The 115343-nt window shown below is 62.7% G+C and carries 99 protein-coding genes and 1 pseudogene (1 of these 100 running past the window's edge); 40 read left to right on the top strand and 60 right to left on the bottom strand.

What is annotated here, in order from left to right; genetic code table 11:
• On the bottom strand, positions 1 to 830 hold the 5' portion of the coding sequence (locus AC1ECK_RS18475) for an ATP-dependent DNA helicase (protein ID WP_480321404.1). The gene continues 1507 nt to the left of window position 1, outside the view; 830 of the gene's 2337 nt are visible here — the first part of the coding sequence; it begins with the start codon at positions 828 to 830; its stop codon lies beyond the left edge, outside the window.
• Entirely contained in the window at positions 827 to 2608 is a 1782-nt protein-coding gene (locus AC1ECK_RS18470) for a VRR-NUC domain-containing protein (protein ID WP_480321403.1), read from the bottom strand. Before AC1ECK_RS18470 ends, AC1ECK_RS18475 begins: the two co-directional genes overlap by 4 nt.
• 191 nt (positions 2609 to 2799) lie before the next feature.
• Between AC1ECK_RS18470 and AC1ECK_RS18465 the strand changes: the two genes are divergently transcribed.
• From AC1ECK_RS18465 to AC1ECK_RS18445, 5 genes are all read left to right on the top strand, one after another.
• The gene (locus AC1ECK_RS18465; RefSeq protein WP_480321402.1) at positions 2800 to 3882 is read left to right on the top strand and encodes a sensor histidine kinase; all 1083 of its coding nucleotides are present in this window, start codon (positions 2800 to 2802) and stop codon (positions 3880 to 3882) included.
• On the top strand, positions 3870 to 4571 hold the full coding sequence (locus AC1ECK_RS18460; protein WP_480321401.1) for a LytR/AlgR family response regulator transcription factor: 702 nt from the start codon (positions 3870 to 3872) through the stop codon (positions 4569 to 4571). Before AC1ECK_RS18465 ends, AC1ECK_RS18460 begins: the two co-directional genes overlap by 13 nt.
• Positions 4572 to 4684: 113 nt before the next feature.
• Positions 4685 to 5596, top strand: a complete 912-nt coding sequence (locus tag AC1ECK_RS18455) for a sterol desaturase family protein (protein WP_480321552.1) — start codon at positions 4685 to 4687, stop codon at positions 5594 to 5596.
• Between the two features lie 137 nt (positions 5597 to 5733).
• A complete protein-coding gene (locus AC1ECK_RS18450; RefSeq protein WP_480321400.1) occupies positions 5734 to 6312 on the top strand; it encodes a DinB family protein in 579 nt (192 codons plus the stop codon).
• 40 nt (positions 6313 to 6352) lie between these two features.
• The gene (locus AC1ECK_RS18445) at positions 6353 to 7012 is read left to right on the top strand and encodes a class I SAM-dependent methyltransferase (RefSeq protein ID WP_480321399.1); all 660 of its coding nucleotides are present in this window, start codon (positions 6353 to 6355) and stop codon (positions 7010 to 7012) included.
• Positions 7013 to 7037: 25 nt separating this feature from the next.
• Here AC1ECK_RS18445 and AC1ECK_RS18440 read toward each other — a convergent pair whose 3' ends face one another.
• Complete coding sequence (locus tag AC1ECK_RS18440) at positions 7038 to 7637, bottom strand: class I SAM-dependent methyltransferase (protein ID WP_480321398.1); 600 nt, start codon at positions 7635 to 7637, stop codon at positions 7038 to 7040.
• Positions 7638 to 7705: 68 nt separating this feature from the next.
• Positions 7706 to 8122: a DUF1801 domain-containing protein gene (locus tag AC1ECK_RS18435; RefSeq protein WP_480321397.1), complete on the bottom strand. Its 417-nt coding sequence runs from the start codon at positions 8120 to 8122 to the stop codon at positions 7706 to 7708.
• Positions 8123 to 8544: 422 nt separating this feature from the next.
• On the opposite strand from AC1ECK_RS18435, the gene AC1ECK_RS18430 reads away from it, so the two are divergent.
• Together AC1ECK_RS18430 and AC1ECK_RS18425 are read left to right on the top strand one after the other, a co-directional pair.
• Positions 8545 to 8871: a MarR family winged helix-turn-helix transcriptional regulator gene (locus AC1ECK_RS18430; protein ID WP_480321396.1), complete on the top strand. Its 327-nt coding sequence runs from the start codon at positions 8545 to 8547 to the stop codon at positions 8869 to 8871.
• Positions 8868 to 10271 (top strand): DHA2 family efflux MFS transporter permease subunit, encoded by a 1404-nt coding sequence (locus AC1ECK_RS18425; protein WP_480321550.1) that lies wholly within the window; start codon positions 8868 to 8870, stop codon positions 10269 to 10271. Before AC1ECK_RS18430 ends, AC1ECK_RS18425 begins: the two co-directional genes overlap by 4 nt.
• A gap of 29 nt (positions 10272 to 10300) precedes the next feature.
• On the opposite strand, the gene AC1ECK_RS18420 is transcribed toward AC1ECK_RS18425, so the two are convergent.
• The 5 genes from AC1ECK_RS18420 to manD form a co-directional block, all read right to left on the bottom strand.
• On the bottom strand, positions 10301 to 11002 hold the full coding sequence (locus tag AC1ECK_RS18420; RefSeq protein ID WP_480321395.1) for a GntR family transcriptional regulator: 702 nt from the start codon (positions 11000 to 11002) through the stop codon (positions 10301 to 10303).
• A 190-nt stretch (positions 11003 to 11192) separates the two neighbouring features.
• Positions 11193 to 12491 (bottom strand): MFS transporter, encoded by a 1299-nt coding sequence (locus AC1ECK_RS18415; protein WP_480321394.1) that lies wholly within the window; start codon positions 12489 to 12491, stop codon positions 11193 to 11195.
• Between the two features lie 54 nt (positions 12492 to 12545).
• Positions 12546 to 13583, bottom strand: a complete 1038-nt coding sequence (locus tag AC1ECK_RS18410; protein WP_480321393.1) for an L-idonate 5-dehydrogenase — start codon at positions 13581 to 13583, stop codon at positions 12546 to 12548.
• Between the two features lie 21 nt (positions 13584 to 13604).
• Entirely contained in the window at positions 13605 to 14957 is a 1353-nt protein-coding gene (locus tag AC1ECK_RS18405; protein ID WP_480321548.1) for an MFS transporter, read from the bottom strand.
• 123 nt (positions 14958 to 15080) lie between these two features.
• The gene (gene manD / locus AC1ECK_RS18400) at positions 15081 to 16289 is read right to left on the bottom strand and encodes a D-mannonate dehydratase ManD (protein WP_480321392.1); all 1209 of its coding nucleotides are present in this window, start codon (positions 16287 to 16289) and stop codon (positions 15081 to 15083) included.
• Positions 16290 to 16382: 93 nt separating this feature from the next.
• Between manD and AC1ECK_RS18395 the strand changes: the two genes are divergently transcribed.
• Entirely contained in the window at positions 16383 to 17855 is a 1473-nt protein-coding gene (locus tag AC1ECK_RS18395; protein ID WP_480321391.1) for a mannitol dehydrogenase family protein, read from the top strand.
• Between the two features lie 36 nt (positions 17856 to 17891).
• Here AC1ECK_RS18395 and AC1ECK_RS18390 read toward each other — a convergent pair whose 3' ends face one another.
• Positions 17892 to 19013: a lactonase family protein gene (locus AC1ECK_RS18390; protein ID WP_480321390.1), complete on the bottom strand. Its 1122-nt coding sequence runs from the start codon at positions 19011 to 19013 to the stop codon at positions 17892 to 17894.
• A gap of 170 nt (positions 19014 to 19183) precedes the next feature.
• Between AC1ECK_RS18390 and AC1ECK_RS18385 the strand changes: the two genes are divergently transcribed.
• The 4 genes from AC1ECK_RS18385 to AC1ECK_RS18370 all read left to right on the top strand — a co-directional run bounded on the left by AC1ECK_RS18385 (position 19184) and on the right by AC1ECK_RS18370 (position 23658).
• Positions 19184 to 20209, top strand: a complete 1026-nt coding sequence (locus tag AC1ECK_RS18385) for a substrate-binding domain-containing protein (RefSeq protein WP_480321546.1) — start codon at positions 19184 to 19186, stop codon at positions 20207 to 20209.
• A 61-nt stretch (positions 20210 to 20270) separates the two neighbouring features.
• Positions 20271 to 21767, top strand: a complete 1497-nt coding sequence (locus tag AC1ECK_RS18380; RefSeq protein WP_480321389.1) for an ATP-binding cassette domain-containing protein — start codon at positions 20271 to 20273, stop codon at positions 21765 to 21767.
• A 5-nt stretch (positions 21768 to 21772) separates the two neighbouring features.
• Positions 21773 to 22714: an ABC transporter permease gene (locus AC1ECK_RS18375; RefSeq protein ID WP_480321544.1), complete on the top strand. Its 942-nt coding sequence runs from the start codon at positions 21773 to 21775 to the stop codon at positions 22712 to 22714.
• Positions 22711 to 23658: an ABC transporter permease gene (locus AC1ECK_RS18370; protein WP_480321388.1), complete on the top strand. Its 948-nt coding sequence runs from the start codon at positions 22711 to 22713 to the stop codon at positions 23656 to 23658. Before AC1ECK_RS18375 ends, AC1ECK_RS18370 begins: the two co-directional genes overlap by 4 nt.
• Positions 23659 to 23661: 3 nt before the next feature.
• On the opposite strand, the gene AC1ECK_RS18365 is transcribed toward AC1ECK_RS18370, so the two are convergent.
• On the bottom strand, positions 23662 to 24540 hold the full coding sequence (locus AC1ECK_RS18365) for a LysR family transcriptional regulator (RefSeq protein WP_480321387.1): 879 nt from the start codon (positions 24538 to 24540) through the stop codon (positions 23662 to 23664).
• A 110-nt stretch (positions 24541 to 24650) separates the two neighbouring features.
• Here AC1ECK_RS18365 and metE point away from each other — a divergent pair, with 110 nt between their 5' ends.
• Positions 24651 to 26942: a 5-methyltetrahydropteroyltriglutamate--homocysteine S-methyltransferase gene (gene metE, locus AC1ECK_RS18360; RefSeq protein ID WP_480321386.1), complete on the top strand. Its 2292-nt coding sequence runs from the start codon at positions 24651 to 24653 to the stop codon at positions 26940 to 26942.
• A gap of 94 nt (positions 26943 to 27036) precedes the next feature.
• Here the strand turns inward: metE and AC1ECK_RS18355 are convergent, their stop codons facing one another.
• The 5 genes from AC1ECK_RS18355 to AC1ECK_RS18335 all read right to left on the bottom strand — a co-directional run bounded on the left by AC1ECK_RS18355 (position 27037) and on the right by AC1ECK_RS18335 (position 32435).
• Positions 27037 to 28071 carry an NAD(P)-dependent alcohol dehydrogenase gene (locus AC1ECK_RS18355; RefSeq protein WP_480321385.1) on the bottom strand — a complete coding sequence of 345 codons (1035 nt, stop codon included), beginning with the start codon at positions 28069 to 28071 and terminating at the stop codon, positions 27037 to 27039.
• A gap of 84 nt (positions 28072 to 28155) precedes the next feature.
• Complete coding sequence (locus tag AC1ECK_RS18350) at positions 28156 to 29124, bottom strand: sugar-binding transcriptional regulator (RefSeq protein ID WP_480321384.1); 969 nt, start codon at positions 29122 to 29124, stop codon at positions 28156 to 28158.
• A gap of 72 nt (positions 29125 to 29196) precedes the next feature.
• Positions 29197 to 30057, bottom strand: coding sequence for a carbohydrate ABC transporter permease (locus AC1ECK_RS18345; RefSeq protein ID WP_480321542.1), 861 nt, complete (start codon positions 30055 to 30057; stop codon positions 29197 to 29199).
• Between the two features lie 20 nt (positions 30058 to 30077).
• Entirely contained in the window at positions 30078 to 31016 is a 939-nt protein-coding gene (locus AC1ECK_RS18340; RefSeq protein ID WP_480321383.1) for a carbohydrate ABC transporter permease, read from the bottom strand.
• Positions 31017 to 31085: 69 nt separating this feature from the next.
• Positions 31086 to 32435 carry an ABC transporter substrate-binding protein gene (locus AC1ECK_RS18335; RefSeq protein ID WP_480321382.1) on the bottom strand — a complete coding sequence of 450 codons (1350 nt, stop codon included), beginning with the start codon at positions 32433 to 32435 and terminating at the stop codon, positions 31086 to 31088.
• Between the two features lie 325 nt (positions 32436 to 32760).
• Between AC1ECK_RS18335 and AC1ECK_RS18330 the strand changes: the two genes are divergently transcribed.
• The gene (locus AC1ECK_RS18330; RefSeq protein WP_480321540.1) at positions 32761 to 33885 is read left to right on the top strand and encodes an ABC transporter ATP-binding protein; all 1125 of its coding nucleotides are present in this window, start codon (positions 32761 to 32763) and stop codon (positions 33883 to 33885) included.
• A gap of 147 nt (positions 33886 to 34032) precedes the next feature.
• On the opposite strand, the gene AC1ECK_RS18325 is transcribed toward AC1ECK_RS18330, so the two are convergent.
• The 5 genes from AC1ECK_RS18325 to AC1ECK_RS18305 all read right to left on the bottom strand — a co-directional run bounded on the left by AC1ECK_RS18325 (position 34033) and on the right by AC1ECK_RS18305 (position 38950).
• The gene (locus AC1ECK_RS18325) at positions 34033 to 34398 is read right to left on the bottom strand and encodes an RcnB family protein (protein WP_480321381.1); all 366 of its coding nucleotides are present in this window, start codon (positions 34396 to 34398) and stop codon (positions 34033 to 34035) included.
• A gap of 208 nt (positions 34399 to 34606) precedes the next feature.
• Positions 34607 to 35719, bottom strand: coding sequence for an acetoin dehydrogenase dihydrolipoyllysine-residue acetyltransferase subunit (locus tag AC1ECK_RS18320; protein WP_480321380.1), 1113 nt, complete (start codon positions 35717 to 35719; stop codon positions 34607 to 34609).
• Positions 35720 to 35722: 3 nt separating this feature from the next.
• Positions 35723 to 36727, bottom strand: a complete 1005-nt coding sequence (locus AC1ECK_RS18315) for an alpha-ketoacid dehydrogenase subunit beta (RefSeq protein ID WP_480321379.1) — start codon at positions 36725 to 36727, stop codon at positions 35723 to 35725.
• A gap of 57 nt (positions 36728 to 36784) precedes the next feature.
• A complete protein-coding gene (locus AC1ECK_RS18310; RefSeq protein WP_480321378.1) occupies positions 36785 to 37768 on the bottom strand; it encodes a thiamine pyrophosphate-dependent dehydrogenase E1 component subunit alpha in 984 nt (327 codons plus the stop codon).
• A gap of 93 nt (positions 37769 to 37861) precedes the next feature.
• A complete protein-coding gene (locus AC1ECK_RS18305) occupies positions 37862 to 38950 on the bottom strand; it encodes an ATP-NAD kinase family protein (protein ID WP_480321377.1) in 1089 nt (362 codons plus the stop codon).
• A gap of 429 nt (positions 38951 to 39379) precedes the next feature.
• Between AC1ECK_RS18305 and AC1ECK_RS18300 the strand changes: the two are divergent.
• Positions 39380 to 41317: pseudogene (locus tag AC1ECK_RS18300) on the top strand (sigma-54-dependent Fis family transcriptional regulator).
• A gap of 76 nt (positions 41318 to 41393) precedes the next feature.
• Here the strand turns inward: AC1ECK_RS18300 and AC1ECK_RS18295 are convergent.
• A complete protein-coding gene (locus AC1ECK_RS18295; RefSeq protein ID WP_480321376.1) occupies positions 41394 to 42416 on the bottom strand; it encodes a hypothetical protein in 1023 nt (340 codons plus the stop codon).
• A gap of 129 nt (positions 42417 to 42545) precedes the next feature.
• The gene (lspA, locus tag AC1ECK_RS18290) at positions 42546 to 43037 is read right to left on the bottom strand and encodes a signal peptidase II (RefSeq protein WP_480321375.1); all 492 of its coding nucleotides are present in this window, start codon (positions 43035 to 43037) and stop codon (positions 42546 to 42548) included.
• A 345-nt stretch (positions 43038 to 43382) separates the two neighbouring features.
• Between lspA and AC1ECK_RS18285 the strand changes: the two genes are divergently transcribed.
• Positions 43383 to 44786 carry an MFS transporter gene (locus AC1ECK_RS18285; protein ID WP_480321374.1) on the top strand — a complete coding sequence of 468 codons (1404 nt, stop codon included), beginning with the start codon at positions 43383 to 43385 and terminating at the stop codon, positions 44784 to 44786.
• Between the two features lie 25 nt (positions 44787 to 44811).
• Here the strand turns inward: AC1ECK_RS18285 and AC1ECK_RS18280 are convergent, their stop codons facing one another.
• From AC1ECK_RS18280 to AC1ECK_RS18270, 3 genes are read right to left on the bottom strand one after another with little or no spacing between them, the layout of a single operon-like run.
• Positions 44812 to 45399 carry a LutC/YkgG family protein gene (locus AC1ECK_RS18280; protein ID WP_480321373.1) on the bottom strand — a complete coding sequence of 196 codons (588 nt, stop codon included), beginning with the start codon at positions 45397 to 45399 and terminating at the stop codon, positions 44812 to 44814.
• Positions 45386 to 46777: a lactate utilization protein B gene (locus tag AC1ECK_RS18275; protein WP_480321372.1), complete on the bottom strand. Its 1392-nt coding sequence runs from the start codon at positions 46775 to 46777 to the stop codon at positions 45386 to 45388. The genes AC1ECK_RS18280 and AC1ECK_RS18275 overlap by 14 nt, the downstream gene beginning before the upstream one ends.
• Positions 46774 to 47517, bottom strand: a complete 744-nt coding sequence (locus AC1ECK_RS18270) for a (Fe-S)-binding protein (RefSeq protein WP_480321371.1) — start codon at positions 47515 to 47517, stop codon at positions 46774 to 46776. Before AC1ECK_RS18270 ends, AC1ECK_RS18275 begins: the two co-directional genes overlap by 4 nt.
• Positions 47518 to 48238: 721 nt before the next feature.
• Between AC1ECK_RS18270 and AC1ECK_RS18265 the strand changes: the two genes are divergently transcribed.
• The 8 genes from AC1ECK_RS18265 to AC1ECK_RS18230 all read left to right on the top strand — a co-directional run bounded on the left by AC1ECK_RS18265 (position 48239) and on the right by AC1ECK_RS18230 (position 57417).
• Positions 48239 to 49390 (top strand): 2-aminoethylphosphonate--pyruvate transaminase, encoded by a 1152-nt coding sequence (locus AC1ECK_RS18265; protein ID WP_480321370.1) that lies wholly within the window; start codon positions 48239 to 48241, stop codon positions 49388 to 49390.
• 28 nt (positions 49391 to 49418) lie between these two features.
• Positions 49419 to 50714, top strand: a complete 1296-nt coding sequence (locus AC1ECK_RS18260; protein ID WP_480321369.1) for an O-acetylhomoserine aminocarboxypropyltransferase/cysteine synthase family protein — start codon at positions 49419 to 49421, stop codon at positions 50712 to 50714.
• Positions 50714 to 51808, top strand: coding sequence for a fatty acid desaturase (locus tag AC1ECK_RS18255; protein WP_480321368.1), 1095 nt, complete (start codon positions 50714 to 50716; stop codon positions 51806 to 51808). The genes AC1ECK_RS18260 and AC1ECK_RS18255 overlap by 1 nt, the downstream gene beginning before the upstream one ends.
• The gene (locus AC1ECK_RS18250) at positions 51805 to 52632 is read left to right on the top strand and encodes a gamma-glutamyl-gamma-aminobutyrate hydrolase family protein (RefSeq protein ID WP_480321367.1); all 828 of its coding nucleotides are present in this window, start codon (positions 51805 to 51807) and stop codon (positions 52630 to 52632) included. Before AC1ECK_RS18255 ends, AC1ECK_RS18250 begins: the two co-directional genes overlap by 4 nt.
• Positions 52598 to 53311, top strand: a complete 714-nt coding sequence (locus AC1ECK_RS18245) for a LysE family translocator (RefSeq protein ID WP_480321366.1) — start codon at positions 52598 to 52600, stop codon at positions 53309 to 53311. The genes AC1ECK_RS18250 and AC1ECK_RS18245 overlap by 35 nt, the downstream gene beginning before the upstream one ends.
• Positions 53312 to 53365: 54 nt before the next feature.
• Positions 53366 to 54907, top strand: a complete 1542-nt coding sequence (locus AC1ECK_RS18240) for a GMC family oxidoreductase (protein ID WP_480321365.1) — start codon at positions 53366 to 53368, stop codon at positions 54905 to 54907.
• 100 nt (positions 54908 to 55007) lie between these two features.
• The gene (locus AC1ECK_RS18235) at positions 55008 to 55931 is read left to right on the top strand and encodes a homoserine O-succinyltransferase (RefSeq protein WP_480321364.1); all 924 of its coding nucleotides are present in this window, start codon (positions 55008 to 55010) and stop codon (positions 55929 to 55931) included.
• 127 nt (positions 55932 to 56058) lie between these two features.
• Entirely contained in the window at positions 56059 to 57417 is a 1359-nt protein-coding gene (locus tag AC1ECK_RS18230; protein ID WP_480321363.1) for a glutamine synthetase family protein, read from the top strand.
• Between the two features lie 79 nt (positions 57418 to 57496).
• On the opposite strand, the gene AC1ECK_RS18225 is transcribed toward AC1ECK_RS18230, so the two are convergent.
• From AC1ECK_RS18225 to AC1ECK_RS18215, 3 genes are all read right to left on the bottom strand, one after another.
• Positions 57497 to 58228 (bottom strand): FadR/GntR family transcriptional regulator, encoded by a 732-nt coding sequence (locus tag AC1ECK_RS18225; protein WP_480321362.1) that lies wholly within the window; start codon positions 58226 to 58228, stop codon positions 57497 to 57499.
• A 278-nt stretch (positions 58229 to 58506) separates the two neighbouring features.
• Positions 58507 to 59706, bottom strand: a complete 1200-nt coding sequence (locus AC1ECK_RS18220; RefSeq protein WP_480321361.1) for a pyridoxal phosphate-dependent aminotransferase — start codon at positions 59704 to 59706, stop codon at positions 58507 to 58509.
• Between the two features lie 319 nt (positions 59707 to 60025).
• On the bottom strand, positions 60026 to 61507 hold the full coding sequence (locus tag AC1ECK_RS18215) for an RNA polymerase factor sigma-54 (protein WP_480321360.1): 1482 nt from the start codon (positions 61505 to 61507) through the stop codon (positions 60026 to 60028).
• Between the two features lie 469 nt (positions 61508 to 61976).
• Between AC1ECK_RS18215 and AC1ECK_RS18210 the strand changes: the two genes are divergently transcribed.
• Positions 61977 to 62651, top strand: a complete 675-nt coding sequence (locus AC1ECK_RS18210) for an HAD family hydrolase (RefSeq protein WP_480321359.1) — start codon at positions 61977 to 61979, stop codon at positions 62649 to 62651.
• Positions 62652 to 62768: 117 nt separating this feature from the next.
• On the opposite strand, the gene AC1ECK_RS18205 is transcribed toward AC1ECK_RS18210, so the two are convergent.
• Positions 62769 to 63320, bottom strand: coding sequence for a hypothetical protein (locus tag AC1ECK_RS18205; protein ID WP_480321358.1), 552 nt, complete (start codon positions 63318 to 63320; stop codon positions 62769 to 62771).
• Between the two features lie 383 nt (positions 63321 to 63703).
• On the opposite strand from AC1ECK_RS18205, the gene AC1ECK_RS18200 reads away from it, so the two are divergent.
• On the top strand, positions 63704 to 64264 hold the full coding sequence (locus AC1ECK_RS18200; RefSeq protein WP_480321357.1) for an FUSC family protein: 561 nt from the start codon (positions 63704 to 63706) through the stop codon (positions 64262 to 64264).
• Between the two features lie 48 nt (positions 64265 to 64312).
• Here AC1ECK_RS18200 and AC1ECK_RS18195 read toward each other — a convergent pair whose 3' ends face one another.
• Positions 64313 to 65368, bottom strand: coding sequence for an aldo/keto reductase (locus tag AC1ECK_RS18195; RefSeq protein ID WP_480321356.1), 1056 nt, complete (start codon positions 65366 to 65368; stop codon positions 64313 to 64315).
• A gap of 300 nt (positions 65369 to 65668) precedes the next feature.
• Here AC1ECK_RS18195 and AC1ECK_RS18190 point away from each other — a divergent pair, with 300 nt between their 5' ends.
• Complete coding sequence (locus tag AC1ECK_RS18190; RefSeq protein WP_480321355.1) at positions 65669 to 70282, top strand: Lhr family helicase; 4614 nt, start codon at positions 65669 to 65671, stop codon at positions 70280 to 70282.
• Positions 70283 to 70462: 180 nt separating this feature from the next.
• Positions 70463 to 72466, top strand: coding sequence for a cyclic di-GMP phosphodiesterase (gene pdeR, locus AC1ECK_RS18185; protein WP_480321354.1), 2004 nt, complete (start codon positions 70463 to 70465; stop codon positions 72464 to 72466).
• Positions 72467 to 72478: 12 nt separating this feature from the next.
• Here the strand turns inward: pdeR and AC1ECK_RS18180 are convergent, their stop codons facing one another.
• From AC1ECK_RS18180 to AC1ECK_RS18170, 3 genes are all read right to left on the bottom strand, one after another.
• On the bottom strand, positions 72479 to 73357 hold the full coding sequence (locus AC1ECK_RS18180) for a crotonase/enoyl-CoA hydratase family protein (RefSeq protein WP_480321353.1): 879 nt from the start codon (positions 73355 to 73357) through the stop codon (positions 72479 to 72481).
• A 402-nt stretch (positions 73358 to 73759) separates the two neighbouring features.
• Positions 73760 to 74863: a malate/lactate/ureidoglycolate dehydrogenase gene (locus AC1ECK_RS18175; protein WP_480321352.1), complete on the bottom strand. Its 1104-nt coding sequence runs from the start codon at positions 74861 to 74863 to the stop codon at positions 73760 to 73762.
• A 1-nt stretch (position 74864) separates the two neighbouring features.
• On the bottom strand, positions 74865 to 76328 hold the full coding sequence (locus tag AC1ECK_RS18170; protein WP_480321351.1) for a M20 family metallopeptidase: 1464 nt from the start codon (positions 76326 to 76328) through the stop codon (positions 74865 to 74867).
• A 226-nt stretch (positions 76329 to 76554) separates the two neighbouring features.
• On the opposite strand from AC1ECK_RS18170, the gene AC1ECK_RS18165 reads away from it, so the two are divergent.
• The 3 genes from AC1ECK_RS18165 (at position 76555) to AC1ECK_RS18155 (ending at position 78136) form a co-directional block, all read left to right on the top strand.
• On the top strand, positions 76555 to 76863 hold the full coding sequence (locus AC1ECK_RS18165) for a superinfection immunity protein (protein WP_480321350.1): 309 nt from the start codon (positions 76555 to 76557) through the stop codon (positions 76861 to 76863).
• A 164-nt stretch (positions 76864 to 77027) separates the two neighbouring features.
• Complete coding sequence (locus AC1ECK_RS18160) at positions 77028 to 77660, top strand: LysE family translocator (RefSeq protein ID WP_480321349.1); 633 nt, start codon at positions 77028 to 77030, stop codon at positions 77658 to 77660.
• 5 nt (positions 77661 to 77665) lie between these two features.
• Positions 77666 to 78136 (top strand): GNAT family N-acetyltransferase, encoded by a 471-nt coding sequence (locus AC1ECK_RS18155; protein WP_480321538.1) that lies wholly within the window; start codon positions 77666 to 77668, stop codon positions 78134 to 78136.
• Positions 78137 to 78150: 14 nt separating this feature from the next.
• Here AC1ECK_RS18155 and AC1ECK_RS18150 read toward each other — a convergent pair whose 3' ends face one another.
• From AC1ECK_RS18150 to AC1ECK_RS18140, 3 genes are all read right to left on the bottom strand, one after another.
• Positions 78151 to 78432 carry a YodC family protein gene (locus tag AC1ECK_RS18150; RefSeq protein WP_480321348.1) on the bottom strand — a complete coding sequence of 94 codons (282 nt, stop codon included), beginning with the start codon at positions 78430 to 78432 and terminating at the stop codon, positions 78151 to 78153.
• Between the two features lie 469 nt (positions 78433 to 78901).
• Entirely contained in the window at positions 78902 to 80398 is a 1497-nt protein-coding gene (locus AC1ECK_RS18145; protein WP_480321347.1) for an MFS transporter, read from the bottom strand.
• 31 nt (positions 80399 to 80429) lie between these two features.
• Positions 80430 to 81056 (bottom strand): TetR/AcrR family transcriptional regulator, encoded by a 627-nt coding sequence (locus AC1ECK_RS18140; protein WP_480321346.1) that lies wholly within the window; start codon positions 81054 to 81056, stop codon positions 80430 to 80432.
• A gap of 389 nt (positions 81057 to 81445) precedes the next feature.
• On the opposite strand from AC1ECK_RS18140, the gene AC1ECK_RS18135 reads away from it, so the two are divergent.
• Positions 81446 to 82135 (top strand): glycine zipper 2TM domain-containing protein, encoded by a 690-nt coding sequence (locus tag AC1ECK_RS18135; protein ID WP_480321345.1) that lies wholly within the window; start codon positions 81446 to 81448, stop codon positions 82133 to 82135.
• 347 nt (positions 82136 to 82482) lie between these two features.
• On the opposite strand, the gene AC1ECK_RS18130 is transcribed toward AC1ECK_RS18135, so the two are convergent.
• Genes AC1ECK_RS18130 through AC1ECK_RS18115 form a run of 4 tightly spaced genes read right to left on the bottom strand, consistent with a single transcriptional unit; the run spans position 82483 to position 85353 of the window.
• Entirely contained in the window at positions 82483 to 83241 is a 759-nt protein-coding gene (locus AC1ECK_RS18130) for a GGDEF domain-containing protein (protein WP_480321344.1), read from the bottom strand.
• 11 nt (positions 83242 to 83252) lie between these two features.
• Positions 83253 to 83639 (bottom strand): DUF1987 domain-containing protein, encoded by a 387-nt coding sequence (locus AC1ECK_RS18125; RefSeq protein ID WP_480321343.1) that lies wholly within the window; start codon positions 83637 to 83639, stop codon positions 83253 to 83255.
• 20 nt (positions 83640 to 83659) lie between these two features.
• A complete protein-coding gene (locus AC1ECK_RS18120) occupies positions 83660 to 84223 on the bottom strand; it encodes a SiaB family protein kinase (RefSeq protein WP_480321342.1) in 564 nt (187 codons plus the stop codon).
• A 14-nt stretch (positions 84224 to 84237) separates the two neighbouring features.
• The gene (locus tag AC1ECK_RS18115; protein WP_480321536.1) at positions 84238 to 85353 is read right to left on the bottom strand and encodes a SpoIIE family protein phosphatase; all 1116 of its coding nucleotides are present in this window, start codon (positions 85351 to 85353) and stop codon (positions 84238 to 84240) included.
• Between the two features lie 469 nt (positions 85354 to 85822).
• On the opposite strand from AC1ECK_RS18115, the gene AC1ECK_RS18110 reads away from it, so the two are divergent.
• Both AC1ECK_RS18110 and AC1ECK_RS18105 read left to right on the top strand, forming a co-directional pair.
• Positions 85823 to 86497: a response regulator transcription factor gene (locus AC1ECK_RS18110; RefSeq protein ID WP_480321341.1), complete on the top strand. Its 675-nt coding sequence runs from the start codon at positions 85823 to 85825 to the stop codon at positions 86495 to 86497.
• Positions 86494 to 87897 carry a sensor histidine kinase gene (locus tag AC1ECK_RS18105; RefSeq protein ID WP_480321340.1) on the top strand — a complete coding sequence of 468 codons (1404 nt, stop codon included), beginning with the start codon at positions 86494 to 86496 and terminating at the stop codon, positions 87895 to 87897. Before AC1ECK_RS18110 ends, AC1ECK_RS18105 begins: the two co-directional genes overlap by 4 nt.
• Before the next feature lie 122 nt (positions 87898 to 88019).
• Here AC1ECK_RS18105 and AC1ECK_RS18100 read toward each other — a convergent pair whose 3' ends face one another.
• Positions 88020 to 88799 (bottom strand): MipA/OmpV family protein, encoded by a 780-nt coding sequence (locus AC1ECK_RS18100; RefSeq protein WP_480321339.1) that lies wholly within the window; start codon positions 88797 to 88799, stop codon positions 88020 to 88022.
• Positions 88800 to 89279: 480 nt separating this feature from the next.
• Between AC1ECK_RS18100 and AC1ECK_RS18095 the strand changes: the two genes are divergently transcribed.
• The gene (locus tag AC1ECK_RS18095; RefSeq protein WP_480321338.1) at positions 89280 to 89855 is read left to right on the top strand and encodes a redoxin domain-containing protein; all 576 of its coding nucleotides are present in this window, start codon (positions 89280 to 89282) and stop codon (positions 89853 to 89855) included.
• Between the two features lie 41 nt (positions 89856 to 89896).
• Here AC1ECK_RS18095 and AC1ECK_RS18090 read toward each other — a convergent pair whose 3' ends face one another.
• The 9 genes from AC1ECK_RS18090 to AC1ECK_RS18050 all read right to left on the bottom strand — a co-directional run bounded on the left by AC1ECK_RS18090 (position 89897) and on the right by AC1ECK_RS18050 (position 99760).
• A complete protein-coding gene (locus AC1ECK_RS18090) occupies positions 89897 to 91036 on the bottom strand; it encodes a hemolysin secretion protein D (RefSeq protein WP_480321534.1) in 1140 nt (379 codons plus the stop codon).
• Positions 91037 to 91090: 54 nt separating this feature from the next.
• Positions 91091 to 92653 (bottom strand): efflux transporter outer membrane subunit, encoded by a 1563-nt coding sequence (locus tag AC1ECK_RS18085; RefSeq protein WP_480321337.1) that lies wholly within the window; start codon positions 92651 to 92653, stop codon positions 91091 to 91093.
• The gene (locus AC1ECK_RS18080) at positions 92650 to 93591 is read right to left on the bottom strand and encodes a glycosyltransferase family 2 protein (RefSeq protein WP_480321336.1); all 942 of its coding nucleotides are present in this window, start codon (positions 93589 to 93591) and stop codon (positions 92650 to 92652) included. Before AC1ECK_RS18080 ends, AC1ECK_RS18085 begins: the two co-directional genes overlap by 4 nt.
• Positions 93592 to 93613: 22 nt before the next feature.
• On the bottom strand, positions 93614 to 95194 hold the full coding sequence (locus AC1ECK_RS18075; protein WP_480321335.1) for a DHA2 family efflux MFS transporter permease subunit: 1581 nt from the start codon (positions 95192 to 95194) through the stop codon (positions 93614 to 93616).
• Complete coding sequence (locus AC1ECK_RS18070) at positions 95191 to 96537, bottom strand: glycosyltransferase (protein ID WP_480321334.1); 1347 nt, start codon at positions 96535 to 96537, stop codon at positions 95191 to 95193. Before AC1ECK_RS18070 ends, AC1ECK_RS18075 begins: the two co-directional genes overlap by 4 nt.
• 18 nt (positions 96538 to 96555) lie before the next feature.
• The gene (locus AC1ECK_RS18065) at positions 96556 to 97125 is read right to left on the bottom strand and encodes a methyltransferase family protein (RefSeq protein WP_480321333.1); all 570 of its coding nucleotides are present in this window, start codon (positions 97123 to 97125) and stop codon (positions 96556 to 96558) included.
• Positions 97122 to 98018, bottom strand: a complete 897-nt coding sequence (locus AC1ECK_RS18060; protein ID WP_480321332.1) for an alpha/beta fold hydrolase — start codon at positions 98016 to 98018, stop codon at positions 97122 to 97124. Before AC1ECK_RS18060 ends, AC1ECK_RS18065 begins: the two co-directional genes overlap by 4 nt.
• 429 nt (positions 98019 to 98447) lie before the next feature.
• Positions 98448 to 99101, bottom strand: coding sequence for an acyl-homoserine-lactone synthase (locus AC1ECK_RS18055; RefSeq protein ID WP_480321532.1), 654 nt, complete (start codon positions 99099 to 99101; stop codon positions 98448 to 98450).
• A 209-nt stretch (positions 99102 to 99310) separates the two neighbouring features.
• Positions 99311 to 99760, bottom strand: a complete 450-nt coding sequence (locus AC1ECK_RS18050; protein ID WP_480321331.1) for a DUF4902 domain-containing protein — start codon at positions 99758 to 99760, stop codon at positions 99311 to 99313.
• Positions 99761 to 99830: 70 nt separating this feature from the next.
• On the opposite strand from AC1ECK_RS18050, the gene AC1ECK_RS18045 reads away from it, so the two are divergent.
• On the top strand, positions 99831 to 100541 hold the full coding sequence (locus AC1ECK_RS18045; RefSeq protein WP_480321530.1) for an autoinducer binding domain-containing protein: 711 nt from the start codon (positions 99831 to 99833) through the stop codon (positions 100539 to 100541).
• 507 nt (positions 100542 to 101048) lie between these two features.
• Here the strand turns inward: AC1ECK_RS18045 and AC1ECK_RS18040 are convergent.
• Entirely contained in the window at positions 101049 to 102800 is a 1752-nt protein-coding gene (locus AC1ECK_RS18040) for an NAD(P)/FAD-dependent oxidoreductase (RefSeq protein ID WP_480321330.1), read from the bottom strand.
• Positions 102801 to 103143: 343 nt separating this feature from the next.
• On the opposite strand from AC1ECK_RS18040, the gene AC1ECK_RS18035 reads away from it, so the two are divergent.
• The 4 genes from AC1ECK_RS18035 (at position 103144) to AC1ECK_RS18020 (ending at position 106188) form a co-directional block, all read left to right on the top strand.
• On the top strand, positions 103144 to 103809 hold the full coding sequence (locus tag AC1ECK_RS18035) for a helix-turn-helix transcriptional regulator (RefSeq protein ID WP_480321528.1): 666 nt from the start codon (positions 103144 to 103146) through the stop codon (positions 103807 to 103809).
• 331 nt (positions 103810 to 104140) lie between these two features.
• A complete protein-coding gene (locus AC1ECK_RS18030; protein WP_480321329.1) occupies positions 104141 to 104734 on the top strand; it encodes a cytochrome b/b6 domain-containing protein in 594 nt (197 codons plus the stop codon).
• 2 nt (positions 104735 to 104736) lie between these two features.
• A complete protein-coding gene (locus AC1ECK_RS18025; RefSeq protein WP_480321328.1) occupies positions 104737 to 105528 on the top strand; it encodes a molybdopterin-dependent oxidoreductase in 792 nt (263 codons plus the stop codon).
• A 45-nt stretch (positions 105529 to 105573) separates the two neighbouring features.
• Positions 105574 to 106188 carry a hypothetical protein gene (locus AC1ECK_RS18020; RefSeq protein WP_480321327.1) on the top strand — a complete coding sequence of 205 codons (615 nt, stop codon included), beginning with the start codon at positions 105574 to 105576 and terminating at the stop codon, positions 106186 to 106188.
• 128 nt (positions 106189 to 106316) lie between these two features.
• On the opposite strand, the gene AC1ECK_RS18015 is transcribed toward AC1ECK_RS18020, so the two are convergent.
• The 8 genes from AC1ECK_RS18015 to AC1ECK_RS17980 all read right to left on the bottom strand — a co-directional run.
• Positions 106317 to 106742 (bottom strand): OsmC family protein, encoded by a 426-nt coding sequence (locus AC1ECK_RS18015; RefSeq protein WP_480321326.1) that lies wholly within the window; start codon positions 106740 to 106742, stop codon positions 106317 to 106319.
• 221 nt (positions 106743 to 106963) lie between these two features.
• A complete protein-coding gene (locus AC1ECK_RS18010; protein WP_480321325.1) occupies positions 106964 to 107518 on the bottom strand; it encodes a carboxymuconolactone decarboxylase family protein in 555 nt (184 codons plus the stop codon).
• Positions 107519 to 107554: 36 nt separating this feature from the next.
• Positions 107555 to 108901, bottom strand: a complete 1347-nt coding sequence (locus AC1ECK_RS18005) for an aspartate aminotransferase family protein (protein ID WP_480321324.1) — start codon at positions 108899 to 108901, stop codon at positions 107555 to 107557.
• Positions 108902 to 108926: 25 nt separating this feature from the next.
• Positions 108927 to 109994 carry a C45 family autoproteolytic acyltransferase/hydolase gene (locus tag AC1ECK_RS18000; protein ID WP_480321526.1) on the bottom strand — a complete coding sequence of 356 codons (1068 nt, stop codon included), beginning with the start codon at positions 109992 to 109994 and terminating at the stop codon, positions 108927 to 108929.
• 243 nt (positions 109995 to 110237) lie between these two features.
• Complete coding sequence (locus tag AC1ECK_RS17995) at positions 110238 to 111404, bottom strand: hypothetical protein (RefSeq protein WP_480321323.1); 1167 nt, start codon at positions 111402 to 111404, stop codon at positions 110238 to 110240.
• Between the two features lie 222 nt (positions 111405 to 111626).
• Positions 111627 to 112487, bottom strand: a complete 861-nt coding sequence (locus AC1ECK_RS17990) for a MurR/RpiR family transcriptional regulator (RefSeq protein WP_480321322.1) — start codon at positions 112485 to 112487, stop codon at positions 111627 to 111629.
• Between the two features lie 77 nt (positions 112488 to 112564).
• A complete protein-coding gene (locus AC1ECK_RS17985) occupies positions 112565 to 114844 on the bottom strand; it encodes an amylo-alpha-1,6-glucosidase (RefSeq protein WP_480321321.1) in 2280 nt (759 codons plus the stop codon).
• Between the two features lie 288 nt (positions 114845 to 115132).
• Positions 115133 to 115343: citrate/2-methylcitrate synthase (locus AC1ECK_RS17980; RefSeq protein ID WP_480321320.1), on the bottom strand; the 211-nt coding region annotated here is incomplete at its 5' end.

Below are 115343 nucleotides of genomic sequence, written 5' to 3'. Positions count from 1 at the left end.
CCGGTGGTGGTGGCATCATCGGCGCTCGCGGCTGGGTCCGCGCCCAAGGCTGCACGAGCACTGGCATGCAGCGTCTCGATCGCATCGAGCGCGAGTGCGCGTCCAGGCGTCTTCGCAGTCAGAAAGAAAATCCGCTCCACCTGATCCGCGGCACAGGCCTTCAGCAGCGGAAAAATCGTTGCCAGCGTTTTGCCGATACCGGTCGGCGCCTGCGCCATCAGATTCTGCCCGTCGCGCGCCGCCCGATAGACGCTTACCGCCAGTTCGCGCTGGCCGGTGCGAAACGACCCATGCGGAAACGCCAGTGCCCCCAACGCCGCGTTGCGCGCACTGCGGTGGGCTTCCTCCTGGATCGCCCAGTCGATAAACCGTTCGCATTGCTCGACAAAGAACGCCTCCAACGCAGCCGCACTGTGCAACTGCGTGAGGACGGTTTCCTTCTGGCTGCCGATGTCGAAGTACACCAGCGCGACATGCAGCTCGGCAAGCCCGCGTGTCTGACACAGCAGGTGCCCGTAGACCAGCGCCTGGGCCCAATGCAGCACGCGATGATTGTCCGGCATGGCTTCGAGATCGCCGCGATAGGTCTTGACCTCCTCGAGCCGGTTGCGCGTGGCATCGTACCCATCGGCCCGGCCGCGCACGCTCAGGCTGCGGTGCGTGCCGCTCAAGGTGATCTCCGACTCGTAGCCGCTGCCCCGCCGCGAAGCCACGGTGGCGTGTCCGGCGATCCCTTCCGCCGCGGTGGGCGCGGGGGTGAAGCGCAGGTCGAGATCGCCGCGCCGCGCGGTGAACTCGCACATCGCCCGCACCGCCACGACGTAGCTCATGCCTGCGCCTCGACGCCGGTTGCGTGCGTATCGTCGGCCCAGCGCACGTCGAGCACCCGCACCGGCATGCCGTGCTGCGCGCAGTATTCGAGCCAGCGGATCTGGTTGTCCTGCAGACGATCGCCGGGGCCCTTCACCTCGATCAACTCGTAGCGCCGCTTGGCCGGCCAGAAGCGCACCAGATCGGGCAGACCGGAGCGATTGCTGCGGATATCGCGCAGCAATCGCGCGAAGTACAGTTTCAGATGCGCGGCCGGCAGACAATCGAGTGCCTGGTCGATCAGCTCGGAGGTCAATACGCCCCAGAACACAAACGGCGATTGCAGCCCGGCTTTACTGTCGATGTGCCGCAGGATCGTCTCGCGATATGCCCCGGTGTCGAGTTGCGCAAGGCAGGCGTCGAACTGAGCGGCGCGGCGCGTATGGAAATCGGGCGCATGCAGATCGGCCGGGCCACGCTGGAACGGATGGAAGAACGCGCCCGGAAGCGCCGCAAAAACCGGCTCCCAGCACAGCAGACCGAACAGCGAGTTGATCAGCGCGTTCTCGACGTAATGAACCGGCGCCTCCGGGCTGCCAAGGTGGTCGCGCGCCGCATATTCGACGGGAAGCGGCGCAGCGGGCCTGGCAAGTATCAGCACACCGCGCTCGATGCGGCGCGCCGCAACCGTTCTCGCTACCGGCTGCCCCAAACGGCGCTGCAGGCGCGGCAGCATCCTCGCCACACGCTGGCGCTCCTCTTCACTTTCCGGCGCTTCGGCCGCCTGCGACGCCAGCGTCAAGGCGGCCTCGCAACGGCCGCAGCGCTCCAGCACCCGCATGCGCCGATGGCGCGCCCCCGGCCACCGGCAAGCGCTATAGACGGCGAGCGCCGCGTCCCATTGCTGCTGACGCTCGCAGTGCTGGCCGATCAGAAACAGCAGCTTGGCGCGGCGCGTTTCGAGCCACGGGTTGGCGGTTTCGACGGCGGCGATTGCGGCGAGCAGCGGCTCGACAGGTTCGTCCTCCGCGAGCGTTTCGAGCGACTCACGGCACGCTTGCAAGGCGAGATAGCCGTCGACATCCGCACGCTGCTGGAACGCTCGCGACGACGGTGCGAATGCCACCGTTTCGTACTGGAACACGCCCAGGTCCGCAAGGACGAATTCCGACCAGTCCTGATGCAGGTTGCCGAAAAACATCAGCCGCAAACGCTCGCACAGCGGCGCGATGACGACGTGGAACACCTGGTCGGTGGAGCTGGGGTTCCAGACCTCATAGGGACGCGAATCGGCATGCGTGGCGCGCAGCGCGTCGAGCAGATCCGACTTGCGGGTACCCTTGCGCACGGGCACGGCGGCGAACATCTGCTGTAGTTCGGGACGGGTTGCGAGCGCGAACAGTTCGTCGAGGCTCAGGTGCGGCGCGGGATCGATCCAGCCGAGTGCGATCAGCGGCGCGCTGGCGCGCAGCGGACAGCCGATCTCCTCATAGCTCAGGCGGCTCGCTCTGAACAGGGTGCCCTTGCGCATCAGCATGCGCACCAGCAAAGCCCGGGATGCCTGCGGCAGGCCGCGGAATGCATCGAGGAAGCGGCGCTCGTCCGGGCCAAACACGTCGTCGTAGCGCTCGGCGAGCCATGCCAGCGCTCGCTCGAAATTCACCAGGTAGTACAGGGCGGCGGACGGGATTGGCGGCGGCGCGGACGCAATCCCGGAGGCGCCGGCGGTAGCGGAAGGCGCGCCCGCGGCGGTAAAAGGAACCTCAGCGGGAACGACGGAAAGCGCGTCAGGATGCATCTGTCACCACAGGCAATCGCAATGGGCTGTATGTTTATACAGTGATGATAGCAAAACCGGTGGGATGCTCGCGCCTTCGCGATTACCATTGTCGGCGCCCGGCAACGCTGAAGCCGCTGTCAGCGCGTGCCGGAAATCCAGTGCGTGGACACCCAACCCTTACCGCAGATCAGCTTGAATGAGCCGGGTCAATGAATACTAGCTGCCTCGCCGGTGAACCCAAAGCGCCCAGCCTGTCGCGACAACTCGTCTGGCCCTGGACCGCCTATTGGCTGGTCATGCTGGCCGTTGGGATACAGGAAACGTTATGGACAGGCGAACTGCATTTCTGGCGGCCGCTCGTCAACGTCGGCACGGCTGCCCTCGCAGCCACGGTGCTGGCTCGGGTGCAGATGAGGCGCGCCGCGCGCTTCGACCGCTTTCTCAACCATCCGGCGCAATGGTTTCTCCATAGCTGGGCATGGATGCCGCTGCAAATGATTGCCTACGTCGGCGCGATGTATGCGATGCGCATCGGCATCTATGCGCTCGCGGGCTCGCGGTATCAGCACGGGCCCTGGCTCGAAACGATGGCCTACGAAGCGACCAGTTTCATCTTGTTCTATGCGTTGTTCGGCGGGATTCACTTCGGCTTGCGGTCTTACTCGGCATGGGCTGCCGAACGTCTGCGCACCGAGCAGCAAGCGACGCTCGCACGCGAAGCGCAACTCGCGCAGTTGACCCAGCAACTGCAGCCGCACTTTCTGTTCAACGCGCTCAACACGATCTCGGCGCTGATCCACAGTAACCCCGACGCCGCCGACAAGGTGCTCACCCGCCTCGCGACCCTGTTGCGCGCGGCCACCGACGCAAGCCGCCGCCCCGAACAGCCGCTCGCCGACGAACTGGCGTTGCTGCGCGCCTACGCGGACATCATGGTGCAACGCTTCGCCGATCGCGTGCGGATTTCGTGGGACGTCGACGACGCTGCACAGAACTGCCGGGTGCCTACGCTCGGCCTGCAGCCGCTGCTGGAGAACTGTTTTCGCCATGTGGTCGAACGGCGCAGCGCATTCACGAACATCGTCGTACGAACCCGGCTCAGCGCTGGAATGCTGCAGGTGGAAATCGAGGACGACGGCGATTTGCAGCACCTGCCTGCGGTGCGCGGAGTGGGTCTCGGCAATCTCGCGGACCGTCTGCAATCGTTGTACGGCGCGCAGGCGAGCCTCGAACTGAAGCTGCGGCCAGGCGGCGGTCTGATTGCGGGAGTGACGGCACCATGCGCGCGCTGATTGTCGATGACGAAGCGCTCGCGCGCAGCAAACTGCTGCGCATGCTTCGCGCATTTGCCGATGTCGAAGTGGTCGGCGAAGCCTCCGACGGCGCAACGGCCCTTACGCTGACGATGCAATTGCGGCCGGACGTGATCTTCCTCGACGTGCAGATGCCCGGGGTCGACGGTTTCGACGTTGCCGCATCGTTACCGGACGACGCTCCGGCGCTGGTCTTCGTGACCGCGTTCGACCAGTACGCATTGCGGGCCTTCGACACCCACGCCACCGACTATCTGCTGAAGCCGGTCGAACCGGAGCGCCTCGAGCGCGCCGTGGAGCGGCTGCGCGACTCGGTCCGCAAGCCGAAACGCCCGCGCATCGCCGCGCCGGCCCATCTGATGATTGCCGACCGCGGGCAAACGCATGTGGTGCGCTGCGCCGAGATCGAATGGCTGGAGGCAGCCGGCAACTACGTCACCCTGCATCTGCCCGGGCGGACCGTGCTGATCCGTCGTACGCTCGCCGCCCTGCTCGACGACCTCGACAGCGCCTTTTTCCGCACACACCGCGGCGCTGCGGTGGCGCTCGCCGCCGTCGTCGCCGTGCGGCCACGGGGCAAAGGCGATGCCGTCGTGACCTTGCGCAGCGGCGCCGAGGTGCCCTGCAGCCGACAGCATCGCGCGGCTCTCATGCAACGTCTAGGGTAATAACGCGGGTCTGCTCCATTCGTCACGCGGCAGACCCGGCTCGTCCCAAGTCGATTGCCGGGGGCACGGTGTCGAACTACGCTGACCGGCGTCACCTTATCGATGCTACGGTCATGGCCGCGTTGCTCACCCTGCTTAAATTCTCCGTCTTCCTGGTCCTCGTGTCCTCATTGGCCGAGGCACTCGTGCTGTCGGTGCGGCGCGGCTGGCGCGGCTATGACTGGCGCGCAGCCGCCGTGTCGGTGGTCGACTTTCTGGTTCGCGAGTATCCCTTGCAGTGGTTGCTGCCGCTCGCGTTCTGGAGCGACGCAATGAGCTGGTTCTGGCGGCACCGGCTTTGGACCTTGCCGATGAACCATTGGAGCGGATGGCTCGCGTGCTTTATCGGTCAGGAGTTCTGCTATTACTGGTTTCACCGTGCGGCCCACCGGATACGCTGGTTCTGGTGCAACCACGCCGTCCACCATTCGCCTAACCAGCTCAACTTCTCTGCTGCGTACCGTATCGGCTGGACCGGCCGGCTTGCCGGATCCACGCTGTTCTTCGTGCTCCCACCGCTGTTTGGCATGCCGCCGCAGATCGTGCTCATGTTGCTTTCGCTCAACCTGCTTTATCAGTTCTGGCTGCACGCAACATGGATTCCGCGCTTAGGGCCGTTGGAGTGGATTCTCAACACGCCTTCGGCGCATAGGGTGCATCACGCGTCGAACATCGAGTATCTGGATGGCAACTATGGTGGTGTGCTCATCGTGTTCGACCGGTTGTTCAATACATATATTGCAGAGCAGCGCGACGTGCCGTGTCGCTACGGTCTGGTCACGCCGATGACGACTTATAACGTGCTGAGAGTGGAGTTCGATCATTGGCGCGCATTGTGGCGCGATCTGTTGAAGGCGCGGTCGATCCGCGAGGCGTGCGGATACCTCTTCATGCCGCCTGGGTGGCAGCCGGACGGCAAGGGCGAGACCACCGAAGACCTCAGACGGCGCGTGGACACGCTGTCTTTGGGCGAGCCGCAACGGTAGGAGAATCCAGGACGCGAGTTGCTGCCGCGACGATTGGCTCTACCGCAGCCTTGGGAACAGTTTGGCGTGGCCTCCTGCGCAGCGCTGCTGCAAAATCGGAAATGCGAGTAGACATCCAGGACGCCTGCCGAAATAATATGCGAGCCAAGCTCGCATTTTGTTCGAATCAGGAGAGTGACACGATGGGTGTAAGTGAACTGCTGCTCAAGATGTTCCGCTATCAGGCGTGGGCCAATGGCGAACTCCTCGATACAATGGACAGCTTGAGCCCCGAGCGCCATTCGACGGAACGGCATCTTGCCATCCGGTTGATGAATCATTGCCTGGTGGTGAACAAGATCTTTGTGGCTCATCTCGTGGGCGAGAGTCATCACTTCCAGTCGGACAATACGCCGGACACACCCGATCTCGCGGAGCTGCGCGCTGGCCTGGCGTCTACCGATCAGTGGTACCTCGACTATCTAGGAACGGTCACTCCGGCCATGTTGTCCGAATCTGTCGCCTTCGCGTTCACTGACGGCGACAACGGATATATGACGCGCGAAGAGATGCTAACCCACGTCGTGACCCATGGCGGTTATCACCGCGGTGAGGTAGGACGGATTCTGAAACAGGTTTCCAACGGCCTGGAGCCAGGCATCAAATTGCCGTGGGACACCTACGCCGTGCATTTGCACAGCACGGAGCCCGCGCGTCGGTTGCGAGGCGCAGCGTAGACAGCACGTTGACGAGCACATAGCGAACCGACAGCCCGCCATGTCAGATATCGTTTCGTTTCTCGCGGTTTTTATCGTCGCCATCGGCTGTCTGTCGCTGATTGTCGTTCAGCTATTCACGGGCGTCCCTTCCCTCTCCTTGAGCGCGTCGGAAGCCGCCGACGCAATCGCGCTATTGAAAGAAGCGAATCTTCCGCAACAGGCAATCATCTATGAGCTCGGCAGCGGCTGGGGCGCGCTTGTGATGGCTTTGGCACGCGCGTTCCCGGATGCAGAAGTGCGAGGCATCGAAATTTCGCCGCTTCCCTATTGGATTGCCAGACTCCGGACCCGGAAGCTGCGCAATGTGTCGCTGACCTGGGGAAACTTCAACAAATGCAATCTGGCAGACGCCGATGCGGTGACCTGCTATTTGATGCGCAATCCGATGGTCAAACTGGCCGACCTCTTCGACCGAATGTTAAAGCCGGGCACACGGGTCGTATCGGTTGCGTTCTGGTTTCGTGGTCGCCAGGTTGCTGCCACCCGGCAAGGACGGATGCGCGGAGCAGTCGCGTTGTATGAGTGGCCGGCGATCAAGCCTGATTCTGAGCATTTTGGTGCGGAAGGGTTACCGGTTCCGCGTCGGAGATCCGGCGATGGGTCTTCAGCCGGCCTGTTGATGCAGGTCTATCGGGCTACCCCGCGCATCCATCCGTGATGGATGGCTCTCCAGTTCTCGCCGGCTACTTCCTCAAACCAACAAAGCTCCAACTCACATCCGCTCTGCCAAGCATATCCTCGCGACTGCTGCAATGCTGCTCGTGCAGACCGGCCTGTATCCCAAGCGCGATCGTCTCATCCGCGGAAACATCGAACATATGTCGTCCAACCGGCACCGGGCCGTGCCTGAGAGACATAATGACCAGGCCGCCCTCGTCCAGCAACTCCGCAATAGTGAACATCGCTGCCTGGCGTTCCGGTGCATCAAGATGCATCCAGACGGCAGTCAGCAAGATCAAGTCGAATCGTTGACGCCTGCCGCGTATGACATGCAACATAGGCAGTTGATCGTCGACCCATTCGAGATTCGGAAGCGTATGAAGTCTTTGCCCTTCGCTCCTCAGCTCCGGTGTTGGTTCGACCGCTACGACCCGATGCCCACGGTTAGCAAGCGCCGCCGCATCACGGCCGGAACCCGCTCCGATGTCGAGAACGTGGCTGGCCGTCTGAGGAAACAGGTGAATCACATCCCGGTGAACATCCTCGAATCTGACGCTTTCGTACTGAACGGCTAACCTCGCCGCCTCCGGGCCGTATCCCGCTGTCCCAGCTATGTCGTTCATGGAATTTCTCAGATTCAGATGGACTGTCGGCTAAAAAAGCCGATGTCTAATGCCGTGCCCCGATAGCCTCAGGCCTCTTTGCTCTTCGCTTTCGCCCGAGCGCGCGCAGGCGCATTCTTCTTCAATTTGCTCTGGTTGTATTCAACCGCGGCAAGGACAAGCTTTTTTAAAGCACGCTCGTTAATCTCATCGCCCTCGAAAAAATCGATCGCCCGTCTCGCGTTGCCTTCGAGGCCCGCGTTAAACAGCTTATCGGGATCTGGCAAGCCCGCACCGTGGGCAAAGGTAAGCTTCACCTTCCCTTTGTGGGCGTTAGCGACCGCGATCATTCCGTCGTGAGACCACACCGGGCTTCCCATCCACTTCCATTCCTCGATGATCTCCCGGTCGGCCGCGAGGATAGTCTTGCGGATGTTGGCGAACGTTTTGCCACGCCAGTCTGTGAGCCCTGCGATCAGTTGGTCGATTTGTTCCGATGGGTTCATTGGATATCCAGCTTTGAAGTGTGTCGGCGTCAACCTATCCAGCTTTGAAGTGTGTCGGCGTCAACCTGTCCGCGCTCGACAGTCGGCAACGCCCGAGTCTGCGCGAAGAACTTGCGTGAGGCAAGCATGCCCGTAGAGACCGCCTTGCCAATTACGATACCCCGGAAGGTATTCGAAAGCATTCACCAGACTCTCAAGCCCGCCCCACCGTCATGTCTCGACATCGGTACTAGCCAGTCAAACTTAACAGTTTGCCTTGCAAGTTTGACTGACTACCTTCATCATTGCTACAAGCGCAACCCAACCGTGTTTGAACAATCATGCCCGTTACGACCTTCGAGCAAGCCATCATCGATTTCATGCAGGCGATAGGACTGCTCATACGACGTACCCGCAGCGAATCGTCTACGGGGGAGCTATCAATGACCGAGTCTGTCGTGATGTCGCGGCTGGCGAACGACGGTCCGGCCACTACCGCGGCACTGGCGCGAACCGAAGGGATGAAGCCGCAGTCCATGGGAACGACGATTGCCTCGCTCGAGGAAATGGGCATCGTCAAGCGCACGGCGCATGCTACCGACGGTCGCCAGATGCTGATCGAGCTGACACCGAAAGGTGTCCAGTTGCGCAAGAAGAATCGCGAGGCGAAGCAGATGTGGCTCTCGAAGGCGATCGCGGAACTCGACACAGACGAGCGCGACACGCTGTTCAAGGCCGCCTCGATCATCAAGCGGCTGGCCGAAAAATGAGCGAAATGATCCAGAGCGCCAACCCGTCACGCGGAATCAGTCCATCGGTCTGGAAAGTGGCGATTGTCGCCGTGATCGGGCCGTTCATGACGCAGCTCGATTCGACCGTCGTCAACGTTTCGCTGTCCAGCATTAGCCACACACTCGACTCCGCGATTGCGACTGCGCAGTGGGTTGTCAGCGGCTATCTGCTGGCCATGGCGCTGATGCTGCCGCTCAATGGCTGGCTCGTGGACCGGATCGGCGCAAAGCGGCTCTACCTCATCTGCTTTTCGACGTTCACACTGGCCTCGATTCTATGCGGCGCGGCCCAAACCATGAGCGAGCTGATCTGCGCACGGGTATTCCAGGGACTCGTGGGCGGCGTGCTGGCGCCCATGACACAGATGATGATTGCGCGCGTGGCAGGAAAAAACATGGCGCGCGTGATGGGCTATGCCGCCCTGCCTATTCTGCTTGCCCCCATCCTGGGCCCGGTATTGTCCGGAACGATCCTGGTGCATGCCGCATGGCCGTGGCTGTTCTACCTCAACGTACCGATCGGTATTCTTGGCGTCGCGCTGGCTGCGGTGCTGCTTCCGCGCGATACGCCCTCTTCACAAAAGCGCCCGTTCGATTTCTTCGGCTTTGCACTGATCTCGCCCGGCCTCGTTGCATTCATCTACGGGCTTCAAAATGCGGCGCACACCGAGGGACGATGGATTCTGCTCGCCGGCGCCGTGTTTCTTGCCGGCTTCCTGCGGCACGCGGTGCACAAGGGCAGTTCGGCACTGATCGACGTACGGATTTTTACGGAACGGACTTTCTCGGTTGCTGCAGTAACACAATGTCTCGCCAACGGCGTTTTGTATGGCCGGCAACTTGTCGTGCCCCTGTATCTGATCGCAGGCTGTGGGTTGTCCGCCGCCCACGCGGGTTGGCTCATCGCGTCGACGGGGGTCGGCATGATGTGCTCGTTTCCGCTTCTGGGATTCCTGACCGAAAGATATGGCTGCCGCGCGGTCTCAGCAGGAGGTGCATTGCTCGCTTTTCTGAGCACGCTCCCGTTCCTCTGGATGATGGAGCATCAGTTTTCGGCTGGCTGGGCGGTGATCAGTCTTTTCCTAGCCGGAGTGGGTCAAGGAACGATCGGCATACCGTCGATATCGGCCGCGTATTCGTCGATACCCAAAGCGAGACTTCCCTTGGCGAACACCGCGCTGAATATTGCACAGAGAATCGGCGGTCCGGTTGTGACTACGCTGCTCGCCGTGGTCATCTCGTTGAGCACAGGTGCCCATACGAACGCTCAGCCGCAGCGGTTTTTAATGGCCTTTGTCGCGCTCTCTTGTCTTCACCTGCTGGTTTTAGGAGCGGCAGCGCTGCTGCCGCTTCGGATACATCGCGCATCCGAAGCGTGAGAGACCTGAGTCGTCACAACAGCCGTACGTCAGGGCGTCAACGCGACGAGTTCCGGTTCATCCGGCTCGAACCAGTCGGGATTGAGCGCCGCGACAGGCCCGAGCGACACCAGGATCTCGCGGAGGTGGGCGCGCATCGCCTCTTCGGCCGCTTCGGGATCGTGCGCTTTCAACGCATTGACGATATGCACGTGCTGCTTGATCAGCAAGTCGAGCGGCGATACCTCATGCAGACTCAGGTAGCGCACCCGATCCATCTGGGCCTTGATGTCCTGAATCGTGTCCCACGCCGCAACGCAATCGATCGACTGCGCGATCAGAAAATGGAACTGCTCATCGCAGGCGAGGAACGCGGCAGTGTCGTTGGCCTTCGAAGCGGCCTTCTGCTCACGCAGATTCGCCGCCAGGCCCGCTAGCTGTGTATCGGTGATCGCAACCGCAGCCTTACGAACAACAGCCGCTTCGATCGCCTCGCGGATGAAGCGCCCCTCGCGCACCTTGCGCGGCGAAATCCGCTTGACGAAGGTCCCGCGCTGCGGCAACACCTGAAGCACGCCGGCCTCGACCAGCTTGATAAACGCCTCGCGCACCGGTTGCCGGGACACCTGAAATACTTCCGAGATTTCCTTTTCCGAAAGCGGCGTACCGGGTGCCAGCAAGCCTGTAAAAATCGCCTGGCGTAGCGAGCGGAAAATCTGCTTGCCAATCGGCTCGTGCGATTCCACAGACACGCTTGTTACGACGCCGGAGAGCGACGTTTTTGGCGACTCAGCGGATGCGCCGCGCGGGCGCGACCGGGCGCCGCCTGGCGCGGCTGCCAATGAGGCCGCCCCACCGTCCCGGCCCAGACCGGCAGACAAGCCGGCGAACGAACTGGCATTTTTCATACATGAATGTGACAGTAAATCTAATGCCACAACGCTACCATACTAGTTTATGTTCTGCTGGGTCTTTTTGTGCCCTCGGTTCACGAACCCAGACCAGTGCGCACAATGCCCCCAGCACAGCAACCGCGCCAGCCAGAATGAACGCGCTGCCGTAGGCGCCGTGCGTCGCCTCGACGATGAATCCTGTCACCGCCGGCCCGATCACGCCCGCGAGATTGGCGAGCAAGTGCACGAAACCACCCACGCCGCCGACATTCTCGCGCCGCACCGTGTCCTGGATCACGGCCCAATAGACGGAACCCGTGGCGTACAGGAAGAAGATCGATACCGACATCAGTGCAACCGCACCCTCCATGCTCTGCACGCGTCCGGCCAATGCCACGCATACCGCCGCGATACCGAGGCACACGGAGAGCACGATTCTTCGCGACAGTAGCGGCTTGCCGGTCAGGCGCAGGATGAAATCGGTAATGAAACCACCCGCCGCCAGTCCGATACTGCCGAGCACCCACGGAATGACCGTCGCAATGCTCATGTCATGCAGCGACATGTGATGGGCTTCGGTGAGGTAGGTCGGAAACCACGAAAGGAAGAAGAACAGTACGTAGTTGTATGCGAAGAACGCGAACGCGGTGGCGAGGATGATCGGCTGTTTAAGGTAGAAGCCGAGTCCCGCAGGCTTGCCGGCCGGCGTATGCTCCATCGACGCGGCATGCTGCTGGCCCGCGACGATGAGGTCGAGTTCAGCAGCCTGCACGCGGCGATTCTGCTGCGGGTGTTCGGTCGTGGTGAGCGACCACAGCACGAGCCACGCGAGCCCGAACAGCATGATCGCGACAAACGCCCAGCGCCAGCCGAAGCGGATCGCCAGATAGCCGACGACCGGCCCCGCAATTGCCCCACCGAGCGGCGTCCCCGAACTGATGACTCCGATCGCACTCGCCACCTCGCGGCGCGGGAACCAGTTGTTCACCATCTTGCTGTTGGACGAACTGAACGGACCTTCGCCCATCCCGAACAGCACGCGCAGCACAATCAGCGAGACAAGGCTGCTCGCGAGCGCCGTCGCACCGCAGAAAACCGACCAGATACCCATGGCGCCGCCGAAAACCCGCTTCGCGCCGAACTTGTCGGAGGCCACCCCGCCGATAAAATTGAACAGCGCATAGCCGAGAAAGAAGCTGCTGAACACGATACCCAATTGCGCATGCGAGAAGTTCAGGTCTTTCTGGATCAGCGGCGCGGCAATCGAAAGCGCCGCACGGTCGAGATAATTGATGACGCCCGCCAGAAACAGCAGGGCGACGACGAACCATCGCTGGCTCTTGATCATGACATGTCTCCGGTGCCGCCTCTTTTGTGCCGGGCGGTTGGTTGAAATCGCTGGCTAGTCGAACTGCAGATGAACCTTCATCGACTGGTTGCGGTCGTGCGCCACTTCGAACGCGCGGTTCGCTTCTCCGAGCGGAAATGCGTGCGTCATGAGCGGGCGCAGGTCGATCTTGTGCGCGCCGAGTTCTTCGGCGGCCACTGCGTATTCATCGGTAAAGCGAAACGAGCCCTGATAGCGAAGCTCCTTGGCCATCACGAGATTCGCGGCCACCGGCGATTGACCCGCAGGCAGATTACCGACCTGGATCACCGTGGCGCCCGCGCGCGCTGCCCGCAACGCAGTATGGAGTCCGGCGGGACTGCCCGACGCTTCGAGCACGACATCGAACGTGCCGCGCTGCTGCGACCATTGGTCGATACGCGTCTGGTCGCCGGCAAGCACCGTTTCGTCGGCGCCGAGCGTCGCCGCCATCTGCAGCGCCTTGTCGGCGAGATCGACGGCGACGATACGATGCGCGCCCGCCCGCCGCGCCACCGCCAGCAGAATGCAGCCAATCGGCCCGCATCCGACCAGCAACACCTTCGCGCCGACAAGCGAGCCGGCCAGACGCAGCGCATGCAGCGCGACGGCGAGCGGTTCGGCCATCGACGCCTGGGCGAAGTCGAGCCCCTCAGGCACCGGTACGCACTGGCGTGCATCCACCGCGATGAACTGGCGGAACATGCCCTGCATATGAGGAAACGTCGAAGCGCTGCCCATGAAGCGCATGTTCAGGCAATGGTTCGGCATGCCCTTCGTGCAATAGCGGCACGTTCCGCAGTTGAGTCCTGGATTGACCGCGACGCGCTGCCCGACGCGCAGGCCGCTCACGCCCTCGCCCAGCGCGGCGACTTCGCCGGCGACTTCATGGCCCAGCACGAACGGTTCACGCACCGCGAAGTCACCGCTCTTGCCCTTGAAGTAGTACGACAGATCGGAGCCGCAGATGCCGCCCGCGCGCACGCGAATCTGCACCTGGCCCGCGCCGGGCTCGGGTGGCTCGACCTCGTCGATGCGAATCAGTTTGGGTTCGTGCAGAACAGCGGCGAGCATAGTGAACTCCTGTGAGTGCGCTCAGGAACGAGCGGCGTATGAAGAAGACGGCGCGACGGCATGCTGCTCCGAAGCATCGGCGTGGCCGCCCCAGTCGTGCAGATCGGCGCCGGCCGCGCGCCTGCGCGGCGCCGTTTCCGGCAGGCACGCGAGCGACGCCGCCGAGACGAGCCCCAGCACGACGACATAGACGATCAGCGGGACGGCGCTGCCGTGCGTCGCCTGCAGCAGCTTCACCGCAGCGAGGCCGAGCACCCCGCTGCCGAGCAGCGAGCCGATCTGCCAGATCAACGCGATGCCGCTGCAGCGCACGCGCGCCGGAAACAGCTCGGGAAACAGTGCGGCCTGCGGCGCATAGCAGAGGCTGTGGCCAACCGTGATCGCGAGAATCATCACAAACTGGATCGCGATGCGCGAGCCGCTTTCGATCGCGGCGAAGAACGGATAGGCGAGCAGCACGTGCAGCAGCGCGCCCGCGATGAAGGTGGCACGCCGGCCGATGCGGTCCGACAATGCGCCCGCGAGCGGAATCGTCACGAGCTCGAGCGCCACCGCGACGATCACGGTCTGCAGCAGCATGCTCTGCGCGACGCCATGCGCCTTGCCGTATGCGAGCACGATCATCGTGTACATCGCGAACGTGCACGCTTCGATCAGCTTCGCGCCGATGCCCTTCGCGATCAGCGCGCCCGACTGCCTGACAACCTCGACGACCGGCTGGGTCGAGATCGCCTTCGTGCGGCGGATCGCCGCGAAGATGGGTGACTCTTCGGTGCGCAGCCGGATATAGAGGCCCACTGCGACCAGCACGATGCTGGCGAGAAACGGCAGACGCCAGCCCCAGTCGAGCATCTGCGCGGGCGTGAGCGCACCCGTCAACAACGCGAACAGGCCCGATGGAATCAGGAACCCAGCCGGCGCGCCGAGCTGGACGAGGCTCGCGAAGAACCCGCGCCGCGCGGGCGGCGCATACTCCGCGGTCAGTAGCACCGCGCCCGCCTGCTCGCCGCCGACGCCGAAGCCCTGCAGCACGCGGATCGCAAGCAGCGCCGCGGGCGCCCACATGCCGGCCGTCTGGTAGTCCGGCAACAGGCCGATCGCGAAGGTGCCGAGACCGACGATCAGGATCGTCGCGATCAGCGCCTTCTTGCGGCCGACGCGGTCGCCAAAATGGCCGAACACGATACCGCCGAGCGGCCGCGCGAAGAAGCCCGCCGCATAGGTCGCGAACGCGGCGAGTGTGCCGGTCAGCGGATCGCTCGCGGGGAAGAACTTCTGCCCGAACACGAGCACGGCGGCGGTGCCGTACACGAAGAAATCGTAGTACTCAGCCGCGGTGCCGATCGTCGACGCGAGCGCAACCCGGCGCAGCATCGCCGTATTGGCCCGCTTCTCATGCTGTGTCGTTGCTGAACGATTCACGCGTGTCTCCTGTGTCTCTGCTGCCGCGTGGTGCCTATGCGAAAGGCCCACGCGTTCCGGATCATCTGTCCTGCGTCACCAGTTCCAAAGCGTCCCGTCTTCGAGACGCGCAACAGGTAAATAGGCGGGATCGTAGGGGTACTTCGCGGCGAGCGTCTCGTCGATATCGACGCCGTGCCCCGGCGCTTCACCCGGGTGCATCATGCCGCGCTCAAACGACCACGCATGCGGGAATACGTCGAGCGCTTCCTGTGGAAAGCCCATGTATTCCTGCACGCCGAAGTTCGGCACCCACAGATCGAAATGCAATGCCGCGCCCATGCAGACCGGCGACAGGTCCGACGGTCCATGACACCCCGTGCGCACCTGATAGAGCGAAGCGAAGTCCGCGATGCGCTTCAGGTGCGAGATACCGCCCGCGTGCGTGAGCGTCGCGCGGATGTAGTCGATCAACTGCTCTTCGATCAGTTGCTTGCAGTCCCAGATGCTGTTGAACACTTCGCCCACTGCGATCGGCGTCACCGTGTGTTCGCGGATCAACCGGAAGCCGGCCTGGTTTTCGGCTGGCGTCGGGTCTTCCATCCAGAAGAGCCGGTAGGGTTCGACCGCTTTTCCAAAGCGCGCCGCTTCGATCGGCGTGAGGCGGTGATGCACGTCATGGAGCAGATGCGACTCAAAGCCGAATTTCTCGCGTACGGCTTCGAAGAGCTTCGGCGTGAAGTCGAGGTATTTCTCCGTCGACCATATCTGCTCTTCCACGCCGCCCTTGGTCGCCGGTTCGTACATGCCGCTGCCCTTCGCCACGCCGTACACGGAGCGCATGTTCGGCACCCCGCATTGAATGCGGATCGCCTTGTAGCCCGCCTCGATGTGCTCGGCGTAACGGTCCAGCGCTTCGGGAATGTCGCGCCCCGTCGCGTGCCCATAGACCATCACGCCTTCCCGCGACGCACCGCCGAGCAACCGGTACAGCGGCAGGTTCGCCACCTTGCCGAGAATGTCCCAGAGCGCCATGTCGACCGCGGCGATCGCCGTCATCGTGACGGGACCACGCCGCCAGTAGGCGCCCTTGTAGAGAAACTGCCAGATGTCTTCGATACGGCCCGGGTCGCGGCCAACCAGCAGCGGACAGACGTGATCCTTCAGATACGAGGCCACGGCGAGCTCACGGCCGTTGAGCGTGGCATCGCCGATGCCATGAACGCCCTCGTCCGTCACCACTTTCAGCGTGACGAAATTGCGGCCCGGACACGTCACAATCACATCGGCGCGGAGGATTTTCATGGGGATTTCCTTGGGTGGCACTCGTTGGAATCGATGCTACCATACAAGTATATTTAATCGTCAACCACGGGTTTTCCCGCTCCGGATGCCAAGATGACCGCCAGATCGCCCCTCTCGCGCCGCGCCCTTGCTTCATTGACCGATCACGTGCTTTCGCCCGGCTGGCGCGCCCCTGAGATCGGCATCGTCCATCTCGGGATTGGCAACTTTCACCGCGCGCATGAGGCCGTCTACACGGAAGAGGCCATGCTGGCGGCGGGCGGCGACTGGGGCATCTGTGGCGTGACGCTGCAGGGCGATGTCAGCAAGCGCGATGCGTTAATGGCGCAGGACGGGCTTTACAGCGTAGTCGAACGCGGCCCTGAAGGCGTGCGCGTGACGGTGATTCGCGCACTGCAGGAAGTGCTTGCGATGCCGCACGACCGCACGCGGCTCTTCGAGCTTCTTGCCGATCCGAAGGTGCGCATCGTCTCGCTGACCGTCACCGAAAAGGGCTACTGCCGCGATGCGCAAAGCGGCGAGATCGACCTGAGCCGTGAAGCCATTCAACACGATCTGGCACACCCGGACGCACCCACGAGCGTTCCCGGCATCCTGAGCGCCGCGCTCAAACAGCGCCGCGACGCGGGAACGCCGCCCTTCACCGTGCTCTCGTGCGACAACCTCTCGCACAATGGCGCAGCGCTGAAAAAGGTGGTCTGTTCGTTCGCGCGCGCAGTCGACAGCGAACTCGCCGAATGGCTCGGCACACATGTCGCGTTTCCGTCCACGATGGTCGATCGCATCGTGCCGTCCACCACCGATGCCGAGCGTGATGCGGCTCGCGACGCCTTGGGGCTGGACGACGCAGCGCCCGTTCCCTGCGAACCGTTCCGCCAGTGGGTCATCGAAGACCGCTTTCCGGGCGGATGTCCCGCGTGGGAGCGAGCAGGCGCGCAGCTCGTGGACGATGTCATGCCGTTCGAACTCGCCAAGCTGCGCATGCTGAACGGCACGCATTCGACGCTCGCCTATCTGTCGATGCTCGCGGGTTTTTCGACCATCGACGAAGCCATCGCTCATCCGCCGCTACGTGCGTTGATACACGACATGATGACGCACGAGATCGCGCCGACGCTCGACGTGCCGCCCTCTTTCGATCTGCTCGCCTACCGCGACGCGTTGCTCGCGCGGTACGCAAACAGCGCGCTCAAGCATCGCACGGCGCAGATCGCGATGGACGGCAGCCAGAAGATTCCACCGCGTTTGCTGGCGACGATCGAGGCGCGTCTTGACGCGGGCGAATCGATCGAGCGCCTGGCACTCGCGGTCGCCGCGTGGCTGGTATTTCTGCGCGGTCACGCCGACGACGGCACCCGCTACGCAATCGACGATCCGCTCGCCGCGCGCCTCACGGCCAGCTTGCCCGCCGAGCCTGAACGGCTGATCGACACGCTACTGGCTATCGGTGAAGTGTTCCCGCCCGCACTCGCGCGCCGCGAGACATTCCGACGACCCTTACTGGAAGCCGTCACGCTGTTGCAGCGCGACGGTGCGCGGCAAGCCATCGCAACACAGCGAGGCTGAAACGAGTTTTCAAACTCGCTGATGAATCGCCGCGCCTCATCCCGGGCTGAAATGTACGGCCTTCACACACATGGGCGTCCCGACCTCGACGCTGTCGACTTCTTCGGCGGGTTCGCCCGTCGCGGGATCGATGCGCAAGACGGCCAACCGGTCGCTGTCCTGCAACGCGATCAGCATGAAGCGCCCCGCAGGCGACAACGCAAAGCTACGCGGCGTCTTGCCGCCGGCATTGCAAACCGACGCCAAAACGATTTTTCCGCTCGCCTCGTCGAGCTTGTAGATGCCGATGACGTCCTCTCCCCTGATCGATGCATAGAGGAAGCGCCCGTCCTGCGCGATCTGCAAATCCGCCGGTTGACCCGCGCCCGGGTTGCCCGGCAGCGCATCCACAGTTTCAAGCAGCCGAAGCTCGCCGTTCGTCGAAGCATAACCAAGCCGGCATACGGTTGAATCCAGTTCGTTCACGACATACGCGGTGACGCCGTCCGGATGGAACACGAAATGGCGCGGGCCCGCGCCGGCCTTCAAGTGTAAGGCGGGGGTGCCGGAAGCTTCGAGACGCCGGTTGGCGACATCGATCCGGTAGGCGATCAGCTCATCCGTACCCAGATCCGTGACGATCGCGAAACGGTTGTCGGGGCTCGGTACGACGCAATGCGCGTGCGGCACGCTTTGCCGATCGAGCTTCGGTCCGCTGCCTGCATGCGAAAACTCGCTCGACGCCGCGCTCAAGCCGCCGTCATCCAGCACCGCAAAGCTCACGATCTGCCGTCCAGGGATCTCTCCGGTCCGATCATGGGCATAGTTGGCAACGAACACGGTGGTAGCCTGCCGATCGACATTGCAATATGCCGTGAGGCTGCCGCGCGTCGGCTGGCGGCTGATGAGAGCCAATGCGCCGGACTCGGGATCGATGCGATACGCGCTGACGAGCCCTTCCGCCTCGCCGAACACTTCACTGGACGCATAAAGCAGGCCACGTGACGCGACGGCCGCGAGATAAGTCGGATTGGGGATGTCCGTGGTCTCGGCAAGCAGCGTGAGCGTGCCGGTTGCTTCATCGAAGCTGTACACGACGATGCCCCGTCCGTTCGCCGCCGGAAAGTGCGGCACACGACGGTTCAGGCATCCGACGAAAACAAGTGTGCGGGTATTCATGTGATGAGAATAGATATCCGGCAGCCGGAAATCCATCTTCGGTTAAACCCTACTTGTATGGTAGTAGAGTTAAAACCTAAGATGCCATCACGCCTGATTCGACAGCAAGCGTCTTGAGAACGCAATTGGCTGACAGCGGCGCTTCACCACTCCAGGAGACAAGCATGTTGATGAAGAAAGTCATCGTCGTGGCCGCGATCGGCGCGGCGTTGGTTGCCGCGGGCGCTTCGGCCAAAGTCGCCACGGGCGACACTTCGAAGGACAAGATTGCACTGTCGAACAGCTACGCCGGTAATACCTTCCGTCAGCAGCAGTTGAAGAGTTGGGCGCAGGTGGCCGCCGACGCGAAAAAGGTCGGCATGATCGCGGATGCACCGGCTTTCACCACGGCGGAAAATCAGGCAACAGAACAGGCCCAGCAGATCCAGAACCTGGTTTTGCAGGGCTACAAGGCCATCGTGATCAACGCGGCGTCGCCCACCGCGCTCAATGGCGCAATCAAGCAGGCCTGCGCCGCCGGCGTGATCGTGGTGTCGTTCGACGGCATCGTTACCGAACCCTGCGCCTATCGGATCGCCGCGGACTTTCATCAGATGGGCGCCGTTCAGGTGGACTTCCTCGCCAACAAGCTTGGCGGGAAAGGCAACCTCCTCGAAGTCCGCGGGCTCGCCGGCGTCTCGGTTGACGACGAGATTCATCAAGGCATCGTCGACGAAATCAAGAAGTATCCCGGCATGAAGATCGTCGGCTCGGTTTATGGCGCATGGACGCAGACCGTGGCGCAGAAGGAAGTGTCGGGCGTGCTGCCTTCCTTGCCCCAGATAGACGGGGTCGTGACTCAGGGCGGCGACGGCTACGGCGCCGCGCGCGCGTTCCAGGCGGCGGGCCGCAAGACGCCGATCATCATCCTCGGCAATCGCCAGGAAGAACTTGCATGGTGGAAGTCGCAAGGCGTCGACAGCTATCAGACGATGTCGATCGCGGCCGATCCGGGTTCGTCGACCTTCGCATTCTGGGTCGCGCAGCAACTGCTTGCGGGTAATCCGTTGCCGCACGACATGTCGCTGCCGACGCTCACGGTCACCTCGGCATCGGTCGACAAGGTGCTGGCTTCCACCGCGCCCGGCACGGTGGCGAGCAACGTATTCACGCGCGACCAGGTGGTCAAGCTCATCGAGACGCAGGCGAAGCCGTAGGCAGGCGCGACACAGTGTGCCGCCCCCTCGTCGAATCCCCTTCCCCGGTTCGGTATCCGTGATGAATCACCGAGACAGCATCGAAATTGAAGCGCAACAGGCCGGGCGGCAGGCCGAACCGTTGATCGCCGTGCACGACATAGACGTGTCGTTTGGTCTGGTGAAAGCGCTGAGGAATGCAAATTTCCAGTTCATGCGCGGTGAGTGTGTGGCAATCGCGGGGCACAACGGTGCCGGCAAGTCCACCCTGATGTCGGTCCTCTCCGGCGCCCGCCGCTCGAACGCCGGATGGATCGAGCACGACGGAATCCGTCACGAGCGCGGCTACAGTGCCGAGGTCGCGCGCGGGCTCGGCGTGCGGTGCGTGTTTCAGGAGCTGTCGCTCTGCCCGAATCTCACGATCGAAGAGAACATGCGCGCGATGCATCCGCAGCTCAAGGGCATGGGCTGGCGCAAGCGTGCGCGCCGCATCATCGAGGCGCAACTCGATGCGATCTTTCCGGGGCACGCCCTTTCAGGCACCGACGTCGTAGGCGATCTCTCGCTGACCCAGCAGCAAATGGTCGAGATCGCCCGCGCGTTTTCCAGCGTCGATAGCCCGGTGAAGGTCGTGATACTCGATGAACCGACCTCCAGTCTCGACAAGTACACCGCCGAACAATTGCTTGCCTTCGTGCGCAGGGCCGCTGCGAGCGGGACCACCAGCATCCTGATCACCCACATGCTCGGCGAGATGCTGCGCTGCGCGGACCGGATCATGGTCATGCGTGACGGAAGTGTGGTAACGACGCTGAGCGCACAAGGGCTCACCAGGGACGCGATCATCCGCGCGATGGGCCAGTTCGTCGAAGGCGATGTGACGCCCGGGCGCGAGCGGCGAGCGGCCGCGCACTCCGGCGACGTGTACAGATGGAACCTCGGCCAGAAACAGCAAACCACGCTCGAGGTGCCGCGCGGCAGCATAGTCGGTCTCGCAGGGCTCGCAGGACAAGGCCAGACCGACGCGTTAAACGAGATCTATGCGCAGGCCCGCCAGCGGGGCTCGCATCAGCGCGTCGCGTATGTCGCCGGCGACCGGCGTGCGGATGGCGTCTTTCCCGACTGGACGATCGCGCAGAACTTCGACATCCGCTCGCTCTTCGATCGCGCACGCGGCTCGTGGATCGACAAGCGGCGACTTCAGGCATTGTTCGATAAGTGGGCGACGAGGCTCGACATTCGCGGCGCCGCGGGCGACGCCAATATCCTCGCCTTGAGCGGCGGCAACCAGCAGAAGGTTCTGTTCGGACGGGCGCTGGCATCGGATGCGAAACTGGTCCTGATGGACGACCCCATGCGCGGGGTCGACATCGGCACGAAGCTGGAAATCTACCGGTTACTGCTCGATGAAGCCGCCAAAGGCCGAACCTTCGTCTGGTACACGACCGAAAACGATGAGCTCGCGTACTGCGACAAAACCTATGTGTTCCGCTCGGGCCGGGTCACGCAAGAGTTGAGCTCGGCCGAGTGTACCGAAGAGGCGCTGCTCGCGGCCAGTTTCGAGGAGGTAACCGAGTGAAATCCATGCCGCTTCCGTTGCGCGGACCGCGCGATCTGCGCTCGGTTCTGCCGTTCGCATCGCTCGTCGCGATCCTCGTGCCGATGGCGATCATCCAACCCAATACGCTCAGCTATTTCGGCGGCGTCATGCTGCTGAATCTCGGCGTGCCGATCGTGTTCGCTACGCTCGCCCAGTTGGCGGTCATCACCGCGAATGAACTCGATCTGTCGATCGGCTCGTTCGTCAGCCTCGTTGCCTGCATCGGCGCAACCCTGTTGCAGCGTTCGCCGTGGTTGGGCGTGCTGGCGCTCGCCGGATGCGTCGTGCTCTACGCACTGGTCGGCGCCTTGATCGAGTATCGCCGCATCTCGTCGGTCGTCGTCACGCTCGGACTGTCGTTCGTCTGGAACGGTATCGCGGTCCTGCTCCTGCCCGCTCCCGGCGGCACGAGTCCGGACTGGCTTGCAGCGATGATGGGTTTCCAGTCGCCCATCATTCCCGCGCCCTTGCTGTGGACCGCGGCGATCGCCCTGTGCATGCATCTGTTCCTGATGCGCTCGTCGCCCGGCGTCGCGTTGCGTGGCGTCGGCGGCAATGCCGCCGCGATGCGCCGCTTTGGCTGGTCGGTGATACGCGCCAAGGCGATTCTCTTCGGTTGCGCCGGCGTGTTCGGCGTGTGTTCCGGTTTGACCCTGCTCGGCCTGACCACCTCCGCGGATGCCAATATCGCGTTGCGCTACACGCTGCTGTCGGTGGCCGGGGTGATTCTTGGCGGAGGCGAGTTCGTCGGCGGCCGGGTGTCGCCGGTCGGCGCCGTGCTCGGCGCCATTACGCTGACGCTGGCATCGTCGCTTCTCTCGTTCTTGCAGATCGCCCCGCAGTGGCAGATCGGCTTGCAGGGCGCCATTCTGATCGCAGTGCTGTCGCTGCGTCTTCTGGTTCGCATGAAGGAGCAACGCAAATGAGCAGCGTCCTTTCGATACGCCATACCGCGTGGTTCTGGTCATTTCTCGGCGCCGTTCTGGTCGGCGTTGTCGCAGGCGCGGTGTTTGGTCTTGGCACAGCGGGCAGCATGCTGTCGACGGCATCGGCGTTCGTCGTGTTTTCGGTCCTCGTCGGACTGGGGCAAATGCTGGTGATTTCAAGCGGCCCTGGCAATATCGACCTGTCGATACCGGCCACGATTGCGCTGTGCGGCGGTATCGGCATGCGCGTCATGGCAACCAACGATCACTCGATCATCACTGGCGTCCTCGCCGTGCTCGCCACGGGCGCGCTGATCGGTCTGTTCAACTATCTATTGATCCGGGCCCTGCGCATTCCGCCGATCATCGCTACCTTGTCGTCGAGCTTCGTGCTGCAGTCCTTCGCGATCAGCCTCGGGCGCGGCGGCGCCGCTCCCCCGCCCGCGCTCGAAGACTTCGCGCTCGCTCGCGTGGGCGGCGTCTCGGCGCTGGCGCTCGTCGCCTTGATCATTACGTCGCTGATTGCCGTCGTGCTGTTCAAGCTGGTGCAGGGACGTAGCTTGTCGGCGCTGGGTCAGAACGCGCGTGCCGCGAATTTCGCCGGGGTCAGGGTAAACCGGGTTCACTGCCTGACTTATGTGAGCTGTTCGGTGCTGGCCGCCGTCGCGGCGCTTCTGCTCGCCGCGTTTTCCGGAGGCGCCACGTTGGACATGGGTGCCGACTACATGTTGCTCTCGGTCGCCGTTGTCGTGATTGGCGGCACGCAGGTGTCGGGCGGCCGGCCGAGCGTGACCGGGACCTGGAGCGCCGCCTGCTTCCTGTTCCTGATCAACGCCCTGCTTAATGCAAGTGGAACCGGCGCGGGACTTCGGGCCATCGTTTATGGAGCGTTAATCATCGGAGTGACGGCCATCGCGACTGGACCCGCTGACGCTCGCGCATAGGGACTAATTGCGCGCCAGTTCGATGAAGGCCTTGAGGTAGTCAATTTCAGTGTCGGTCTCGCGGGCACCCAGAAAAATCTGTTTGGCAATGCCCTTGCGCCCCAAGCGCACCGGCACGACGTTCATCTTGCCGGCATACTCTTCCACCAGCCAGCGGGGCAGCGCCGCGACGCCCCTGCCGCTTGCCACCATCTGCAGCATGATGTCGGTGGTCTCGATCGCCTTGTGGCGCCGTGGCGTAACGCCAGCCGGCATTAAAAACTGATTGTAGATGTCGAGCCGGTCGATCTCCACCGGGTACGTAACCAACACCTCCCGCGTCAACTGCTCCGGTTTCACATACTCGGCGGTGGCGAGCGGGTGCTCCCGGTTCACCACCAGCACCTGCTCGTAATCGAATACCGGTTCGAAGCGCAAGCCCGGTTTGTAGAGCGGATCCGGTGTCACAAGCAGGTCGATCTCATAGCCGAACAAGGCGCCGATTCCGCCAAACTGGAATTTCTGCTTGACGTCGACATCCACGTCCGGCCAATGCGCAAGATAAGGCTCCACCACCTTGAGCAACCACTGATAGCAGGGGTGGCATTCCATGCCGATGCGCAGCGCGCCGCGCTCGCCCTGCGCATACTGCCCCAGCCGCTCCTCGGCGAGCGCCAGTTGCGGCAGCACGCGGTTGGCAACCTCGAGCAGGTACTGGCCGGCTTGGGTCAAGCGGAGGCTGCGCCCCTCGCGCAGCCAGATATCGGTACCCAGTTGCTGCTCCAGCTTCTTCATGGAATGGCTGAGTGCGGACTGGGTCACACAGAGGATATCCGCCGCAGCCGTAAGCGAGCCGTGCTTGTCCACCGCCTGAACGATGGCCAGATGAATTCTTTCAAGCATGATTGTTCATGAAAAAAACTAATGGATGGTTGAATTAACACCATTTTACTTCATAAGCCGCCTTCGTTAGGATGCCCCCATCCGCAACCTGACTGAATCAAGGCGACACGATGGCAACGACACACAATCTGGGCTTCCCCCGTATCGGCGCAAAGCGCGAACTGAAATTCGCGTTGGAGTCCTACTGGAAAGGGGAATCGTCGCTCGGCGAACTGAAAGCGCTGGGCGCCCAGTTGCGCCACCGTCACTGGGCGCACCAGGCTGATCTGGGTTTTGCGGCCGTGGGCGATTTCGCCTTCTACGATCAGGTGCTGGACATGAGCTTCACGCTGGGCAACCTGCCGGAACGCGTGCGAGGCTTTCACGGCGACGCCCTCGACAACTACTTCCGCGTCGCCCGCGGTCGTTCGGCCAAGGAAGCCGAAGACCACGCGGCATGCTGCGGTGGTGTGGCTGCCGGCGAGATGACCAAGTGGTTCGATACCAACTATCACTACATCGTGCCGGAATTCACCGCAGCGACCGGTTTTACTCTCGATGCGTCGCGCCTCGTCACGCAACTGGCTGAAGCCCGTGCCGCCGGCGTGAACGTGAAGCCGGTGATCATCGGACCGGTGACCTATCTATGGCTGGGCAAGGCAAAGGACGATTCAGACCGCCTCGCGCTGTTGCCCAAACTGCTGCCGGTGTATGGCGCGCTGCTGGACACTTTCGCGGCCCAGGACGTGGAGTGGGTGCAGATCGACGAACCGGCGCTCGTCACGGAACTGGATCCGGCCTGGCAGCAGGCATTCGTCACGGCTTACGAGGCGCTCGAAACGCGCCGCGTCAAGCTGCTGCTTGCCACCTATTTCGGCCAGTTGCAGAACAACCTGGCGTTAGCGTGCAAGCTGCCCGTGGATGGCCTGCATATTGATGCGATCAACGCACGCGAAGAAGTCGCGCAAGCGGCGAACGAACTGCCGGCAGAGCGGGTGCTGTCGGTCGGCGCAATTAACGGCCGCAATATCTGGAAGACTGACCTGAGCGCCACGCTCGACTGGCTGGAGCCCGTTGCAAAGCAACTGGGCGAGCGCCTCTGGGTCGCACCGTCGTGCTCACTGCTGCATGTGCCGGTGGATCTGGATAGCGAGCAGAAGCTGGATGCGGAGGTTCGTTCGTGGCTCGCGTTTGCGCTGCAGAAGCTGGGTGAACTGAAGGTGCTGGCCGCCGCGCTGAATCAGGGCCGTGATGCGGTCAAGGCAGAACTGGCCGCTAACGCTGCGGCGATTGCTGCACGCCGTGCGTCGCCACGCGTGAACAACCCGGCGGTCAAGGTCGCTCTCGCGAAGATCAATCCGGCCCTCGGTCAGCGCAAGAACGCGTATCCGGCGCGCGCCGGCAAGCAGGCCGCACGGTTGAAGCTGCCGGCCTACCCGACCACCACGATCGGCTCGTTCCCGCAAACCGGCGAGATCCGCCATGCGCGCAGCCAGTTCAAGAGCGGCGCACTGGACGAAGCCGGCTACAAGGCCGCGATGCACGCCGAGATCGAGCGCAGCGTGCGTGAGCAGGAAGCGCTCGGGCTGGACGTGCTGGTGCACGGCGAAGCCGAGCGTAACGACATGGTCGAATACTTCGGCGAACAGCTCGATGGCTATGCCTTCAGCCAGTTCGGCTGGGTGCAGTCGTACGGTTCGCGCTGCGTGAAGCCGCCGATCCTGTTCGGCGACATCAGCCGCCCGAAGGCCATGACCGTCGAATGGACCACGTACGCCCAGTCGCTTACCGGCAAGCCGATGAAGGGCATGCTGACCGGCCCGGTCACGATCCTGAACTGGTCCTTCGTGCGCGACGACCAGCCGCGTTCGGTCTCGTGCTACCAGTTGGCTCTGGCGATCCGCGAAGAAGTGCTCGACCTCGAGAAGGCCGGCGTGCGCGTGATCCAGATCGACGAGGCCGCATTGCGCGAAGGCCTGCCGCTGCGTCGGTCGCAATGGCAGGAATACCTCGACTGGGCCGTGACGTCGTTCCGTATCACCGCCAATGGCGTGGATGACGAAACGCAGATCCACACCCACATGTGCTATTCGGAGTTCAACGACATCATCGCGTCGATCGCCAGCATGGATGCCGACGTGATCACCATCGAGACCTCGCGCTCGGATATGGAACTGCTCGACGCATTCGACAACTTCAGCTATCCGAACGAAATCGGGCCGGGCGTGTACGACATTCACTCGCCGAACATCCCGACCGAAGCGCACATCGTGCAACTGATGAAGAAGGCCGCTGAGCGCATTCCGGCGCAGCGCCTCTGGGTGAATCCGGACTGCGGCCTGAAGACGCGTCAATGGGAAGAAGTCATTCCTGCGCTGACCAACATGGTAGCGGCTGCCAGGACGCTGCGCGCTTCCGCCTAGGACCTGTTCACGCGCCGTCCCGCACGGCGCGTTGGCCCGCTGCCGGGTCAGAGGTAAGCCGATTTGCCGACGACCCGGCCCGCCGATGCGCCGGTCACTCCATCACGATCTGCACCTTCACGTCCGTGGGCTTGCCGCTTGCCGCTTCCTCGAACGCCCGAATACCGTCCGCGAACGCAAACGAGCGTGAGATAAACGGCTTGATATCGAGCCGGCCGGATGCGATCAACTGGATCGCCCGTGGGAACATGTTGGCGTAGCGGAACACCGATTCGATCCGCGCTTCCTTGATCTGCAGCGCAACAATATCGATCGGCACCGCGTGTTGGGGCATACCGACCAGAACAAGGCAACCACCGGGACACAGCAGCTCGACGATGCCGTCGAAAGCCTTCTCGTTGCCGCTGGCCTCGAAGACCACGTTGGCGCCCCATCCTTCGGTGAGTTCGGCGACAACGTCCTGCACTTTCCGCTCGCGGATATTGACCGCTGTGACGCCTTGCACGTTGCCGATCAGTTCGAGCTTCTCGGGCACCAGATCGCACACGATCGCGCGGCTGCAACCGCCTGCGAGCGCCGCCAGGGCGCACATCATGCCAATCGTTCCCGCGCCCAGAATCACGGCCACGTCCCCGGGCTTTATCTTCGCCTTGGTTGCCGCCTGCATGCCGATCGCCAACGGCTCGACAATCGCGCCCTCCGCGAAACTGACGTTGTCCGGCAGCTTGAAAGTAAACGCAGCAGGATGCACGACGAACGGCGTGAGGCATCCATGCACGGGCGGCGTCGCCCAGAAGCGCACGCTCGGATCGAGGTTGTACATGCCTTCACGCGACGCCCGCGATGCCATGTCCGGCACACCGGGCTCCATGCAGACACGATCGCCCACCTTCAGGTGGGTCACTTCATCGCCGATCTGGATCACGGTGCCGGCCGCTTCGTGACCCAGGACCATCGGTTCATTGACGACAAATGGTCCGATCCGGCCATGCTGATAATAGTGAATGTCGCTGCCGCAAATACCCACCGTATTGATGCGAATGCGCACATCGCGCGGACCGACAACCTGCGGCAACGTGAATGGGCGCAAGCTGATACGGCGTGCTTCTTCGAGAACCAGTGCTTCCATGATTGAAGCCCTCTGCTATGGGATGAAATCGGCCGGCCTCGCGGCCGCCGTCTACTGCCAGGCTTTCGCCGTTAATCGTGCTCGTCAGGGTTCGTCGCAGAGACGGCGAGCAGTCTCTTCGTCGGTTACCAGCACCGACGGATAGCGTCCGCGTAGTGCGGCTCGCGTCACTGCGAACTTCTTCGCACCGCCGCTCACCAGAATCACTCGCTGGATCTTGCGCAGATCGTCGAGCGAAATAGCGACCGTCCGGCGGTTCAGCGGATGGTCGAGCGCCTCGCCATCGGCGTCCATGAAGTGGCCTAGCATGTCGCCTACCGCCCCCGCCTTCTGCAGCGCCCTCACCTGCTCGGGATCGTTGATGCCATAGGTCACCACCAGCGACTCCGTCAGGTCGCCGCAGGTGAGCAAAACCAGATCCGACCGGCGCGCGCGTTCGTAAGTCTCGCGTACGGCATCTTCGTTTAGGAGAACGTCGCGCACCGCCTGGCTGCTCACATAGATCGGCGCAGGAAACAGAAAGCCGTCCGCCTGGCACAAGTTCGCAAAGTCGGACACGATATCGAACGTGTTGATGCTCGGGCAATGCGAGAGGCCGCCTTGCAACGACACTGCCGAAAGCGCGCCATAAGCGCGCTGCGGTAAGGCTCGCAGCACGGCGCGGATCGTGCGCCCCCACCCCAGTCCGATGGTTTGCCCCGTCTCGAGCTGCCCCGCCAGGTAGTTCGCCGCGCCGATGCCGAGCGCGGCCATGTTGGCCTCCGTATCGGCGCCCGATGGCACCACGACCGCGGCTTCGAGCCCGAAACGCCTGACCAGCATCTCTTCGAGCGCCACACAAGGTGCGAGACGGCTATTGATGGTGATCTGCACCATCCCCGATTCGCGGCCCGCGGCGAGCAGCCGGTTCACCCGCACCCGATTGCTGCCAAGCAGTTGCGCAATCTCCTGTTGCGTAAGATTGCCGACGTAGTAATGCCACGCAACGCGCGCCTGCAACTCCTCTTCGATATCAACAGACGATTCGGTCAGCGACGTCAATGCGGGTGGCATGGATTTAGTCATAAGCATGATGAGTTTGATTGGCACAACCGGATAGTAATTCACCGCTCCTGGCGCCGCGCATCATTTCACCGCGCCCATCGTGAGCCCCTGGACCAGCCGGCCCGATACCGCCAGAGCGAAGACCACCATCGGCAACACGATCAGCGTGCCCGTGGCCATGATTTCGCCCCACGGCAACTCGTAGCCGCTCATGTAGCTGGTTGCGGCAACCGGTGACGTGATGGCGTCGGTACGGGTGAGCACCAGTGCGTAAAGCAGATCGTTCCATGAAAAGATGAAGGCGAAAATCGCGGATACGACGATGCCCGGCATCGCCAGCGGCAAGTTGATTCTCCAGAACACGCGCCACGCAGAAGCTCCGTCCAGACGCGCCGCTTCGTCGAGTTCGACGGGAATATTGCGGAACTGATCGGTACAGATCCATACGACGATCGGCAGCGAGAACGTCAGATAGAGCAGGATCAGTACGATATGCGTATCGACCAGGTCGAGCTTCGTCGCAATCAGGAAGAACGGCACGGCCAGCACCACGGGGCTCACCATGCGGTTCGAGATGAACCAGAACCACAGGTCCTCCTTGCCGCGAAATTCGAAGCGCGCGAGCGCGTAAGCCGCCGGTGTGCCGAGCAGGATCGACAGAAACGTCGTGCTGCTCGCCACGATCAGCGAGTTCAACAGGCTTTGTGCGACGTCGTGCTCGAATAGCGCGTCGATGTAGTGGGAGAGTGTCGGCTTGAACAACCAGACCGGCGGCATCGCAAGTGCGTCGGCCTGGCTCTTCAGGCTGGTCGTCACCATCCAGTAGAACGGAAACACCGACGTGAGAAACACGATCAGCAAGCCGATTGCGTGCCACACCGTCGCGCGCCGCCGCGCATGCTTCGCACGGCGCGCACGCGGCGAGAGCGGCAAAGATGGCATGCTGGTATCCGTTGATGTGCTCACACGGCCTCCCGATAGACAAAACGAATATAGAGCCGCGACAGCACGATCGTCAGGATCAGCAGCAGGACCGCCTGGGCCGACGCCATGCCCTGATCGAAGAGACGGAACGCGATGCGCTGAATATAGATGCTGATGAATTCGGTCGCCGTGCCGGGACCGCCGCGCGTCATCGTAAATACGGCGTCGAACATCTTGAGCATATCGGCGGAACGCAGAATCAGGATCGCGGTGAGCCCCGGCAACAGGTAGGGACGCTGCAGATGCCAGAGGATTTTGCTCCACTTCGGTGTCTCGAGCCTGGCGGCTTCTTCGGCTTCTTTCGGCACCATTGCAAGACCCGCGAGCAGGATCAGCGCGCAGAACGGCGTCCATTGCCAGATATCCATGATCATCACGGAGACGACGGCGAGCGTGGGATCGGCTAGCCAGTCGAGCGGCGCGATACCGAGGAAACCCAGCAAGTAATTGACCACGCCGAACTGGCGGTTGAAGATCAGGCGTCCGATCAGGCCGACCACCGCGTAGGTGGTCGCCATCGGAATCACCAGGCCGACGCGTGCCGCCACCCGCAGCCACGGCAGTGCCGTACGGTGCAACATCAATGCCGCAAATAACCCCAACGCAATTTCGATCGGCAAGGTCAGGCACAGGAACAACACCGTACGGCCGAGCGCGCCCCAGAAAGACGGATCGGAGAGCGTGGCAACGTAGTTGTCGAAACCGACAAACGGCGTTCCCGCTTCGACATCCGCGAGCTTGTACAGGTGAAACGAGTTGTAAAGCGCGAGCAGCAGCGGGTAGATGCCGATGATCGCCAGCGCCGCGACAGCGGGAAACAGGAACCAGAACGCGGGCGAGCGCGGCATCAAGCGAAAGCGCGCAGGCTGGCGCGGCCGCGCGGCGCCGCTCACTGGTGGTAGCGTGGTCTTCAGCATCGATCGTCTCCGCGGGTTGGCTTGCTGCGGCGGGCGAGACGCACATCTTGCGCCTCGCCCGCGCCGGCCTCACTTCAGCAAGGGCTTCTTGCCGTCGTAATAGCCCGCTTTCTGCAGGATTGCTTCCGTCTTGGTGCCGATGGTTTGCGCGCCGTCCTTCACCGAGACCTGTCCAAGCATGATCTTGCTGCCCCACTCGCCAATGACTTCAGACACCGCCGGCCATTCCGGGAAGCGCGGCCGATAGTCGGGCACGCCGCCCTGCCACGATTCCACCATCGGCTTCACAAACGGATACTTGTTTTGCACCGCCGGGTCCTTGTAGACAGCCATGCGGCCACTCACACCGCCCGCCTCCAGATACGGTTTCGCCATTTCCTCCGAAGTGATCCACTGGATGAAGAGCCACGCCGCAGCCTGTTTCTTCGCATTCGACTTGGCATTCACAGCCAGCGAAAAGCCGCCAAGCGCGGGCTTGAGTCCCGCGGGCCCCTTGGGTTCGGTCGTGATGGCAAGACAGTTGCCGATCTTCGACTTGCTCGGATCGGTCAGCGTCGGGTAGAACGCCGACCACTCGGTGATCATGGCGACCTGCCCTTGGGCAAGCGCATTTACCGCCTCGGCGTGGTCATAGTCGACGATGCCCGGCGGCATGTACTTCATGAGCTTCTGCCGATATTCGAATCCGGACTGCGATTGTGGCGACATCAAGTTCGACTTGAATTTCGCATCGAGCAGCGAGCCGCCGTTGGGCCACAGCATGCGCATAAAGCTATCCGCCGATTGCGTTTCGCCGCGGCGCGACTGCAACGCGAACGCAAACTGGTTTTTATCGGGCTTGGTGAGCTTCGGCGCGTAGACGTTGAGCAACTCGTCCCAGGTCTTCGGCGGTTCGTCAAAACCCGCGTCCTTCAACATGCACTTGTTGTAGAACATCAAGCCCGAATAGTTATCGAACGGAAGACCGTAGGTCGTCTTGTCCCACGTGCCGAACGAGTCGAGCAGGATCGGAAAAAACCCCGCCAGGTTGAGATTCGGGTCGGCCAGTTTGGGGTTGTCAGTGAAGGTCTTGATGGGAACCAGCCACTTGTTGCTCGCAAACTCGCCGATCCACACCACGTCTACCAGCACGACGTCCTGATCGCCGCCACCCACGAAGTTGAGCACCTCCTTTTCACGGGTGTTCTCGTAGGGAACCACCTCCGTGTGCACCTTGATGCCGGTCTCTTTCTCGAACTGCGGAATCAGCTTCGACGCTGCCTTGTAGCCGGGCCGGTCGAGAAAAATGGCGTTGATGGTGGTGCCCGAATACGGCGCGGCGGCCTCCTTCAGCGTCCACGCGGATGCGCTGGATATGGATAGAAACGATGCTGTGACGCCCAGCAATGCGAACGCCGCCTGCACGTAGTGCTTCTTCATGCCTGTCTCCTGAGTAGTTCTTTTTAAAGGGGCCCAAAGCGGGCGAGGCCGGCCAGTTCGTTCAGGCGTGCAGGGGGTCCGACCCATGCTCTCATCCTTGCGCGCCCTGCTTCGTGTTTCTCCCGTTTTCCACCGGGTTCGTTTCACTTGTAATTTCGCATTTACAATTGTATATTTGGACCCGAACTGGTTGTCAAGAACAAATTCGACAAGAGGCGCATGCTGCGTTGCAGGGCGAATACGCGCACAATCCCGCTATCTTGCTCACGCCGAACCAAGGCGCACGCATCAGCAGCAACCATCTTGCATGGGACTGGAGACAAGCATGAGTGCAGTTCAGTTGCAGCAGATCCGCAAGACATTTGCCGGAACGGAAGTGTTGAAGAGTATCGACATCTCCGTGACCGATCGTGAATTCATGGTGTTCGTCGGACCTTCCGGCTGCGGCAAATCCACGCTGCTTCGCACCATTGCCGGCCTGGAGCGCTGCGACTCTGGGCAAGTCCTGATTGGCGCCGAAGACGTCACCGAGCTCGAACCGTCGCAACGGGGCGTGGCCATGGTGTTCCAGTCCTATGCGCTGTATCCGCATATGTCGGTCTACGAGAACATTGCGTTCGGACTGCGTATGATCAAGCTGCCTGAAGCCCAGATCAAGGAACGCGTGCAGCGCGCGGCGCAGATCCTGCAGATCGAGCAACTGCTCGATCGAAAACCTCGTGCGCTATCCGGCGGGCAGCGCCAACGCGTTGCGATTGGTCGGTCGATCGTGCGCGAGCCCAAAGTGTTTCTCTTCGACGAACCCTTGTCCAATCTCGATGCCGCATTGCGCGTGCAGATGCGGCTCGAATTGATCAAGCTGCATAAGCAGCTCAACGCAACCATGATTTACGTCACGCACGATCAAACGGAAGCCATGACCATGGCGGATCGGATCGTCGTGTTGAACAGCGGCAAGGTTGAACAGATCGGCTCGCCGCTCGAGCTTTACAGGACGCCGAAGAATCGCTTCGTCGCCGGGTTCATCGGGTCGCCGAAGATGAACTTCCTCGCGGTGAAGGTGCAACGTGCCGACGAGGCAGGCGTAACGATCGGCCTGCCCGGCGGCCCGCCCATCACGTTGCCGTTCATCGCGGAGGGTGTGCAAGCGGGCGATGCGTTGACCCTCGGGATTCGTCCGGAGCATCTGTCCGAGACTGCGGCGAGCGATTTGCAGGGCAAGCTGTCCGGCAAGGTGATGGTGATCGAGCATCTGGGCGGCGAAACCTTGCTGCATGTGAATCTGGATGACGGCACACTGATCCAGATTAAAGGTTCCGGGGAGTCGACAACGTCCGATGGGCAATCTGTCGATGCCAGTTTCGCGCTGCGCCACGTCCATCTGTTCCGCGAAAATGGCGAGGCATTGCCGCGTTTGCGGACGGTGATGCGAACTGCAGCAACGGCCTGAGCGAGAGAGGTTTGGCGAACGCGGCGCCGCGGGATATTGCAGTGCCGTCGCCCCCAACAGCGTGCGACAGCACTGCAGTCCTCAGAAGGAAGAATGGTTTGTCAGCACGAGCGCCAACCGGTTTCGGTTCGCCCGGCGAGTATCCGGTTAGTGCCCGGCAAGCAGAACGCTGGCAATGACACCCGTAGCGACGGCAGCCAGTACATAGTCCCCGTTCACGCCTACCCACTGATATCCGCGCGGCGGCGCTTGCAGGCCGTGCTCGTGCCAGTTGTCGACCACGTAATTGCGATCCCGGTACTCGGCGGGAAGCCGTTCACCCTTGTGCCAGTCGTTGTGGGGAACAGGACCGCCCGGACCGCCCAACGATGCGTCGCGCGGCGCCGGCCCGCGGCCATGTCCATGCGGGCGCATGCCACCGCCGTGATCATCATTGTGCTGCTGTGCGATAGCGGAAATGGACGTACCCAGTAGCGATACGATCAGGAACGGTACGACAAGTCTCGACTTCATGGTTTTGCCTCACAGAGAATGACCGGATGAAGGTCGGGTATTTCAGCTCCATATGTGCCGAAGCGCCTGCTGCGTGTCGACCGGGCGGCTATGCGAATTGGATCGCCCATCGACGCCCGGTCCCGGCGCCGGCAAATGATGTCACAAGAAGGCTAGTTGGTTCAAATCCTTCCTCGCGCAACTCCGCAAGCACTTGCGGCATCCACACTCAAGCCCCGAAGAAATCGTCAAGCAGCCGATTCACCTCCGATGCGGCCTCCATCTGCACCATATGACCTTTGCCTTCGATCACATGCACACGAACACCCTGAGGCAAGCCTTGCGCGTGGCTCGCAGGGATGATCTGGTCCTGCGCGCCCCAGATCACCAGCGTGCGCGGCGCCAGATCAGCCAGCCGGTCACGGTAGAGCCGGCGCTGCACGTTGCCGTCGAATGCAGAGGACGCAATCTTCTGCAAGGTTTCGTTCACGCCTTCGAGCCGTTTATATTTGACAATGTCCTCGATCAACTGGCGCGTCACCAGTGAGGGATCCGCGAAGAGCTTCGTCAGATGCGGTTTCAGCGTATTGCGGCTGCTACCGGCCACAAAGCCTTCGATATAGTCGCGATTGATCTCCTCGCCAAGACCGGCGCCCGCGATCAACGACAATGAAGCGACCCGCTGCGGCGCCTGTTCCGCCACGGTCAGTGCGACCAGACTCCCCATCGAATGGCCGACGAGGTGCGCCCGCTCGATGCCGCGAGCGTCGAGAAACGCGATGACGCTCGCGGCCAGTTCCTCGGCATCGCCCGTCTCGACGGCCTTGCCGGACTCGCCGTGTCCGGGCAAATCGAGCGCCCATACCGCACGATGCGCGGCGAGACCGGCGTGATTGAAGAGCCAGTTGTTCAGGTCGCCGCCGAAACCGTGGATCAGCACGGCGGGCGTGCCGCCCTCGCCGAGCTTCAGATACCGTACGGTACGACCGCCGATCTGTGCCTTCTCGGGTTGCGGACCCGCGTCGGCGGCGTCGGCGCTTGGCGGGACGAAATCGCGCTGGAATGCTGCCACCGCCTGATCGATCTCCGCATCCGGCGTTTGCGCGTCGGCCACCACGCCGAGCAGCGCACCGATCGGCAGTGTGTCGCCCTCTTGCGCGATCTGCCTGCGCAAGGTCCCTTCGAAGGCGCATTCGACGCCGGACGCGATCTTGTCCGATTCGACGTCGAGCACTTCATCGCCTTTGCCGACCGTCTCGCCCACCGCCTTGAGCCACCCGTTGACCTGCCCCTGCTCCATCGAGAGACCCCACTTGGGCATCGTAATCATGTGAATCGGCATTGCTCAGCTCCTCGCTTTCAGAACGGCTGCGGCGATTTTCTCGGCCGACGGGATGTACAGGTCTTCCAGTACTCCTGCAAATGGCGCGGGTGTGTGCGGCGCGGTGACGAGCTCGATCGGCGCCTTCAGCGAGTGAAACGCGCGTTGCGCAACGAGCGCGGCGATATCCGTTGCAATCGAGCAGCGCGGGTTCGCCTCATCGACCACCACGACGCGCCCGGTCCGTTCCGCACTCTCGAGGATCGTCTCTTCGTCGAGCGGCGAGGTGGTGCGCAAGTCGATCACCTCGACCTGGATACCGTCTCTCGCGAGTTTTTCCGCGGCGTCGTTCGCGTAGTGCACCATCCGTCCATAGGTCACGATGGTGGCGTCGTCGCCTTCACGAAGCACATTCGCTTCGCCGAACGGAATCGCATACGACTCTTCCGGCACATCGCCTTCGCGGCTGTACAGCAATTTGTGCTCGCAGAAAATCACCGGGTCGTTGTCGCGGATCGACTGGATCAGCAGACCCTTGGCATCGTACGGCGTCGACGGACACACCACCTTCAGCCCGGGAATATGGGTAAACAGCGAGGTCAGCATCTGCGAATGCTGGGCCGCGGCGCGCAGGCCCGCCCCCTGCATCGCGCGGATCACCACCGGCGTGACCGCCTTGCCGCCGAACATATAGCGAAACTTGGCGGCCTGATTGAAGATCTGGTCGAAGCACACGCCCATGAAGTCGATGAACATCAGTTCCGCCACCGGACGCATCCCGCACGCAGCCGCCCCCACCGCCGCGCCGATATAACCGCCTTCCGAGAGCGGCGTATCGAGCACGCGCCCCGGATACTTGTGAAACAGCCCCTTGGTGACGCCGAGCACGCCGCCCCACGCGTCCTGCTCGCCGGGTGAGCCTGCGCCGCCCGCGTTGTCCTCACCCATCACGATGACGCTCTCGTCGCGCGCCATCTCCTGACTCAGTGCTTCGTTGATCGCCTGAGAAAATGTGATCTTCCGTGCCATGTCTGTCTCCAGTCCCATGCAAGAGGGTTGCCAAATCAGTCAGGTCTGCTGAGCGCGTTACGGGTAAGACACGTAGACGTCGGTCAGCAGGTCCTCGGCAGTCGGAAGCGGCGCCGCCTTGGCCTCGCTCACCGCATCGTCGATCAACTGCTTGACCTTCGCATCGATGCCGCGCAACTCGCTGGCGGCGAGCATTTCCGCGCGCACCACGCGTTCCTCGAAACGCTTCAGGCAATCCTTCTCGTCACGCAGTTTCTGCACTTCGCCAGGTGCGCGATAGGTTTGGGCATCGCCTTCGAAATGACCGAAATAGCGCGAGAATTTCACTTCGACGAGCGTGGGGCCGCCGCCATTGCGCGCCCGTTCAATCGCTTCGCCCAGCGCCTCGTGCACCGCGAAGAAATCGAAGCCGTCGACGATTACGCCCGGCATCCCGAAGCCGCTCGCACGATCGGCAATGTTGTCGGTCGCCACCGACCACGTCGATGAGGTCGCCTCGGCATAGCCGTTGTTCTCGGCTACGAAGATCGCCGGCAGGCGCCACACCGAAGCGAGATTCATCGATTCGAAGATCACGCCCTGATTCGAGGCGCCATCGCCGAAAAAGCACACGCCGACGCCACCGGTCTTCTTGTACTTGGCGGCCAGCGCCGCGCCGCAGATCAGCGGCCCGCCCGCGCCCACAATCCCGTTCGCGCCGAGCATTCCCTTCGACAGATCGGCAATGTGCATCGAGCCGCCCTTGCCGTGACACACGCCCGTCCTACGGCCATAGATCTCGGCCATCATGCCGCGCACGTCGACGCCTTTGGCAATGCAGTGACCGTGACCGCGGTGGGTGGTGGCGACATAGTCCGCGACATTCAGATGCATCATCGTGCCCACCGCCGACGCCTCTTCGCCGGCATACAGGTGTACGAACCCGGGAATTTCGCCGGTGGCGAACTCAACGTGCAGACGCTCCTCGAACTCGCGGATCGTGCGCATCATCCGGTACGCCTCCAGCAGCTTTTCCTTGCTCAACTGACTCGAAACCGACATGGTGTGTCTCCTTGGAATGAATCAAATGCACTGCCTGCTTCACTGAACGTCACGCAACGGCTCGGCGCCGGGGCTGACGTCGACTCATCACTGCTATCCGCTGTGGCTTGCGGCCGCGCGCATCACAGCACAAGCCGCGTGTGCCGCCTCGCGCATGAGCTGATGCGAGACGGCATAGCGCAACGTGCGCTCGACATCCACCGTGAGCGGCCCGCCCCAGTCGAGCGAGATTTCATACCGGTCGTCGCGCTCGAGTTCGATCTCACGTTCACCGTCGAAGGCGAGCGTGCCGTGCTCGGTATCGAGGGGCGTCCATATGCCGACCTCGAAGCGTTCGCAGGTGCGCATCGTCACCTGCTCGACGCGCCCGGGCGCGATCGGCACAACGAGCGGCACACCGGCTTCGCCGTTGCGTGCAAAGCACAGATGCAAGCCGTGCGAGGCGCTGCGCTCCACCGGCGCCCACGCACCGCCGATCGACGACAAGCCGATGCCGTCGGGCGCCGCAAACGTCAAAAAGAGCGTTTCGATATCTGCCGGCTCGGACACCGCCCGGGCGCCGATGAAGCGTTGCCGGCTGACACACACGTCGACGAGCGCAATCTCCTCGCGGCCGCGATTGGGCCCGGCCACGCAGCGAACCACGAGACGTTTGTTGCGCCTCAGCGCAACCTCGGCTGGCACGGCGCCGCATGCGACCAGCGCGCCCGCGAGGCCCGCGACCGTCGCCTCGCGCAGATCGGGAAAGGCGTTGTTGGTGCCGGTGGAAAGCGTCAGCAACGGCACGTCGCCGCAATGCGCGGCCACTGCACGGTGCGTGCCGTCGCCCCCCAACACGGCAATCAGGCCGACTTCCGCGCGCACCATCGCGGCAACCCCGGCATGGGTATCGGCCACGCTGTCGGTAATCGGCTGGTCCACGAACTCGACCTCGGGCCAGCGCTGCGGCTCGACGAGCGCCGCGTGGGTGTCGAGCGCGCGCAGCAGCAGCGCCGCGACGCCGGTCCGGTCACGCAGCGTCAGCACACGGTCGACGCCGAGCGCGCCGAGACCCGCGAGCAGGCGCACGACCATGTTCGCTTTCTCTGAAGTCGGGAATACCGACGCGTGACTGGTGAGACGGCGAATGTCGCGCCCCGATGCGGGGTTCGCGATCACGCCGACGGTAAGGGCCGCTGGCACTGTCCTGTCTCCGATCCCATGCAAGAGGGTTGTTGTCGATTCTGTTGTAGAGCACGGACGAGCGTCGTGCTTCTTTATGAGCGAGACACTGCAAAGGCTGTGCCAAAACGCTTAGACGAGCACCCAAGGCGGCGAAAACTGCCTGTTTAAAGGGGTTTCAGCCTGCAAGCGGTCACTCGTCCCGCAAGATGAGGCACATCGCATAACCCGTGAGGTGTCTCAAGTACGCGCCGTTCGAGTCTCAACAGTCCCTGCAGGAAGCCCGCAAAGTCCCATGGCATAGGCCTCTGCGCCCAAGCATCGCAGTCTCGACGGCAACTGAGACAAACGTCTCACGAGTCTCACATGCTGCATTGCAGTGTGATTGCGCAGAGCAGATGTGCTACAAAAACAGCCTGCATACACCGCGTGATGCGACCGGAGCAGGCCATGCCCTATGTCTCTCAAAGCCAGCACATCGAGCGGGTGCGCGGCGCCATCGAAGGACGGTTGCCCGCACCAGCCGGTTCGCCGCGTCTGGTGTCGTCATGGCAGCGCTCATTCGAGCAATATCGGCTTGACCCCGGTTCCGTGATCGGGCCGCGCGTACTCACCTCTGCCGAACTGCGCGAAGTGCAAAGCAAGGAAGAGGCTTTCCTGCGAGCCTCGGGCCAGTGCCTGTCACGTCTGCACGAGATGATTCGCGTGGCCGACTATTGCGTGATGCTGACCGACGCGCACGGCGTCACGATCGACTACCGGATCGACCGCGATCGCCGCAGCGACTTCAAACATGCGGGGCTGTACATCGGCTCGTGCTGGTCGGAGCGCGAGGAAGGCACCTGCGGCGTGGCGAATGTATTGACCGACCGGGCGCCGATCACCGTCCACAAGACCGATCATTTTCGTGCGGCTTTCACCACGCTGACCTGCAGCGCGGCGCCCATCTTTGCGCCGAGCGGCGAGATGATCGGCGTGCTCGACGCCTCGGCGGTGCAGTCGCCGGATAACCGCGACAGCCAGCGTCTCGTGTTTCAGTTGGTGCGGCAAAGCGCAGCGCTCATCGAAGACGGTTATTTCCTCAACCAGACGACGCAGCACTGGATTCTGTTCGGCCATGCGAGCCGCAACTTCGTCGAAGCGCAACCGGAAGTGCTGATCGCCTTCGACGAATGCGGCAATGTGGCAGCAGCGAACCGGAAGGCACACGAATACATTCCCGGGCTCAACGCGCCGCGCCACATCGACGAAGTGTTCGATACGTCTGCCGTGCATCTGCACGACGTCGCGCGCACCGACGCGATTGTCGGACTGCGTCTGCGCGGCACCGGCGCGATACTGTATGCGCGAATCCGCGCGCCGCTCAGACGTGCGACGCTCGGCAGCGCTGCGGCGAACGCTGCGCGCGACACTCACGCGGACAGCCACCTCGGCGCCCTCGGCCGCTTCCTGCATAGCGCGGACCCGCGTATCGCGCACAACGCTCAGGTTGCCTTGCGCGTCGCGGGCAAGCGGCTACCCATCCTGATCCTCGGGGAAACCGGTGTCGGCAAGGAAGTATTCGCGCGCGCCGTGTACGATTCGGGCGTACGGCGCAGCCGCCCGTTCGTCGCGGTGAATTGCGGGGCGATCCCCGAATCGCTGATCGAAAGCGAACTGTTCGGCTATGCGCCGGGCGCGTTCACCGGCGCGCGCAGCCGCGGCGCACGCGGCAAGATTGCGCTTGCGCACACCGGCACGCTGTTTCTCGATGAGATCGGCGACATGCCGCTCAATCTGCAAACGCGTCTGTTGCGTGTGCTCGCCGAAGGCGAAGTGGTTCCGCTCGGCGGCGATGCACCGGTCCGGGTGGATCTCGACGTCATCTGCGCAACCCACCGCGACCTCGCACAGATGGTCGGCGAAGGCGTATTCCGCGAGGACCTCTACTACCGGTTAAGCGGCGCGACGCTGCAGATGCCGCCGCTGCGCGAGCGCGCGGACATCCGCGATGTGATCGATGCGGTGTTCGACGAGGAAGCGCAAACGGCGGGCCATGTGCTCACGCTCGATGCGCAGCTCGCGGCGCGTCTGTGCGAATTCGCGTGGCCCGGCAACATCCGCCAGTTGCGTAATGTATTGCGCTATGCGTGCGCGGTGTGCGATTAGACCCGCGTCGAACTACGACACGTGTCGCCGGATATCGGCGCACTGCTGATGCCCGGCAGCAAGGGCGGCGCGGCGCTGTATGGCGAGAGCGGGACGCGCGACGAACGCCTGCGCATCGTCGAAGCACTGACACGTCACCAGTGGCGGCCGAACGCGGCAGCCGTTGCGCTTGGTATCTCGCGCGCGACCCTGTACCGGCGCATGGCCAGGCTGGGCATTGTCGGTCCGCATCGTATCTGATCTGAACGCTGCACGGCGCTGATCGCCTCGCGTGCCACCACGGATGCCCGGATGTCGGGCAAGACCTCGCGCAAGCTTACTTGTTGCGGCTGCCTCGTACCCAGGTGCGCAGCGTGCCCGCAGAGATTCCGAAATGCTCAGCGACACGCTTTTGCGTCGCAAGCTCCGCGGACGGCGGGTGCGCAGATGCGTCGATAGCGCGCTCCTTGCCGCCCGGAATCAGATGGGCAGGCAAGATCTCCTTGCGGAAGAAGTCATTCGAGCGCGCTTGCGGTGCAATCGTCTCGTCCGGATCGAATGCGAACGACTGCTTGCCGGGGTCGTAAGGCGCCTTGTCATAGATGCTCTGCAGGCATCCCTCGCATACTTGCGCCGTCGGCGCGAAATAGGCAATCCCGTCGACATCGGGACGCGTGTCGGCCCAGCGCAGCGCCTGCTGCTCCGCGTGCTGGTCCGTGCTCTCATCGAGCTTGCCACGATGGAACCGCGGGTACTGGCCACCGGTTGCGTCGCCAGACATCGTGACCACCTGGAGACCGCTCACGATGGCCCCCAGGGCCGGATCGCCGGAAAGCATCGCGGCCGCATCGCCGCTTGCCGCGATACCGATCTCATACGAACCGCCGCCCTCTCCCTTTTTCCTGAAGACGAAGGCCAGAAGCGTCGTTGAACGGTTGCGTTCTCCCAGTTCATCCCGCAATGCTTCACGGATGTTGTCAGCCCGGGTGCGTGCTGCTTCGAATTGGGGCTTGTCTTTCTCAGGCACCTGAACCAGCGCCTTGGACCCGACATCCGCTGGACCTTGCCGTTCACGGAGGGCTCGCGGGTCCTTCTGTTCCGTCATCGGCGGCGTTGCTTCGTCCGGCTTTGCACGGAAGGTTGCGCTGTTCCAGCGCGCTTGCATCAGCGTCGCGACGGGCATGCTGCTATCGAGCGGCGCGTGTGGTGTCGACAAGTCACTGGCGGCGCTAGGTGCGCCAATGAGCGAGCGCTCCGGGGCGCGTTGACTCGGCAAATCTCCGGGCGATTGGCCCGGCAGCGATTCGCCGGTGGTGAACCGGCCGCCATCGGGCAGGCCGCCGCGAATTCTCCCGGACATGGCGTGTTTTCCTGAAGTGGAAACTTTCCTGAAGCGCAAGCGCTATTGCCCCAGCGTATAAAGTGCGCAGACCGGATGGGACGCGGCAGCGAAGTCACGGCCTTGTATGCGAAGACAATGATCGAATCTCTAGATGCCAGTCGACACCGGCAAGGCAGGCTTCCGATGCAAGCCGCTGAAAAGGAGCAGCGCCACGCCAGCCATGATTCCAACGTCCGCAATGTTGAATATGCCCGTTCGCAATTGCCCGATTCCCATATTCAGGAAATCAAACACTCGACCATCATAAAGACAGCGATCGAGAAGGTTGCTGAGGCCGCCGCCCAAAATACTCGCAATAGCGACCACTTCGATCACGCCAAGTCTGCTTGAACGCACGAGCCACGCAAGCAAACCGGCAAGCGTCGCCAGGACACCATATACGAGCACCAGATTGCGGGCCGACCCGGACATGCCAGCCCCAAGGCTCAAGAACGCACCGTGGTTATAGACTGGAACAACCACCAGACTTCCTGCGAGGAGCGACACCATCTCGCCCGGCGTCAAAATCTGCTTGAACAACGCCTTTGTGAGCTGGTCGGCGACGATCCAGGCAAGCGCGGCAAGCACCGCAATAGTCAACCTCTGCCTTGTAGTCATTAAAGTAAAGATGCCACGTCGATACGGGAAGTCCCCATTGTAGCCAGGCTTGTGCCCCCCGAACGCGCTGTGGAAGGCGTCATCATCTACACTGCCCCTTCGATCACGTCAATTGTGTAAATTGCAGCAATTGCTTGAGGCACCCAAGTTAGTCCAACATGTGTTGCGCGCCGGTTGCGCCGCTGCCCCTGGGGCCCACAACCGCAAGTCGCTTCTCCACAAGGCCGTGTCGTATTGCTGCCGGGCGCCGGCGACGCGCGGCCACTACAGTCCAGAAACTGCACCCATGCACGGCATCCGAAGCATCCGACCCACCCGAAGCACACCATGAAACCGGCCAACGAATCCTGGGTCCGCGACACGGCAGCCGGCCTGGCGTCCGCGCCGTCGGCCGGACACGCCGAACCGACGTCCGCCGAAACGCGCACGCCCACGCTCAACGAATCGGTCAACCGGGCGGTTGCACCGCTGATCGGCGGCACGCTGCAACCGCCCGCACAAGCAGGCGAGTCCGCCCACCCTGCCCAACCCGCGGGCGCGGCGGCGCCCGTCAGCAGTTTGCAGGCGACTGCCATCCTGCTGCTCGGCTATGCGATTCTCATTACCGGCAACGGTCTGCTCGGCACGCTGATCTCGTTGCGGCTGATCCAGCAGCAAATGCCGTCGCTGGTGGTCGGCGTCGTGCAATCGGCGTATTACGTCGGCTTCATGGTCGGCGCGCTGTGGGGCGGCGGGTTGATCGGACGGGTTGGACATCATCGCGCCTTCGTGACGTTTGCCGCCGTCTCGGCGTGCTGCGCGCTCGGATATGCCGCGTGGAGCTCGGCCGCGACGTGGGTCGCCTTGCGCTTTGTGATGGGCTTTTGCCTCGTCGGGATTTTCACGGTGGTCGAAAGCTGGCTGCATCAGGTGGCGAGCAACGCCCAGCGCGGACGCGTGTTTTCCGCGTACCTGATCACCAATTATCTGGGCGTCGGCACCGGACAGTTCCTCATTGGTCTTGCCGATCCGGCAGGCTTCGCCCTCTTTAGCGTAGTCAGCGCGCTGTTTTCGGCCTCGCTGATACCGGTCGCGCTAGCGGGCCATGCACCGGCGCCGTCTGCGCCCGCTGAGCCGCTAGGCAGCCGCGGCGGTTCGCGCCTCGCACGGGGACTCTCGGGTTTGAGCACCGTCTACAAATGGGCGCCACTGGGCGTGTATGGCTGTCTCGCCGCCGGTCTGCTGAACAGCGGTTTCTATACGTTGCAGCCTGTGTTCATGCGCCGCCTCGGTTACTCGGTCACCGACGTTTCGCACTTCATGGGCTTCGCGCTGCTTGCGGCGCTGCTGCCACAATGGCCAGTCGCGCGGCTTGCCGACCTGTTCGACAGGCGCATCATCATCGTGGCCATCACCGCGCTCGCCGCGGCCTGCAGCCTGCTGCTGTTCGTGCTGCCTGGCGGCACGCTGGTCGAAGTGCTCGGTTACGTGTACGTCAGCGTGGTGTTCTCGCTGTACGGCGTGGTGACGTCGTACGTGAACGATTGCATTCCGGCCGACCAGCGCATTGCCGTCAGTGCCGGCCTGCTGCTGATCTTCTCGCTCGGCGCGAGTGCTGGTCCTACGCTCGCATCGGCATTGATGGCGCTGGCGGGACCGGGTGGCCTGTATCTGTTCACGACGCTCGTGACCTGCACACTGGCGGCGCTCACGCTCGGCAGTCTGCGAACGACCCCGCGTGCCATCCGCTGACGACTAACCCGCGCCGTGCCTGCGCTCACTGCGGCGCGAGCCACACCACGGTCAACGACCGCACGCCCTGCGCGCCGCGAATCAGCACGCCTTCGATATCCGCGGTCGCCGACGGCCCCGTCACCAGCGCCGCGTAGCGCGCGTCGCGAAAGTCCGGCCGGCGGTAAACGTCCTGCAAGCCGTCGATAAGCTGAGCCGGGTCGAGCAGCACGATCAGGTGCTGGACCAGATAACCGATTGCGTTGACGCAATACTCCTGTTCGCTGAACCACACCGAGCCGGTCTCCGCGACGCCGAAGCGGGCCCGCACCACGCCCACCTCGACGTCCTGCAATGAGGCCGGCGGCGTATCGGCGCTCAGCGCGCGGGTGCCCGGCACTTCGGCGCTCGCCGAGCAAACCGAGGCCTGCGCGCCGAAACGCTCATGGATCAGCGCCAACACCTCGGCTGCCGATGCAGCGTCGACACAGGTGCCGCCCATCCCCGCCAACGCGGCGGTAAAGCGCGCGCGCAGATCGCCGCCAGGCGAGGCGAACAACGGCACCACGGGACGCTGCCGCGCGTCGGGCTGGGCCGCGCGCACTTTGGCGAGAAAGGCTTCACGCGTTGTCATCACCACCTCCACGACTCTTTCGATACCACGCGTGAAACGTCATCTTCGGCGCTTGCGGCAGTTCGCGGTGCCGGCCCCAGATATTGAGCGGGTTATACAGCACGAAATTCGGCAGCCGGCGCAGCGCGCCACCCATCGACGCCACCGTCGCCCGGTATAGCGTTGGGCTCGCCAGCAGGCGCCCGGCCATCTTCAGCACTTCCTGCTTGACGAACGGCACTTCGTGGCGCTCCGTAATCACTTCGCGCCATTTGTAGATCTGCTCGTGGATATTGATCTTCACCGGACACACATTCGTGCAGCTTCCGTTTAGCGTCGAGGCGAACGGTAGCGCGCTATAGCGTTTCAGATCGAAGGTGGGATTGATGATCGCGCCAATCGGACCCGAATACGTGCCGCCATACGACAGGCCGCCACTGCGCCGGTACACCGGGCAGGTGTTCATGCATGCGCCGCAGCGAATGCATTTGAGCGAATACCAGAAGTCCTGCATCGCGAGGCGCTCGGAGCGGCCGTGATCGACGAGGATAAAGTGCATCTCGGCGCCCGGACGCGGCGCGCGAAAATGCGAGGTGTATTGGGTAATCGGCGAGCCGAGCGCGCTGCGCGACAACATGCGGATAAACACGCCGAGGTCCGCAATCTGTGGAATCAGCTTCTCGATACCAATAGAGGCAATATGCAGCGGCGGCACATTGGCCGACAGGTCCGCGTTGCCTTCGTTGGTGCACACCACCACCGTGCCTGTTTCCGCAACCGCGAAATTGCAGCCTGTCATACCCGCTGTTTTCTCGCGCACGAAATACGGCCGCGTATTCATCCGCTGGCTTTCGGCGAGGTAATGGATGTCGCTGTTCTGCGGATCCGTGCCGATGGTGCGGCCAAACAGTTGTGCAACGTCGCCGCGCAGCTTGTGCACGGCCGGCACCACCATATGGCTGGGGTCCTGGTGATCGAGCTGCTGGATACGCTCACCGAGATCGGTTTCCATCACGGTAATGCCGCGCGGTTCGAGATAGTCGCGCATCGCGCATTCGTCGGTGAGCATCGACTTGCTCTTGACGAGCGTCGTCATGCCGCGCTCCGACATGATCTCGTACACCAGTTGATTGTGTTCTTCGGCCGTCGCGGCCCAATGCACGAACACGCCGTTCGCTCGCGCCGCCGACGCGAACTGGTCGAGATACTCCGATAGATGCGAGAGCGTATGTTCCTTGATGCCCGATGCCAGTTCGCGCAGGGTTTCCCATTCGGCTATGTTGTGGGCCTGGGCGTCGCGCTTTTCGCGCAGGTCCCACAGGCGCTTGTCGTGAAACGCCACATGCTCGGTCTTCTCGATGAAAGCGCCGGCGGCTTTCGCGTGGTCGATCCGCCTCATTCATGTGCTCCGTTCAAGACCTGCGCGATATGGATAAAGCGCGCGTCGGCTTTCATCCGTTCTGCGCAGCCTTGCTGGTGCATCAGGCACGACATGTCGCCCGACACGATGTACTCCGCCCCCGCGTTCAGATGGTCGCGGACCTTGTCCTGACCCATGCGGACCGACACCGGCTCCTCGGTCACCGAGAACGTGCCGCCGAAGCCGCAGCATTCGTCGGGGCGCGCGGGCGTGACGAACTCGATGCCCTTGACGCCCTTCAGCAAGGTCAAGGGCTTCGAAAACGGCACACCGGCGACTTCGGAGATCGACGCCTGTTTCAGGTGTCGCAAGGCACTACAGCTATTGTGGAGTCCTACCCTATGCGGAAACTCGGCCCACGGGAAATCTCGTGCACCTAGCACGTCGTGCAGGAATTCGACCAGTTCGTACGCACTGGCCCGCACTTTCTTGACCTCGTCGGTCTGCTCGATGGCCGTCAAATGCTCGCGCACGTGATGAATGCAACTTGCCGACGGTCCGACGATGTAGTCGTAGCCGGCGAAGTTGCTCACAAATACCTTTTCGGCGCCGGCTGCTTCGGCCTGGGCGCCGCTGTTGCCCATCGGCTGCCCGCAGCAGGTCTGCTCCTGCGGATAGTCGACTTCAATGCCGAAGCGCTCGAGCAATTCGAGCGTCGCGATTCCGACTTCGGGATAGAACGCATCGATAAAGCATGGGATGAAGAGTGCGACTTTCATGGTTTCCAGGGCCAGCTTATTGAGGGGACACAGCAATGCCGGGCAGGCGCACGAGCCTATGACTACTCTACTGCGGATTCCGCGCCGTTGATGACTACACGATGCATTTTGCTCGACCAGTATGACTGGTATTGTTGGTCTGACCAAGAATATACGGAAGGGGAAAAACCGTGTCAATCGGGGTGCCCTCAAGCGCGCCCGCCAGATCACCGAAGCCTTTGGTTCCCGCAATACGAAACGGCAAGCCAATCAAGCTCAGAAATTTCGAGCCGTAGTTGCGGCTCAACGTACGTAAAAATTGGTTTTGAGGGTACCCCGAATGGCATCAAGATGCATTTCGAATAATTTGCGATGCAATTTAACTGAATATCTAAATTACACGTCTCCATAAAAATGAGACGGTAATATGTTTTTCAATTTTCGATATATGCAATTTCACAAAAAAACTTGACGGAACTTTGCCTGAAGAACATTATTTTCCTCGACTAAAGGCAATCGTACATTCTGTGGAAAATCCAGCAGACAGTTTATAAAACCCCTTACCGATCAACCATTTGCACATCCCTCGGCTCCGTGAAAACGGCGGAACCACGTGCCAGCAGCCCGGCAACTGCCCGCCGGCAGATATTGCACGATCAGGAAGATTACCTCGCGAAATATTACCGCGCAGCAAAACATTCGTACCGCACCTGCATATAAACGTCCCAATTAGGAGTGTTATATGGCTGGACAGCATCATTTCTTAATGACACCAGGTCCGTTGGCCTTGAGCGACGAAGTGAAAGCGCAGATGCAATTCGATATGGGCTCGCGCGACCAGAGCTTCAAAAACATCACGGCTTCGGTGCGCGAACTGATAATCGACCTGATCGACGGGAACGGCACGCATTCGGTCGTCCCAATCCAGGGCAGCGGTTCCTACGGTATGGAGGCCGCGCTGGCTTCCTTCATCGAGCCGTCTGATCGACCGCTCGTCTGCATCAACGGAATTTACGGCGAGCGGATACTGAAGATACTGGAGCTGCGGGGCGTCGAGGCCGTCAGCATGAAGGCACCGAGTGATCAACCGCTCTCGGTCGCCGACATCGCCGCGCATCTGGAGCGGGACCGCACGATCACCCATCTTTGCTTCGTGCATTGCGAGACGACTACCGGTGTTATCAATCCACTCGGTGCGATCGTGGATCTGGCCAGACGACGCGGCGTCAGGACGATCATCGACGCGATGAGTTCTTTTGGCGCTGTCGATATCAGTGCCAGGCGAATCGCTTTCGACGTGCTCGTGACATCCAGCAACAAATGCATCGAGGGTCCGCCGGGCGCGGCCTTCGTCATCGCATCACTGGATCTGCTAAGAAGCAAGGGCAAGCCGGTCAATTCCTTTGTCCTCGATGTCCGTGACCAGTGGCAAAGTTTTGAGAAAACCGGTGAATGGAGATCCACGCCACCCACGCATGTGATCCAGGCATGCGCAAAAGCGCTTGAGGTGCTTACCGTCGAAGGCGTGATCCGCCGCGGAGAGCGTTACGGCTCGGTGCGTGACGAAATCCTCCGCGCGACCGAACGATACGCATCGCCGCTTCTGAACGCCCACGTGCGATCGCCCGTGTGTCTGGCGCTCACGGCGAACGGCATCATCAATACCCAGAATGATTTCGATGCGCTCTACGCGCATCTTGCCGACTACAACCTCTACATCTATTCGAAGCTGCATCTTCAGACGCGCAGCTTCAGGATCGGATGCATAGGCTCCATCAAGCCGGCATGGATCCGCCTGCTGGCGACCGCATTTCACGATTTCTTCGACGCGTCCAGGATTACCGGAAGGGCGTCGGTCCACCTCGAAGCTGAATTCGTCAAAGAGGTCTCGTAACATGTCCCGGAATATTCCCGACACGGAAATGTCCAGAGAAACCGCGCTCCTGTATGCCGGTTATCGGCACGACCCCGTCACCAAGGCCGTCGCGGTGCCGATTTACCAATCCACCGCCTATGAGCTCGACGGCGATCTGTCGAAGATCGCTGACATCTACAACGTCAAGGAAGATGGCTTCACCTATACGCGGATCATCAATCCGACCACGCGCATCCTCGAACAACGATATGCCACGGTGGACGGCGGCGCCGATGCGCTCGCCGTGGCATCGGGACAGGCCGCGACGTTCCTTGCCCTCGTGAATCTGTGCAGCGGGCGGCCGGGCGACAACGTGGTGGCATCGAAGTACCTGTACGGAAATTCATGGAACCTGTTGTTCAACACGTTCAAACGGTTGGGCATCGAGGCGCGATCGGCCGATCCGCGAGAAGTGCCGTCGTTCGAATCGCAGATCGACGATAGGACCATCGCGATTTTTGGCGAGGTGTTTTCCAACCCCTGTCTCATACCGTTTCCCGTCGCGGCGCTTGCCGAAATCGGCAAACGCCACGGCATTCCACTCGTGGTCGACAACACGACCACGCCGCTGGTGTCCCGCCCCGCTTCGCTTGGCGCCGCCATCACCACGTATTCGGCAACGAAATACATCTGCGGCCACGGCACGACGCTGGGCGGGTTGGTGGTCGACAACGGCAACTTCGCCTTCGACGATCCTTCCCGTTTCCCCCTGTTCAATGAGCCCGACGAAGCGCATGGCGCGATACTCTGGCGCGATGCCGTCCGGAAACTGGGCGACCTTGGCGCGAGCGCCTATCTGCTGAAGGCGCGGATGACCTGGCTTCGCGATACCGGTGCCGCGCTCAGTCCGTTCGCGAGCTTCCAGTTGATTCAAGGCCTGGAGACACTGCATCTGCGCATGCAACGCCACTGCGAAAACGCCGCGGCGGTGGCCGGTTTCCTGAAACAGCACCCGAAGGTCAGGCGCGTCTCGTATCCGGGGCTCGCCACCGGACGCGATCGCGAACTCGTCGACGAGCTGGTCGACGCCCGTGTCGGTCATGGCGCCATGATCATGTTCGAACTGGACAACGAGGCGGCCGGGCGGACGTTCATCCAGAACATCAGGCTCATGTATCACGTTTCGAACGTGGGTGATGCGCGGACACTCGTGACGCATCCCGTCTCGACCACTCACACCACCGTCCCGAAAGAGAAGCGCGAGGCCGCGGGAATATTCGACGGATCAATCCGCCTGTGCGTCGGCATCGAAAACGTGGACGACGTGATTGCCGATATTCAACGCGGGCTCGACGCCATCTGATGCCCAATCCGGCGAGGAAGATAACCATCATGGAAACGTCTCAGGCCTGGAAACTGCGGAACAAGCGGTTCGATACATTCCATTTCTCCCGCGACATCACGCGGGATCTGTCCGAATTGCGACCGGACAACATCACCGGCGCGCTGTACCTGCTGAAAGACTACCTGATCATGCTGGCCTGCGCTTTCGTCACGGTTCGGTTTAGCTGGTGGCTTTACCCGATCGCGGTGCTGATCATTGGCGCGCATCAACGCGGGCTGACGACGATTTCGCACGATGCCGCGCACCGGATACTCGCGAAAAATACGAGGTGGAACCATTTCCTCGGCATTACGTTCGCCGCCTACCCGATCTTTCAACGCCATTGGGCCTATCGCGTTTCCCATGTGCATCTTCATCATCCGCACCTTGGCGATCCCGAGAAAGATCCCGACCTGCAGTTTTTCATCTCGTCCGGGGTCTATCAGATCCGCGAACCGCGCGAGTATGCGTTTTCGATCGTCTGGAAGGCCATTCTGGGCGGGGCCACGCTGCGCTATCTGAAGTACCTGTGGCGCAACCGCTTTCTGATCTCGAACAAGGACGACAAGAGCGTCGACAAACGGGGCGCCGCCATCGATTCCTACGGGTTTGCGGCCTTCTGGGTGATCGTCATAGCCGGCTTTGCGCTGGCCGGGGCACTGCATTTACTGGTGCTGTTCTGGCTGATTCCCTATCTGACCACCTTCCAGATACTGGGCTGGTTCATCGAGATCGCCGAGCACTCGCCGATGTGCGAGACCGAGGTCGAAAACGTCTATCTCACGCGCAACCGAAAGGGCAACCTGATCGAACGGCTGCTGTTCGGCGTGAATCTCGATGAATACCATCTGGAGCACCATCTTTCTCCCGGCGTGCCGTTCTGGCTGTTACGGCGCGCCCAGAAAATCCGCATGCGTGATCCGGACTATGCCGAGATAGCCAATTCCTGGGGCGGTCTGTTTGTGCGTGGCCCGAAGGGGCAGCCGAGCGTCATCGGCCAGCTGCTTGAGCGGAACCGGCGTCTCTACGACGCGCGGCATGCATCCCTCTCAACGGCGGTACAAGAGCCATGATGGACAAGCCTCGTCATGCGGGTCGCGCCGTCGTCGGAATCACGGCCAATCGTCACCTTTACGACGGCGTTCACCGTGACTGGTTGCGGCGGCGCTATATCGAGGCGCTCGAGCGGCACGCATCCGTCGAATGCGTGATCTTGCCGACGATCGACGGTGATCTGCCCTGGGATGCAACCGTGCGCAAATTCCGCGAAGTGATGCGGCGCCTGGACGGCCTGGTATTGACCGGCGACGAATCGAATCTCGATCCCGGTATCTTCAACGAGCAGCAACGCGTCTGGAATCGCGCGGACGACGATGTCATTCCCGGCGAGCGGGATCGGCCAAGGGATCGTCTGTCATGTGCCGCATTGTCGGTCGCGGTCGAACTTGACATGCCGATCCTCGGTATCTGTCGCGGTTTGCAGGAGATGAGCGTGCATCGGAACGGCACGCTGCATGCCGATTTGTCGCTGGTGAGCGAGGGCATCGTGCATAGCGAGAACCCGAACGTGCCTCGCGATCAGCAGTATCTCCCCGTTCATACGATCCAGGTCGTTCCCGGCGGACTACTGTCATCGGTCGTCGAGGACCGCGAGCTCTACGTCAATTCCCTGCACAACCAGGGCATCACGACGGTGGCGTCCGGTGTTCAGTCGGAAGCGGTCACCGAAGATGGCGTGATCGAGGCGCTGTCCTACACGACGTCAGCGGCCTTTCAGCTCGCGGTGCAGTGGCACCCCGAATGGCACGCCGCCAGCGATGCCACGAGCCGGAAGATTTTCAGAGCATTCGGAAGCGCATGCCATGCATATCAAGCAACGGGACAATTGTCGGGATAGCGGCCGGACAGGTTTTTCGGGAATCCAGTCTCCCCTCCATTTCAATCACCCCTTCAGGCCAACTGGCGGATTTATGGATTTACATTTGCTGGCTTTGTTTTCCGTTGCCTTCACGTCCGCGGTCGCCGTGCCCGGTCCGAACGTTGCGTTTGCAGTAGCCCAGGCGATCAAGCATGGAATCAGAACGACCATCCCCGGTGCATTCGGTTTCGGGCTGGCAACCGCCATTCACGCGACGGTCGTGCTGTCGGGCGTCGGTTTGATCATTCACGCCCATCGCTGGATCCTGATTTACCTGCGATGGATCGGGGCGATCTATCTCGCCTGGCTCGCGTTCAGCGCCTTCTTCGCGAAATCCGGGCCGAGCGATGGGAACGCCGGCAATTCGAGCCCGAAGCAGATGTTCGTCGATTCGCTGCTCGTCTCCCTGACCAACCCCAAGGGATGGCTGGCCAGCCTGCTCACTTACCCGGTCTTCATCAGCCCGCGTTTTCCGTACACCACCCAGGCAATCTCCCTGGGTCTGGCGGCGACGCTCATTTCTCTCTCGATCTATAGCGGGTACATGTTCCTCGCCCACAAGGCGCGCGCGGCCTTCGACAACAAATCCGCGCTCAACAGGGTAACAGGCGTGATTTACGCATTGGTCGCGCTTGGCCTGGTCCTGTTTCCTTATTGATGGACTGGAATCACCAACGGTTTATCGATCAACGGCACGACAAAAAGGAGCACCATGATCTTCGACTATATTGTGATTGGCGGTGGCAGCGCGGGGGCGATCATCGCGCGACGGCTCGCCGATGCCAATATCGGCTCGGTCCTGCTCATCGAAGCAGGGCCGCCTGACGAGGGAATCCCCGCGATGATGGATATCTCCCGTCTGTTCGAACTCGATTCCAGTACGGATTGGGGATTCCTTGCCAATCCCACGAAGCATTCCGGCCGCCAGCTCACGTACTCGCGAGCGAGGATGCTGGGCGGCTGCGGCAATCACAACGACTGTGCCTATCTGGTACCGCCGGAAGCGGATTTTGATGCATGGCTCGAGCTTGGTGCCGATGGATGGTCGGGGAAGGATGTCAGGCCGTATTTCGAGCGTCTGAAAGAACGCGTCACGATCGAGCGGCGTCCGGAGCGCCACCTCGTTTCCCGCGCGTTTATCGAGGCGGGCGTCGAGCTCGGTTTGCCGAAGGTCGATTTCGGCAAGCGGGTCGAGCCCGGCATCGGCATGCTGACCTTGAACGCGCAGGGGCGCCTGAGGAGCTCGTCGTCCGTCGCCTACCTCCATCCGTTGACGTCCTTGCCCCCTAATCTGGAAATCCTGACCGACACGCTCGTCAGCAGGATCGAGTTCACTGGCAGCGTGGCCAGCGCCTGTCTTACCGATAGGGGGCGCATTGCCGCCCGGCGGGAAATCATTGTTTGCGCAGGGAGCATCCAGTCTCCGCAGCTTCTTTTGACCTCGGGAATCGGCGCTGCGGCCGATCTGCGTGAACTCGGCATCGAAGTGGTCCACGACAGTCCCGGTGTCGGCAAACACCTGATCGATCACTACTCGGTGCCGGTGATTTTCGAAACGGCAGCGCCGGTACCCGATTGGGACATCACGCCTTACGAGGCGATCGCCATGCTGAACACCACACCGGGCGCGCAATCGGCGCAGAGCCAGGTGCAACTCGGCCTGACGGCCGGCTGGGTCAACGGGCGGTTCGGTGACGAATACCAGGCGTCGGCCCCGAAAGCGAGATCCATCATTGCGCTCGAGCCGAATGTCGCCAGAAGCCGAAGCCATGGGGTTCTGAAAATTACCTCCCCCGATATCCGCGTCGCGCCGACGATCGACCTCAACTATCTCTCGGACGCTGATCATTACGACGAGAATGTTCTACTCGAGAGCGTTTCGTTTTGCCGGCGGCTGGGCCAGACGGCAAGCTTCAAAAAGATTATCAGCAGGGAATTGCTGCCTGGTCCCGACATTACTCAAGAGCGCGATCTGCGCGAATACATCCGCAACAACTGCCAGACCTACTATCACGCATCCGGTACCTGTAGAGCGGGCTCCGCCAATGATCCGAACGCCGTCCTCACCCCCGATCTGAAGGTCAAGGGGGTTTCCGGGCTGCGGGTCTGCGATGCGTCCGTATTTCCGGCGATGGTGTCGGTCAATATCAATGCAACCGTGATGATGGTCGGCGAAAAGGCTGCGGATCTGATTATTTCCGATGCCAGGCAGTTCGCTTTCGCCGAAGCAGGCAGCCAGCCAGGCGTGGATTGACGAGCACCCGGCCGATCGATGCCGTCTGTTGCGAGAGCCGTGGCCGAATCGTTTTGACACCTGGCGCGTACATTTGACTCATAACGGAGGCTGCAAGCCCATGCCGATCAAAATTCCCAAAGGTCTACCCGCGGTGTCTGCACTCGAGACGGAAGGCATCATGGTGATAGACGAAGAGAGCACGGTATTTCAGCATCACCGGCCGCTGCGCGTCGGCTTACTGAATCTCATGCCGAACAAGGTCAATACGGAACTCCAGATTGCCCGCCTGCTCGGCGCCACACCATTGCAGGTCGAACTGACGCTCGTCAAGATCACCAACCACGCGCCCAGGAACACACCGACCGAGCATCTCGTGTCGTTCTACCACGACTGGCTGGACGTCAAGGCGCAGAAATTCGATGGGTTCGTCATTACTGGGGCACCGGTCGAAACGATCCCTTTTGAAAAAGTGAGTTATTGGGACGAACTCACCAGCATCTTCAGCTGGACGCAAACCAACGTTCATAGCTGCTTCAACATCTGCTGGGGGGCCCAGGCGGCAATGCATTATTTTCACGGCATGCCGAAATACGCGCTGCATGAAAAAGCCTTTGGTGTGTTCAGGCATCGCGGCCTGAAAATCGACTCGCCGTACCTGAAGGGTTTTTCAGACGATTTTGATATCCCGGTGTCACGCTGGACGGAAATGCGGCATACCGACATCCCGGCCGACAGCGGCATCTCCGTGCTGATTGACTCGCCGGAAACCGGCCTCTGCCTGCTCAACGACCCCAAACGTCACGCGCTCCACATCTTCAACCACATCGAGTACGACTCGCACACGCTGGCCAACGAATACTTCCGGGATCGAGAGGCGGGCAGAGATATCCATCTTCCGAGAAACTATTTTCCTGAGGATTGCGAAACCCTGCCGCCAAGAAACCGGTGGCGCAGTCACGCACATCTGTTGTTCGGAAACTGGATCACCCAGATTTTTCAAAGCACCCCATCCGATCCGGGCAGGATCGGCAATGATCGATGATGTCCGCCCGCCGCCGGACGACGTACGCCGATACGGACAGAACCACCCCGGCCTCTGCCGTCGACCCAGGGGCATCCCATGCAGTTGACTGAAATGGCACCTTCTTCTTGATCGGTGGGTGAAAAACATGAGCATGAAATTCGATGAATTGAAGCACGCAGTGGCCTCCGGCGTCATCGACACCGTGCTTGTCTGCATGGTGGACATGCAGGGCCGCCTGATGGGAAAGCGGTGTCATGCCGATTTCTTTGTCCATCACGGTTACCAGGAAACGCACGCCTGCAATTACTTATTGGCCGATGACATGGACATGCTGCCGGTGCCCGGTTACATCAGCGCCAGTTGGGCGGAGGGTTACGGCGATTTCCTGCTCAAACCCGACCTTTCCACCTTGCGGCGGCTGCCATGGCTCAACGCGACCGCATTGGTGATCTGCGATGTGTTCGATCATCATGGACGGCCGGTCACCCATTCGCCGAGACAGATTCTGCAGAAACAACTGCGCCGGCTGGCCGATAGAGACATGTGCGCCTGTTTCGCATCGGAGCTGGAGTTCTATTTGTTCGATGAATCCTACGAGGCGATATCGAGGAAAAAATACAATAAGCTGGAGACATTCGGCGCCTACAACCAGGATTACCACATCCTCTCGACGACGCGCCAGGAATCCGTCATGCGTCCGATCAGAAACGGACTGCACGGCGCGGGAATCGCCGTTGAATGCTCCAAGGGCGAAGGCGGTTCGGGTCAGGGAGAAATCAATGTCCGTTATGCCGACCCGCTGGTGATGGCCGATCACCATACGCTCGTCAAACACGGCAGCAAGGAGATCGCGGCGCAGCACGATAAGGCGATCACCTACATGGCCAAGTGGAGTTATGACCTGGCAGGCTCCTCCAGCCATGTCCACGCTTCATTGCGGTCTCTGGACGGGCAGCCGCTGTTTCATGACAACAGGTCGCCTCACGGCATGTCCGATCTGATGCGCCATTACCTTGCCGGCCTGCTGAAGTATTCGAAGGACATCACCCTCTTTCTGGCGCCCTACATAAATTCCTACAAGCGATTCCAGATCGGCACGTTTGCGCCGACCAGGATCGCATGGAGTCGGGACAATCGGACGGCCGGCTTCCGCCTTTGCGGCGAAGGCTCGGAGGCTGTCCGCGTGGAGTGTCGGATCGGCGGTGCGGATCTGAATCCGTATCTCGCTTTTGCAGGCCTGATCGCGGCGGGCCTGGCGGGCATCGACGAGAAGCTGGCGTTGCCAGACCCGTTTGTCGGCGACGCTTATCGGGATACCGAACTACCGGAAATTCCGAAAACGCTGCGGGACGCCACCGACATCAGTTCGAACTCGACGTGGCTGCGCGAGGCCCTGGGTAACGAAGTCGTCGATCATTACGTGCACGCTGCACGATGGGAGCAGTCCGAATACGATCGGCGCGTCACGGATTGGGAGTTGCTCAGGGGATTCGAGAGAAGTTGAATCGCAACGGCGCTGTCACTATTGGCCGGCGTTGGCCGGAGCCGGCGCGAACCAGGGCGCCAGTGCCGCCCCTCAGTGATTACGACGGTTTCGCCGCCTCTTCCTCATACAGTTCGCGGACGTACGTCAAATGACGCTCGGCCGCCTTGCGGGCCTTTTGCGCGTCACGCGCCATCACGGCGTCGAAAATCGCCTGATGCTGGGTCAGCAGTTGCTGCTCTTTGGCGTCGTCATAGTCGATCAGCCGGTGGTATTGCCGCATCCCCTCGCGAATCAGCGTGTGGATGCCGTGCATGACATGCGCGAGCGCGATGTTGTGCGTCGAATCGGCGATCGCCAGGTGAAAAGCGGCGTCCAGTTCCGCCAGGTTGGCTCGGTCTTCGGAGAGCGCGCAGGCCTTCAGTGCTTCGAACGCAGCCTCGATCTTCTGCCGGTCCGCAGCGGTGGCACGCTCGGCGGCGTAGACCGTCGAGATCGATTCCAGCCCTTGGCGCAGTTCGAGGATATCGGCGCTGGTGCGCGGATTTTGCAGCAGCAGTTCCGCCAACGGCTTCGAGATGATCGGCGCGGTCACGTCGACCACGGTAAAGCCGCCCCGCCCCGAAGTTTCAATGTAGCCGTCCGCCTCCAGCCGGATCAATGCCTCCCGCAACGACGGCCGCGACACGCCCAGTTGGGTCGCCAGATCGCGTTCAGCGGGCAGACGGTCGCCCGGCATCAAGGCGCCGTCCGAGATCAGGCGTTTGATCTGGTCGGACACGACGTCGGACAGGCGTTTGCGCGTGAAGGACCGAATCGGGTGAAAGTTCATAGGCGAGAGTGGCGTGGCGGTAGAGGGCGTGACGGACTGCGGCAATGGCCGGCAGCCTCGCCAGGACGCGTGACGCTTGCTCTGGACGCAGCGGCCGCAACTGGATGACGCAATTATAGCGTCCGCGTCCGGCGTGGCGTTCCTGCCAAAACGGCATCTCGGCCGCCTGCATCGCACTCGCAAATGACAGTGCCAGCGCACCTAACGTCAAGCCGCCAAGGCGTACGGCCCGCCCGATGTAAACAGCGCATCAAGATTGCGGCCTCGGCAATGCCGCCTCAGCCCGCCTTCAGCGCCGGCACCCCGATCTTCAGGCTGGCGACAAACGCCGCGATCCGGTCGCAAGCGTCGGCCAGACGCGCCTCGTCGACCACAAAGCCGAGCCGCACAAAACCATTGGCCGTCTCGCCGAACGCGCTGGCATCGAGCAGCGAAACGCCTTGTGCGCGAAACAGTTGCCAGGTGAAATCGACGGTATCGAGGCCGCAGCCGCTCACGTCGACCATCATGAACATGCCGGCTTCGGGCAGCAGGCATCGCAGTCCCGCCACCCGGCTCAAGCGGTCGTAGACGACATCGCGGCGGCGCCGGTAGACCTCGCGCATCTCGGCGACGATCTGCGCCTTATGCTCGAACGCGGTCAGTGCCGCCTCCTGGATAAAGCCCGGCAATCCATAGAGCATGCACAGCGCGAGCCGGCCAAGATGGCCAATCAGTTCCTCCGGCCCGATCGCCCAGCCCACCCGCCAGCCCGCCATGGCATGCGATTTCGACAGGCTTGCGATCGTCACCGTCCGCTCGGCCATGCCCTCGAGCGAAGCGATGCTGACATGTTCACGTTCGAACGTCAGGTCGGCATAGACTTCGTCGGACAACACCCACAGGTCATGCCGGCGGGCGAGTTGCGCGATGCGTTCCAGATCGGCGCGCGGCATCACGACGCCAGTCGGGTTACACGGCGTGGCAAAGAAAATCGCCTTGGTGCGCGCGGTGATGGCCGCTTCGAGCGCGTCGCAATCGAGGTGAAAACCGCGTGCCGGGTCGACCGGCACGGGCACCAGCGTCGCGCCCGAGGCGCGCACGCAGGCTTCGTAAGTCAGATAGAGCGGCTCCGGCACGATCACTTCGTCGCCGGCTTCGCACAGACACAGCGAGGCAGCGAAGATGCCATTCTGTGCGCCGGCACACAGCATCACGTTCTCCACGCCGGCAGGACGGCCGGTAGTGCGGCTATATTCGCGCGCGATCGCCGCACGCAGCGGCTCGCGTCCCACCACCGCGGTGTAGTGCGTGTCCCCGCCGCGCAAGGCCTCGACCGCCCGTTCGACGATCGGCTCGGGCGTCGCGAAGTCGGGGTCGCCGACGCTCAGCACGATCACATCCTCGCCTCGTGCCCGCGCCTGCTGCGCGGCATGGTGAATCTCCCACGCGGACGTGCGCTTGCCCTGCAGGCGCTCGACCAGACTTGAATACTCCATCCCCACTCCTTCGGGCCGGACAGCGAGGCAAGCCCGCCTTGTCCTGCTCCGCCGTTGCAACATGCCGGACTCGCCGGCATGTCATGTTCGAGATATGTTCCATTGGCTCTTGCCGTGCGGGCAAGGACGGACCGGGCGCCGCTTGCGCAAGCGCGCCGTCGACGCGCCGCGTTGACGGCGCTATCCGGTTCAACAATGTAATGGGGAGTGGAGGAAACGTCCATCGTTGCGGAGCTGCACGATGGAGAAATTTACAGGCAGCAGGCCGGTGCGCTTAAGGCAGACGCGCTTAAGCCAGACACACTTAAGGCAGGCTCGCTCAAATCTGCCGGCGCAACTCGGCCGGCGGCAGCTTCATCAGATGGCGGTACTTCGCCACCGTCCGGCGCGCGACCAGCACGCCCTGCTCGGCCAGCATGCGGGCGAGCGTCACATCCGAAAGCGGATCGCTGGTGTTTTCGGCCGCGATCATTTCCTTGAGCAGCGCACGAACCGCAGCGGCCGAGCAAGTCCCGCCACTTTCGGTGCCGAGCTCGCGCGGGAAAAAGTGCTTGAATTCGAAAATACCGCGCGGCGTGGCCATGTACTTGTTGCCCGTCGCGCGGGAGATGGTGGACTCGTGCAGGCCCAGTTCCTCGGCTACGTCACGCAGCACCATCGGCTTGAGCGCGATCTCGCCATATTGGAAGAACGCCTTCTGATGCGCGACGATACATTCGGCCACGCGCTGGATCGTGTCGAAACGCTGTTGCGCGTTGCGCACCAGCCAGCGCGCCTCCTGCAATTGCTGCGCGAGCGGCGAGCGGCTCGCACCCGCCGAGCGCGCGAACAGCTCTGCATACATGCGATGGATGCGCGCGCGCGGCTGCACGGCCGGGTTGATCTGGACGACCCATTTGTTGCGTACCTGGCGCACGATCACGTCCGGCACGACGTAGTTGTCTTCGGTGCGGCCGTAGAAGTAGCCAGGCTTCGGGTCGAGCTTGCGCACCAGCGCGCAGGCCACGCGCAGCTCTTGCACCGGACAGCCGATCTGCTTTTGCAGTTCCGCCTGCTCGCGGCGCGCGAGACGTTCGAGGTGATGCTCGACGATCTCCAGCGCGACGTCGCGGCCCGGCACGTCGGCGGGCATCGCATGCAGTTGCAGCGCCAGACACTCGGACAGCGAACGGGCGCCGAGACCCGGCCGGTCCAGCGACTGCACGAGGCGCAACGCCACCAGCAATTCCTCTTTCGTCAATGCCGGTTCGAGGTCGACGATCGCAGCCAGGTCGGCCAGATCCTGACGCAGGTAACCGTCGTCGTCGAGCGCCTCGATCATGAAGCGCGCCACCTCGCGGTCACGCTGATCGAGCCGGTACAGCCGCAACGCATCGTCCAGTTGTTCATGCAGCGTCGGTTGGGCGCGAGCCCACTCGGCCGGATCGCTGCCCTCGGAATCGCCGTTCTGGCGCGCTGGGCCGCGGCTAAACGAATCGCCGGAGAAATCGCCAGACGAGTCGTCCTGGGACACGCTCTCGGCGATGTCGGCCGTTGCGTGCTCCACCATCGTGTCGGGTTCGGTTGCGGCAACGGCATCGCCACCCACCGCGGCGGCGTTGTCGGCGCCGGTGGAGGAAGTTGCAAGTGCAACGTCTTCGGTATCGGACGAGTCGTACTCGAGAAACGGATTGGTGTCGAGCGCAGTGCGCAACTCCTGCTGGAACTCGATGGACGACAACTGCAATAGCCGCACCGACTGCTGCAAGCGCGGCGTCAGTGCGAGCGACTGCCTTGTGCGTAGTTCGATTGAAGGCGGCATTGTCGTGAGGTCCTGTGAACAGTTCGGAAAGGTCATGCCAGCCTATCCAGAGCAACTGCTGTACCAGCTCTCGCAACATGCTGTTTTTTCTAGGCTTTGGTTTTTTCGAGCAATCCTGCCGAGGCCGGTTGCGCGCCATTTTTTACAACTGGCCGGAAAAATGCGGAGGTGCTTTCGGCAAGCGACGGCCGCACGCCGGCGGCCTCCTTCCGCTTAGTGAAGCTGCCTGCTGCACGGACGCTAACGCGATCCGCTGTGAAATGCGACGACCAGCTCCACGCTTGTCTTTAGGCGTTAGTGTCGATAGCGCCCGCGGCTTCGTCGAGCGAACTTCTTCGCCCATCCTTGCTCACAAAGGTGCACCATAGCGACTCTCGACACTCGTGTCGCTTGCGGCAGCCAGGCGACACGCGGCACTCATGACACCCGTGACGTTCGCAGCATCACCACCCGTTTCCGGAGGAACACCATGCGCATTGAAACCGCCTTTCTGTTCGACCTCGACGGCACGCTGGTCGACAGCGTCTATCAGCACGTCCTCGCCTGGAAGCAGGCACTCGATCAGGAAGGAATCGAACTGTCGGTATGGCGCATTCATCGCAAGATCGGCATGAGCGGTGGCCTCTTCACCCATCAGTTATTGCGCGAAACCCGCAGCGAGATGAGCGCCGAACGTATCGAGCGGCTGCGGCAAGCGCATGCCGAAGCGTATCGCGGCCTCGGCAGCCAGGTACGGCCGCTGCCCGGCGCGCGCGAACTGCTGGAGGCGCTGACCGAAAGCGGCACGCGCTGGGCAATCGCGACGAGCGGCCGGATGGAAACGGCCGCGGTGAATCTGGCTGCGCTCGGCGTCGATCCTGAGAAAACCGTGGTCGTTACGCGCGACGCCGTCAAATACGCCAAGCCCGATCCCGATCTGTTCATCGCGGCGGCCCACCGGTTGGGCGTGCCGATCGAACAAAGCGTGGTGGTCGGCGACAGCATCTGGGACATGCTCGCCGCGCAGCGCTGCCGCGCGCTAGGGGTGGGCCTGCTATCGGGCGGTTACGGGCAGGATGAACTCGAGCGCGCCGGCGCGCTGCGCGTCTACGAGGACCCCGACGATTTGCTGCTGCACCTCGACGAGGTGGCTGCACGACCCTGATGCCGGCGTTGCGCCGGCTGCGCCAGCCGCGCCAGCCGCACCGGGCGGAATCGCCGGAATCGCCGGAATCGCCGGGTCTAGCCTTCGGCACCGCCGACGGCAAATGGACCGCCACGCCTACCACGGACTGCACGGGGCAATGACGAGAATGGCGATATCGGTGGCAATCAGGCCGAGGATAAACATTGAGCTCGACAGCGCGGAGATGCGCGCCAGAAACCAGTCGCGCTCGGCATGCGTGCCCTTGAGCGCAGACGGGAAACGCCATGGAATGCGCGCGGTCCGCCACAGGGTGCGCCATGCCACGACGGTGCCGAAAACGCCGAAGATCAGACAAACCAGACTGGCGAGCGCCACGATGAGCGGCGTCCACGGCATCGCGTGCACGACGAATAGCGGGCTGCCCACTACGCAACGCTCGCCCAACACCCTATCCGCGATCCCCACCTGAGCTAGCCACGCAAACGGCGCGACCAGCAGCGCGATAAGGATCTGCGCCGTACCGATCGGCTGGGCGGCTGCCTGCTGCGAAACGATCGTCTGGAGGTTGTCTTGCTCCGTGGTTGCCGGGTCGCGCACACGGCCCTGGCCGGCCGAGGTCCGGGTGTCGGCGCCGCGCCCTGGGTGGTGGCGCGAGTGGGCGCGCGAGTTGAATCGATCCGCGGTCATGCTGATTCCGACAAAAATCCTGGCGATCCATCAGTGGCCTGGCCCAGGCCGATGCGGCCCAAAGCGAGGTCCCGTGAAGGCGCGGCCGCCGCGCTCGAAGCAGGCTGGATGGCTATCGAAGGCGGCGGCCGGACATTCTCCCGGTGCAGCACAGCAAGAAGCGGGCCGGAAGGCGAGCCGAATTCGGAAAGGCTGGAAAAGCGCGCCGGTGCGGGGCCGCTCGCCCCGTTCAGCCCATGAGTCAAACAATCTGCGCGCAAGAATTGCAACGCGCGGGACGCTTTTTACGCGCCGGCCTTCCTGCAGAGGCGCAATAGGCAGCGAGCGAGCCGATAGAATACGTAGCTTCCCAAAACGTCCTCGTCGAACCCGCCCGAACCCCTATGACGGAATCCTCCCAGACCCGGCGCGCAGCGCGGGCGAGTGCCGCGAATTCGCTGTTCGCGTTCCTGAAGACGCTGCCGTTCTCCGACCGGTTAATCGAGGGCTGCATCATGGCCTTTCAGGCCGTGATGGGCGCGAGCATCGCTTTTACGCTCGCCCGCGAACTGCACGCCGAACAGCCGTTTTGGGCCGCCATCACGGCGATTGCGGTCAGCCAGCATAGCTATGTGGATACGCGGAACCTGTCGCGCGACCAGTTTATCGGCGCGATGGTCGGCGGCGTGTGCGGCCTCGCCGGTGCGCTGCTCGGCGACGGATATTTCGTTGCCTACATGGTCACGGTCGGCGCGGCGATCCTTCTGTGCTGGTGCGCGAATATCGGCAGCGCAGCGCGCCTTGGCGGCATCACCGCGACGATCATGCTGCTGGTGCCGCGCATTGGACCACCCTGGGAAGTCGCGCTGACCCGGCTCGGCGAAGTGACGCTCGGCACCGTCAGCGCGTTACTGGTGAGCTGGCTGATCCGCGCTATCGAGCAGCGCTGGCTCGCCAGGACCTAAGCGGCGGCGCGCACGGGTCATACTGCGCGCGCCTCATTCCGCCTACTTCTACTTCAACACCCGCTGGCGGCTCTCCTTCACCTGCACCCGCCGCGGCTCGCCCTGACGCTCCAGCATCCAGCCCGGATATTCGGACGGCAGCGTGCTGACGGCATCGAGCTTCGCCAGTTCGTCGGCGCTCAGTTCCACCTTGGTGGCCGCGATGTTGTCGTCGAGCTGCTCGACTTTCTTCGCGCCGACAATCACCGTCGTCACCGCCCGTTGATGCAGCAGCCACGCCAGCGCGATCTGCGCAACCGATACGCCTTTCGCCTCGGCGATACCGCGCATCGTGTCGATACAGTCATAGGCACGCTCGCGATTCACCGGCGGAAAATCGAATGTCGTGCGGCGGCTGCCGGCTTCCCCCTGCTGTTCGCGGCCGTACTTGCCGCTGAGCAGGCCGCCGGCCAGCGGACTCCAGACCATCAGTCCGAGCCCTTCGCTATGCAGCATCGGCACCAGTTCCCGCTCCAGATCGCGACCCGCAACCGTGTAGTACGCCTGCAGCGACTCGAAGCGCGCCAGGCCGAGCCGGTCGGCAATACCGAGCGCCTTGACGATCTGCCACGCGGCCCAGTTCGAGACGCCGACGTAACGCACCTGCCCATGCTGGACCAGCGTATCGAGCGCGCGCACCGTTTCTTCGACCGGCGTGGCCGGATCGAAGCCGTGGATCTGGTACAGGTCGATGTGATCGAGCTGCAAGCGTTTGAGGCTGGCCTTGATGCCGTCCATGATGTGATAGCGCGAGGCGCCGCGCGTATTGGCCGATTCCGCCGTCGCGCCGAACACCTTGGTGGCCACCACGACCTGATCGCGCGGCACCTTGAGATTTCTCAGCGCAGCGCCGGTGATCTGCTCGGATAGACCTTGTGCGTAGACGTCGGCGGTATCGATAAAGTTGATGCCGGCGTCGAGCGCCCGGCCGACGAGCCGTTCGGCATCGGCCTGCTGCAAATCGCCAATCTGCCGCCAGATGCCTTCGCCGCCGCCGAAGGTCATCGTGCCAAGACAGAGTTCGGAAACAAACAGGCCAGTACGGCCTAGCTGGTTATAGCGCATCGTTGCAACTCCGACTGGGTGGGGAGACCAATGAGGATACTGCTGAACCGGGAATCCAGCAGACGCGGTGCCAAAGCGCAGCGAGCGCGCTACGCGCCAAATACGGCAACGGCAGTCTCTACCCGGACGCAGGTTGACATCCTCCCCTGCCTGAAGGGCGGAGCTTGCCGCACACCGGTTCAATCCCAGCAAAACCCGCCGTCCGGCGAGTGCCGCGCGCCACGTGGCGCGCGCTACAAAAACCTGCGAGACTTGGTCTTTGGCTTCTCACCCGGCGCGGCGTCCGCCGCCCCTCTGGATATGGCCCGTCGCGCCCCCACCTATGCCAGCATGACTCCCGCCTCTTCCCCGAGCGGCGCGCTGGACAGCTTTCATCCGGCGGTGGCCGGCTGGTTCCTGAAAACGTTTCCCGCCCCGATCGACGCGCAGTCCGCTGCGTGGCCGTTCATCCGCAGCGGCCGTTCGACCCTGGTCGCGGCGCCCACGGGCTCCGGCAAGACCCTCACCGCGTTTCTGTCCGCACTCGACGAACTCGTCCAGCAAGGCCTCGCCAATGGCGGCGCGCTGCCGGACGAAACGCTGGTGGTCTACGTCTCGCCGCTCAAGGCGCTGTCAAACGATATTCGTCTCAACCTGCAACGGCCGCTCGAAGGGATCGCGGCCGAACTCGCGCAGCGCGGCCTGGCGCCGCTCGAGATCCGCACGGCCGTGCGCACCGGCGACACCACCCAGCAGGAGCGCAACGCGCTGCGCAAGCAGGCGCCGCATATTCTCGTGACGACGCCCGAGTCGCTCTACGTGCTGCTCGGCTCCGACTCGGGCCGCCGCATGCTGGCGACCACCCGCACCGTGATCGTCGACGAAATCCATGCGCTGGCCGGCAGCAAGCGCGGCAGCCACCTCACGCTCAGCCTCGAACGGCTCGACGCGCTATGCGGCCGGCGCCTGCCGCGCATCGGCCTGTCCGCAACGCAAAAGCCGATCGGCGCGGTCGCGCGTTTTCTGGTGGGCGGCGCAAGCGTGAGCAGCGCCGAGCCGGCGGACTGCGCGATCGTCGATGTCGGTCATGTGCGCGCCCGCGATCTCGCCCTGGAGATTCCCCCGGTGCCGCTCGAAGCGGTGATGGCCAATGAAGTCTGGGAACTGGTCTACAACCGGCTCGCCGAACTGATTGCGCAGCACCGCACCACGCTGATCTTCGTCAACACGCGCCGCATGGCCGAACGCGTGGCGCGCCATCTGACCGAGCGTCTCGGCAAGGAAGCGGTCGCGGCGCACCATGGCAGCCTCGCCAAGGAACATCGCTTCGATGCCGAACAGCGGCTCAAACGAGGCGAGCTGCGCGTGCTGATCGCCACGGCCTCGCTGGAACTCGGTATCGATATCGGCGATGTCGATCTGGTTTGCCAGATGGGTTCGCCGCGGGCGATCGCGCCGTTTCTGCAGCGTGTCGGGCGCTCCGGCCACCATGTGGGCGGGATGCCGAAGGGGCGCCTGTTCCCGGCCTCGCGCGACGACCTGATCGAATGCGCGGCCCTGCTCGATTGCGTGCGCCGCGGCGAGCTCGACGCCCTGCAAATCCCACGCTCGCCGCTCGACGTGCTGGCCCAGCAGATCGTCGCGGAAGTCTCGAGCGCCGAATGGAGCGAGGATGCGCTGTTCGACCTGATACGGCGCGCCGCCCCCTACGCGGAACTAGCGCGAGAGCAATACGACGCCGTGCTGCGGATGCTCGCAGAAGGCTATACCAGCCGTCATGGCCCGCGTGGCGCGTATCTGCATCGCGACGCGGTGAGCGGCACGCTGCGCGGCCGGCGCGGCGGCAAGCTGGTGGCGGTGACCTCGGGCGGCACGATTCCCGAGAACGCCGACTATACCGTGATCCTCGAACCGCAGGCGGTGAATATCGGCACGGTCAACGAGGACTTTGCGGTCGAGAGTCTGGCGGGCGACGTGTTCCAGCTCGGCAACGCTTCGTACCGGATCTTGCGGGTGGAAGCCGGCCGCGTGCGGGTGGAAGATGCACAAGGGCAGCCGCCCAACATCCCCTTCTGGCTCGGCGAAGCGCCGGGGCGCAGCGACGAGTTGTCGTTCGGCGTGGCGCGCCTGCGCTCGCAGATCGAACAGTTGTTGAGCGACGAGCGGTCAGAGCCTGAAAAAACCGCGGAAGTTGCAGACGCAACAGTGTCCACCGCCGTCGTTGCGCGACGCCGCACCGCGCGGCGGCAACGCGAGCTCGCGGTCGTCGATGCGTCCGCGGCTTTCGATGCCGGTCACGACGAGCAGGTCATCGCCGCGCCGGCCCCCACGTCGCCCTCGAATGCCCTCCGTCTCGAACGCGCCATCGCCTGGCTCACCGCCACACTCGGCATGGATGCCGCCGCCGCGCGCCAGATCGTCGAATACCTGGCGCGAGCACGCGCCGCGTTGAGCGCGCTGCCCACGCAAAACACGCTGGTCATGGAGCGCTTCTTCGACGAATCGGGCGGCACCCAACTGATCATCCACGCGCCCTTTGGCAGCCGCCTCAATCGCGCGTGGGGCCTCGCCTTGCGCAAGCGCTTTTGCCGCACCTTCAACTTCGAATTGCAGGCCGCGGCCACCGAAGACGCCATCATCCTCTCGCTGACCGGCAGCCACAGCTTCGCGCTGGATGAAGTCTGGCGCTACCTGCACTCGAACACGGCCGAGCATCTGCTGATCCAGGCCCTGCTCGACGCGCCGCTGTTCGGCGTGCGCTGGCGCTGGAACGCCACCACCTCGCTCGCCCTGCCGCGCTATAGCGGCGGACGCAAGACGGCGCCGCAACTGCAACGCATGCGCAGTGAAGACCTGCTGGCGGCCGTGTTCCCCGACCAGGTGGCGTGCCTGGAAAACATCGTCGGCGAACGCGAGCTGCCGCATCATCCGTTAGTCGATCAGACCGTCGACGACTGCCTGCACGAAGCCATGGACGCCGAAGGCTGGCTAAGCCTGCTGCGCCGGATCGAACAGGGGCAGGTGAAACTGATCACGCGCGAATTGCCGGCGCCCTCGCCGCTCGCAGCCGAGATTCTCACCGCCAAGCCCTACGCGTATCTCGACGACGCGCCGATCGAAGAGCGCCGCACCCAGGCCGTGCTCAACCGGCGCTGGTCCGATCCCGCTTCGGCGGACGATCTGGGCGCACTCGATGCCGACGCGATTGCCGGCGTGCGCGAGGAGGCGTGGCCGCAGCCGCGCACGCTCGATGAAATGCATGAGACGCTGACCGGTCTTGCCTGCGTGAGCGAGGCAGAAGCGCAAGACAACCCGGGCTGGCAAGCATGGCTCACGGCGCTCGCCCAGGCGGGCCGCGCGACCCGCTTGCGCAATCGGGCCGGCGCGGCGCTCTGGCTACCCGCGGAGCGCCTGACCTGTCTGCACGCGATCTACCCGGACAGCGCCTTCGAACCGCCCATTGCCGCCCCCAAGGGCTTTACGGAACCATGGAGCGACGACGAAGCGCTCGTCGACGTCATCCGCGCCCGGCTCACCGGCTTCGGCCCGCTGCCGGCGGCATCGATCGCCGGCTCACTGGCGCTGTCGGCGAGCGCAGTGGAGCGCGCCCTGAGCGCGCTCGAAGCACAAGGCTACGTCATGCGGGGCCGCTTCACGCCGGGTGCAACCGCCGAAGAATGGTGCGAGCGGCATCTGCTGGCCCGGATTCACCGCTATACGGTGCGGCGCTTGCGGCGGGAAATCGAGCCGGTCGAACGGCACGACTTCATGCGCTTCCTGTTCGAATGGCAACATCTGACGCCCTCGACACGCGGCGCAGGACGCGACGCGCTCGCGGCCGTGCTGGACCAGTTGGCGGGATACGAGGCCGCCGCTGCCGCGTGGGAGGAAGACATCCTGCCCGCCCGCCTCAAGGACTATTCGATCACCTCGCTCGACGAGCTATGCCGCTCAGGCAAGCTGGTCTGGACCCGCCTGAGCGAACGCACGCGCGCCGCCGCCGGCCCGGTGCGCAGTACGCCGGTCGTGTTGCTGCCACGGCGCGACATCGGCCTGTGGAGCACGCTGGTCGATCAAGGCAAGCCAGCCGGACTGTCGCCGCGGGCCCAAAGCGTCCATGACACGCTGATGCAACACGGGGCGATGTTCTTCGACGAATTGCGGGGCGACACGCGCCTGCTCGGGATCGAACTGGAAAACGCCCTGGGCGAACTGGTCGCCGCGGGACTCGTCAACTCGGACAGTTTCGCGGGCTTGCGGGCGCTGCTCAAACCCGTCGCGAAGCGCCAGGCCCATCACCACAACCGGCGGCCGCGTGGCGGCGCGCTGATCGGCGGCATGGACGACGCCGGCCGCTGGGCGCTGGTGCGGCCTCGCAGCGCGCTTGCCGTTCAGGAGCAGCCAGCAGCAGCCTCGTCAGCCTCACCCGCCATATCCACCGCCCCCGTCTCAGCCGCCTCAGGCCGCGCCCCGCTGCTCGCGCCCGAGGTGCTCGAACACCTGGCGTTGACCTTGTTGCGCCGCTATGGGGTGGTGTTCTGGCGCCTGCTCGCCCGCGAAGCCGAATGGCTGCCGCCCTGGCGCGATCTGCTGCGCGTGCTGCAACGGCTTGAAGCGCGCGGCCAGGTACGCGGCGGTCGCTTCGTCAACGGCCTCGCCGGGGAGCAGTTCGCATTACCGGAAGCGATTCCGCTATTGCGCGAAGTGCGCCGCCATGCCGACGACGGCGCCTTTGTCTGCGTTGCCGGCACCGATCCCTTGAATCTGGTCGGCACGCTGCTGCCCGGCGACAAGGTGCCGGCGGTGGCCGGCAATCGCGTGCTGTACCGGGACGGCGTGGCGGTCGCCACGCTGGTGGCAGGCGAGTTTATTTATCTAACCAGTCCTGCGGGTGAAGAGAGGGAGCAGATCCGCCTCAGACTGGCGCGGAGGTAATAATTTTTAACATTTGTCTAAAGGTTCATAGTACCTTGCCGTTACTGGCTCATAAGCCCGCGTGCCGGCCGCCCTGGATACAATGAAGGTCAGCCTTACACCTGATGTAGACTGTTTGCCGCCCGCCGGCTCCGCAGTCCACGCTGGCGGCCCGCAGGCACACCTTGCCCGGGAAACGATATGAACGACGACCAACACGACCAGGTGCTTTATGCCCAGTTCGGCACAAGCAGCCCTTGCTGGCGTCTGTCCAAAGACAGCAACGCGCTGGAGCTGACGCCGGTCACGGGCGACATGCCGGCCAATGCCGCCATCGCCCTCAACCCGCAACAGGCCGCACAGATTCGCCGCCTGACGGGTATTACCTCCCACCTGATTCTCGACGTGCGTCTGCTCGGTGAGCCGTTGCGACTGCATCTGGTAGGCAAGAAGCTCACCAGTAACTTATGGGCGGGCACGGCCTCGGCCTATGAAGACACCGAATCGGTGGCGCGCGACCTGGTCCATGGGCTGTCGTTCGCCGAGCAGGTGGTGTCGGAAGTCAACTCGGTCGTCGTGATCGTCGACCGCAATGGCCGCATCCAGCGCTTCAACCGGCTCGCCGAAGAACTCACCGGCATGAAAGAGGAAGACATTGTCGGCCGCAGTGTCTGGGCGCTCTTCATGTCGTCCGAGGCGGGTGCGGCGTCGAGCCAGAATATCGCCGGCTTCTTCAACCGCGGCGTCTCGTACGAAGTGGAACGGCTCGTGAAGACCGTGCACGGCGAGCGGCTCTTCCTGTTTCGCAACAAGTTCGTGCAGAGCGGCAGCGGCGTCGACGAGCAATTCCTGATCTGCTCGGGCACCGACATCACCGAAGAGCGCCGCGCGCAAGAACGCCTGACCGAACTGGCCAACACCGATTCGTTGACCGGCCTCGCCAATCGCAACGCGATCCAGGACAAGATCCGCGCGGCGATCTCGAACGCGGCGGAAGGCGTTTCGGTCGGCATCCTGTTCCTCGATCTCGACAACTTCAAGAAGGTCAACGACCACTACGGCCATGTGTTCGGCGACCGCCTGATCAAGGACGTCTCCGCGGCCATCGGCACCTGCCTGAACGAGGGCGACACGCTCGCGCGGCTGGGCGGCGACGAGTTTATCGTGCTGGCCGCAAGCGGCACCGCCAGCTCGCTGGAAGCCACTGCGCAGCGCATTCTGGAGCGCATGCGCACGCCCTTCAGCCTCGGGCTCGTCGAGGTCTATACCGGCTGCTCGATCGGCATCGCGCTGTGCCCCGAACACGGCGACAGTCTCGAATCGCTGATCCGTTCGGCGGACACCGCGATGTACGTCGCCAAGGACGAAGGCAAGCGCACCTACCGGGTGTTTTCGCAGGAGATGGACCGCAAGGTGGCCGAGTACATGTGGCTCGACACCAACCTGCGGCGCGGCATCGACGAAGGCCAGTTCACGCTCTACTATCAGCCCAAGCTGTCGATTTCGACGGGCCAGGTGACCGGCGCCGAGGCGCTGATACGCTGGAATTCGCCCGAACGCGGCCAGATCCTGCCGACCGAATTCATTCGCTATGCCGAAGAATCGGGGCTGATCGGCCACCTGGGCCGCTGGGTCATGCAGACGGCGGCGGCGCAAGCCGCCCGCTGGAAGGCGGCGGGCCTCAACCTGCGCGTGGCGATCAACGTGTCGGCGCGCCAACTGGTGGATACCGCGGTGGTCCGGCACTTCGCCGAGGCGCTCCAGCAGGCGGGACTCGAGCCCTGCCTGATCGATCTCGAGCTCACCGAAAGCTGCCTGATCGAAGACGAGGCCGCCGCGATCCAGTTGATTACGCAGTTCCGTCAACTCGGCGCACAGGTGCACCTCGACGACTTCGGCACCGGCTATTCGTCGCTCTCGCAGCTCGGGCGGATTCCGCTCGATGTCATCAAGCTCGATCGTAGCTTCGTGCGCTCCATCAACGAGAATACGAAAGCCCAGGCGCTGGTGCGCTCGATGGTGGCGGTAGCCCAGGAGCTGAATTTCAAGGTGGTCGCCGAAGGGATCGAAACGGACGCCGAAGAAGCGTTTATGAAGGGGCTCGGGGTGGAATACGTGCAGGGCTTCCTGTACGGCCAGCCAATGCCGGCCGCCGAGTTCGAACAGTGGCTGCGCGAGCGGCAGAAGCTCAGGTTGATCGCCTGAGCTTCGGTTCAGCTAGGCAATGCTTGCGCTACTCTGGCGCAGGCTGGAAGTGCGGCGGTTCTGCAACGTCACGAGCCGCTCCATGAAGGCCAGATCCTTTTCTTCGATCGTAAACGCTGCCTCCACCCAGTCTTCCGTGATCTCCATCAGCTCGGCGCGCGAGAGCTGCAGCACCCGCTGACGGGCCCGCAGCATGGCGCGTATGCCGTTCATCTTGGGGCGCAAGGTGTCGACAAAGGTCCGCGTCGCCACATAAGCCTCGCCCGGTTCGAACAACTGGTCGACCAGCCCCTTGCCCGCATACCATTCCGCGGTGTGCGACTCGCCGATGCCGATCAGCTCTTCCGCGAGGCGCATGCCGGCCTTGCGGGCGACGAGCGAATATCCGCCCATGCCCGGGAACAGGTTGAAGGCGATCTCCGGAAAGCCCATGCGTGCGTCGTTCTGCGCGAGCAGAAAATGATGCGCGAGCGCCGCTTCGAAGCCACCCCCGAGTGCAGTTCCCTCCACCATCGCAATCGAAATCGCGCCGGTATCGAAGCCGCGCGCCGCAGCATGCACGCAGTCGACACAGGCCCGGGCATACGACATCAAGGCCTGGCGCTTGCCGGCCCGGATCGTCTCGGCAAAGAAGTCCAGATCGCCGCCGACGTTGTACATCGCGGGAATCAGCGAGCCCGTTACCCAGAAGTCGATCGGCAAACCGGACTCACGCGCAGCCTGGGCGAGACCCAGAATATCGTGCACCAGTTCAAGGTTAAAACATGGACGCGGCTGCGCACGCAACATCATCCACATGATGTTGCGTCCCTCTTCGTAGTAAGCGGAAATCTGCGACAGATTACCCGCTTCGAGGAACGGACGGCACGCGTGATGGTTGTGAAGAGTCATTTTGAATGGTCCTTTAAGGTTAAACGGCGGCAATGCAAGTCGAGCCTAAAGCAGACCTCAATAAGGCGGGAGCGGGCTTGCCAACGGACAGACGCAAGTCGTCCTTGCGGATCCTTTAAGAGCGGGCTTCGGAGGGAAGGTCAAACGAGACAGGGGCGCGCACGCAAACGATTGCGCACGAAAAGGCGCGCAAAAATCATTGCGTCAAACTGGAATTAAATCGCCAGGCGATTGATTGCGGAATTTATTGCCGAACGCGTGAGAGAAGGTAATTCTTTACCGTCGGGAAATGTAATGCGAAATATGGTGGGAGAAGCGGCGCATTCGAGGCGCCGCTTGAAGCGGTTGAGTCGCTTGAGGCGCTTGAGCTGCTTTAAGCGCCTGGCGCGCTTGAAGCGAGTATCACTGCAAATGCGCGGACCAGCGCTCGACCTGCTCCGGCGGCATGCCGAGCGCGAGCGCGGCATGGCAGATCTGCTGCCAGGTGGCCGGGTCGACCGGCACGCCCTGCGCCTCGCGTTCGGCGCGCATGGCGCGCTCCGGTTCACCGGGCGCGAGGATGCGCTCGGTTCCCTCGGCTAAAGGCGAGGCCTTCACCCATTCGACAAACGCATCCGCTTCGGCCTCGGCGTTCGGAGCATCGAAGGCGGCCGGATCGAGGATCACCGAGAGCATGCAGTTGATGATGGCGTGGTTCGTGCCGAGCGTGTCCGCATGGCTGGTGTAGCCGCCGGATAGCGCACCGCCGAAGATCTCGCACATGGCCGCCAGCCCGAAACCCTTGTGACCGCCGAACGGCAGCAGCGATCCGAACGGCGCCTCGTGCATCACCGACGGCTCGAGCGTGGCGTGCCCGTCGTGATCGATCAGCGCACCAGGCGGAACCTGCTTGCCCTGGTTATAGGCCACCCGGGTCTTGCCGAATGCGACTGCGCTGGTAGCGAAATCGAGCACCAGCGGAGCTTTGCCGCCACGCGGAAAGGCGGCGCAAAACGGATTGGTGCCGATGCGGCGATCCGTTCCGCCGAACGGTGCGACGAGCGGGTCGCCGGCCACATTGACAAAGTGGAACGAGACGAACCCGGCGCGCGCGCACTGCTCGGCCCAATGACCGATGCGGCCAATATGATGCGCGCCGCGCAGGCCGACTGCGCAGAGGCCGAGCTGTCGTGCGCGCTCGATGCCGCGCTCCATCGCCTCATACGCGACGACCTGGCCAAAGCCCTTGCCGCCTTCGATGGTCAGCACCGCCCCCGCATCGCGCACCACCTGCGCGTGCAGGTTGAGCTTGAGTTCGTTGTCGCGCAGCGACGCCACATAGCGCGGAATCATGCCGACGCCGTGCGAATCGTGCCCGGTCAGATTGGCGGCGAGCAGATGGTCGGCCACCAGTCCGGCCTCGCGTGAGGTGCTGCCCGCCTGCTCCCAGATAGCCCGGACGAACGCGTGCAGAGATGACGACGCAATCCTGAGCGGGGCCGTTTGCGCTGCGCGAGGAGCATCCATGTCACGGCGCCGCTGCGATCACATCGGCCACCGCCGCGGTCAGCTTCTTGCCATACGACACATGCAGGAACTCGTTCGGCCCGTGTGCGTTCGACTTCGGTCCGAGCACGCCGCACACCATGAACTGCGAGTGCGGGAAACCTTCCTTCAGGACGTTCATCAGCGGGATCGTGCCGCCCTGTCCCATATACGCGCAGTCTGCGCCGTAGTGCCGGCGCGACGTGTCGTTCAGCGCCGAGGCGAGCCACGGCGCCAGTTCCGGCGCGCTCCAGCCGCTGGCCGCACCGGCATCCGGCTTGAACGTGACCTTGGCGTTATAGGGCGGGTCGAATTCGAGCAGCGCTTTCAGTTCCGCGACCGCCTTGACCGCATCGAGAAGCGGCGGCAGGCGCAGCGACAGCTTGAACGCCGTACGCGGACGCAGCACATTGCCGGCATCGGCGATGGCCGGCAAACCGGCCGCGCCCGTGACCGAAAGCGACGGGCGCCAGGTGGAGTTGAGCAGCGCCTCTTTCGGATCGCTCGTGGTGGGCAGCACCTGGCGGCCATCCTGGCCGCACGCCCACGGAATCTTCTTCCAGACGTCGTCGCCCAGAATCTGGGCGGTGGCCTCCGCTTCACGCAGACGCTCCGCCGGGATCGGCGCATGGAAACCCTGCGGCAACAGGTTGCCATTGGAAGCGTCTTCGAGGCGGTCGAACAGTTGCCGCATGATGCGGAAGCTCGACGGCGCAATGCCGCCGTACCCGCCCGAGTGAATGCCCTCGTCGAGCACATGGACTTCGAGGTCGCCGGACACCAGGCCGCGCAGCGAGGTGGTCAGCCACAACTGGTCGTAGTTGCCGGCCCCGGAATCGAGGCAGACCACCAGCCCCACTTTGCCGAGCCGTTCGCGCAGCGCATCGACATACGGCAGCAGGTCGTAGCTGCCCGACTCCTCGCAGGTTTCGATCAGGCCGACACAGCGCGGCCGCTGGACGCCCTGGGCGTCCAGCGCGGCGAGAGCGGTGAGGCTCGCGTAGATCGCATAGCCGTCGTCCGCGCCGCCGCGGCCATAGAGCTTGCCGTCTTCCAGCTTGGGGGTCCAAGGCCCGAGGTCGTTACGCCAACCGTCGAACTCGGGCTGTTTGTCGAGGTGGCCGTAAAGCACAATCGTCTCGGTGCTGCCCGAACGGGTGGCCGGCGTTTCGAAGAAAATCACCGGTGTGCGGCCCGGCAAGCGGATCACCTCCAGCTTCAGGCCTTTGACGGGCTGTTGCCCGGCCCATTGCGCCGCGTCCGTCACCACCCGGTCGATAAAGCCGTGCTTGACCCAGTCGGCGTCGAAAGCCGGACTCTTGGCGGGCACGGCGATATAGTCGGTGAGCGCCGGCACGATCTCGTCGTTCCACTTGCGATCCACGAACTCGCGGAGCGTGTCGTGGTTGATCTGGCTGGCCTGCTGGGTGGTATCGTCGGAAATCATGTTGGCTGTCCGGTCGGTCGGTCAAAACGCACATGATAGTCCTCTACGGTGCCAGCCTGAAGTCCCCCATTCGGCCAGGACTGCCCAAAACCGCCCTGCCGCCACGCCACGACTTTCCCGACACTCGGGTTGGCGGAGCGAAGCAGTGGGCGCCTCCGGACGCCTATGCGCGAATTGCGCAAACGCGCGACAATTACCGAATTGGCACTATGCCGGGAGTCCCGCGATGCTGGGCAGCACGGTCGTTCAAGCGGTGGCCGCGGTCGTCGCACTGGGGGTGTATTTCCTGCCGGCGATTCTCGCCGACCGGCGCAAGCGTCACGACCTGCTGACGCTTGCGCTCTTCAACGCCTGTCTCGGCTGGACCGGCTTCGGCTGGCTGGCCGCGTTGTATTGGGCGCTGCAGCCGAACCCGCCGAAAGACGTCGCGACCGAGGTGGCCGAGACGCGGCGCATTGTCAGGATGCGGACCTTTTCCGTCATGCTGATTCAGCGCGTGCAGAACCGGGCGAGCCGCAACAAGAACGAGCGCTGAGCGGCCGCCAGCCCGCCGGTACACTCCCCGTAACCCAAGGCGCGCCGCCGCGCTTCCTCATTTGCCCACTACCCGGCCGTTCGGCCAATTGCCGGTTTTTCGCCACGCGTGGAATAATCGACCAGCCCACCCACCTCGCGCATCACCCTTTCTGGAGCACTGCAATGCCTGAACTCAGCAAGCTGCTGACCTTTGGCCTCGTCTCGCTTGGCATGGCGCTCACGCCTGGTCCGAACATGCTGTACCTCGTCTCGCGCTCGATCTGCCAGGGGCGTACCGCGGGCCTGATCTCGCTCGGCGGTGTTGCGCTCGGCTTCCTGTTCTATATGTTCAGCGCCGCGCTCGGCATCACCGCCCTGCTGCTGGCCGTGCCGTTTGCTTATGACGCGCTGCGCTTCGGCGGCGCCCTGTACATGCTGTGGCTCGCATGGCAAGCCGTCAAACCGGGTGGACGCTCGCCGTTTCAGGTGCGCGACCTGCCCGCCGACAGCCCGCGCAAGCTGTTTGCCATGGGTTTCGTCACCAACCTGCTGAACCCAAAAATCGCCGTGCTGTATCTCTCGCTGCTGCCGCAATTTATCGATCCGCAACTGGGACATGTGCTGGAGCAATCGCTGGTGCTGGGGTCGGTGCAGATCGCGTTTAGCCTGACCGTCAATTCGCTCGTCGCGATCATGGCCGGTTCGATTGCGGTGTTTCTCGGGCGGCGCCCTGGGTGGATTCTGGTTCAGCGCTGGTTGATGGGAACGGTGCTCGCCGGCCTCGCGGTACGCATGGCAACCGAAGCACGGCGCTGATCGTGTTGCACACGCGCCCTCTCAATGCCGGCGATCTGGACCTGATCTGCCGTCACCGCTATGAAATGTTCCGCGAGGCAGGGCGCGAGCCTGCCCTGCTCGACCAGATGACGCCGCCCTTTCGCGCGTGGCTGCAGCCGCGGCTTGCGGACGGCTCGTACTTCGGCTTTATCGTGCTGGACGGCGACGCGCCGGTGGCGGGCATCGGGCTGATGGAAATCGACTGGCCGCCGCATCCGCTCCATCCGGAACAGGACCGGCGCGGCTACGTGTTGAATGTCTATGTGGAACCGGGTTACCGGCAGCGCGGCATCGCACGCACCTTGATGGACCGCGCGGAGGCGGCGTTCAGCGAGCGAGGGTTGCCGTATGCGATCCTGCACGCCACGCAGTTGGGGCGCCCGCTTTACGAGGGACTCGGCTGGGCGCCGACTACGGAGATGGCCAAGGCCGTGGGCAAGCCGCCGGCGGCCTGAACCTCAGGCACAGCTCAGCCCGAGTGCGCAACGCGCCCGAAGCTGCGCAGTTTCACGGAGCCAGCCGGGATGGAGCGCGGTTCGAGCCGAACCCGTTCCTGCTCGAACATCTCCTGGCGTAGTTCACCCTGCTCGTCGAACCACTGGCAAACCACCCAGTCACCTGAAGTGAGCGCAACGGGGCCGGCGTAGGTCACGGTCATGCGTGGGCCGCCCGATTTGAGCGTGACGACGTCGCCGATATTCAGCGGTGCGATTGACGGTGTATCGAATGCATCGAGGGTAGCGGTCAGCATATCAATCCCCGGGGACGAAAGCAGTGAAATGTTTTAACCCATGGTCTCAGCCGGACGGCTGGCGAAATATTTATAAAGTTTGCCAAGATTAACAACTGAAATTCCGGACTGCAACTGATTTTTGTTGATACCGTTTTCACGCAGCAGGGAATTTGATTTCGATCATCGGCTCGCCGGATGAAATAATGATCGGCTCGCTAAAACCTATTCAGCAGATCTTCCTCTGCCCCGCCCCACGGCCCTGAGCGCGGGAACAACTTACGTGAGCCGAACGCCTGTGCCGAAAAATATACTGAGCCGGATTCCTCAGACATTGGCATTTTTTGATTTCAGTTATGAAACGTTTTTATCCGATCAATTATTGCGACAACCATCCATAAACCGGGCGCTCATCCATGAATATCACCAATGGAGGGCGCACCGCATTAAGTCGGTGCAGTGAAATACCCCTACGGTAGCCATTGTCACTTCAATGGTGAATCGCAATCCGCTGATGACGCACCAGTAGTGCACTCAAGCCAATACAAGTCAGCATCAACAGTGCGTTGATGCCGAGGCTGTACTGAAACGCGTGGGCGTATGCATCCGGCGTCGCCCGGCCACCCAGCACGCCGAAGAACGCACCGCTGATTGCCGCGGTGCCGAACGCCGAGCCGATCTGCAGGGTCGACGTGACCACGCCTGAAGCCAGCCCCGCCTTCTGCGGCGCCACTTCCGCGAGGACGGTGCGCATGATCGACGGCAGCAGCAGGCCATGGCCGACACCGGCGCACACCAGCCCGCAGTAAAACAGCAGATCCGGCGCGGCAGCATGGGTGGCCGACCAGCCGGTTACCGTAAAGCCGACCGTCATCATCGAAAACCCGAGCGTCAGCACATGGCTGCCGATACGCCGCACCACCGCCGGCGAGGTCAGCGGCCCGATCAGGAAGCCGATCGCAAACGGCATGATGGCGACGCCGGAGGCAAGCGGCGTCCAGTGCAGACCGGTTTGCAGAAAGATGCCGTAGGTCAGAAAGAACGCGCTGTTGCAGTAGAACAAGAACGCCAGCACGAGACCGAGTGCGAACGCCGGATTGCGGAACAATTGCAGGTCGACGAGCGGATGGCCGCCTCGCCGCTCCACGCGCCGCTCCGTCGCGACGAACAGCGCGAACGCCGGTACGCTCAGCGCAAACATCACGAACGTCCAGGCCGGCCAGCCGGCCTCGCGGCCGTGCGTCATCGGATAGATCACCAGCAGCAGCAACAGCGACAGCAAACCGACACCCTTCAGGTCCACGCCGCTACGCACGGCGGGCTGGTTTTCCGGCACAAACTTCCAGGTGCCGATAAACGCGAGAATGCCCACCGGAATGTTGATCAGGAAAATGACACGCCAGTCGAGGCCGAACGGCCGGTAGGTAATCAGCGCACCGCCACCGAGTTGTCCGACAATGGAAGCCAGCCCGAACACGAAACCGTAGAAGCTCATCACGCGCGTTTGCTGCGCGAGCGGCACCACCGCGCGAATCGTGGCCAGCACCTGCGGCGCCATCACGGCGGCGGCCATGCCTTGCACGATCCGCGCGATCACCAGCATGTGCCCGCCTGGAGCAAAGCCGCACAAGGCCGACGCCACCACGAAGCCCGCCATCCCGGTCATGAACATGCGGCGGCGTCCGAACAGGTCACCTAGCCGCCCGCCGGTGATCAGAAGCACGGCATAGGCGGACGCATATGCCGAGACGATCAGTTGCAACTGCGCATCCGTGGCGCCGAGCCCGGTGTGGATTGCCGGCAGCGCCAGATTGACAATGAAGTAGTCAAGCGGCGCGAGAAACGCGCCCACGAACAATACGGCGAGCGCGAGCCCCTGACGTTCGAAGCGCGGCTCTGCTTCGGCTGTGGCGCCGGCGCCAGGCACAGCGCCCGTTCCCGGCGCAGCAAACGCCATCGGCGTAGATTTGACGCATTCGCTATTCATGACCGCCCGTTCAATAATTTGGTAAAAAAATTTACGTGAGCGCGCGCATCGCCACGTCGACGATCGCCGTGAGTTCATGCTCTTCGTGCGCGACCCGGCCCAGTACCCGCAACCCCTGCATGATGCAGAGCAGGAAATTGCTGGCTGCCTTGTCGTCGAGCGTCGAGCTGAAAGCGCCGCTTGCCTGGCCGCGAATCACAGCGGCGGCGAGCAGCGTCGCCATGCGGCGCTGGATCGAGGCGATGCGGCTGCGCAGCGCCTCGTCGTCCGCCTGCATTTCCAGCGTGGTGTTCGTAATCAGGCAACTGCGCTGCTGCGTCAGCCCCGACGACACCTTGGCGTAATGCAGAAGCGCGTTGCGCAGCGCCTCCTGCGGCGGCAGCGGCGCGTTCAGCCGCTCGGCGAGGCGGGCAACCGAACCTTCCGCGTAATGATCGAGCGCGGCCAGCATGATGCCGTGCTTGTCGCCGAAGACGCCGTACAAACTGCCGCGCAGCAGGCCGGTAGCCTTGCAGAGATCGTCGATCGAAGTGGCATGGTAGCCATGGCGCCAGAATACTTCGCTCGCATGCGCCAGCACCGTAGACGTGTCGAACTCGCGCGGGCGCCCGCGGGCGCTCGTGGTGCGGGTTCTCTTCAGGGAGGCGGGCTGGTTCATGGGAATGCATATTATGACTATCCATTCAACAAATCAAGCCTGCTGGGAGGATTCTGGTGCAAATGGGAGTGCGGACAAGTTTAAGCTCGCGGTTTAACGAGTGGGTGGCGAGGCATGGGCAAGTGGCAAAGCACCGACAAGCTATTCGACGGTCTGCATTTCGATCGCGAATTGCCGAGCGACGGTCGTAGAACGATGCGAAGTGAAAATTGCCGGTCATGCCGCGATGGCCGATTGCCCAGCCAGACGCCGTCCGAAGCGATACGTCCGGGACAACGTACCGAAAGACACTTGGAAAACGCTACAACTGCTTACAAATCTTGCGGGCAATACGTCCACCGGTTTGTCGGCTCCGGCGTTCTTGCTGACACACATCAACGGAGCGCGCCATGAACACCAACCTGACATCCGATTCTCCGCAACGCAATCGTATCCACCCTCTGGTTGCCGGTGCGGCTGTGGCCGTTATCCTGGCCAGTGCGACGGGCATCGCAGCGATGACGGGCATTCTTCCGACGTCCCGGGCAACGACCGCGCCTTCGACGCAAGCTGTACCGGTCGTCGCTCAGGCCGCCAGCGCGTCGCTAGCGTCGGCGCAACCAGATGCTCAGCAACACGTCACGCGGGAGGAAGCGCCAGTCCGGCCCAGTATTCATCATCACCGGACCACTCCGGCTGAGCAGGCTCCCAGGAACAACAACACATATCAAGACGCAGCGCAGCCTGCACCAAGACCGGTCGCGGTTGACCCGAACGCCGGCGAAGTTGTCGCCGTCAATACAGTTCAGGAACCCGAACCGACCACGGGTCTCGGAGCCGTAGGCGGAGCTGTCGCTGGTGGGTTGCTGGGAAATCAGGTTGGAGGAGGACGCGGTCGCGTTCTGGCAACGATTGCGGGTGCGGTTGGCGGTGGATTTGCTGGCAACGGAATCGAGCATGCAGTGCGAAAGGCTACGACCTACCAGGTGCAGGTAAGAATGCAGGATGGCAGCTACCGGAACTTCAACTACTCGACGCAGCCACCCGTCCAGGTCGGTGAGCGCGTCCATGTCTCGGGCGATTCCCTGAGCACGTCTTAATCATGGTCAGAACCGGCAGTACCCACAGCGGGGTACTACCGGTTACAGAATTGACATGTCGGCCGCACCTGCGTCCGCGCGCCGCCCATAGAATCCGTGTCGTTCGCAATTGTCTGGCGCCCGCCGGAAGTAGGCAGGACAGGAGAACTCCATGAGACGCGATACCCTTTTTCTGGCAGTGGGCATTACAGCCACGTGCGCATCCGGCGCGGCTTTCGGCCACGCGGACATTGATCAGCGAAAATCGAATCGGATCTCACTTTTCCGGTCTATTGTGTCCACACAGCGGCGCGCGGGTCTGACCTTCGCGAAGCGCCGGCCAGGCGCCTGCGGCGACAGGTTGCCGTTCAGTCCCCGGCCGGCATAACGGGCGAAACCGCTTGCGAATCGGCAAACTCCACGCGATTGCGCCCGCCTCGCTTCGCCTTATACAAAGCCGAATCCGCTAACCCGTATGCAGTATCGAAATCGGTGCGAACCGGGTTGGCGCTGACGCCGAAACTGGCCGTGATGCGACGATTCACGGGCGCCGCGAAAACGTGACTGCCGATCGCCTCGCGCATTTTCTCCGTCAACTCCAGCGCCTCGGCGAGATCGTGCCCCGGCAACAGGACGGTAAACTCTTCGCCGCCGACGCGGCCGATAACGCCCTGCTCACCGACAATGCGCCGCAAGCAATCGACGATACCGAGGATCACCGCGTCGCCAACAGGATGGCCGAAATCGTCATTTATTTTCTTGAACTCATCGATGTCGAGCAGGATCATCACCGCACGATCGACGCGCAACGCCTTGATGGTCCGTTCGATCACCGCACTGCGGTTCAATACATCGGTCAACGCATCGTGTGTCGCACGATATTGCAACTGCTGGGTCAGTGCATGCATCTCGCGCTCGGCGCGGTCGCTGCGCCCAATCAGGCGGCGCGTCTCGCGCATCAGGCGTTCGAAATGTCCGATCAGCTCGGCTAGCGCCAGGCGGGATTGCTGGGCGTCGGCGTCGAGATTCGCATGAATCGCGCGCGCCTTCTCCAGCGCCTCGCTCTCGTTCTTGAACAGGTCCGCAGATTCGTTTGAAGGCGCGTCCGAAGGGGAAGTTGGAGCCACCGTGGCCGTCCTTAGATCGCAACCGGACAATCGGTGAACTGGATCGCCGTGAAATCGGCTTGCAATTCCTCGCCGAATTCGAGAATGGTTTCGTCCTCGGCGTCGCGGTACCACCGCACCAGCACGCTATTTCCAGATGAAGCCGCCTGATCCAGCGCATCGAACACGTTGAACAACATCTTCGTGCTCGAACTGTTGAAGTACGTCAGGGTGACCTCAACCGTGATAACGGCATTGTTGCAACCTGCGAGGTACGCGCGAAGCTGCTCGATCACCGGGGCATAGAACGCGGCTGCGTTCTCGGGATAAGACTCTCCCCTGAACGTCAGCACGTTCTGGTCGAATTGAAAATCGATTTCCGGCGACGTGGTCGTAGCCGCAATATAAAGATTATCCATGGCGGACACCCGTCCCTTGGTCAGATGATGGTCTTGAGGAAAAATAGCGTGGTTTCTGGAGCGTCGCCGCGCGGACAAAAGGCAAACTCCAGCGGAGCGCTCGCATCTCGAGCCATCGTCAGGAACCCAAGCCCCGCACCCTTGCTTTCCTCCGGCGTGTCGGAGCGCAGCGACAGCTTGTACGCCTGCTTGATTTCTTCAAACGACATGCTGCGCAACGGCTCGAGCCGCTCGCGCAAATTGCTCACTGCCGTCGTCGCAATCGGATTCACACATAACATGAGATGACGCTCGCCCTCGGTGCTGATGCACACCGCGCCCTCGCGTATTGCGCCACCTGCCCCGCCACCCTCGACGAGCGAGTCGGACGAATAGTGGACGATATTCTGCGCGAGTTCGATAAAGGACGAAAACAGTTTGCGCCGGGTCGGCCCGCTGACCCCCGCCACTTCCAGTTGCAGCTTCACGACTTCGCTCATGGCCGCGACGATGCTTTGGGAGAAGTAGCCCTTGTGATAGAAAATCAGGTTGCGCCTCTGAGCGAGTTCGAAAAACGCGGCATCCTGGTCTAAGAGTTCAAACATGTTCATGGACTACCCTAAACGCGTGCAAAAAATAGCGTGACGTCATCGCGACGTGCCTGTGCGCCCTGCCAGTCGGCCAACGCGCGCTGCAAGGCATCGCAGATCGCGGATAACGGCTGCGCACGGTTCTCGACAATCAGATCGAGCGCCCGGCGCTTGCCAAAAGCAATTTTTCGCGGGCCGCCGATCTGATCGATCAGCCCATCGGTCGAGACGAACAGGAGGCTGCCCGGCGTCAGCGCGACGGTGTTCAGCGCCCACGCATAGTCCGCCAGACTGTCGACATAGCCGACGCCCATGCGCTCGCCCGAAATGCTGTCGAAGTAATCGGCATCCGGCCGCAAAATGTGCAGCGCAATGCGCGCACCGGAAAAATGCAGTTGCTGCTGTTCCGCATCGAACCAGAAGAAAGCCGCGTCGAGGCCGTCGTTCGACTGCGGCGACTCGCCTGTCCTATGCACTTGACCCAGCAAGCCCTTGACGTTGCGATTGACGCCTGCCAGAAGAGCGGCCGGGTCGCGCGGTCCGATTCGCTCGAGCGCCTGCGACAGCGAAGCCGAGGCAAGCAGCGTCATGAAGGCGCCAGGCACGCCATGTCCGGTACAGTCGGCTACCGCGCCGAACCATCCATCGGAGAACGAAGCAAAGTGATAAAAGTCGCCGCCCACCACATCGCGCGGCTCCCATTTCAACGCGGCATCCGCCAACATGGACGACAGCGCGTCGCGCGACGCGCGCAGCATGGCTTGCTGGATCACGCTCGCATATTCGATGCTCTGCATGATTTGACGGTTCTTTTCCGCCTGCATTTCAGCCACGGCGCCCAATAGCTGAAAACCGCTCGCAAGTCCGACGAACCCGCCCTCGCGCGTCACAATGAAGCCGTCGGACAGCGCCTTGTGACCCACCTCCACCGTCTTGAACGTCAGCGCTTCGATGCTCATGTCCGCGTCGACGATGAGCGGCTCCTTGTCCATGAACGCGATACAGCTTTTCTTGTCGTAAAGCTCCCGGTGAAATGGCTTGCTCATTTGCGACAGGAAAATATCGCGGTTAATCAGTCCAATGGGACGGTTGCCTTCCACCACGGCCAAACTGACCATGTCGCGCCGCGAATAGAAAATCTCGATTGCCAAAGAGTTGGAATCGGCCGCATCGATGGTTGGGAATTCCTGACATAAATCGCCGGCGCAACGCGGGCTTGCGGTGACTCCGGGGCGACGAAACTGCGCAAGCGCGGGATGCATTTCGAGACCACCCGTTGAACGAGAAATCAGCACGCTAATGGGTCTACATGTCAGTTTCGTTACGCCCGACGATTAAAGAAAGCAGCCCGAAAAGACAAGCGGGACGTGGGCGCGCCCAAAGGCTCGTCGCAAACGTTTTCCCTCTGGTTATGGCCGATATGCGCTCATCCAGGCTCGCGTTGCGTCTGCGCGACTGCGGCGGATTGACGCGAAAGACCATCAGCGATTTTTGGCGGGCGCTGGCACATGTCCTCATACCGGCACAATGGCAAGGTCGGAGTGAGCGCGGTATACTGGTCCGTTCGCCACACGCCATACAACCCCACCTTTCGCATCAACCGGCCAGCAACTCATGCGTATCCTGCTGATCGAAGACGAACTGGAACTCGCTTCGGCAATCCAGAATGCGCTGGGCAAGCGCAATATTGCAGTCGATTGCGTGTCCAGCCTGAGCGAGGCACGCTATGCGATCCGCGAGTGCCAGTACAAAGTGGTGCTACTCGACCGGCTCTTGCCCGATGGCGACGGACTCACCGCCATTCCCGATCTGCGCGCAGCAGCGCCGGGCATTCCGGTGATCGTGCTGACCGCGGCAGGCGAAATCGCGGCGCGAGTCGAAGGGCTCGATGCCGGCGCCGACGACTATCTCGCCAAGCCCTTTTCGATGGACGAGCTGACTGCGCGCCTGCGTGCGCTCGCGCGACGTGCGCCCGTCATGCAGACGCACAAGGTCACCGTGGGTGCGCTTGAAATCGATCTCGTCTCGCTCACCGCAACCGTTCGCGGCGAGCCGCTCGGCTTGCGGCGGCGCGAACTGCTGGCACTGCAGGCACTCGTCGAGAGCGCGGGCAAAACGGTGCAGCGCGACCAGTTGATCGCGCGCGTCTATGGGCTGGATGAGGACATTCAATCGAATGCACTCGACGCTCATATCTCCCGGCTACGCAGCAAGCTTGCGCTGCACGACGCGGGTATCGAGATTCGGCCCGTGCGCGGCATCGGCTATCTGCTTTCCACGACTGAATGAGCTATCTCCAGAATCTGTCAATCACGCAGCGCATTTCGGTCATGCTGATCGGAACCTTGATAGCCGTTGCGATTGCATCGGGACTGCTGACACTCATCAACTTTCTGCAGTGGGACCTCTCCGGCTACGTGATGGATGACCGCAGCGACAGCGTCATCCTCGCGGCAGTATCGCGTACAACCGACGGTCATCTCGCGCTGCAACGCACCCCGGAACTCGAATCGCTCGAGCGTACAGCGCCCGGGTTGTGGTTTGTCGTGCGCGACCAGGGCGGGGACCAGATCAGCGTTGGCCGCGTCTCCGCGCCTTGTGTATCGGCAGTCGCCACGCTGCCCCGCCTTTTCGGCGGCACCATTACGGATCTCAGCGATCACGGCAATCTCTCGTGCAAGCTCAAGACCGTGCGCGCCCATCTCGGTGACATGCAGATCGCCTATGGCGGCGGCCCGCTGATGCCGGCGTGGAAGGCTGCCGGCATCGCGGTGATCCGATATCTGGAAGCGCCGTTTTTTCTTCCGCTGCTGCTCGTCAATATCGTGACCATTCCGATTGTCGTGGCATTGGCATTGCGCAAACTGAAGGACGTCGTGCAACTCGCGCGCTATGTCGATATCGACCGTCGCGGCCTGCGCCTGCCCGAGGAGGGCCTGCCACGCGAAATTGCACCGCTGGTGCGCGCGTTCAATGCTGCGCTCGAGCGCCTCGACGCCGGACGGACCCAGCAGGATCGCTTCATCGCCAACGCCGCGCACGAACTGCGCACACCGGTCGCCATCATCCGAGCACGTCTCGACGCGCTGGAGAATGGACCGCTGAAGGCAAAGCTCGAGCAGGATGTAGAGCGTCTCGGCGAGCTGAGCGATGCGCTACTCGACCTCCAGGCACTCAAAAGCACTACGCTGCGGATGGAACCGCTGAACCTCGTCGCCCTGGTCCGCGAAACGATAGGCGATCTCGCACCCGTCGTCCTGAGTGCGGGCCACGACGTCGAGTTCGTCTGCGATGCCGAGCAACTCGACGTTTCCGGCGATGCCGCGTCGCTGACACGCGTCATCGTCAACCTCGTGCAGAACGCGATCAAGCACGGTGGCACCACAACGATGCTCACCGTGACCGTGAAAGCCGATGCCACCTATGTTCTGATGGAATTTGCCGACACCGGGCCGGGCATACCGTCTGTATGGCGGGAACAGATCTTCGAGTCCTTCTCACGCTATACGCGCCATGGTTCCGGGGCCGGCCTCGGCCTGAGTATCGTGCGCGAGATCGCCATCATGCACGGTGGCCGCGCGAGCTATTTCGAGCCGCCGACGCGCGGCACGGGTATTCGCGTAAGCCTGCCGCGCGTCGACGCCAGCAAGGATGTTTTCGGCTCGCCAGGGAACGCCTTGCCTCACTAAGCATTTCTAATGCATGCGAGTTCTTCAGGCATGCTTGAAATCAAGCATGGGATCGCGCGACGCAGAATGCGCGATCCGCTCAATTGCGAGCGCCAGCGGAAGCTGGTTTATCGAAACCGGGCCTAGAACGTATAGCCCGCGAGCGTCGCAACATTCAATGACACGCGGCGTTGCACAATCGGGCTGTTCCCGGCGTCGCCAACGAGGCGCGTCACTTGGGTCGACGTCGAAACCGACCAGTGGCGGTCGAAACGGTGCACCCAGGTCACGCCGAAATCGACTGCATTGAAACCGCCGCCGAGACTGTATTGCCGGAACCCCGAGGCTGCGCTTTGCGACGCATTCACGCCCCACATCGTCTGGTTGTAAGTCGCCGAACCCAGATGCACCACAGTCTTCGCCGTCAGTACATCCGATCTGGATACCAGCATCGGCGCCTCGAAAGCAACACGCCATGCATCGCCGATGCTGCGGTTGCTCAACGGCACGTCAGCCGCGACGCTTACAGAGCCCACGTTCGCGAAGCGGTATCCCGCCGTCACGGTCGCGAGTAGCGCATTCGGCACATTGCCCATGCCGCGCAGCGCGTCGGACCCGCTGCCGAGCGTTTCGTTCGTATCCTTGCGGCCGATGGCGTAGTTCAACGCGGTGTCGATGTAAAAGTTGTGCGGCAAATCCAGCTTGTAGCCGACGCCACGCGTCGTATCGACATAGATGCCCGACGGCGTCGTCACATTGAGGTACGGCACCGGAATGAAGTGGTACTCGTTACTGCCGAGATATCGCGGAGCGACATCAATGCCGGCGCCGACCGTGACGTTGTAGCCGTCGGCGAATGCACCGGACGAAACAGCAAAACCAACCGCCGCCGAAGCGAGGTAGAAAGCAAAACTTAACTTCATTCGAGATATCCGCAAATAGTAAAACCGCTCGTCGCGCGTTGACGGGTGTACGTGCAACGACACGTCGCGAAGCAAAGACAGTCGGCGTCCGAGGGTAAAAGTCCGACGACGCTGCGGATTCTATGAGTCATACATTGTGCGAACATTGCGTGCCGCACTGCGCGGCGCCCGCGGTACGGATAGGTTGCCGCCGTTCAACATGCGGGTGTGTGGGTTCGGGCGCGCGGGAAAAGGAACATTTGCGCTGTCCGCAGCGCCGTTAATGTTCCGACAATGTTTCCCCGTCATACTCTTCCGGACCGGTTCCCGGGCAAAGCGGCTGTAGCTGACGCATGCGAGCGATTGTCAATCTGCAATCGGACCCGGTCACCGGGCTCTAAACAGGAAGGCGACGATGTTGATCGTTGGGATGGGAATTGGATTCTTCGGAGGTCTGATGTTGATGTACGTGTTCGCTCTACTTCAGGTGCACAAGTTTCGATGATTCCGCCAGGCGTCAAGCAACGGCTTTCCAGCCACACACCAGTAAAACAGGATCAGTTAGTGAACACCCCTGAAATCGCGGGCCTGTGCCTGCCTGCCCTATCTTTGACCTCTACGGCGGGAGGCATGTGTGACCTCAGCGAATTGCCTCATGCACTCCTGATTTTCACGCCGTTCGTCCTTCCGCGGGATGAATCGCCGGCGCCATCCTGGGAGGCGGACGAACACGGCTTGGCGGGACTCGAGGAACTGCTTGGCTTTGCACGGCTGTATAAGCAGTTCGAGTCGCGCAATATCCAGCTTTTTGGAATCACGACGCAAGCGCCGCTTGTACAGAAACTGGTAGCCGAGATACTGGCGCTGCCGTTTCCATTGTTGAGCGACTCACGGCGAGCCTTGTCTGAGCAACTCCAACTGCCAGTGACAGAGCGAGGCCGGGTCCCGCGCAACCGTCCGGTCATCATTGAGATCCGCGATGGGCGCGTGGCGTATGTTTGGGACCCGCTTGCTTCGTCGGGTCAGTGCGCACAAGTGATTCTCCGGCATGTGTCGAACGACAGCGATCGCAACTAACATCAGATACGATCGGTTTACCTTGCACGCTAGCTACACCGTCACAACGCCGCATTCTCCCGAATAATCTTCGCGATCACTTTCTCCGCCTCACCGGCCCCCTTGTCATACACCCGCGTACTCTGCAGCGGCGCGGGCGTATCGTTGCCGATCAGTTGCCCCGTACGCACGCGCGTATCGACCGACACCTGCATCGATAACCCCAAACGCAGCGGATGCGCGTTCAGGTCGCCCGCGTCGAGCGAGATCACGATCGGCACGCGCTGCACCACCTTGATCCAGTTACCGGCCGCATTCTGCGAAGGCAGCATCGAAAAGGCGCTGCCTGTCCCTGCGGAGAAGCCCTCCACCCGCCCGCGATACACCACCTGCGAGCCATACACGTCCGAGACGATCCGAACCGGCTGACCGACTCGCATATGGCGGATCTGCCCTTCCTTGAAATTGGCTTCAACCCAGAGCCGTTCGAGCGGAATGATCGACATCAACGGCACGCCCGGACCGACCTGCTGCCCGATCTGCACCGAGCGCTGCCCGACTGTACCGTCGACCGGCGCGACGATCGTCGAGCGCTGCAGATTGCGAAACGCGAGCCGCAGTTGTGCCGCCGCCTGCAGCACCGAAGGATTCGCGTCGACCGCTTGCCCGCTGCCCAGCGCGCGCGCCGCATCGAGTTGAGACTGGGCCGAAGCGAGATTGGCCGCGGCCACCGCCACGGCTTCACGAGCACGCGCCAGTTCTTCCGGGGCGACAATCTCGATCGGCGAGTGATCGCGTGCCGCCAACGCCTGCTGCGCCAGCGCCAGTTCCGCGCGGCGCGCCTTGATTGCCTCCACGTACAAGCCGCGCGAGCGTTCCGCGTTGGCCACCTGGCGCACCGCCAGCGCGAGCTGCGCCTGCGCCTGGGCGTAAGCGACGGCCGCTTCGGTATCGTCGAGCTTCACCAGCGCCTGCCCGGCGGTGACGCGCTGCGTGTTGTCAGCGAGGATGTCCGTGACGGTGCCGGGAATCTGCGCGGCGATCTGCACGATATGACCGGCGACGTAGGCGTCGTCGGTTTCCTCGTAAAAGCGCGCATTGAAAACCCACCAGCCGAGCGCTGCCAACGCGACCACGGCGGCCGCGCCCAGAAAGACTGTGAGGCGGCGCCTCCTCGTTGCGCGGCGCGCGTCGTGCTGCATCGCGGCAGCCTGGGACTGGCTGGCCCGGTCGATATCGTTCTTGTCGTTGTACATTCAGTCGAAGTGCGTATCCGTGATCCGTCCGTGTGAAGGAAAGGCAGCCTGAAAATGGGAAATCGGCGGCCCGGCAATTTTCCGCTCGTCAAAGCCGCCGCCTAGCGCGGCGACCAGCTCAACCTGCAACACCCGGCGCTGTGTCTGCAGTTCCATCTGCTCGGCGCGCTCGTCAAGCAGCCTCAGGTCGGCCAGCATCACGTCCTTTTGCATGACGAGGCCGCGCTGATGGCGCTCGTCGGCAATCGCAACGATATGCGTGGCAGCGTCGACCGCCTGCGCCTGCTGCTGCACCAGCTTATCCACGGTGCGCAACGACGTCAGCCGTTGCGCCACTTCCCCTAGCGCCTGCTCGATGGTTTTGTTGTACAGGCTGAGCGCCACGTCCACACTGGCATAGTCGCCGCCGAGCTTGGCGCGCAGGCGGCTGCGATCGAAGATCGGCAGTGACACCGCCGGCCCGACGGAGCCGGTCAGCGCTTCGTGGGTAAACAGTGACGCGGGTGTGAGCGCCGTCAAGCCTGCGAAGGCCACCAGGTTCACATCCGGGTAGAACTGTGCGCGCGTCGCATCGACGTTCGCCACCGCGGCTTCGGCACGCAGGCGCGCGGCGACGATATCCGGGCGCCGCCCCAGCAGATCGACGGGCAACCGTGCCGGCAGTCCGGCTGCATCGAGGTCCGCGAGGTCGGCCAGTTGCGGCCGGCGAATCGTGAGTCCACGTTCCGCGCCGCGGCCGCTCAGCACTCCAAGCTGCAACTGCGTGAGCTTGATCCGTTCGTCGTTGAGTTCCATCTGCGCAACGAGGCGGTTCTGCTTGAGCACGGCGTCCGCGGCGTCGTACCCGTTATCGAGACCACGCGCGAACCGTTCACGCAGGACGTCGTTCACGAAGTCGCTCGCGTGCTGCCTTTCCTGCAGGTTGTCCTGCATCGCGTAGTCGCGGTCCAGTTCGAAATACAGCGTGACGATCGCGACAGTCAGCGAGAGCCGCGCCTGCTCCGCGTCCACTCGCGCCGCATCGCGCCCGGACAAAAGCCCGCGCGTCATGGCGGCATTCTTGCCCCACAGGTCAAACTGATAGCTCAGCCCCGCAAACAGGGCCGACGGTGATTCGGTCGGATCGCTAAAGAGCTGCACGGGAATCGTCTCGCCCGCCACCGACACATTCGCGACGTTCGGCGGCTGCGGCAAGCGCGCCTTGGTGACGGTCGCCCCGGCTGTGCCCGTGAGTCCGGTCAGCGACGCGAACTGCTCGAGTTGCGACTGCGCGACGCCGATCCGCGCTTTGGCAATCTGCATATCGGGATTCTGCTGCAGCGCTTCGCCGACGAGTTCATCCAGTTGCGGATCGCGGTACCGTTCGACCCACTCGGGAGTGGGCCACGCCCCGTTCGTCCGGGTTCCGGCTGTCTTCGCTAGCGCGTCCGCCTCCGGCATCAACGGTTTGACGTTGGCGTGCAGGCCGGCGTCATCGACGCAGCCGGCTAGCAGCAGAATAAGCAGCACAAACAGCAGCGCGTTCGCCGGCCACAGCCACAGTTCGAGAGGAGCAAGCTTCATTCGTACTGCGCCCTGTATGCGAAGCGCGCGGCAAGCGCCGGGCGCGTACGTTCCAATGGACCGAGCCGTCCGAACAGGCCATCCGACATGCCGAGCAGGATGCCGTTGAGCTTGGCGAGCTTGTCGGTTTCGAGCAACAGCACCTGCACGATCTGCCACAGCGTCAGAAGATTCGGCACGATGGCAACCGGAAAACGCATGCCGTACTGCAGTCCGATCTGCATTGCATTGCGGGCGCTGTAATAGCGCCGATACCACGGATGATTGGTCGCGGTCATATGGAACGGTCCAAGGCGATGGCGGCGCCGTTCGCCGATCTTGTGCGAGAGGATCAGCGACGGTATGACATACAGCGGAACGTTGCGCGCCAGCGCTCGCAGGCAGTACTCCGTATCCACATGATCGATAAACAGCGGTTCGTCGAAGCCGCCGAGTGTCTCGAACGCCCGGCGCGAAATCACGCAGCCCGACGAGATCAGAAACGCGCAGCGCTGCGGCGCGGCGCCCTCCTGCAGCTTCAGACGCTGCACTGTGAGGCCATCGGTGCTCAGTTCAGGCAGGAAACGTTGATCGTTTTCATCGAAGATACGCGGACCGGCAAGGAACGCCCCCGCACCGAGCGCCTCGCATGTGGCCCGCATGACGGGGAAATAGCTGCCTGGCACCACGGAGTCCTGATCGAACAAGGCGACCGCGTCCACGCCCTGCTCGAACTGGCTGGCAAGCCCGCGATTGAGCGCACCGGCAATGCCATTGCGATTGCCGTTATGCAGCAACCTGATTCCACACGCCTGAAGACGCGCTGCCGCAGCGGGATCCTGCTGCGGCGAGTTATCTACCACGGTCAGGCTATCGCAGCGCTCGCGCAGGGCGACAACGCGGGCCAGTTCTGCGGCCGTCGGATGAAACAGAACCACCAGGGCGCCAAGGGTTGTCATCGCAGTTCGCTCCGTCATCGGTTCAGTGCCCCAGCGTCGCGGCGGCGCCGCGTCTCGGGCGCGTCAGCCACATCATGGCGGCCAGCACGAGACAGGTCATGCTCGCCATGAAGAACATATCGCCGGTGGCCATCATGTAAGCCTGCTGCTGCACGATCTGATGCAGTGTCGCGAGTTCACGGGTGCCCTGGACACCCATGCCGTGCAGCGTCTGCACGAAGCGCTGGGTATTGGCCGACGCATGGGTCACCGACTGCGCGACGATGTCATAGTGGTAACTGGCGCGGTTGTCCCACAAGGTCACGCTCATCGCGGTACCGAACGCCGCCGATAGCGTGCGCAGAAAGTTCGACAGGCTGGAGGCGGCCGCGAGTTTTTCGTCGGGCACGCGCGAGAGCGTGGCGGCCGTCAACGGAATAAAGAAGCATGGCAGGCCGACACCCTGGATCAACCCTGGCGTAACGATTTGCCTGAAGGTCATCGTCAGGGTGAAATGCGCGTCCCACCAGAGCACGCCGGCAAACACGAGAAAGCCGAAGGTCGCCAGCACCCGTGCGTCGAAGCGCGCCGAAAACAGTCCCACCAGAATCGAAAAGACCAGCGCGAGGATACCCAGTGGTGCGGTGGCGAGCCCTGCATGGTAGGCGGTGTAGCCCATCACCGCCTGCAGCCACAGCGGAAAGATCACGCCGACCACCGAGAAGCTCATCATGCCGAGCGAGATGATCAATACGCAGAACGAAAAGGTTCGATCCCTGAACAGGCTCAGGTCGACCACCGGATGCCTTTCGCCCGCCTCCCAGATCAGCAGCGAACCGATCGCGAGCACCGCGACGATGGCCAGCGCGAAGATCAGCGACGAATCGAACCAGCCCGCATCGTGGCCCAGATCGAGCATCGCCTGCAGCGAGCCGACCCCCACTACCAACAGCGCAATGCCGACGAGATCGATGGGCTCCGGTTTCGCCTCGCCTCTGGTTGGGCGCAACAGCGCAGTGCAGACCGCAAAGGAAAACAGGCCGATCGGCAGGTTGATCAGGAAGATCCAGGGCCACGAGAAATTGTCGATGATCCAGCCGCCGACTACCGGACCGAAGATCGGCGCCAGCAATACCGTCATCGCCCATAACGCGAGCGCCACGACGCGCTTGCCGGGTGGGAAAGCGCGCAGCAGGATCGTCTGCGAGAGCGGCACCATCGGCCCGGAGAACAGGCCCTGCAACGTGCGACAGACGACCAGCAGGTGGAAATCGCCGGCGACGCCGCACAGCAACGAGGTCAGCGTAAACAGGATCACTGCGGCGACAAACAGACGGGTCTCGCCTACGCGTCTCGACAGCCAGCCGGTCAGCGGCACGGCGATGGCCGCCGCGACCGAATAGGAGCTGATCACCCATGTCCCCTGACTGTTCGATACGCCGAGGCCACCCGAGATCGACGGGACCGCAACGTTGGTGACCGTCGAATCCAGAACCTCGATAAAAGTCGCCAGCGACAACGCGAAGGTCAGCAGCGCGAGCCGCGCGCCGCGCATGGCAGGCTGCGTGCCGGCCTCGCCCGTTCCGGTGGCGATGGCTTGCGCCGAGGGAGACGAAGCACTCATGCGCGTTGCACCTGAGGCGCGCCCGACCACGCGCGCTCTACCTGCCCCGGCGCGCAGGCTATCGTCCCAGATCGCCCGACGAAACGCTCGATGTATCCCGCGGCCACCTCGCAACCGTCCGCGGTAACGGCGAGGCGCTCCCGGATACGGCCGCACTGAAGCGCGATCGACGAGTTGCTCAACACCTTGTCGATCGCACGCGCCAGCGTCCGTCCATTGACAGGTGCATCGATGCGCATGCCGCAACCGCTGTCGACCACGCGCTGCGCGTTATCGAACTGGTCGTGGGCAAACGGCGTGACGATCTGCGCAATTCCCGCGGCATAGGCAAGCGCCGCTGTGCCGATGCCACCGTGGTGCACCAACGCGCGGCAACGCGGCAACAACGTGCCCATGGGCACGTAACGGCGTTTAAGCAGCGTGCGCCGGGCTACCGGGAGTGCCTCGCCGTCGTCCCCGGGCGTGTCCAGCCGCGCGGCATCCGGCGTGAGCAGAATGCCGCGCAACCCGCTCAGGCGCAGCGCCTCTTTCACCGCATGCGCGTAGCCTGCCTGATCGATCAGCGTCGAGCCCGCCGTAAAGACCAGCGGAGGTTCACCCGTCCTGAGAAAAGCCTCGAGTTCGTCGTCAGGCGCCGGCCATCCGAGCTCGTTGAACAGCGGGAAGCCGCTTAGCAGATGAGGCTTCGGCCAGTCAGGCTGCGGCTGCGCAAACCAGTCGGGAAACAGGCACAGGATGCCGTCGGTCGAATGTAGCCAGTCGCCCATGATGCGTTGCGCCGGCCCGAGGCCGAGTTCGCGCCGCAACGCGTTCAGCGCTGGGCCGCACACCTTGTCGAGCACATGATGCTCGACGAGCCTCAACAAGCCCGCTTTCACGGCGAGCGGCAAGCGTCGCGGGATCGTCAGACGCTTATGGTTGGGCGGAGCGTGGGCCGACAGCAAGGTGGACGGCGACACCTGCACCGAGACCAGCGGAACCCCGTGCACCTCCTGCATCAGCCGCGCCGAAAACGCCCATAGCGTGCCGACCAGCACCGTCTCGGCGTCGGCGAGCGAGGCGAGCATGTCGAAATGCGGACGCAGCGTCGGAGCAATCACGTTCCACAAAGTTCGAAACGAGGTGCGCGGATGCCACAGTGCCGGGTCCGCCATCGCCGTCGCGTAGGCTTCATGCGTACCGATCGGCACGAACTCGAAGCCGCGCCGCTCGACCAGCTCGGCAAACGGCACGTGCGTGCAGAAGACGATCCGATGCCCGCGCGCCGCCAGCGCCGCGCCAATACCGATCAGCGGATGCACGTCGCCCGCCGAGCCAATCGCGGTGATGATGAGTTTGGCCATGAGCGTGGGTCTCGCGCGTCAGTAGAGACCGGGAATCAGGGCCGCGACCTCCTGGCGGTACTGCGTATAGGCGGGGCCGAAGTAGCGCGTCAACCAGCTTTCCTCGACGCGTACCTTGTAGGCAAGCGAGGCGAAGATGAGCAGCAGGCCAGCCACGCAGCGCCATTGCTCGCCGATCAGCACGGCGCCGGCCAGCGCCAGCAGACAGCCCGTATAGATAGGATGCCGTACCAGCCGGTACGGGCCGCTGCGCACCAGCTCGTGGCCTTCCTTGAGCGTGACCGAAACGCTCCAGTTGGTGCCCAGGTGCAGGCGCGCCCAGACCGAGAACGCGAGGCCCGCAAGCAGGACGCCGCAACCGGCGAACTGCGCCGCGTGCAGTTGCTGCCAGTCGGGCGTCCATGCGCCGGCGGTCAGGTCGGGCACGATGATCAGCGCGCCGCCGGCGATCAGCGGAATCGACTGCAGGGTGCGCGCATTCGAGGTCTCCCGTTGCGCGGTCTGCTTGACCCGCTTCGACGTGGCAATCCAATAGATCAGCCACAGCGTCCACGGAAGCACGATGGCAATGCTTTGAACGATATTCACGGTAGCGCAACCTGTTCTGAGTGGGTGACGGCGAACGGCGCGAATGCCCCGCTCGCAACCCCGCAGGCCGCTTCGCCAAGGAAATCGAAGATCGCCGTGCGGACCTGGCGTAACTGATGACGCCCTTCCAGATCGAGAAAGTGACCGGCCTGCCCGATGGTTGCGAATTCGGCGCGGGCAAGATGCAGCGCCAGCGTTCGCACATCGTCGGGGGTGGTGTATTCGTCCAGCTCGCCGTTGATGAACTTGAGCTCGCAGCGGATGTTGCGGAATTCGTGCAGGTATTGCTCTGGACGGATCGCCAGAATCTGCTCGACGTGGAACGCCACCTGCTCCTGTTCCTGGCGCGGCAATGTCGTCAGATACCGGTAGTTGTAGAGCTTCATGATCCTGGGCAGATGACGGCCCACGGTATCGTTGAGCAGTTGTGCGGCCTTGAGGTTTTCGCCGGCAGCGATGTAAGCGCGCGCGCAGCTCACATAATCGGTCATGGCTGCGTTGAGCCGCGGTGAAAACGACGCGATCACCGCTCGCCGCACGCTGGTTTGCCTGCGCGAGAGCGCGAGCAGCGAAGCCACCCCGCCCCAGGATACCGAAAGGAGAAAAGCCGGTTCGAATATGCCGATCAGATGCAACAGAATGTCGACTTCATCGTCCTTGGTCAGGACGAAATCGCATACGTTATAAGCTTTCGATTGCCCCGCATAAGGTAAATCGAAACAGATTGCGTTATAGCGCTCGCCAAGATATTTGATTGTCTGTCCAAACGACGCGGTAGTCGCTAATGCGCCGTTGATCAGAATGACGCTTTCGAAATCCGGATTGAATACGTGACGCTCGACGTAGACTTTCCGGCCTGTCGGAAGTGGAACAACCAGTTTTTCGATGGGCATGGGCGTATCCCGTACACTTGCCTGAGCAAATGCGCACTGATACCGCGCCCGCCTGAGCGGACGCTTTGGGGCCGTACAGCCATGGACCGGGCCCATACCACCTGCCTCCGGGGCAAGTGCGATCCATGACGGCCACCGCGCCATCGCAGCCCGCATCACACAGTATGTGATGCGAACCCCCGGTTGCACGCCGCACCAACCAGATGCGCGACGTCAATCAGGTATTCGATGCCTCGTTTATTTTCTTTATATATATGCACCCACAAAGTGCAAAAAAATGCCTCATCGGGGATGCACAGTCGAGCGAAGTGTCGCGCTCCGGTGTGATACTAATATGTCGATAGCGGAGAATTCAAGATTTTTCAAAATTGTCGAATTCAGCCTCTAAGGATTTTTTACGATGCCCGTTGCATCGTCAATCGACTCGCGCTATGCGGCGCAAAGCGGATCGCACTCGCGTTGAGCGAATCGGACCGGTCTGCCGGCTTCATCCGGTGCGAGTTCGATATCGAGCGCCGCGAGAGTCTGACTGTCGATATCGATCCAGCAGGCAACCACCATCCGGCCGTCGATGCATTGGGCCTGTCCGGCCCGGTGCGCATGCACGCCGATGCGGCGAAACAGCCGCTCCATGCTCAGATAGGTCACGCCAATGATTTGCCTCGCGCCGAGCTGGGCGGCGCAACGCACGACCGAAGCCAGCATCGGCCGGAACACCCAGCCAGGCGGCTCGCCCTCGGGCTGGCCAACCGCAAGCGGACTCGCCGCGAAGCGCGACAGCTCCCAGACTTCCGGCGATTCGGGCGCCTCCATTCCCTGCGCCAGCAGAAACGGAAACAGGTCTTTGAGAAGATACGGCCGTGTAGTCGGCAACAGCCTCGCACAACCGCAAATCGAATCGGCGTCGTCGCGCCCGACCACATAGACCGTATCGTCGCGGTCGTACTGGTCACGCTCGAAACCGTTGTCCGCCATCGGCAACTGCCAGCCGAGCTGCTTGACGAAAATCTCGTGCCGATACTGGGCAAGCGCGTTACCCACACCCTCGGGTAGCCGCCCGTCGTCGTGTATGTCAGTCCGCATCATGCATCCCGGGTCTCTTTTAATCGAGCGCATTAAAGCCCGTGTAAAAGCACCCGGTAACTGACAGAGTTGACAGGGGGTTTATGACAAAAAATTTTCACCCACTGAAATGCCTTGCCAAAAGACGAATTTACGATTGCAAAGCGCAGGTCTTTTGCTTATAAATAAACCGTGGCAAATTCGTAATCGATGCGTGGCCGCCGCAACGCTCACTGCCGGTAAACAGGGGACAAAATCGCCTGCTGATCAGGTGCGCGCAGCGCAACGGTGGCTGCCACTGCATGCGACCAGTTCAAACGGATGAGCCGGCGTATCAGCGCTTGCGCGGTGCATACCATTCCCAGATCGGTACCTGAGCGATCAACACCCATGAGATTGCTTCTAACGTCGCCCCAGGCGATCAGGAACGCGCCCGACGGGCGTTCGACATACCAATCCCAAGCAACCGAGAAGTGAGATGTCAGCGGGTGAATTGCGCCCTGCCACTCCGTGTAGCCGGCATTCAATGCTTCAATGGCATCGGCGCGCAGATCGGCTAACAACTGCGTGTCGATTCCCGACGACACGTGCGCCAGCGTCAGGCGGCTCAGCATGACTTCGGGAACGCGGATATAGCCGTCGGACGACGGCAAATGGAAGTGCAGCGAAGGAAGTTTCATCGGGCCTGGGTCTTTGGCTGAATCTGGACGGGCTTGGTTAGATAAAAAGCTGTTAGATCGGGGGGCCGACATGGAATCGTACTTTCAGGATGCTTACCAGTCGTTTTCTGCTGCCAGAGACGAATACGCGTTATTCAAGGAGATTACGTCTTTCGCCAATAAGCTTGGATTCGAATATTGCTGCTATGGAATTCGCATGCCTCTGCCGGTCTCGAAACCGACGGTGAGGATTTTCGATTCCTACCCGCCCGGCTGGATGGCGCACTATCAAACCAGTGGCTTTCTCGACATCGACCCGACCGTACGCGCGGGCATGCGCAACACCAATCTGATTGTCTGGCCTCAGACCGGCTACGACGAGGCGCCGCGCATGTGGTCCGACGCGCTCGATTTCGGCATCAAGGTCGGTGTCGCCCAGTCGAGCTGGACGGCGCATGGCGCATTCGGACTGCTAACCATGTCGCGCCATGCCGACCCGTTGTCGTCCACCGAGATAGAGAACCTGCTGTTGCCGGCCAACTGGCTATCGAATCTCTGTCACATGCGGATGGGTCAATTCCTCGAAAGCAAACTCGTGCCTGAAGTGAGCGCGCCGCTCACTGCCCGCGAGCGCGAGGTATTGCGCTGGACCGGCGAAGGCAAGACGTCATATGAAATCGGCAAAATCCTCAGTATCTCCGAACGAACGGTCAATTTCCACGTCAACAACATACTGCTGAAACTGGCTGCGACCAACAAGGTGCAAGCAGTCGTCAAAGCTGTCGCCACCGGGTTGATCTAGTGGTCCGCTCGACGCACTCACGTGCGAGCCGGCGGAATACTCGCACTGGGCCGCCAGCCTATTTATAGTGCATCGAAGTTGAGGCAAATAGCTGTGAAATCTGACAGCTTGCGGATTTTGATTTCCTAAGACCGATTTAGCAGTAAGATTGCGGGGTCTGCAGTTTGTCGAACTTTGTTCGACCCGTGCGGCGACACGCGCCTCGATGCGCGCACCGCGCCTTACCGTCTCTCAGGTTCTGGCGGCCCTCGGAATAGCCAGAACTTTTAACGCCAGCGTAAGCTGGCGTTTTTTTGTCCTCAGAAATGAGGATGGAGCAGGAATATGCATCAGGTATATTCGGTCGGTGTACCGGATCCAATGAAGATGCCGGACCCGGCGAAACTGAATGCACAACACCCGATACATAGGGCGCCGCTGAACCTGAGAGATGGGACCCGCCTCGAGCGGGTCTTTTTTTGCCAAAAGCGGCTCACGCAAACGATTGGCACGGCTAAAAACCGCTAATCAACCTGCCGCGCGTCCGCCATAGTTGTATTGCGGATTCATGTTATCGAGCGGGTTCGAAGCGCCGTAGAGCTCGCCGCCAAAGCTGCGGATGACGGCGCAGACCGCGTTGACCCCAGTCTGCAAGGCCCCTTCCACCCACCCTCCCGTGAACGAGCAACTGTCGCCCGCAAGGTAAATGTAGGGATCGGTCGAAGCATCCCGGCTCGCCTGGAACTGGAAGAAGAGTTGCTGGCTATAGCCGTCGCCGCCGGCAAAATTCAACTTGAAGGCCCCGTAGTAGCCATGCTCCAGATCCCAGTCGACCACTCGCACAAAGGTGTCGTAGTCGTTATTGATCGGCACCACGTGCCGCGCAAATGCCGCGTTGGTCTGCGCAAGATCGGTCACCAGCCGTTGCACGCGCTGCCGGTTGTCACCCAATGCCAGTTGCTTGATCGCGTCGTCCTCCCACGCATAACTCAACAGCACGACACCCGCTGAATTCGGGTTCTGCGGCGCATAGTCGAGGCAATAGACCCCGCGCACCAAGGTGTCGGTCTGGATGTTGGCCGGCAGATTCTCGTCCAGCCAGAATTTGCGCTGGGTCATAACGAAGACCTTCGAGGAACTGGTCAGATGCACATCGCTGATTGCCGTGCACTGCTGCGGCGAAAGCGCTGAGCCCGCTGCATTGAGCGCCATGTCGATCTGCATGGCCCGCGTGCTCGCCGTGACGATGACCCGATCCGCATAGAGCGTGGTGCCGTCCGCGAGCCATAGCTTGACCCCTCCCGCCTCGCGGCTGACCCGCGAAACCGGTGTCCTGACCACGCGTTGCGCGATTGAACGACGCCCGAAAACCTGCGACGAAAATGCGCGCGCCAGCGATTCGATGCCCGCGGGAATGAACAACTGGTCCGTTTCCAGTTCGTCCACCATCAGACGCACGATCTCGAGAAAGGCGACCGGGTACATCGGCCCCAGGCCGCCCGAGCCGACGCCGAGCGCACCGAACAGCTCGTAGTCGTCAGGAAAGCGCCACCGTTTGCCGCCCGGCGGCTTGGCGCTGCCGAACATCCGGCACAAGGCGCTGTAGAAACTCTCGTTGCCGAACGCGTCGATATAGGCCTGCCATGCGTCGCGTGCCGCAGCGCTTTGCCCGCTGCGCAGCAGTCCGGTAATCGCCACCGGCGCCATCAGCGCGGGGCCGGTCTCCGGCGTGAAGCCCTCGCTGATGAAGGCATTCCAGCCGGCGTTGACCGTCGCGAACATATCGGGCGGATTGCCGTGCGCGGGCCACGTATAAGTGTTGCCTTGATAGCCGAGGTTGGTCAGAACCGCGCCAGGGTCCGGAAAGCTCGAAGTGGCCTGGATGCCGAAACGGTCGAGATAGTGGAACAGGCTGTATTCGCTGGGCGGAAAGCGCATCGCGCCCATCTCGGCGAGATACTCGGGGGCGCCCTCCGTAAAGGTCGAACTCCAGGTGCGGCCGCCGATGCGGTCAGACGCCTCGAACAGCACCACATTCGCTGCGCCGGCGCGCAGCAGTTCATACGCGCTGACCAGCCCGGCGATGCCCGCGCCGATAATCGCGATCGTGCCGTTTGCCGCCGCCGGCGGCAAACGGCCGAGGGCATTGGGTACGGCGCCCAGATAGGCGCCGTAGTCGAACAGCGTGTCGATATAGCCAAAACTGGGACTTTCGGGCGCCGCAGCGGTGATGTCGGCGGCGGGGCGTGGGCGACGGCGAAGATTCGGAATGAACGACATGCTGCTCCTCGTTGGCTAAAGGTAAACGTTCAGACAGTGGCGAGCCGGTACCCGCATTCACACACGTTCCCGGCCGCCGGGAAGCTATAACACATAATGTTTAACGGCATTTTTGCTCCCTGCTTGAATCATTAACATTGGCCGTGTAAGCTGGCCGACAAATGTTTCCCGATTATTTCTTGTAGGCCGGACGCCGGATGGCGCAGGCTCCACGCCGATTTTTCAAGCGGTCCAGAACACCATGTATCTGACAAGCCGTGAGACCGCTGTGGTCTCAGACATCTTCGCCGTTCTTGCCGATGCCTTACCGGAAGATTTAATGCGCCGGGAAATCGGTGTGAGAATGCTGGATCTGCTGCGCGCCGATTACCTCGGCTCGTATGTATGGGATGCGACAAAGAAGGAATTTGTGAATCGCGTCGCCCTCAACATGTCGGATGACAACCTGTCCGACTACGAGCGTTACTACCAATACCACGACACGGTCACACCCTTGTTGCAGAATTGCCGGCAAGCGGTGCGCGTGACCGATGTGATTCCCCAGGCGGAACTCGTCCGCACCGAGCTGTTCAACGACTTCTTGCGCCGCGACGGACTGCATTGGGGCATGGACATTTTCGCGTGGTCGGGCGATACGAATATCGGCGACCTGCGCATCTGGCGCGGCAAGCAGCGCGACAACTTCTCGGACCACGAGCTCGCGCTGGCTGAACTGATTCGCCCGGCCTTCACGACCGCGCTCGCCCGCGCTCGCGCGTCGGCCGGTCTGAGCGGCGCCGTGCCAATACAGACGCAACTGATTTCCGAGCGCGTGCTCAAGGCGCTGACCGCGCGTGAGCAGGAGGTGGTGCGCCTCATTATGGAAGGACTGCTCGACAAACAGATCGCAGAGCGGCTCGGAATCTCTTACACCACCGTGCGCACGCACGTCGACCGCGCGTTTCAAAAGCTCGGAGTCGGCAATCGCTCCACGCTGATTCGCATGGCGCAGCAGGACGCGCGTCCGTAAGTAAAGCGCCTCGGCAAACCCCTCGGTAAAGCTTGCCTGCGCGCCTCGTCGGGGCGTCCGGGACACCCGTTCAGTACCCTCCTCTGCATTGCAGCCATTGCTGCGACGACGCTCTCGCCGGTTAGCCGCGATTCACCGCACGCCACACGGACAAGCCGTTACCCTCCTGTAAGAAAAGTTTTTTTCGCTTCGACGGAATAAGGCTGGCCGGATGGTGTTCACCGTCCTGAAGCCGAGCTGGCTGCGCCGCGTCCATACGCGGTCATCCTTGCGCGGCAGGTCTGCGTGGGCGCCCTGTTCCACGTGCATTGCCACCAACCGCGAGCGCGCTTTGAGTCACAAGACGATTCAACCTGTCTGGGTCCGCATTACGCACTGGATCAATGCGCTGGCCGTCATCCTGATGGTCATGAGCGGCTGGCAGGTCTATAACGCCTCGCCGATCTTTCCGGCCTTGCAGTTTCCGGCGGCCATCACCCTGGGCGGCTGGCTCGGCGGTGCGCTGCTTTGGCACTTCGCGGTGATGTGGCTGCTGGTAGCGAATTTCCTTGTCTACCTTGGCCTCAATCTGGCTTCGGGACGGCTGCGCGACAAACTGCTGCCGCTCAGTTTTCGCGCGCTCGCCACCGATACGCTCGCAGCCTTGCGCGGCCGCCTCACGCACCACGACCTGTCGCGCTACAACGCCATCCAGAAGCTCGCCTATCTGGCGGTGATCGTCGATATCGTGCTGCTGGTGCTGTCGGGCCTGGCGGTATGGAAGTCGGTGCAATTTCCGCTGCTGCGCACGCTGATGGGTGGCTACGACAATGCGCGCGTCGTGCATTTCGTCTGCATGAGCGTGCTGGTGACCTTTTTCGCCGTGCACGTCGTGATGGTCGCGCTGGTGCCGCGCTCGCTGCTGCTAATGATTCGAGGACGGTAGAGATGACGATTCGTAAGCGCCGCGAGGAACCGGGCACGATGCTGGCGTCGCATGGCGACTCCATTCTCAAGGATGCTCACAAGGCATTGAAGGATCCGGCGCGCCGCCTGCTCGGCAAACGGATGCTCTCGCTGGGTGGACTCGCCCTGCTGTCCGGTTGCGATCTGAGCACCGACAAGTCGGTCAATACGATGCTGCGCAAGATCTCGTTCTTCAACGACGACGTGCAGGCCCTGCTGTTCGATCCGAACCGGATGGCGCCGACCTATCCGGAGTCGATGATCACCCGGCCGTTTCCATTCAACGCGTTCTATGACATCGACGATGTCCCGGACGTCGACGCCGGCACATACCGCCTTCAGGTGAGCGGGCTGGCGAGCGGCAAACGCGTATGGACGCTCGACGAGTTACGCGCCTTGCCGCAGCAGGACCAGATTACGCGGCATATCTGCATCGAAGGATGGAGCGCGATCGGCCGCTGGGGCGGCGTGCGCTTTGCCGATTTTCTGAGGCGCGCCGGCGCCGACACGACAGCGCGTTTCGTCTCGCTGCATTGCGCGGACAACTACTGGACCAGCATCGACATGCCCACTGCGCTGCATGCGCAGACGCTGCTTACGCTGACCTACGACGGCCAGGTGCTGCCGCCGAAGTACGGCTTCCCGATGAAGCTGCGCATGCCCACCAAGCTCGGCTACAAGAATCCCAAGCATATCGTCGCGATCACGGTGACCAACGACTATCCCGGCGGTTACTGGGAGAACCAGGGCTACAACTGGTTCGGCGGTTCCTGAGCGGCATCCTCATTTTCAACTCACCCACAACAGTACGGAGCTTCCATGTCTATCCGCCTGAAACTCGGCGTTACCCTTCTGACGCTGGCGTTCGCCGGCGTCGCGCTCGCCCAGACACCTGCTGTCAAACCGACGCGGATTCGCGGCGATATCGTCTCGCTCAACGGCGACGTTCTGCAGGTGCATCGCCGCAGCGGCGATACGGTCTCCATCGACGTCGCGCCGAACGTCGGCATCTCGGCGGTCAAGGCGATGCAACTGGCCGATATCAAGCCCGGCTCGTTTATCGGCACGGCCGCCACCACCGGGACCGACGGCAAGCTGACCGCCACCGAAGTGGTGGTGTTTCCGGAAGCCGCGCGCGGCACCGGCGAAGGTCATTACGCGTGGGACCTGGGTCCTAACAGCTCGATGACGAATGCGAATGTCGACACGGTGGTCGAAGGCACCAGCGGCCGCGATCTGAAGCTGTCGTACAAGGGCGGCAACAACGTGGTGACGGTGCCGCCGAATGTACCGGTTGTGACCTTCACGCCGGCTGCCCGCACGGATCTGACTGCCGGCAAGAAGGTGTTCGTGGTCGCTACGCCTGCGGCGCAGGGTGCATTTGTGGCGCAACGGGTGGTGGTCGAAAAGGATGGCGTCGTGCCGCCGATGTGAGCGCGATGCCGGGCGGCTGCTTCGCCTGGCGGCGCGGCGGGCCCTTGCCGTAAAGATTCCAGACGTGGGCGCCGTCCCGGCGCCCACGATGTCTGTTTTATGTAGCAATGCTTACCTGCCGCCTACGCTCAGGTTTCGAGGGTCGCATCCATGGTGATGGTGGCCTTTAGCACCTTCGAGACCGGGCAACCGGCCTTGGCGTCCGCCGTGGCTTTTTCGAACGCGGCCCGGTCGCCGCCGGGAATTTTCACCTTCACGTCCAGATGAACCGCGGTGATGGCGAAACCGCCGTCGGCCTTGTCGAGCGTCAGGGTGGCCGTGGTGCCGATGCGTTCGGGCTTGATATTCGCCTTACCCAATTCCGCCGAAAGCGCCATGGAGAAGCAGCCGGCATGCGCCGCCGCGATCAATTCTTCCGGGTTGGTGCCGATGCCGTTTTCGAAACGCGTCGCAAACGAGTACTGGGTGTCCTTCAGAACTCCGCTGTCAGTAGAAATCGTGCCTTTTCCGTCCTGCAGGCCGCCTTGCCAAACTGCCGATGCCTTGCGCTTCATCGCTCTCTCCTGTTGGTGCGCTGTCGGCGCTGCCGTGCTATCCACCGGAACGCCTGCCGCAACGGTCACGCCCGGGTTCTTGCGGTATCGGCGGCGGTCGATGCATGCCACGCAGCCCGACAGACGCAGGGCGTAGACCGAACTTCATGATAGGCGCTGATGCGGATTTGCGTCGGCGAGTTTTCTGCAGGCGTTGACTTCAGATCACTCATCCCCGTGCCTCACGCCGCAAACGGCAACGTCGCCTGTCCTTCAGCCCGCATGCCGAACACATTTAGCGTCATCGCGACGAGCGCGTAGTAACCGAGCAAGCCGACCAGATTGATCGTGACCTCATCTCCGAAGCGCGCCGCCGTCGCTGCATAGGTGGCATCGGATACGCGTTTCGTGTCATACAGTTCGCTCGCAAAAGCGTAGATCAGCGCCTCGTCGGGATCCGCGAAGGCCGGCTGCCCGCCTGAACGGATCGCCTCCGCAACGGCCTCTGGCACACCGGCCTCGAGCGCGATCGGATAGTGGATGTACCACTCGGCCTGGGCTTGCCAGCGCGCCGCCGTGACCAGAATCGCCAGCTCCGACAGGCGCAGCGGCAAGCCGGTGCGGTAGCGGCAGAACGCACCCAGCCGCTGCGCCTGCTGTGCGAGTTCCGGACTATGAATCCAGCCTAGAAACGGGCCATTCAGATTCCCGCGTGGACCGGACAGAATCTCTGCGAGTACAGCCTTCTGTTCAGGCGTGGCATGGGCTGCGTCGAAACGTGGCAAACGGTCAGTCATGGAAACGCTCATCGGTAGTGAAACAACGGCCTGCGCTCACGATGCCGCGCGCACGCCAGTCGAATGAAGTGCCGCTTCGATCGAATCGGCAAGACGGCTGACAATGTTGTCGATATCCTGTGCCGTGCAGATAAACGGCGGCGCCAGCAGCACATGATCGCCATTCTGGCCGTCGACGGTTCCGCCCATCGGATACACCATCAGCCCGCGCGCAAACGCCTCGCGCTTGATCGCCGCATGCAGTTTGAGCCGGGGATCGAACGGGGTCTTGCTGTCCCGCTCCCGCACCAGCTCGACACCGACGAATAGTCCACGCCCGCGTACGTCGCCGATATGCGGATGCCGTGCGTAATGCTCGCGAAGTTGCGCGCGCAACTGCTCGCCGCGTGCCTGCACGTTTTGCAGCAGATTGTCTTCGGCGATCACGCGTTGCACTTCAAGTGCGGCGGCACAGGCCGTTGCATGCCCGATATAGGTATGACCATGCTGGAAAAATCCCGACCCGCCGACGATCGTGTCGTAAATGCGTTTGCTGACCAGCGTCGCGCCGATCGGCTGATAGCCGGCGCCCAGCCCCTTCGCAATGGTCAGCAGGTCCGGCGCGACGCCGTCTTCTTCGCAGGCGTAGAGATAACCGGTACGCCCCATGCCGGACATGATTTCATCGAGAATCAGCAGCACGCCATAGCGGTCGCAGACCGCGCGGATCTTGCGGAAATATTCGCGCACCGGCGGCACTGCGCCGGCGGTTGCCCCCACCACCGTCTCGGCGACAAAAGCTGCCACCGTCCCGGCGCCGAGTTCGAGAATCTTCTGCTCCAGTTCATCCGCGAGACGCTGCGCAAACGCTTCTTCGGTTTCGTCGGCACGCTGCTCACGATACGCGTAGCACGGGCTGACGTGATGCGCCTCGATCAAAATCGGCAGAAACGGCTCGCGGCGCCATGCATTGCCGCCAATCGCCAGCGCACCCAGCGTATTGCCGTGATAGCTCTGGCGGCGCGCAATGAAATGCCGGCGCTGCGGCTCGCCCTTTTCGACGAAATACTGGCGCGCCAGTTTCAACGCGGCTTCGATCGCCTCGGAGCCGCCCGAGACGAAATACACATGATCGAGACCCTCGGGTGCATTCGCCACAAGGCGGTCCGCGAGTTCTTCGGCCACTTGCGTCGTGAAGAACGAAGTGTGCGCATAGGGCAACTGCTGCGACTGGCGCCGGATCGCGTCGATCACGCGCTGGTTGCTATGGCCGAGGCACGAGACGGCGGCGCCGCCGGATGCATCGATATACCGCTTGCCGGTGGAATCGATAAGCTCGATGCCGTCGCCGGCTACGGCGACCGGCAGGGTTTGCTTCGGGGCACGGTGAAACACGGTAGACATACGGTTCCTTATCGCAGGACGGCGGTCAGTAGGCGGCTTGCGGAGCCGCAGCCTTAGGGATGAACGTGTCGAACGCACAGTGGTCTTGCCGATAGACCTGCATCGCCACACCATCTGCTTCGATGCGAAACATGGCGGTAGCCAGGGTATTTTCGTCGTCGGGGTCGAGCGGATCGTCACGGAAGATCGGTAGGCCAGCGCTCGCCCGGTCGCGCAGTACGCGTAGCAGCGCGTCGTCCGTGACCGGCGTGCGCAGCGTGGGCAGCAAAGCATCGACGCGCGCCTGGCGGTCGCGGGACGAATCGGTCACGATCTGCGCTTCGCTGTCGCAGCCGTCGTGGACCAGATGATTCGCATGGCCGAAGCACAGCGTGACAGCCGAGGCCGGGGCCAGGGCCGCTACCGAGCAGCGCTGCGCCGTGGCCTCGATACTCAATAGCCGCGCGTCGCCGGCGCAGCCGAGCGTGTGATGAAAACCGCTGGCGCGCGGCAGCTCGCGCAACAGCGCGACGGCCTCGTCCAGTGAGCGGCTGTCGAGCACGGCGCGGGCCAGAATCATGCGCGGCACGCCCACGGCCGGCACACGGATGCGCAGATTATTGATGGCCTGTACGATACCGGCGCGGTTGGCGGCAAACGTGTGGCCTGGCAGTGAACCCGGATAGTAGAAGCTGACGAAGCCCGGTTTGCCGGCGGGCTGAACGTCTACCAAGGCACACCGTTCTCGCAGATACGGATCGCCGTCTTCATTGTGGGCGATGAAACGCGTATTGCCCGCTACGGCCGCAAGCGTGGTGCAACCGTCCGGCGCGTTATGAATCAGCTCGCCGCGACAGTTCCATAGAAACACGTCCTCGATAGGCCAGCCGAGACCCGCGGCCATGCCGTCGAGTTCTTTCACGAGCGCGGGGAAATGTGCTTCGGCCGCGCGCCGTAGGCGCTCCACAAACGGATGCCCACGCCACTGGCTGACTCGCTGCCATGCAGCGCTTTGCGCCATATACGCCGCCATGACCGGCCGAGCCAGCTCACCCAACCGGTAGCCGATATCGTCCGGCTGGCCGGACACCCGGAAAAGACTCAATTCCTGCATTGACGCTTCTGCCCTGTTCATGTCCTGCTTGCAGTGGCGCCGCAAGGACATGACAACGCGAACCGCCGCTGTCCGTGCAGCGGTGCTGAAACAATGCCGTCAGAACCGATGGTCGTGACGGGATCGATTCAACACTCGATACAGATTTATACATCTCAACAACATATGTTGTCAATTACCGAACAATAACATCGAATGGAGCGAAAGCACGACGCCCTTGGCAACTAGCCTACCCGACGCCGCTCAGGCACGCCTGCCGCCATCGGCCAACGGCTCGATCTCGTCCGGTCCAAAGAAGAAGCGATGACCGGGCATGCGCGCCGTGCCGAGGTCCTTGCCGGGATCGTCGTCGATCGTCACCGCCACATGCACGCGGTCGTCGAAATCGCGCTCAATCGACTCGATGGTGGCGACCATACCGCTTAGGGCAATGTCGAAGATATCCGCGCGGCAGCGCGGATGCAGGCGCACCTGATCGCCCACCTGAATCTCGACACCCGCCACCCGGACTCGCGCGAGATGCGGACGCGCATCCAGTTCGGCCCAAGGAGACAGCGGATCGGCACTGTCGGGCGCAATCTGCGGGAAGTCGCAGAGGATGATCGGCGAGGCCAGCATCGTGTCGGACCGGGTCTCGTCGCCGACCAGCACCGGCCATGCACCGATGTTCCTGCATAGCGCAGCAGCCGCCTCGAGCCCAGCGGGCGGATCGATCGACGAGACACATTCGCCGTCCCTGACGGTGAGGATCGCGTGACACGACACCAGTGCATAAAGCGAAGCCGCATCGCGTTTCAGCGTGCTCGCCTGTTTCAATGGGGTTTCGTTGAGGATACGAAGCGTCACCCGGTACGCGCCGGCGCCAACCGGTACGGCGGCCACTTCGACCCGGCCTTTCAGTTGGTGGCGCGTGCGCCGCAGCGCACCGCGGATCACGCCGTTGCGATCGGCAAGCGTCTCGAGATCGCTGCCCGCATCGAACGAGAAGGCAATCTCGTACGCCGTGCCAAGCAATTCGCCCAGCGCGAGCTCCGGAATCCGGACCTGCCGCTCGACCGCTTCTTGCCAACGGTAATAGCGGTGCCCGTCGATATCGAGCACCGGCACCTGGCGCCACGTCAGCGCCTCGGAGGCAGGCGCGCCATGCGAGGCGCCCGGCGCCTCCAGCACGATCCGCTCGAGCACCTGCAGAAAGCCCGGCCGCAGCGCGACACGGGTGCGGGCATCGCCGCGCACCAGGAACTCGCTTTGCATCAGCCACGGATCGCTACCCGACGCCTGCGAGTAAGCACGCGGATAGACACCGCCAAAGGTCCAGCGCTGCCGACTGTTCGCCGAAGACGGCCGGTACGGATAGAGCATGTACCCCTCATACAGCACGGCCTGAACCACGCTTTCGACTGGACTCATGAGATACCCTCCTCAACGCCGTCGAGTAGGCCGTCGAATGCTTGTCAACTGGCGAGCCCATGCCGCGTCTTGCCACCGTGATGGGCTGAAAAGGCTGCTTTTGAGTATAGATGAGCGATGCCAAATAACCTAAGACGGGATTCGGCCGCGAATCGGAGTTTGCGGGTTCCGGCTGCAATGGTGCAGCGCGCCATTGCAGTGCGCCGCGCCTCTCAAGCGCGTCTAGGCAACGTATGCGCCCTTCGCATGCAACGAACGTTCGGCAATCTCGAGCTGTGTTACAGCGTCAGCGCCTTCCAGCGCGAGCAGATGCGCGACCAGCGATTCCGCAATCGCGGTGGCCGCGACAAGAGACGGGAAGAACGACGGGCTTTCGTGTGAAAAGATCAGTGCCTTGTCGGCGTTCAGCGCGATCGGCGACACCGCGCTATCGGTGATCGCAATCAGCTTGCTGCCTTTTTCGAGCGCCGCTTCGGCCACCCGCGCAGCTTCCACCGAATACGGCGCAAAGCTGATGACGATGGTCGCGCTATCGCGTTCGATGCTGCGCAGTTGCATCTCCAGCGTGCCCGCTTCGCCTGTCAACAGCGATACCGAGGAGCGAAACAGCCGGTAGCCGTACACGAGACCGAACGCCACCGCATAGCACGAGCGAAACCCGGCCACGTGCACATGCGGTGCACGACGCAGCAGGCGTGCCGTCTCGACCGTGACGCGCGCATTGTGAGCGGCCGTGACCTCCAGGTTGTGTTGCTGCGCGACCAGCAGATCATGCGCGAGCGCGTCTCTGGCATTGGTCTTGACGAGCGAACGGGCCCGGCTTGCGAGCGGCTCCGGCCGGGTGCGCACGCGCGCCACGAACAGGTTGCGCAGTTCGTTCCAGCCGGGAAAACCGAGTTGCTGCGACAGCCGTACGAGCGAAGCGGGTTGGACCTGGGCGCGTTCGGCCACCTTGCGCATGGAGGAGACAGCGACTTCGTCTGGATGATCGAGCAGGAAAGCCGCTCCCATCTGGAATTGCGGGCTCAGTTCTGAGAAGCGCGCCCGGATCAGGGCGGCGAGCTGGTCGAAACTGTCGGGCATGCGATGGACCGGGGAGTAAGTTGACAACAAATGTTACCACCCGGGCCACCTCATGCACCACGACCACGACCCCACGTTTACAGCAATGCCACGACCCGCACGTCGCCCTGTTCGGCCGAGGCCACCACCTTGCCAGCGACGCGCCGGAACGTGATGGTCACGCTCGAATCGCCGACCCGCATATCGCCGATCTCCAGCCAGTCGATGCCGTCAGGCAGCATCGGCTGCTCGATCAGCACTTCGCGCCGCGCCGCGTCCACCGTGACGCCCAGACACGCCTCCAGCATCATGAACGGCGAGCCCGCCGCCCACGCCTGCGGCAAGCAGGCCACCGGATACGCGGTAGGCGGTTCGCCGCGCCGGCGCGGAAAGCCGCAGAACAGCTCGGGCAGACGCATGTCGAAATTGACCGCTGCCTGAAATAGCGCCTGCAGCAGCTTCACCGCGGTTGCCTTGCCGCCGTAGCGCGCCACGCCACGGGCACAGAGTGCATTGTCATGCGGCCAGACTGAACCGTTGTGATACGCCATCGGATTGAAGCGCGCCTGCCCTGCCGCGAGCGTGCGCACGCCCCAGCCGGTGTGAAACAGCGTCGATTCCAGGCCGCGCACCACGGCTTCACCGCGTTCTCGCGACGGCAGGCCGAAGGCGAGCAAATGGCCGGTGTTCGAGGCCATCACGCGACACAGTTCTCCATGGCCGTCGAGCGCGATGCCGTAGAAGCCGGCCTCTTCCATCCAGTACTTTTCTTCGACGCATTCGCGGATAGCCTTGGCGCGCCGGCTGTAAGCAGCCGCATCGTCTGCCTGCCCCCGCAGCGTGGCGAAGCGCGCCATCGTGTCGAACGCGGCGCTCGCGTAGGCCTGTACTTCGACGAGCGCGATCGGGCCGTCAGGGAAGCGCCCGTCGGCGTGGAACACCGAATCGTGACTGTCCTTCCAGCCCTGATTCGCGAGACCGCCGTCCGATTCGCGCTGATAGTCGAGCAGGCCATAGCGGTTCTTGTCGCACACGCCCGCGACCCATTGCGCCGCGCGCAGCAGCGCCGGCCACAACTCGTCGATCAGGGCCACGTCATTGGTGCGCGCCACATAGGCGCCGGCCAGCACGATAAACAACGGCGTGGAGTCGACCCCGCCGTAATACAGCGCGAACGGCACCTCGCCGGTGGCCGCCATTTCGCTCTTGCGCATCTCATGCATGATCTTGCCGACCGCCGCATCGCGAAACGCCGAATTCTCGCGCGCCTGGTGCTCGGCAAGAAAACGCAGCACGCCGCGCGCGAGCCCCGGCTGCAGCCAAAGGGTCTGCAACGACGTGATCAGCGCATCGCGGCCAAACGGGGTCGAAAACCACGGGATGCCGGCATACGGATAAGGGCCGGTTTCCAGATCGGTGGTGAGCAGGCCGAGATCGGCGAGCGAGCGGTCGATCCACGCATTGAACAGCGGATTGCTCGAACGCACCCGCGCCGTTGCCCGGCGCCGCTCGCGCATTACCAGGTGGGCGTCGACCAGCGCCGCGCGCACCGCGGCGCGCCCGACGCGCGGCCGCACCGTGTCGATCTGCGTCAGATGCGCCTCGCTCAGCGCATGAACCGGCTTCGCGACACCCGCGCTCGCGACCGCTTGCTCGGCCTTCACCTGCACGTCCACCGCGAGGTAGATCGACACGCACGCCTGGGCCGGCAGGTTCACCGTGTAGTCGGCGCGATTGGCGAACAGCTTGTCGGGGGTCGGCGAGAACGCAATCCCCACATTGCGCGCGACATTATCGAGCCCCACGTAGCCGAGCAGCACCTCGCCGTTCTCGACGCGCGCCGCTTCGACCTTGCCCTGCTTGTCGCGTTTCAGGCCGCGCACTTCGAACATGTCGCGGAAGTCGCTGGCGAAAGAAATGGAAAGCGGCACGACCGCGTCTTTCGTGCCGTAGTTGGTCAATTCGATCGCTTCGTTGAGCACCGTGCCAGACAACACGCGCACCCGTTCGACGTGAATCACGCCCTCGGGCGTGCTGTCGCCGCCTAGCGGCGGCAAGGGCCGGTTGGTCAGATGCGCGGTGAATGCGGTGTTGTCGCTGCTGACGCTGCCGGAGAGCAGCGACGGCGCGCGTCCGCCGAAGGTCAGCCGCAGTTGCGAAAGCACCCGCGTGTCGTTGACGAACAGGCCGTCGTCGATACCGGTAATGTCGCCCAGCGGGTCGTTGACGATAAAGGTGTCGCCCGACTTCAGCACGTACTGGTTCGCGCTGGCGACATTGAGGTTTTCCGGCGGGATAAATGCGCCATCCGGTTCGTGTTCGTTGTGATCCACGCCGCCTGAGTGAGACAGTCCGCCAAGGGCTTCGGGTTGCTGCATCAGCTTGCTCCTGTGCTATGGGCTTCGTTCCGATTGTAGAGGGTCTACACACCCGTCGAACGAACTTAACACAGGACTGTGGTGGATTTAAGCCAGTGGAGCGCCGCGAAGGCGTAACAAATCGCTACGAGCGGCGCGCCTTGACAGTGCACACGCGCAGGTGGCACGCGTCATGCAGTTTTGGTGCAGCGTCCGGCGTAAACGGACTGCGGGCGTTGCCCCGTATCCGGAGACAACGCCCGCTCGCGGTCCGCGCTCAAGTGGTACTCAAGCCATCCCTTCGATCAATCAGCGTTGCGCGATCGGCTTCGCTTCACGTGCCGTGGCGCCGACGAACAACTGACGCGGACGGCCAATCTTCTGTTCCGGATCGGCGATCATCTCGTTCCACTGCGCAATCCAGCCCACCGTACGCGCCATCGCGAAGATACACGTGAACATCGAGGTCGGGATGCCCAGCGCGCGCTGCACGATACCCGAGTAGAAGTCGACGTTCGGA

It is taken from the genome of Paraburkholderia sp. SSBN10T (genome assembly GCF_056619545.1).
Note: the sequence above shows the minus strand (reverse complement) of the source record. Positions and strands in the feature narration are given on the sequence as shown.

Excerpts from the sequence above, each read along its gene's own strand:
- AC1ECK_RS18470 (WP_480321403.1), bottom strand. The coding sequence starts at position 2,608 with ATGCATCCTGACGCGCTTTCCGTCGTTCCCGCTGAGGTTCCTTTTACC.
- AC1ECK_RS18465 (WP_480321402.1), top strand. The coding sequence starts at position 2,800 with ATGAATACTAGCTGCCTCGCCGGTGAACCCAAAGCGCCCAGCCTGTCG.
- AC1ECK_RS18460 (WP_480321401.1), top strand. The coding sequence starts at position 3,870 with ATGCGCGCGCTGATTGTCGATGACGAAGCGCTCGCGCGCAGCAAACTG.
- AC1ECK_RS18455 (WP_480321552.1), top strand. The coding sequence starts at position 4,685 with ATGGCCGCGTTGCTCACCCTGCTTAAATTCTCCGTCTTCCTGGTCCTC.
- AC1ECK_RS18450 (WP_480321400.1), top strand. The coding sequence starts at position 5,734 with ATGCGAGCCAAGCTCGCATTTTGTTCGAATCAGGAGAGTGACACGATG.
- AC1ECK_RS18445 (WP_480321399.1), top strand. The coding sequence starts at position 6,353 with ATGTCAGATATCGTTTCGTTTCTCGCGGTTTTTATCGTCGCCATCGGC.
- AC1ECK_RS18440 (WP_480321398.1), bottom strand. The coding sequence starts at position 7,637 with ATGAACGACATAGCTGGGACAGCGGGATACGGCCCGGAGGCGGCGAGG.
- AC1ECK_RS18435 (WP_480321397.1), bottom strand. The coding sequence starts at position 8,122 with ATGAACCCATCGGAACAAATCGACCAACTGATCGCAGGGCTCACAGAC.
- AC1ECK_RS18430 (WP_480321396.1), top strand. The coding sequence starts at position 8,545 with ATGACCGAGTCTGTCGTGATGTCGCGGCTGGCGAACGACGGTCCGGCC.
- AC1ECK_RS18425 (WP_480321550.1), top strand. The coding sequence starts at position 8,868 with ATGAGCGAAATGATCCAGAGCGCCAACCCGTCACGCGGAATCAGTCCA.
- AC1ECK_RS18415 (WP_480321394.1), bottom strand. The coding sequence starts at position 12,491 with ATGATCAAGAGCCAGCGATGGTTCGTCGTCGCCCTGCTGTTTCTGGCG.
- AC1ECK_RS18410 (WP_480321393.1), bottom strand. The coding sequence starts at position 13,583 with ATGCTCGCCGCTGTTCTGCACGAACCCAAACTGATTCGCATCGACGAG.
- AC1ECK_RS18405 (WP_480321548.1), bottom strand. The coding sequence starts at position 14,957 with ATGCTGCGCCGGGTTGCGCTCGCGTCGACGATCGGCACCGCGGCTGAG.
- manD (WP_480321392.1), bottom strand. The coding sequence starts at position 16,289 with ATGAAAATCCTCCGCGCCGATGTGATTGTGACGTGTCCGGGCCGCAAT.
- AC1ECK_RS18395 (WP_480321391.1), top strand. The coding sequence starts at position 16,383 with ATGACCGCCAGATCGCCCCTCTCGCGCCGCGCCCTTGCTTCATTGACC.
- AC1ECK_RS18390 (WP_480321390.1), bottom strand. The coding sequence starts at position 19,013 with ATGAATACCCGCACACTTGTTTTCGTCGGATGCCTGAACCGTCGTGTG.
- AC1ECK_RS18385 (WP_480321546.1), top strand. The coding sequence starts at position 19,184 with ATGAAGAAAGTCATCGTCGTGGCCGCGATCGGCGCGGCGTTGGTTGCC.
- AC1ECK_RS18380 (WP_480321389.1), top strand. The coding sequence starts at position 20,271 with ATGAATCACCGAGACAGCATCGAAATTGAAGCGCAACAGGCCGGGCGG.
- AC1ECK_RS18375 (WP_480321544.1), top strand. The coding sequence starts at position 21,773 with ATGCCGCTTCCGTTGCGCGGACCGCGCGATCTGCGCTCGGTTCTGCCG.
- AC1ECK_RS18370 (WP_480321388.1), top strand. The coding sequence starts at position 22,711 with ATGAGCAGCGTCCTTTCGATACGCCATACCGCGTGGTTCTGGTCATTT.
- AC1ECK_RS18365 (WP_480321387.1), bottom strand. The coding sequence starts at position 24,540 with ATGCTTGAAAGAATTCATCTGGCCATCGTTCAGGCGGTGGACAAGCAC.
- metE (WP_480321386.1), top strand. The coding sequence starts at position 24,651 with ATGGCAACGACACACAATCTGGGCTTCCCCCGTATCGGCGCAAAGCGC.
- AC1ECK_RS18355 (WP_480321385.1), bottom strand. The coding sequence starts at position 28,071 with ATGGAAGCACTGGTTCTCGAAGAAGCACGCCGTATCAGCTTGCGCCCA.
- AC1ECK_RS18350 (WP_480321384.1), bottom strand. The coding sequence starts at position 29,124 with ATGCCACCCGCATTGACGTCGCTGACCGAATCGTCTGTTGATATCGAA.
- AC1ECK_RS18345 (WP_480321542.1), bottom strand. The coding sequence starts at position 30,057 with ATGCCATCTTTGCCGCTCTCGCCGCGTGCGCGCCGTGCGAAGCATGCG.
- AC1ECK_RS18340 (WP_480321383.1), bottom strand. The coding sequence starts at position 31,016 with ATGCTGAAGACCACGCTACCACCAGTGAGCGGCGCCGCGCGGCCGCGC.
- AC1ECK_RS18335 (WP_480321382.1), bottom strand. The coding sequence starts at position 32,435 with ATGAAGAAGCACTACGTGCAGGCGGCGTTCGCATTGCTGGGCGTCACA.
- AC1ECK_RS18330 (WP_480321540.1), top strand. The coding sequence starts at position 32,761 with ATGAGTGCAGTTCAGTTGCAGCAGATCCGCAAGACATTTGCCGGAACG.
- AC1ECK_RS18325 (WP_480321381.1), bottom strand. The coding sequence starts at position 34,398 with ATGAAGTCGAGACTTGTCGTACCGTTCCTGATCGTATCGCTACTGGGT.
- AC1ECK_RS18320 (WP_480321380.1), bottom strand. The coding sequence starts at position 35,719 with ATGCCGATTCACATGATTACGATGCCCAAGTGGGGTCTCTCGATGGAG.
- AC1ECK_RS18315 (WP_480321379.1), bottom strand. The coding sequence starts at position 36,727 with ATGGCACGGAAGATCACATTTTCTCAGGCGATCAACGAAGCACTGAGT.
- AC1ECK_RS18310 (WP_480321378.1), bottom strand. The coding sequence starts at position 37,768 with ATGTCGGTTTCGAGTCAGTTGAGCAAGGAAAAGCTGCTGGAGGCGTAC.
- AC1ECK_RS18295 (WP_480321376.1), bottom strand. The coding sequence starts at position 42,416 with ATGTCCGGGAGAATTCGCGGCGGCCTGCCCGATGGCGGCCGGTTCACC.
- AC1ECK_RS18285 (WP_480321374.1), top strand. The coding sequence starts at position 43,383 with ATGAAACCGGCCAACGAATCCTGGGTCCGCGACACGGCAGCCGGCCTG.
- AC1ECK_RS18280 (WP_480321373.1), bottom strand. The coding sequence starts at position 45,399 with ATGACAACGCGTGAAGCCTTTCTCGCCAAAGTGCGCGCGGCCCAGCCC.
- AC1ECK_RS18275 (WP_480321372.1), bottom strand. The coding sequence starts at position 46,777 with ATGAGGCGGATCGACCACGCGAAAGCCGCCGGCGCTTTCATCGAGAAG.
- AC1ECK_RS18270 (WP_480321371.1), bottom strand. The coding sequence starts at position 47,517 with ATGAAAGTCGCACTCTTCATCCCATGCTTTATCGATGCGTTCTATCCC.
- AC1ECK_RS18265 (WP_480321370.1), top strand. The coding sequence starts at position 48,239 with ATGGCTGGACAGCATCATTTCTTAATGACACCAGGTCCGTTGGCCTTG.
- AC1ECK_RS18260 (WP_480321369.1), top strand. The coding sequence starts at position 49,419 with ATGTCCAGAGAAACCGCGCTCCTGTATGCCGGTTATCGGCACGACCCC.
- AC1ECK_RS18255 (WP_480321368.1), top strand. The coding sequence starts at position 50,714 with ATGCCCAATCCGGCGAGGAAGATAACCATCATGGAAACGTCTCAGGCC.
- AC1ECK_RS18250 (WP_480321367.1), top strand. The coding sequence starts at position 51,805 with ATGATGGACAAGCCTCGTCATGCGGGTCGCGCCGTCGTCGGAATCACG.
- AC1ECK_RS18245 (WP_480321366.1), top strand. The coding sequence starts at position 52,598 with ATGCATATCAAGCAACGGGACAATTGTCGGGATAGCGGCCGGACAGGT.
- AC1ECK_RS18240 (WP_480321365.1), top strand. The coding sequence starts at position 53,366 with ATGATCTTCGACTATATTGTGATTGGCGGTGGCAGCGCGGGGGCGATC.
- AC1ECK_RS18235 (WP_480321364.1), top strand. The coding sequence starts at position 55,008 with ATGCCGATCAAAATTCCCAAAGGTCTACCCGCGGTGTCTGCACTCGAG.
- AC1ECK_RS18230 (WP_480321363.1), top strand. The coding sequence starts at position 56,059 with ATGAGCATGAAATTCGATGAATTGAAGCACGCAGTGGCCTCCGGCGTC.
- AC1ECK_RS18225 (WP_480321362.1), bottom strand. The coding sequence starts at position 58,228 with ATGAACTTTCACCCGATTCGGTCCTTCACGCGCAAACGCCTGTCCGAC.
- AC1ECK_RS18220 (WP_480321361.1), bottom strand. The coding sequence starts at position 59,706 with ATGGAGTATTCAAGTCTGGTCGAGCGCCTGCAGGGCAAGCGCACGTCC.
- AC1ECK_RS18215 (WP_480321360.1), bottom strand. The coding sequence starts at position 61,507 with ATGCCGCCTTCAATCGAACTACGCACAAGGCAGTCGCTCGCACTGACG.
- AC1ECK_RS18210 (WP_480321359.1), top strand. The coding sequence starts at position 61,977 with ATGCGCATTGAAACCGCCTTTCTGTTCGACCTCGACGGCACGCTGGTC.
- AC1ECK_RS18205 (WP_480321358.1), bottom strand. The coding sequence starts at position 63,320 with ATGACCGCGGATCGATTCAACTCGCGCGCCCACTCGCGCCACCACCCA.
- AC1ECK_RS18200 (WP_480321357.1), top strand. The coding sequence starts at position 63,704 with ATGACGGAATCCTCCCAGACCCGGCGCGCAGCGCGGGCGAGTGCCGCG.
- AC1ECK_RS18195 (WP_480321356.1), bottom strand. The coding sequence starts at position 65,368 with ATGCGCTATAACCAGCTAGGCCGTACTGGCCTGTTTGTTTCCGAACTC.
- AC1ECK_RS18190 (WP_480321355.1), top strand. The coding sequence starts at position 65,669 with ATGGCCCGTCGCGCCCCCACCTATGCCAGCATGACTCCCGCCTCTTCC.
- pdeR (WP_480321354.1), top strand. The coding sequence starts at position 70,463 with ATGAACGACGACCAACACGACCAGGTGCTTTATGCCCAGTTCGGCACA.
- AC1ECK_RS18180 (WP_480321353.1), bottom strand. The coding sequence starts at position 73,357 with ATGACTCTTCACAACCATCACGCGTGCCGTCCGTTCCTCGAAGCGGGT.
- AC1ECK_RS18175 (WP_480321352.1), bottom strand. The coding sequence starts at position 74,863 with ATGGATGCTCCTCGCGCAGCGCAAACGGCCCCGCTCAGGATTGCGTCG.
- AC1ECK_RS18170 (WP_480321351.1), bottom strand. The coding sequence starts at position 76,328 with ATGATTTCCGACGATACCACCCAGCAGGCCAGCCAGATCAACCACGAC.
- AC1ECK_RS18165 (WP_480321350.1), top strand. The coding sequence starts at position 76,555 with ATGCTGGGCAGCACGGTCGTTCAAGCGGTGGCCGCGGTCGTCGCACTG.
- AC1ECK_RS18160 (WP_480321349.1), top strand. The coding sequence starts at position 77,028 with ATGCCTGAACTCAGCAAGCTGCTGACCTTTGGCCTCGTCTCGCTTGGC.
- AC1ECK_RS18150 (WP_480321348.1), bottom strand. The coding sequence starts at position 78,432 with ATGCTGACCGCTACCCTCGATGCATTCGATACACCGTCAATCGCACCG.
- AC1ECK_RS18145 (WP_480321347.1), bottom strand. The coding sequence starts at position 80,398 with ATGAATAGCGAATGCGTCAAATCTACGCCGATGGCGTTTGCTGCGCCG.
- AC1ECK_RS18140 (WP_480321346.1), bottom strand. The coding sequence starts at position 81,056 with ATGAACCAGCCCGCCTCCCTGAAGAGAACCCGCACCACGAGCGCCCGC.
- AC1ECK_RS18135 (WP_480321345.1), top strand. The coding sequence starts at position 81,446 with ATGAACACCAACCTGACATCCGATTCTCCGCAACGCAATCGTATCCAC.
- AC1ECK_RS18125 (WP_480321343.1), bottom strand. The coding sequence starts at position 83,639 with ATGGATAATCTTTATATTGCGGCTACGACCACGTCGCCGGAAATCGAT.
- AC1ECK_RS18120 (WP_480321342.1), bottom strand. The coding sequence starts at position 84,223 with ATGTTTGAACTCTTAGACCAGGATGCCGCGTTTTTCGAACTCGCTCAG.
- AC1ECK_RS18110 (WP_480321341.1), top strand. The coding sequence starts at position 85,823 with ATGCGTATCCTGCTGATCGAAGACGAACTGGAACTCGCTTCGGCAATC.
- AC1ECK_RS18105 (WP_480321340.1), top strand. The coding sequence starts at position 86,494 with ATGAGCTATCTCCAGAATCTGTCAATCACGCAGCGCATTTCGGTCATG.
- AC1ECK_RS18100 (WP_480321339.1), bottom strand. The coding sequence starts at position 88,799 with ATGAAGTTAAGTTTTGCTTTCTACCTCGCTTCGGCGGCGGTTGGTTTT.
- AC1ECK_RS18095 (WP_480321338.1), top strand. The coding sequence starts at position 89,280 with ATGATTCCGCCAGGCGTCAAGCAACGGCTTTCCAGCCACACACCAGTA.
- AC1ECK_RS18090 (WP_480321534.1), bottom strand. The coding sequence starts at position 91,036 with ATGCAGCACGACGCGCGCCGCGCAACGAGGAGGCGCCGCCTCACAGTC.
- AC1ECK_RS18085 (WP_480321337.1), bottom strand. The coding sequence starts at position 92,653 with ATGAAGCTTGCTCCTCTCGAACTGTGGCTGTGGCCGGCGAACGCGCTG.
- AC1ECK_RS18080 (WP_480321336.1), bottom strand. The coding sequence starts at position 93,591 with ATGACAACCCTTGGCGCCCTGGTGGTTCTGTTTCATCCGACGGCCGCA.
- AC1ECK_RS18075 (WP_480321335.1), bottom strand. The coding sequence starts at position 95,194 with ATGAGTGCTTCGTCTCCCTCGGCGCAAGCCATCGCCACCGGAACGGGC.
- AC1ECK_RS18070 (WP_480321334.1), bottom strand. The coding sequence starts at position 96,537 with ATGGCCAAACTCATCATCACCGCGATTGGCTCGGCGGGCGACGTGCAT.
- AC1ECK_RS18060 (WP_480321332.1), bottom strand. The coding sequence starts at position 98,018 with ATGCCCATCGAAAAACTGGTTGTTCCACTTCCGACAGGCCGGAAAGTC.
- AC1ECK_RS18055 (WP_480321532.1), bottom strand. The coding sequence starts at position 99,101 with ATGCGGACTGACATACACGACGACGGGCGGCTACCCGAGGGTGTGGGT.
- AC1ECK_RS18050 (WP_480321331.1), bottom strand. The coding sequence starts at position 99,760 with ATGAAACTTCCTTCGCTGCACTTCCATTTGCCGTCGTCCGACGGCTAT.
- AC1ECK_RS18045 (WP_480321530.1), top strand. The coding sequence starts at position 99,831 with ATGGAATCGTACTTTCAGGATGCTTACCAGTCGTTTTCTGCTGCCAGA.
- AC1ECK_RS18040 (WP_480321330.1), bottom strand. The coding sequence starts at position 102,800 with ATGTCGTTCATTCCGAATCTTCGCCGTCGCCCACGCCCCGCCGCCGAC.
- AC1ECK_RS18035 (WP_480321528.1), top strand. The coding sequence starts at position 103,144 with ATGCTGGATCTGCTGCGCGCCGATTACCTCGGCTCGTATGTATGGGAT.
- AC1ECK_RS18025 (WP_480321328.1), top strand. The coding sequence starts at position 104,737 with ATGACGATTCGTAAGCGCCGCGAGGAACCGGGCACGATGCTGGCGTCG.
- AC1ECK_RS18020 (WP_480321327.1), top strand. The coding sequence starts at position 105,574 with ATGTCTATCCGCCTGAAACTCGGCGTTACCCTTCTGACGCTGGCGTTC.
- AC1ECK_RS18015 (WP_480321326.1), bottom strand. The coding sequence starts at position 106,742 with ATGAAGCGCAAGGCATCGGCAGTTTGGCAAGGCGGCCTGCAGGACGGA.
- AC1ECK_RS18010 (WP_480321325.1), bottom strand. The coding sequence starts at position 107,518 with ATGACTGACCGTTTGCCACGTTTCGACGCAGCCCATGCCACGCCTGAA.
- AC1ECK_RS18005 (WP_480321324.1), bottom strand. The coding sequence starts at position 108,901 with ATGTCTACCGTGTTTCACCGTGCCCCGAAGCAAACCCTGCCGGTCGCC.
- AC1ECK_RS18000 (WP_480321526.1), bottom strand. The coding sequence starts at position 109,994 with ATGCAGGAATTGAGTCTTTTCCGGGTGTCCGGCCAGCCGGACGATATC.
- AC1ECK_RS17995 (WP_480321323.1), bottom strand. The coding sequence starts at position 111,404 with ATGAGTCCAGTCGAAAGCGTGGTTCAGGCCGTGCTGTATGAGGGGTAC.
- AC1ECK_RS17990 (WP_480321322.1), bottom strand. The coding sequence starts at position 112,487 with ATGCCCGACAGTTTCGACCAGCTCGCCGCCCTGATCCGGGCGCGCTTC.
- AC1ECK_RS17985 (WP_480321321.1), bottom strand. The coding sequence starts at position 114,844 with ATGCAGCAACCCGAAGCCCTTGGCGGACTGTCTCACTCAGGCGGCGTG.